The following is a 115,343-nucleotide window of genomic DNA, read 5'->3' on the forward strand; positions in this document are numbered from 1 at the left end:
AATTACCGAAATTGTAAAGATTACTTCGATTGTTCACGTTTATGACGCATTCCCTTGCGCTTAGAATGCTTTTTATTATGTTTCTTTTTAGTTGGAACTGTTGGTGTAACCGTCTTAGCAGATTCAGTCCGTTTCCTTTTCGGTGCTGCAGCTGCTTTTGTGAAAGTATCAGCCTTGTTGCCAGTCTGACTACTAGTTGTCACCTTAGTTGTTTTTGGAGTATTAGTAGTATCAACTTTACCATTACTTTGTGGACGGGTTGTCGTCAATTGATTATTGGTAAAGTAAACCTTTACTAATTCATACCCCGCTCCTTTAATCAACCGTTTTAAATCACGTAAATCATGATCATCACCAAAGTTAATTACTTGACCAGAATGGCCCATCCGGCCAGTTCGACCACTACGATGAACATAAAGTCTTTCATCATTGGGTAAATCATAGTTAATTACCGTTGGCAACTCAGCAATATCCATGCCTCGTGCCGCTACATCAGTAGTTAATAATAAACGTAACTTACCTTTACGAAAATCACTAATAGCTTTTTGCCGAGCCGTTTGTCGTTGATCAGCAGTCAACTTCCCTACTGCAACGTGATTATGCCGTAAGAAGCTAGCCGTTTTTTCCAGCGTCGCCGTTTGATTAAAGAAGACCAAGGCTTTGAACTTAGGTTGATGCAACAAGCGAATCAACATTTGTGATTTCTTACCATTAGATACTACCAGCGATTGATGCTGCACCTCGCCTTGAGTATCATCAATATCTCGCACATCAAAAGTTGATACTGTTGGAATAAACCATTTATTTAATTCATTTAACACTTGGTTCGTTGTGGCCGAAAAGAAACCTAATTGAACATCGGTCGGAGCATGATCAACAATGCTTCTAACCTGATCAAAAGAATCTTCATTCAATAAGTTATCAGCCTCATCTACCACAATCGTAGTCACTCGATTAACTTTGAGTTTTCCTAACTCAATTAAGTTCAAAATTCGTCCCGGTGTACCAACGACTACTTCTGGATGTCCTTTTAATTTTTCCACTTGCCGTTTAATATTGGCACCACCCAATAACGATAAAACTGCGACATCGGTTACCTTGGCCCAATCAGCCATTACTTGGCTGGTTTGAGAAGCCAATTCAGCGGTCGGCTCTAAAACAATTAACTGAGTAAATTCTCCTGGAACTACTCGTTCTAATAATGGCACTGTAAAAGCTACCGTTTTTCCGGAACCAGTGGGAGCAATTCCTAAAACACTGTTACCATTTACTAGCGGTTCAAAAACCGCCGTTTGAATAGCAGTCTGTGATTGATAACCTAATTTTTGAGCATGCTGTTCAAATTCTAATTGCACTATCGGTTTATCTCCGTTCTATTGTTCATCGCCTGGAAAGACAATGTTAGCGTCTTGACGTAGGTTAAATAAGACCTTATTCACATTAACCATTAATTGATACCAACGGTCATAGTCCAATCTATTTTGTGGGTCATCAGGATTATTGATTACCCGTTCAAAGTCCTTTAACTCTGGATACATTGGATTAATTTCGTCAACGTTACCAATCGTAGCTCGTTGGCCTTCGTCATTAATGTAAACAACGTCACCAATTTCACCAGCATCATCGATTTCAATGGTATCTTTTAGACCATAAATTTCAGAAGTCATATAAGAATTACTTGTCTTACCAAAATTCAAAATGACATTATATTCAGGATACTGAAGAATAGCCGTTCCCTTACCATCAGCACCAGTAGCAACTAATTGTGGGTAATAAGCAACATCTTCTGGCATGCCAAACAAAGTGACCGCATCGTAAACTGTATAGACACCTAAATCTTGTAAGGCCCCACCAGCAAATTTCTTAGAAAATACGTTGGGTACTTCGCCAGCTAACACATTATCGTAACGGGATGAGTACTTCTCGTAAGTAAATTCAGCACCTTGAATAACTGGCATTTTAGCGACTTGATTTTCAATCGCTTTAAAATTACTAGTGTGAATTTGCCGAGCAGCTTCAAATAACAACACGTTTGGATGTTGCTTAAGTAATTCAGTAATTTCAGCCATTTGGCGCTGGTTAGCAAAAGCTGGTTTTTCAACAATCACATTTTTTTCAGCTAGGATGGCTTTTTTAGCATCAGCAAAGTGCAGACTGTTTGGTGATGCAATATATACTGTGTCAAAGCTACCTTCACTAAAGAATTGCTCCATATCATCAAATGCTTCTGCAGCGTGGTTATGGTCAGCAAACGTTCTAGCTTTTTTCATAGTCCGAGAATAAACACTGGTTAGCTTAGTGTCTGTTCCTGACTGCGTTGCATCAATAAATTGTTGTGTAATCCAATTAGTACCAATAATTCCTAATTTAATCACGATAATCCCTCCTCTGTTGTAATATACTTCCAGTATATCAATGTTTTTTTCTAAAGAATACCTTCAACAGCTGAACAAGTTCATTTTTTTTGTTACAATGCAATTGAATTTACATATAGTAAGGATTGATAACTTTGAGAAAACGATCAATTGTGTTGTTTACCGTTTCATTGATTGCAGGATTACTCCATGCACCCAAAAAGAAAAAGACCCCTTTAGCGGAGCAGAACAACCCCCGCTATTTTGTTGGGTCTTGGCAATACCTAGATAACGAACAACGACAACATTCCCTTGTTATCAGTCCTAGTTTGGAATTAATTATCGATCAAAAACCAATTAAAGCATCCATCATCAATTCAAGTGGTCCTTCTTTAGTTTATCGCGATGCGCTGGGCTATCAATTAAAGTTACAAACCAATTTAGATGGTTTAACCTCGTTTTATGATGAAGCTGATAACATTAGCTATCCATTAACTCATACTAATTAACTAATTGGTTAATATAGTTTTCCCATTTTTGTTGATTACCATTAAATACCGATTGATAAAATTCTTGTTTAGTACCAGCCATATTCACTTCTGGTTGCCCCTTTAATTGCAAAAAGGTGGCATCGCCATTAGGTGTGTTAATTGGGGCATCGCTAATCCAAGTTTGCTGGGTTCGCCCTACTTTAACGTTTAAGTGATGTAAGGTTTGTTGATCACCCCAAATAATTACTGGTCGTTTATAATAACGCCAAATTTTATTTTTTAATGACGTCAATCTGGTTTGCTCTTGCTTCCAGTTAATACTTTCATCATTATAGTCGCCATAAAGCTCCACTTGGATGGCAATCGGTAACACACCGGTATTACTATCTACCTGATCAACTAAATTATCAAACTGAGCAGTAGCAGTACTACTAAAACTAAAAACGTGGTAAATACCTATCGGCAACTGGGCTCCTTGACTACGGCTAAAGTTACTATTGAAACTATCATCAGTGTACGTCGCACCTTGTGATGCTTTGAGATAGACAAAGTTAACTTTAGCTTTTTTTAATGCAGCAAAATCAACATAACCATCCGTTTGTGACAAACTAACGCCACGGATAGGATATTTTTTCAACGCATTTTGATAGCGATAATGGTTAAATATCAGCATCCCTAAAAAAGTGAGTAATGCGAGAATAATTAAGATCACACTAATAAACCATTTTCTTTGTTGAAACGTTTGGGTATAAATTGGCTGAACGTCTTTTCTTTTTGGCATTCAATCATCTCGATTTTTATTCAGTCTTATTTGCGAGTATCATCAATAATTCGGTGAACATCCTCAATAGCCTGTTCAGTCGCAGGTCCCATTCTCACACTAGCCATCATAAATAGTGAATCAATGATAGTAATTTGAGCAATCAGAGAATACATGCCTTCTGAACGGTAATTAGATTCATCACTAGACGAAATAAAGGTAATACTACTATCTTCAGCTAACGGTGAATCTGGATAACTGGTAATACCAATAATGGTGACTCTTTTCTTTTTTAACGTATCGACAATTTTCATCGTTTGTTGATTACGTCCAGAATGAGATACCACAATGGCACAATCTTTAGCCGTTAATTTTACTGCTTGCATCAATTGTACGTCAAAATCTGGGTGATAAAAGGTATGAATAGAAGTTCTTAAAAATTTATGATAACCATCCAGGGCAGCTACTGACGATCCGCCCAGCCCAAAAAAGCCGAGTTGATTACAATTAATGATTCTTAAAATAGCTCGAGCAAAATCACTGTCATCAATATTATCACGACTATCACTAATAGCTCGTTGAGAACTTGCAAATATTTTATCAGCAATTTCTGATAAAGTATCTTTAGGATCAATTTCTTTAAAAATTTGTAAATTAGAAGGCCGTAATTGCGTGTAAGCTAGCGCCAAAGTAAATTCACGAAAATTATTAAAGCCTAAGTTTTTGACTAGTCGAGAAATAGAGGCAGTCGAAGTTTTTGTTGCTTTAGCCATTTCTTCTATGTTAAGTTCGGAAGCTTCTTTAGGATTGTCCACGATAAATCTAGCAATTTTTTTATTAACCTTACTGAAGTCATCGTAGGATTGTTTTAGCAATTGGATTGGGGAACTCATAAGATCACCTGCTGTTTTCGATTTTAGTTATTGTAAATATTTTACAATAAAAAGGTTGAAATGTGAAAAATATTTTCACATAATCTAAATAAGCGCTTTATTACTGTCGTGATTAGCGAAAAATGTTAAACTGTTATTAGATTCGTTTAACCATTTTACCATTTTGATTCACCTTTTTTTATTGTCATTTTGGTAACCGGTTACAGAATGCGCTTTATTATTAGCATTATTCACTTGGGAAAGGAAGAAAAACACTATGAAATATATGTTAGGTGTTGATATTGGTACTACCAGCGTTAAAACCGTTCTTTATGACTTGGACGGTCAGGTTCAAGGATATTCAAACGATGGTTACGAACTATACCAAGACACCCCAGACATGGCCGAAGAAGATCCAGAAGAAATCTTCTCTGCTATGACTGAAGGAATTACTGAAGTTCTTCGCAAAGCCAATGTAAGCACTGGTGAACTTCAAGGAGTTTCATTCTCATGTGCAATGCACAGTTTGATTTTACTTGATGAAAACCACAAACCTTTAACTAGAGCTATTACTTGGGGAGACAACCGTTCAGTTCAATATGCTGATTCTTTGAAGGCTAGTCCTGAAGGGATGGAACTTTACCAAAAAACTGGGGTGCCTATTCACCCAATGACTCCCCTTTCAAAAATGATGTGGCTTCAAAATGACGAACCAGAATTATTTGCCAAAGCGCGTTGGTTTGTCGGCATCAAGGAATATATTCTTTACAAATTATTTGGTCAATTAAAAGAAGACTACTCAATTGCTAACGCAACCGGATTATTTAACATTTATAACTTAGATTGGGATGATCAAGCGTTAGAAATTGCTGGAGTTACTAGAGATCAATTGCCAGAACTTGTGGATACTACTTACCAACTCCACGGTCTTAAAGAAGAATACGCTAAGACTTTAGGTATGGATCAAGATACACCATTTATCATTGGCGCTTCTGATGGTCCTCTTGCTAACTTAGGGGTTGATGCTATTCAACCTGGTGTGGTTGCTGTTACTATCGGTACTTCTGGAGCAGTTCGGGTTATTTCTGATAAGCCTCGTACGGATCCTAAAGCGCGGGTATTTTGTTACTACCTTGCCAAGGATATGTGGGTAATTGGTGGACCAGTTAATAACGGTGGTGTCGTCTTTCGTTGGGTCCGTGATGAATTATGTGCCCCTGAAAAAGTTACCGCTGAACAAATGCAAATTGATCCATATGATTTGCTAACTGAAATCGCTGCTAAAATTCCAGCTGGTTCAGATGGTCTAATCTTCTTACCTTATCTTGGTGGCGAACGGGCCCCAATTTGGGATGCTAATGCTCGTGGAACTTTCTTTGGTTTAAACCGTACTACTAATCGGGCTCAAATGATTAGAGCTACGCTTGAAGGCATTGTCTACAACCTTTACACGGTTATGTTGGCCCTTGAAGAAGTAGTTGGTAAGCCTAAGAGTATTCAAGCTAGTGGTGGCTTTGCTCGTTCTGAACTATGGCGTCAAATGCTCACTGACATCTTTGAACAAGATGTTTCAATTCCTGAGAGTTTTGAAAGTACTGCTTTAGGAGCTGCTACTTTAGGAATGTACAGCCTAGGTATTATTGATAACTTAAGCGATGTTTCTAAATTCGTGGGTACAACCGTTACTCATCATCCTAATCCAGAAAACTTTGCTGCTTACCGGGAATTAATCCCTATCTATATTCGGTTAAGTCGTTCACTTCAACCAGAATATAAAAATATTGCTGAGTTCCAACGAAAACATGATCAGGCTAAAAAAGAAAATTAGCTTGCGGATTGCTTTCACTTAAAATCATACTAAAGTCTGAAGGGAGACTTAGACATGAAATTACTTGCCTTATTAATTGGGATTATCTTTTTACTGGTCCTAATTATTCGCTTCAAAATTAATACTTTCGTTGCGTTAGTATTAACTGCTGCTGTTACTGCCCTTCTTTTAGGAATGCCAATGCAAAACATTGCCACTTCTATTGAAACCGGGATTGGTGGTCAATTAGGGGAACTATCAATGGTCTTTGGTTTCGGGGCGATGTTAGGTCGACTGGTATCTGATTCCGGTGGGGCCTACATTATTGCCAATACCCTAATTGAAAAATTTGGTCGTTCACGATTGCAATTGGCTGTAATGGTTGCTTCATTTATTCTTGGAATTGCCCTCTTCTTTGAAGTTGGGATGGTATTATTGGTACCAATCGTCTTTGCTATCGCGGTAGAAGCCGGGGTTCCAATTTTATTCTTAGGTATTCCAATGGCAGCTGCACTATCAGTTACCCACGGATTCCTACCTCCTCATCCTGCTCCAACTGCTATCGCTCAAGCCTTAGGCGCTAACGATGGTAAGGTATTGCTATTTGGTTTAGTAGTTGCTATTCCAGCTGCTTACATTGCTGGTCCATTATTTACTAAAGCTGCTGAAAAATTTGCACCTGATGCTTTTGAAGCTAAAGGAAACTTATCTTCTATCGGAGAAATCAAACACTTTTCTAAAGAAGAATCACCATCCTTTGGACTTTCTGTTTTAACTGCTCTTTTCCCAGTTATCTTGATGGCTATCACTACCGTTTACAAAATGACGGTTGATGGTGGTGCTATTCCTAAGAACCCATCAACTATGGATTCTATCGTTGCCTTCATTGGTTCTCCAAGTATTGCTATGTTAATTTCATTATTATTTGCAATGTGGGCAATGGGTTGGGCTCGTAATCGAACTACAGCTCAAATTATGGAATCACTTGAAAATGCCGTTAAATCAATTGCTATGTTACTCTTAGTTATTGGTGGTGGTGGTGCCTTTAAGCAAGTACTTATTGATGGTGGTGTTGGTAAAGAAGTTGCTAGCATGTTCGCTAACTCTTCCATTTCACCATTGATTCTTGGTTGGTTAGTCACTGTGGTTCTCCGTGTTGCTTTAGGTTCTGCAACCGTTTCTGCATTGACAGCTGCCGGAATCGTGGCTCCATTAATGGCTCAATCAGGTGTTGATCCTGCCCTTATGGTACTTGCCATTGGTGCTGGTTCATTAGCTGCTTCTCACGTTAACGATGCTGGTTTCTGGATGTTTAAAGAATACTTTGATCTTTCAGTTAAACAAACACTTCAAATCTGGACTGTTTTAGAAACTGTTATCTCAGTGGTTGGTATTGTTATCGTTATGATTTTGAACTTCTTCTTCCATTAAAAACAAAAAAGGCTTCCCATTGGGAAGCCTTTTTTTATTGTCTTATTCACCTTTAACCAATCGATCCTTCCATTTCAAAACTAATCAGCCGGTTAAGTTCAACTGCGTACTCCATCGGTAATTGCTTAGTAAATGGTTCCACAAATCCCATAATAATCATTTCGGTAGCTTTTTGTTCAGAAATACCACGACTCATTAAGTAATATAGTTGCTCTTCTGAAATTTTAGATACCTTAGCTTCATGCTCCAAAGCCACGTTGGCATTATTGATTTCATTAAATGGAATCGTATTAGAGCATGACAGATCATCCATGATAATCGTATCACACTCGATATGAGATTTAGAGCCATCTGCGTGCTGGCCAAAGCGAACCATGCCCCGATAATCAGTGGAGCCTCCCGTTCTAGCAATGGATTTAGAAACGATTGAGCTCGAAGTATTTTTGGCATTATGAATCATTCGGGCCCCAGAATCTTGCTGAATATGATTACTAGCAACTGCAATAGACAACATTGTTCCCCTAGCACCTTCACCATTTAAGTAAACACTAGGATATTTCATAGTTACTTTAGAACCCAAATTGCCATCTATCCACTCCATCGTAGCATTTTCTGCTGCTGCTGCCCGTTTAGTTTCTAAGCTATAAACATTATCGGACCAATTTTGAATGGTCGTGTAACGGCAATATGCGTCTTTAGCAACGTTTACCTCCACCACTGCTGCATGTAGACTATCAGAAGAATATTTCGGTGCTGTACACCCCTCAACATAATCTACCTTAGCTCCTTCTTCGACAATAATTAAAGTTCGTTCAAATTGACCCGAGTTCTCAGCATTTAAGCGAAAATATGATTGTAACGGCTGCGATGTTTGGACTCCCTTGGGGACATAAATAAACGATCCACCTGACCAAACCGCTGCATTCAAGGCTGCAAACTTATTATCAGTTGGTTTTACTAATTTACCAAACCACTTCTTAAATAATTTTGGATATTTTTTTAAAGCAGTATCAGTATCAGTAAAAATAATTCCTAGGGCCGCAAAATCTTCCCGCATATTATGATAAACCACTTCGGATTCATACTGAGCAGCTGAGCCAGCCAAATATTTTCTTTCCGCTTCGGGTACCCCTAAACGTTCAAAAGTTTTTTTCAGGTTTTCAGGCACATCTTCCCAATTGCGGAATTTCTTATCGGTCATTTTTTGGTAATAGCGCATATTGGCTAAATCCAGTTCAGATAAGTCCGGTCCATAGCTTGGCATGGGTAATTTTTTAAAAGTTTCATATGCTTTTAACCGATATTCAAGCATCCAACTGGGTTCATTTTTAGCTGCTGAAATTTCACGAACGGTGGCCTCGGTCAATCCTCGACCAGTAGAATAGGTCGGTTCGATATCATCATGAAAGCCGTACTCATATGCTGAATCGCCTAATATCGAATTTATTTCTTGTGTCATGACTAATCCTCTCTAGTATCTTGTTCGTCTAATAGTGCTCGTTGCAAGGCCCACCACGCTAACGTAGCACATTTAATTCGAGCCGGAAAACTAACCACGCTAGCTAAAATAGCCGCATCCTTTAACACCTTCAAATCGACTGGATCATGTTTTTTTCCCATTACCATGTCAGAAAAAGTTTTAGCCATTACCAATGCTTCTGCCATAGTTTTACCAGTCACCACATCAGCCATCATACTAGCTGATGCTTGACTAATCGTACAACCGTCACCAGTAAATTTGATAGCCTGAATTCGATGATTATTTAGTTCCATAGTCAAGTTAATAACATCTCCACAGGTCGGATTATTCAACGTTATTTGATTAGTGGCTGTCACTAATTCACCTTTATGATGTGGATGATTAGCATGATCTAAAATCACTTCACGGTACAAATTATTTAATTTAGATAAGCTCATGGTTAAAAAACTCCTTTGTGTCTTTTAAAGCTGCTAAGAAGTTGTCTAAATCCGCCCAATTATTATAAAAACTCAAACTCATTCTGACTGTCGCCTTCAAATCAAGTGCATTCATTAATGGTTGGGCACAATGATGACCGGCTCTAACAGCAACTCCATCTTGATCCAAGGCGGTCGCTACATCGTGTGGGTGCAGTGAATGGAGATTAAAAGCAATTACCCCAGTATGCTTAGTTACCGACGGCGGACCGTAAATAGTTAGCGTTGGATCTGCTAACAATTTAGGAAAAATATATTGAACTAATTCTTGCTCATGTCGCCAAATATTAGTCATTTCAATGTGATTCAAATAATCAATCGCTTTGCCTAACCCAATTACCCCCGCAATGTTTGGTGTGCCGGCTTCAAATTTATAAGGCAGCTCAGCCCAAGTGCTATCATACTGATTCACTACACTAATCATTTCGCCACCGTATTGGTATGGTGGCATTTTCTTTAACAAAGCTTGTTTACCATATAAAACACCAATACCGGTGGGCGCCAACATTTTATGCCCTGAAAATGCATAAAAATCAACATCCAAGTCCTGCACATCTACTGGTAGATGTGCCACTGCTTGCGCACCATCACAGACTACAACTGCACCATGTTGGTGGGCTAGCTTAGTTATCGTCTTAATAGGATTCACCACCCCCAAAACATTACTAGCATGAGCAATCGCTACTATTTTAGTCTTGTCCGTAATTTTTTGAGCCGCATCCTTTAGGTCTAAATCTTGTTCCTTGGTTAAATTAATGTACTTAAGGGTGGCATGTTTTTGCAGAGCCAATTGTTGCCAAGCAATAAGATTACTGTGGTGCTCCATAATGGTCAAAATAATTTCGTCACCAGCCTGAATGAACTGACCATAAGTACTAGCCACCAAGTTCAAACTATCCGTGGTCCCCTTGGTAAAGATAATTTCGTTAGCAGTGGTCGCATTAATAAATTGCCGAACTTGATCTCTGACCGCCTCGTATTGTTCGGTCGCTCGTTGGGCTAACGTGTGAATTCCCCGGTGCACATTGGCATTATCATGAAGATAAAATTGGTTGATTGATTGCAATACTGTCATTGGTTTTTGCGAAGTGGCTGCATTATCCAAATACACCAAGCTTTCCTCGTTAACCACTTGCTGTAATACCGGAAAATCACTACGTACTTGCTCCCAATCAGTATCCATTTGTTAACTTCCTTTCAATTGTTTCACTAAACTGTTTTCTAACCGATTTATTGTCTAATTCACTTAAAATCGTTCCTAAAAACCCGCGAATCACCATTCGTTTAGCCGTCTCTTCATCAATACCACGACTCATTAAATAATATAGTTGCTGTTGATCAACTTGGCCTACACTAGCTGCATGACCAGCCACGACATCATTTTCATCAATTAATAACATCGGATTAGCATTGCCATGAGCCTGATTAGACATCATCAAAACTCGATTTTCTTGTTCTGCTTTGGCTCCAGATGCGCCATGAAGAATATGACCAATACCATTAAATACTAATTCGGAATTATCCAAGAGAATGCCACGCTGTGCGATTCGTCCCTCCGTATGTTGGCCCCCATTAGTTACTCCAGTATTAATTCCCAGTCGTTGCTTTTGAGCAGAAATAGCCACCACTTTAGCTTCCGAGCTAGAGCCTTGACCCATTAGGTTAGTATTAAAATTAGCCACCGTGTCACCATAATTAAATAGCCCTATCGACCAATTCACCCTAGCATTCGGTCCTACCACTGCTTGACGTTGTAAATAAGTTAACGTTTGGGCTGCCATTTCATCTAATGCCGTAAATTCTACCCTACTATTTTCGGCCGCTACCACTTCCACCACACAATTGGCCAAATTAACTTGCGTACCGCTAGTAATTTGATGCTGCATAATATTAAGTCGACTATTAGCTTGCGTCACAATTAAGACCCGCGAAATAAACGGTTGCTGTTCATGTTTACTATTGGACTTCAACTCTAATTGAAGAACTTGTTTGCTATTTACTTCTTCAGGAACATAGATAAAAATCCCGTTGTTAACCAACGCTTCATTGTACTTGGTTAATTGATCTGAATTATCCTTAAGTGCTTGACCCCAGTATTTAGCTACTAAATCACCATATTGGTGTAAAGCCGTCATCAAATCACAGACAATAACACCTTGACTTAATAGTTCGGTCGGAAGCGTTACCCGTATAGTAGTTGACTCAAATTGAATTAAACGAGGGTTCAAGGCACTAGGTGAAGCGTTATCGGTTGAAAAAGCGCCAGCCGTTGTCAACGGGATGAATTCAGTCAATGGAGTTAAATCCCAATTTTGATATTTAAAGCGCTGAATCACTGGCTTATTTAATTGCACAACTTGTTGAAGGGCTTGTAACCGTTGTTTAATAAACCAATCCGGCTCCTTATTTTGTTTGGCCATTGTAATTAGTCGGCTTCGAAATTCCGGTGTGATTTCCATATTTCCCTCCTAATTCTCATCCATTAAATCAACGCTCAAATTAAACTCATCACGTAAACCCGCATAACCTTCATTCTCTAGTTGCTTAGCTAATTCTGCGCCACCAGTTTTCACAATTCGTCCATCCATCATAATATGAACCACATCGGGTACAATATATTTTAATAAACGTTGATAATGCGTAATAATCAAGGCACCAAATTGGTCACCTCGTAAGGAATTAACTCCTTTGGAGACCACTTGTAAAGCATCAATATCTAATCCTGAGTCGATCTCATCTAATAAAGCAAAGGCTGGTTTAATCATCAGTAATTGCAAAATTTCATTACGTTTTTTTTCGCCACCTGAAAAACCTTCATTTAAGTATCGCTCGATCATTGCTTCATCCATATTCAATAATGCTAAATTGTGATCTAATGTCGTTAAGAATTCCATTACCCCAATTTGATTAGCTTCGGTTCTTCTAGCATTCATCGCCGCTCTTAAAAATTCAGCATTAGTGACTCCTTGAATTTCTGCTGGATACTGCATTGCCAAAAAAAGGCCTCTGCGTGCGCGTTCATCCACCGGCATCTCTAAAATACTCTCACCGTCTAATAAAATATCTCCTTGAGTAACTTGATAAGCTGGTTGTCCCATAATGGTTTCTGATAATGTTGATTTACCGGTTCCGTTGGGTCCCATGATGGCATGAATCTCACCGGTACGCATTAATAAGTTAACCCCTTTTAAAATTTCTTTAGGTTGATTAGCTTCTTCATCAGCTACCGAAACGTGTAAATTTTTGATTTCAAGTGTTGCCATATTTGCCGACCTCCACAGAATTTGTCTTTCTTCTTAAACTCATTAATAGATTTATTCTAGCTACATTTTTAATTAAAATCACCCCTTGACTTTTTCTATACCAAATTAAGATCAATAAAAAAACCTAGTAAGCCAATCACTTACTAGGTTTTTAGTTTATTCAATTGTTTCGTAAATTAATTCTGGGGCTTGAGCACTAGCTGAAATTTGAATATTGTCATACAACAATTTTTTAATATCTTCCACGTTTTCGCGATTACTGTGAATCGTTAAAATAGATTCACCTTCGTTAATAGCGTCACCAATTTTTTTATTCAAAACAATGCCCACGGCATAATCTAGAGGATCATCGGCTTTTTGTCGCCCGCCACCTAACAACATGCTGGCAATACCGACTTCATCTGCGGTCATTTTAGCAATAACCCCTGATTTAAGTGCCGGTAACTCAATTTGATATTGGGATTGCGGCATGACTTTTTTAGGATCATCGACAACTGCCGGATCACCACCTTGCGCAGCTACCATAGCTCGGAAACGTTCCAAGGCTTGACCATTATCGATAACGGTTTGACACATTTGTTGACCTTCTTCGATGGTTTGGGCTTTTTTACCCATCACCGCCATATAACCGCCAATAGTAACAATTAATTTTACTAAATCTGCTGGCCCTTGGCCTTTCAATAAGTTAATTGATTCTTCAATTTCTAAGGCATTACCAATACAACGTCCTAGTGGTTGATTCATATCAGTAATCAAGGCCATACATTGTAATCCAACGCCCTGACCAATATCTACTAAAGCCCGTGCTAAGGTTTCTGATTCTGCCAGTGTTTTCATAAAAGCTCCCGCACCAGTTTTAACATCAATAATTAATGCATCAGTACCAGAGGCAATTTTTTTACTCATAATAGAACTAGCAATTAGTGGAATAGAATCAACGGTGTCGGTCACATCACGCAACGCATAAATTTTTTTATCCGCTGGGGCAATGTTTCCCGTAGCTCCAATAATTGCTAATTTTTCTTCACGGACTTGATCTTTAAAAGCAGCTTCACTAATTTCCACTCGATAACCGGGAATAGCTTCTAACTTATCTAACGTTCCGCCAGTATGGCCCAAGCCGCGACCAGAAATCATGGGCACCGGAATGCCTAAGGCTGCCACTACCGCAGCTAGAGGAATACTAGTTTTATCACCAACTCCACCAGTGGAATGTTTATCTACTTTAATTCCTGGAATATCGCTTAAATCTAAATGGTCGCCTGACTTCATCATCGTCATTGTGAGTTCTGATTGTTCATTTTTAGTCATACCATTAAAATAAGTTGCCATCAAAAACGCACTGGTTTGATAGTCAGGAATTTCACCTGAAACTACCACATCAATAAAATATTGAATTTCTGCTGGAGATAATTCTTTACCAGAACGTTTTTTATGAATAATATCTACCATGCGCATTATTAACAAGCTCCTTTGTAATCGTTTTCATTTTATGTTTTAATAAAAGCTCAATTCAGTGACAGATCGAATTGGGCTTTTACCTTCATTAATAATCAACTAATAATTGGGCCAAATACTGATCAAGTACCGCACAATTGGCATAACCCGCCTTTAAGACTGCATCAACACCAGCCACCTTATGATTACCAGCAGCCAGCAAAATGGTATGGTCTTTTTGGGCTAGATCATCTAAGTCAATTCCGATAGTTCTTTGATTGATTTTATCGTTAACAATGTGGCCCTGTTCATCAATAAACCGTGAACAGATATCCCCCACTGCCGTTTGCTGTAATTCTTGTTTTTCTTCCTCATTAAAATAGCCTAGTTGAAAAACCAATGCTTGCGGTCGTACGGTTCCCACAGTAAACAATGCTACATTTGCTTTTTTACCTAAATCTAGCACATGCCGAATATGGCGATCTTGTTCTACCATTGTTTTAGTAATTTGATTATCAAAAATCACTGGTAACGGAAGGTATTCTGGATTAACCCGGTAAGCGCCAGCCAATTCATTGATGCTTTCATAGGCATAGGTCTTTTTGTTGGAATAGCTGACACTTCCCTTTAGCTGTACCACCTGAATACCACTCACTGATTGTTCCTCTAGTTGCTCCGTTAAATGGTGAACTGTCTTGCCCCAACCGATACCAATAATATCACCGGGCTTAACTATGGACGTCAAGACGTTAGCGGCGTAGCGACCATATGTATGCCAAAAATTAGGTTCGGAAAGATTTTCTGGCACCACATGCACATCAGCATGATACTTTTCGGATAATTGTTTACTCAAATTTTCAGTGGTATAAATGGGATTCACCACCTGAATTTTAACGACGCCAACATCCTTGGCGTATTGTAACAATCTAGATACTGTTGGCCGTGAAACGCCCATTTGATCGGCTATTTCTACCTGACTCAAATTATGTTGATAATACATTTCAGCAACCATAATACTTTGTTTTAATTTTTCTTGATCTAGACTGTCCATCAATTTCTTACCCCTATTCTTTGATGTTAGCGATTGCTGTATCCAAAGATAAGCGAATCATTTCGTCAAAGGATGTTTCCCGTTCTTTAGCAGTAGTCTTTTCACCAGTTAATAAATGATCACTGACCGTTAAAATAGTTAAAGCTCGAATGTGATGCTTAGCAGCTAACAAGTATAGGCCCGAAGTTTCCATTTCAGTGGCAATTACGCCATAATCGGTTAACTTCTTCATATCAATTTCATCGTTATAAAAACGATCAGCTGCAAAGATATTCCCTACTTTAGGCGTTAAGCCACTATCTTTAGCGGTATGATAAGCAGAGTCTAACAACTCAAAGTCAGCGATTGGGGAATAATAAATACCTGGGCCAAATGTGTTGGCAATAATTGAAGAATCAGTCGTTCCCGCTTGTCCCAAGATAATATCACGAATCTTAACGTCTGGACTCATGGCCCCACAACTACCAACCCGATAAATTGTATTAACCCCAAATTCTTGAATCATTTCAGTAGTGTAAATAGCTAATGACGGAATTCCCATCCCAGATCCTTGAACCGAAATTCGTTTACCTTTATAAGTTCCAGTAAATCCTAACATATTTCTTACTGAACTATAGTTTACTACATCATCTAGGTAAGTTTCAGCAATATATTTAGCTCGTAGCGGATCACCAGGCATTAAGACCGTCGAAGCAATGTCGCCGCGTTTAGCACCAATATGTGTACTCATTGTTATTCCTCCACTTATTTCAAATCATTTAAGAAACTAGTACCAGCTTCACTACCAATTACATTAAAATTATCTAAAACCGTTTGCCCAAAATCAGCAAATGTTTGCCGAATACCCAAACTACCATTTTCATTCATTGATGGTGAATAAGCAATTAATGGAACTAATTCTCGGGTATGATCAGAACCTTTAAATCCCGGGTCGTTACCATGATCAGCCGTTAAAATAATCAAATCATCATCTTTTAAGTTAGCTAAAACTTGACCCAGACGTTGATCAAAGTCCATTAATGCTTGTCCAAATCCAATTGGGTTACGTCGGTGACCATACATAGCATCAAAATCTACTAAATTCATGAAACAAAAACCTGTAAAATCTTCTGCCATGACGTGGTCCAAATGATCCATTCCATCCATGTTACTTTCGTTGTGATACCCTTCTGCAATACCTTTACCAGAAAAAATGTCATTGATTTTACCAATACCAACCGTATGCACATCATTTTCTAAGAGATAATCTAAGTCGGTTTTACCAGTTGGTTCCAAAGTGAAATCATGGCGGTTAGCCGTTCTAACAAAGTGATCTTTATCAGGACCTACATAGGGACGAGCAATTACTCTTCCTACCAAGTACTTAGGACCATTCACAATTGAACGAGCAAATTCACAAATTTTGTATAATTCTTCCAACGGAATAATTTCTTCATGAGCAGCAATTTGTAAGACAGAATCACCAGAAGTGTACACGATTAAATCTCCGGTTTTCATTTGTTGTTCACCAAGTTCCGCAATAATCTTAGTCCCAGATTCAGGACGGTTCCCGATTACTTTACGGCCCGAAAAATCCTCTAATTGCTTAATTAAATCAGCTGGAAATCCATTCGGAAAGGTACTAAGTGGTTTCATAACGGGTAAGCCCATCATTTCCCAATGACCATCCATACTGTCTTTACCAGCGGAAACTTCTTGCATTTTACCATGATAACCCAAAGGCTTTTCTACAGCCGGTACACCATCAATTGCTTCCTCTCGTAAATTGGAAATTCCCAGTTTAGCCAAGTTAGGTAAGCTCAACTTGCCTTCATAAGCTTTACCGACGTGTCCTAATGTATCAGAACCAACATCTCCATATTTATCAGCATCCGGTGCATTACCGGTTCCAACAGAATCTAACACGATTCCAAAAATTCGATTGTATTTTTTATAACTCATGGTGACCTCCTGTAGAAAATTACTTTTTATTAACGAACTTATTATTCAGATAAAATTTTAACGGTAGCACTAACACCCAAACGACTAGCACCCGCTTCAATCATCTCTAGTGCTTCTTTACGAGAGTGAATGCCACCAGAAGCTTTAACTCCCAATCGGTCTCCTACGGTAGCTCTCATTAAAGCCACATCGGCCAATTTAGCACCAGCTGAACTAAATCCAGTAGATGTTTTTACATAATCAGCACCAGCTGCTTCAGAAGCTTGGCAACCGCGGACAATTTGATCATCATTTAAGTATGACGTTTCTAAGATCACTTTTAGTAATTTACCCTTAGCATGAGTGGCTTCTGCTACTTTACGAATATCTTCAGTGACATTATCATCATGGCCAGCAATTAATTCACCGATATTAATTACCATGTCAACTTCTTCAGCGCCATCATCAATGGCTGAATTAGTTTCAAAAACTTTGGTTGCAGTATTAGTGGCTCCTAGTGGGAAACCAACAACGGTAATTGGATTAACGGTAGAACCAGTCAATTCTTTCGTTACTAATGGAATCCAGTATGAGTTAACACAAACCGAAGCTGTATCGAATTCAACCGCTTCCTGACAGGTTTTAATGATATCTTCTTCAGTTGATTCCGGACTTAAGTTAGTGTGATCCAAATATTTTGCGAGTTCTTTAGTAGTAAGTTCCATGATAATGTAACCCCTTTCATTTTTTGACTCCTTAAGCATAACGGATTTTTGAACATTTGTAAACGCTTTTGTTTGAAATTGTGTTCAACTATTGATTTGAAATAACTAAAAAAATCCTTAAAACTAGCGGTTAGACTAATTTTAAGGACTGTTAAAATAATTTTATTTAGTTGTTACGTTGCGGCGCTTGATCCAACTCCGCTTGAATCATCCACAGTCGTTTTTCTGTGGCCGTCTTAAACCCAATAAAAATGTCTTGCGTACTATAATCCATTTCATCACCACTAACTTCAATACCTTGCTGATACAGATCCGCTAAATAGCGATAATCACGGGCTAAAATAGTTAAACGCTCTGGAATGGATTTGGCAAAAGTACCTGGTTCATCTGCTATTTTAGTATGCTCGGCCATTTCCTTTAGCGTCGAGTACGGCGCCCCATCAATCGCAATGAGGCGTTCTGAAATTTCGTCTAATTGATCATTTAAATCGGCCATCCAATCATCCATTAAAGGATGCAACTTTAAAAAGTTGCTGCCCCGCATATACCAGTGGGTCTGGTGTACTACCATCGCTAATTGAGATAAATCGGCAACACATTGATTCAAAACTACCTTGGTTTGTTTATATGGCATCTTAATAACCTCCAGTTATTAAAGCTAATTAAAGAAATCAATTGGGGTTTTATCAATTAAACTATCAGAACTTCCTCACCTCCATAGTAAGTGCAATTAATACTAATATCAGTGTAACAAGCTGCCTTTTACGTTGTCAAAAAAGACGCCACTTCAAGTTGAAGTGACGTCTTTTTTAATTTAGCGTTCTAACACGGTGACACTTTCCACATGAATGGTTTGCGGGAATTGATCAACTGGTTGAACCGGTTGGTTAATGTGATAACCTTTGCCTGCAAATAATTGTACGTCCCGAGCTAAGGTGGCTGGATTACATGATACATAAACCACTTTTTTCGGATTCATGGCCGCCACACTGTCAATCAAAGTACTATCAAGTCCTTTACGTGGTGGATCCACAAAAACAACGTCTGGCTTCAGGCCATCAGATTGCCATTTACTCATTTGTTCTTCGGCCTTGGACGCCACAAAACTAACGTTTCTAATATTATTAATTTTAGCGTTATGCTTGGCATCTTCAACGGCCTGGTCCACAATTTCCACCCCGTAAACTTTCTTAACGTGTTGAGCCACAGCTAAGGAAATGGTCCCAATACCACAATAAGCATCTACAACTACATCATCTTTTTGCAAATCAGCTTTATCAATGGCTAATTGATATAGTTTTTCAGTTTGCACGGGATTAATTTGGTAAAACGAAGTAGCCGAAATAGCAAACTTCAAACCAAGCAATGTATCAGTAATTACGTTTGAACCGGCTAACACATTATTGACTGGTCCCATTAAAGCGTTAGTTTTAGCACTATTAACGTTTTGAATAATACTCTTCACTTCGGGTAATTTAGCTAAAATTCCCGCCACAATTTCATCGGTATGCGGAATCTTCTTAGCTCGCGTAACTAAAACAATCATCATTTCGTGCGAGTAATAACCGCGACGAACCATGATGTTGCGAACAACCCCTTTATGGTGTTCTTCGTTATAAGGGGCCACATGGAAGGTCCGCAGCAAATCACGCACCACCAAAATGGCTTCATCAATTTTTTGATCTTGAATATAAAAATCTTCAATTGGAATTAAGTCATGCGAATGTTTGCGGTAAAAGCCGGTTTCTAGTCGACCATTAATCAATCGGACTGGTACTTGAGCTTTATTACGGTAATGCGTGGGGTCGTCCATTCCGATAGTAGGATTAACCTCAACATCATCTAATCCTAACTTTTGAAAATCGACGGCCACTTGGTGTTGCTTGAATTTTAATTGGGCTGAATAAGTTAAATGCTGCAAAGTGGCAATTCCCGTTTGGGTATAGGCCTTATCAACTAATTGCACCCGATCAGGACTAGTCGTGATAAAACTAGTCACCCGGCCAAAGGCAAAACTATGTTTAACCTTGGTAATTTGCACTTTAATTTCTTCACCTGGGAGAGCATTTTCGATGAAAATTGGAAAATTATCGATTTTAGCAACCCCGAGTCCCTGATAGCTTAAATCTGCAATCGTTACATTATATTCTTGGTTCTTTTCAACTGGTTGTGTTTTTTTCATGTTTATCCTTATATTTGGTTGACTTAAATAAAAATTGCGTCGTTATCACAACGCAATTTTGAGTTACTCATTTTGATCTGGAATACGGTCAATACCTTCTAAAAATTTAGCTTCAGCCGTTTTTTCTTCAGCTGTTTCACCAATGGCCTTATTGGGAATTTTATCGGTATTAGCAAACATTTCAATGTGGCGTTTATGATCAATAAACGTCATTGGGGCATCACCGCCGTACTCACCATCTAAATTAATCTGAATTCGATCCTTGACGGGAGCAACCTTTACTTGACTAGTTTTTTTATAAATAATTCGTGGATCGTCAATATGCTTTCCACCATTTAACACCTTAGACAACAAATGAAGCATTTCGACGATATTACCGGTTTTGACAATAATCATCGTAAATTTACCGTCATCTAATTCGGCATCTGGAACGATTTGTTCTAACCCGCCTACCGAATTGGTTAAAGCCAGGAAAAACATTGAGGCTTTGCCTTTATACTCTCCATCATCATACTTAATATCCATTTCTACTGGACGGACCCGCGGCAATAATTCCGCTCCTTTAACTAAATAAGCCACATAGCCAAAAAGAGTCTTTAGGTTTGATGGAACATCATAAGTAATTTCGGCAATTTGACCACCAGCAGCAATGTTAATGAAGTAGTTTTCATTAGCTTGTCCGATATCCATTTTCACCGTTTGATTCTTTAAAATGATTTTAGCAGCTTCGACAGGATCTTCCCGTGGAATATGCAACGCCCGAGCATAGTCATTAGTTGTCCCAGCAGGAATGATCGCCATTTTAGGACGGTTTTTAAGCGGGGCAATCCCATTGACTACCTCGTTAATCGTACCGTCACCACCAGCAGCAACAAGCAACGCAAAACCGTCTTCAGCTGCTCGTCTAGCTTCATTTTTAGCTGAATTTTCAGCCGGTGTAGTAGCAAAAGCGCTGGCTTCATATCCAGCTTGTTCTAAAATATTTAAAATATCTATCATTTTTTGCTTCATTAATTCGCGCCCTGCCGTGGGGTTATAAATGACTCTCGCTCGTTTTTGCATACCTGTTATCCCATTTCGTTTATTTATTCATTGAAGTAATTAACAACTTATTAACCACAGTTGGGTTAGCTTTACCATGGGTTTGTTTCATAATTTGACCAACTAAAAAGCCAATTGCCCGATCCTTACCATTATGAAAATCTTCAATTGATTGTGGATTAGCTGCCAAAATTTCATCGACAATTGGTTGCAATTGAGCTGGATCAGATAATTGAACCATCCCGTTATCCTTCACAAATTGTTCGGGATCATTGCCTTTGGTGATCGCCTTAAAGACTTTTTTAGCCATTTTAGAAGAAATAGTTTCATCAGAAATCAAGTTCACCATTGAAGCTAAATGAGCAGGCGTAATCTTAGTATCTTGTAAATCAACCTGGTTATCGTTAAGGTAGGCATTTACGTCACCTTGCAAATAATTGGCGGCTAACTTAGGATCCGCTTTGAGCTCAATCATAGCATCATAAAAATCGGCCATTTCCTTGGTTTGAGTAATAACCATTGCATCATAATCTGTGATGCCTAATTCATTAACATAACGATCACGACGAGCTTTAGGTTCTTCTGGTAATTCTGACTTAATTTGGTTAATCCAATCATCAGAAATTGTTAGTGCTGGCAAATCAGGTTCTGGGAAATAACGATAATCATCGGCCCCTTCTTTGACCCGCATCAAAATAGTTTTACCAGATTTTTCATCAAAACGTCGGGTTTCTTGCCGAATAACGCCACCTGACATCAATACTTCTTGTTGCCGTTTTTCTTCGTAAGCCAAGCCCTTACGCACATAGTTAAAGGAGTTTAGGTTCTTTAACTCCGTTTTGGTACCATAAGCGGCTTGACCAATTGGACGAACTGAAATATTGACATCGACCCGCATGGAACCTTCTTCCATTTTCACATCAGAAACACCAGTAAATTGGATTTGTTGCCGTAATTCTTCTAGGTAAGCATATGCTTCATCAGGTGAAGCAATATCTGGCTTAGAAACTATTTCCACTAGCGGTGTACCTTGACGGTTTAAATCAACTAATGAATATCCAGTTTCATGACTGTTTTTACCAGCATCTTCTTCAATATGCATTTCAGAGATACCGATTTTTTTCTTGTTACCATCAACTTCAATTTCTACCCAACCATCGTGAGCCATTGGTGTTTCAGATTGCGTAATTTGGTAGGCCTTAGGATTATCAGGATAGAAATAATTCTTACGATCAAAGTGAGGATTAGGTTCAATTTCAGCATGAAGTGCTAACGCCGCTTTCATCCCAGCTTCAACAACTCCTTTGTTAGTGGTTGGTAAAACGCCAGGATAACCCCAATCAATAACATTGGTGTTTTCGTTAGGTGCTACCCCAAATTGAACGGGTGATGGACTGAAAATTTTAGAGTTAGTTTTTAATTCAACGTGGACTTCAAGACCAATCGTAGTTTCAAAATTCATTAGTTTTGTCCTCCTAACGTTGGTAATTGTTTATGAAAATCAGTAGCTTGTTCAAAAGCATTAGCCGTTTGATAAATTGTTGCTTCATCATATGGTCGACCAATTAATTGCATTCCCACTGGTAATCCGTCACTAAAGCCAGCCGGCATGCTAAGACCCGGTAACCCTGACATATTCAATGGTACCGTTAGGGCATCATTCATATACATAGTCATTGGATCATTAACTTCAGCACCAATCTTGTAAGCTGGTGTAGGTGCAGCTGGTGTCAAAATAACATCAACCTGCTTAAAGGCTTCCGTGTAATCATTATTCATTAACGTTCTAACTTGCGCTGCTTTTTTGAAGTAAGCGTCATAAAAACCAGCTGAGAGTGAATAAGTTCCAAGCATAATTCGACGTTTAACTTCATCACCAAAGCCTTCGGTTCGAGACATAACGTAAAGGTCTTCCAAATTTTTCGCTTCTGGTGAGCGGTATCCATAACGAATACCATCAAATCGTTGCAAATTAGACGATGCTTCTGAAGAAGTCAAAATGTAATAAGCTGCTACTCCATACTTAGTATTAGGTAGTGAGATATCTACAATTTTTGCTCCCAGTTGCTTATAGGTTTCTGCAGCTGCTAAAATAATTTCTTTTACTTTAGCGTCTACCCCATCACCTAAATATTCACTTGGTAACCCAATAGTTAAACCGGCTACTCCATTGTTTAAGTTAGCAGCAAAATCTGGAACAGCTTGATTAGAGCTAGTTAAATCATGATCGTCATGACCCGCAATCGCATTTAATACCGTTGCATTATCAGCTACATTTCTGGTCATAGGGCCAATTTGATCAAAGCTAGAACCAAATGCAATTAAGCCCCAACGAGAAACCCGACCATAAGTAGGCTTCATCCCCACAATTCCATTAAAGGACGCTGGTTGTCGAATAGAACCACCAGTGTCTGATCCTAAAGCAGCTAATACTTGACCTGAAGCGACCGCTGCAGCAGAACCACCAGAAGAACCACCAGGTACTCGATCCGTATCCCAGGGATTTTTAGTAATTTTAAAAGCTGAATTTTCGGTAGAACCACCCATCGCAAATTCATCCATGTTAGTTTTACCAACCATTACAGTATCAACGGCTGCTAATTTTTCAACAGCAGTGGCACTATAAATAGGTTTAAAATCAGCTAACATCTTAGAAGCTGCAGTAGTGTTAACGCCCTTAGTGACCAAATTATCTTTAAGAGCAATTGGCATCCCACTTAATAAATTCTCAGCATCAATCCCCTTTTCATCGATTGCTTTAGCACTAGCTAGAGCTTCTTCTTCGGTTACCGTGATAAAGGAATTAATATCTTTATCAACTACCTTAATATTAGCCAGGGTCGCTTTCGTTAATTCAGTAGCTGATAATTCCTTATTGACTAATTTATCGTGAATAGAATTCAAAGATTCATTCAAATAATTCATCTTAATTATCCTCACTTTCGTCAATAATCGTTGGTACTTTAATATAGCCGTCCATAGTTTCTGGCGCATTAGCTAGTAATTCATCGCGTTCTTGCCAATTATCAGCAATATCATCACGCATGACATTTAATTGATCAGTAACACTTACAGTCGGTTTAACCCCATCAGTGTTGACCTCACCTAAGGTTTCAAACAGACCAATAATTTGGCCTAGTTGCTCAGTAAAGTAAGGTAATTGTTCATCAGAAACACTTAGCTTTGCTAGACTAGCAACGTGTTTAACATCTTCTGCTGAGATTTTTTCACTCATTAAGATCCCTCTTTCTTTATCGGAATAATAACCCGTTTAATTTTATCATATAACTACTAATTCGCTTAGTAACTATTAAAAACGTGCGTACTAAATTTCTTTTCATTAGCGCCCCGACTCAAGAAGCTTTGAATGCCTTCCGTCGATTGAACGGTAATATCAATTGGCGCATTGGCTGGCAAGTAGCGTTGTGCTGTTGTTTGTAAGTACTGAGTAAAACTAATAATTTCAGTTTGACTATAAAATTGCGTGTTAATAGTTACGTTCATTCCACTTAATGAACCGTCCACGTATTTAGCTTGAGCAGTTACTCCACTTAAATTAGGGAAGAACTTTTGGGTTTGACTCTTGAAGTTTTCAAATGAATTTTCATCATTTTCATTAGGTGCCTTTTTGCCTGTTTTGATTGGAAAAACATAACTCTTAATATTTAATGGTTCCCAGCTAGATACTTTAGTAGTGCCACCATCATTCACAGAGTAAGCATAGAAGTTACCACCGACGAGACTATCATCTGACGCTTGTCGATACATTGCAATAACAATTGGAACATCTTTTAAGGCGCTCTTCTTACGTAATCTGGCCAAAACTTGATCAGCAATTTTTTTACCCTCTTGCTTCATTTGAGCGTTGCTAATTTCAGTTTCATAAGTAGCACCAAACTTATTCTTTTGATAATAATCAATCGAATTCATGGCTAGCCCAATAGTAACCCCTGAAAGTTTTAATGACTTACCATCTTGAGTCATGTAATCTTGTTCATCAATTTGAGATAAATAAATCGGGTTTCTTTTATTAGGATCGGTTGATTTATTAGCAGTGGGGTTTAACCCGTCCGGATTACTCTTAGTTTTTCGACCTAACCAATTAGTAACCGTTTTGGTAGACAAATATTGTCCTTCTTGAAAAATATATTTTTTAGTAGAAAATTCTTTTTTAGAAATATCTAATAATTGGTTCTCAAAGCCCTTGATATTAAATTGATTAGATTCTTGGGAAAGACTAACCCCTCGTGATTTACTAGTTCTATACTGACCGTCAGTAATCACTCCTTGATAGTCCTTGTTATTAGCCTGTCCCGTTAATTGTGTTGATTTTGAACCTGACGTGTTGGATGATGATCCACCCGATAAATTATCTGTGCTTCCACACGCTGTAAGCACCATGGCCATTAAAAGCATAGACATGCTGACTGCAAACTTTTTCAAAACTGAACCTCCATTATTCTTCACTGTTCATTGTGGCCTCAAAACGGGATTCGTCCCAAATTTCAATGCCTAATTCTTGAGCCTTAGTATACTTACTACCTGCATCAGCGCCAGCAATTACTAAGTCCGTTTTTTTGGAAACGGAACTGCTAACCTGGGCTCCATGATTTTCTAACCATTCAGTAGCAGTAGCTCGTGAAAAGGCCTGCAACTTACCAGTTAAGACGACTCGTTTACCGTTAAAGGAAGAGTCGGTTGCCGCTAATTTAGCTGAAGTGGGTCCTAAATAATTCATATTAACACCAACTTCGTCTAAAGCCACAATTAAAGCCTGGGCTTCGATAGTTTTAAAGTAGGTAACCACACTATCAGCAATTACTTCTCCCATCGTATCGATTAAGGCAATTTCATCCGCTGAAGCAGCCATAATTGCGGCCATACTGCCAAAGTGCTGTGCAATTAGACGAGCTGCTTTAGCCCCTACGTGACGAATACCTAAACCATATAATAATCGCTCTAAGGAGTTACTGCGACTATTATTAATAGCCGTTAATAAGTTATTAGCTGATTTCTCTCCAAATTTATTAAGGGTAATTAAATTATCAAAACTTAGAGTATATAACCCTGCCACGTCATTAACTAACTGTTTATCAAATAATTGTTGAATAATTTTGGGACCTAAGCCGTCAATATTCATTGCATCTCGTGAAGCGAAATGGGCCAAGCCTTCAGTTAATTGGGCTGGACATTTTGGATTTATACACCGTAACGCTACTTCTTCGTCCAAATGCACTAATTCTGAACCACATGAAGGACAAATATCGGGAATCACATATACCTGGCTATCAGCTGGCCGCTTGCTAGCAATATATGCCGAAATCTCTGGAATAATATCGCCGGCTTTGTGTAATTTGACCGTATCGCCAATTCGAATGTCTTTTTGAATTAAATAATCAGGATTATGCAACGAGGCTCTGGCTACCGTTGTTCCCGCCAAAGTGACCGGGTCCATAATGGCTGTCGGTGTAACCACACCAGTTCGACCAATGGTCCATTCAATATCACGAACTATTGTTTCAGCTTCTTCTGGTGGAAATTTATAAGCAATTGCCCAGCGAGGAACCTTAACTGTATTACCTAAGGACATTTGGGTAGCTAAATCATTTACCTTGATAACGATTCCATCAATACCGTAACTTAAATCATCTCGTTGTTCCTGATATTTACTGATAAACGCATCAATATCATCCATATCATCTACTACTGCATAAGTATCATTAATTTGGAAGCCTAATGTCGCTAACTCAGCTAACAACTCGCTTTGAGTAGTTGCTTGTAAATCAGAATAATCGGCTACATTATACATAAATGTACTGAGCTTACGCTTGGCTGTAACTTTAGCGTCTAGTTGCCGTAAACTACCAGCTGCCGCATTTCGTGGATTAGCAAATGGTTCCAGGCCGTCTGCTTGTCTTTGTTCGTTTAATTTTACAAACGAACTCTTAGGCATATAACATTCACCCCGAACCTCAATATCAATAGGCTTAGTTAATTTTTGCGGGATAGACGGAATTGTTTTTAAATTCTTGGTAATATCTTCGCCAATTTGGCCGTTCCCCCGCGTTGATCCCTGCACTAACAGACCATTTTCATAACGCAAGGAAATAGCTAACCCGTCAATTTTAAGTTCACAATTAAATTCTGGCTTCACCCCTTGGGTTATTAAGCGCTGAATGAATTCGCTTAGTTCAGTAGTGGAAAATACATCTCCTAGTGATAACATTTGGAATTCATGGCGTACTTTAGTAAATTCCGGCAAAGTATTATCACCGACTGCTTGTGTCGGTGAATCAGGCACAATAATTGTCGGAAAAGCCGTTTCTAATTCTACTAACTGTTGATAAGTCGCATCGTATTCGCTGTCTTCAACGCTGGGATTATCATAAGTATAGTATTCAGTCGCCCACTGTTTTAATTTGGTACGTAATTGTTGGGCTTCTTGGTTAGCTTGTTCTTCGGTCAGACGACTAATCGCTTCATTTACTGACATGAACAACTCTCCCTTTAATCTTGTTTAGTGATTGGGGCAAAGGCCGCTAGCAAACGTTTAATTCCTTGTTGATCAAAGGCGATATCTAATTCCATATCTTCACCTTGACCAGAAACTTTGACGACCGTTCCAATTCCCCAAGCTTTATGGCTAACTTTATCACCAATTTGCCAACTTTTCTTATTTGCTCCGGTTTCTTTAGGCTTTTCTACGATTTTACCTGGTCGACGATATGCTGAAGTTACCGCTGAATCAGTTCGACGATCAAACGGTGTCCGTAAAGTAGTTGCACTACTACGTTGCCGTTGATTCTCATATTTCAATAATTCTGGTGTAATTTCATTAACAAACCGGGATTCGGGATTACTTTGACGACGACCATATAAGGTTCTGGCAAAAGCATTAGTAATGTACAATTTTTGCTTAGCACGAGTAATTCCCACGTAAGCTAACCGGCGTTCTTCTTGCATTTCGGATTCGTTTTGATTAGCTCGAGACAATGGGAATAATCCTTCTTCCATCCCCATCATAAAGACTACCGGAAATTCCAAACCTTTGGCCGCATGTAAGGTCATCAAGGTAACTTGACTACTTTCTTCTTCAACATCATCTTGAGCAGAAACTAACGCTAAGTCACTCAAGAAATCAATTAAATTATCGGTGCCACTCCCATCAGGATGTTCATCATCGTACTTTTGGGTAACAGAAATGAATTCCTCGATGTTTTCCACTCGTGATTGTGATTCTAAGGTTTTAGAATTTTGTAACGTTGCTAGATAACCACTCTTATCTAAAATCAAATTAGTTAATTCAGTAATGTTCAATACATCAACTTGTGCTGCTATGCTATTCATCATTTGCGCAAAATCAGCAATTGCATTCTTGGCTCGACTGGATAAATCATTAGCCAAATCTGCATTTTGAGCGGCTTCTAATAAGCTCCACTGATGATCATTCGCAAATAACCGTAATTTATCTAGGCTGGTTTGGCCCACGCCGCGTTTGGGTTCATTAATGATTCTTTCAAAACTCATTGAATCTGCTGGATTGGCGACTAAAGTTAAGTACGATAATACGTCCCTAATTTCTTTTCGTTCGTAGAATTTATGACCACCAACCATCGTATAGGGAATATTAGATTTTAATAGCGTTTCTTCCATCACCCGTGATTGGGCATTAGTTCGATATAAAATGGCAATGCTACCATAATTACGATTAGCTTGTTTGACTTCTTCTTGAATTTGGGCAACCACGTAACGAGCTTCATCATTTTCAGTTTGTCCCCGATAATATGAAATTTGTTCCCCGTTATCATTTTGAGTCCACAAGTTCTTATCAGCCCGGTTATCGTTATTAGCGATCACTGCATTAGCTGCCGATAAAATTGTTTTGGTTGAACGATAGTTTTGCTCCAAGATGGTCACATGGGCGTCTGGATAATCATTTTTAAAGTTCAAAATATTTTCCATATTGGCGCCCCGCCAACCATAAATACTCTGATCGGCATCCCCCACTACGCAAAGGTTACGATAACGTTTAGCCAACATAGTAACTAACTTGTATTGGGCCTCATTGGTATCTTGATATTCATCGACATGAATATAGTGAAATTTTTCTTGATAATAAGTCAACGTTTCTGGATCATTTTCAAATAGTTGAATTGTCATCATGATCAAATCATCAAAGTCTAAGGCTTGATTACGTTTTAGGGCCGCTTGATAATTTTCATAAACATCACCCACTACGTTTTCAAAGAAGCCTGAATTTTGTTGTTTATATTCTACCGGACTTAACAAGTCATTTTTGGCATTTGAAATAGCTGATAAAATAGCCCGTGGATCAAACTTCTTACTGTCCAAATTCATATCAATCATAATACGCTTGATTAAAGTTCGTTGTTCACCAGTATCAGCAATTGTGAAGGCTTTGTTATATCCAATTTTATCAATATTGCGGCGCAGTATTTGCACACAAAGTGAATGAAAGGTCGACACCCAAACGTCGGAACCACTGCCACCTAACAGGTTATCGACTCTGGCCCGCATTTCTTTTGCGGCCTTGTTAGTAAACGTAATGGCTAAAATATTCCAGGGCTTAACTCCATCATTTTCAATCAAATAAGCGATTCGATGAGTTAATACTCGCGTCTTACCACTACCGGCCCCCGCCATAATGAGGACTGGTCCTTGCGTGTGAATTACCGCGTCTTTTTGTTCTTTATTAAGTTTTGCTACTAAATCCTCTTTCGTCACTAACTTTGTCTTCCTTTCAGTTAATTATCCAATCAATTATACCAAAAAATAGTTGTCTTTTCCGCTTCTCAGAAAATAAAAAAAGTCGGCTTCCCGACTATTTTTCAAGGTTATATTTACTTTCAAAATCAATATCTGGCCAAACACTGGTAGCCTCTATTTGTTTTAAGGTATCCGTCACCGCTGCAGTTGGAATTAATATATGTCCTCGGTTACCAGCAGTTTCATTAAAGGTTGAATTATAAAAAGTAAAATGCCAATTGTTTTTCAATACCCATTGAGTTTTAACTCGGTCAAAGTCTTGTCCCCGAATGGCTTGATAGACTGTTGGTAAATTAGACATTACTTCGCTAAGGGGCAGATTAGCGATGGCCCGAATATGTTGTTCAAATTCGGTCACATTCGCTGCATATTCAAACACAAATCCAGCGGAACCTAAATCAGGTGCTACTTTATTGACGTAAATGGACCCATTATCTGATAAGAAGAAGGTCACTTCAAACGTTCCCACATAATCGATATTAGTGGCAATTTCATTGGCAATTCGTTTCAATTCTTGATCCACCATTTCATCGATATCAGCTGGTGTATAGGCAGTAACCACTTGATTATCTTGATAAATCAATTCTAACGTGGGAAATAATTGTCGATTACCGACCATATCTCTGGTAACCACAATCGCATAGTCCACTTGATGTTCAATATAAGACTCTAAAACGTACGTCCCTTTATCAAGCATTTCGGTAGAATTAACGATATCAGTAGCAGTATTAATAAATAATTGCTTACCATTCAATAAATTTCGACTGATAGGCTTTAAAATGGCTGGATAGCCAATTGAGTTCATTCCTTGATAAACGTCTTCTAAATTAACAATGGTAATATACGGTGCCATATTAATATTTAAAGATTCAAAAAAACTACGTTCAATTAACCGATCTTGAATAATATCTAACAGTGTGTCTCGTTGCGGAACCATCGTAAAGCGTGAAATAAATTTGATAGTTTCTGGACTGATTTTATCACTATTGTAAGTAACCACGTCACAACGTTCGGCAAACATCTTTAACAATTCTCGATCACTTAAAGAACCTAGGTACTTATAATCAGCTAATTGCATCGCTTCTGAATTTTCATCAGTACCATAGATGCCGACATTAAAACCCATGCGCTTTGCTGTTGTTATTAAGGTTGCACTACTTTGATTATCTCCGATAACGCCAATGGTTGCGCCCGGGTAAAGAGTCCGTTCATCCGCCAACATTCTTCACTACTTTCGTTTTAATCTATCTTAATAATAAGGTTTCCTTATCTCTTTGACAAATTATTTACCGCATTAATTAAAAAGTTTACCAATAATTAGGCTTCTGGTACGAATTTAACTTCGCCATCTTCAAAAGCGGCAATTCGAGCTAATGATTCCACTCTAATTCCAGTTTCTTCAATCATTTCACGACCCTTTTGGAAACTCTTTTCGATAACAATACCAATACCAGCAACATCAACATCAGCTACCTTAGCAATTTCTAGCAAACCTTGAACAGCTTGACCGTTAGCTAAAAAGTCATCAATAATTAAAATTTTATCATCTGAATTTAAGAATCGTTTATCAATACTAATATCATTGTTAACTTGCTTAGTATATGAATAAACGGTTGCAGTATATAAGTTATCGGTCAAAGTAAGACTCTTATGTTTTCTAGCAAAAATCATCGGAACATCGAGGTGCAAGGCAGCCATTAAAGCGGGTGCAATTCCTGATGATTCAACCGTTACGACCTTGGTGACGCCAGCATCCTTAAATAAACGAGCAAATTCTTTTCCCATTTCATCCATCAATACTGGATCTACCTGATGATTTAAAAAGTTATCAACTTTTAAAACGTTCCCCGCTAATACTTTTCCATCTTCTCTAATTCGGTCTTCTAATAACTTCATGTTGCCATCCTTTCTATTGGTCGTACTGGTTTAAATTATATTTTTGAATAATTGATACTAATTTTTGGGTGTAGCTAGGATCAGTAGCATAGCCATCCGTTTGTAACCCGATTGCCGCTTCTCGATAATTATTAGCACTAATCACGTCAATATATTGATTACTATTCCAATTAGTGCCGTAAGCAAGCAAACGATCGTGGGCCTCAATGGAAGCATCCCAACTATCATAGACCTGAAACTTGGCCTTGACCGTCTCATAGCGGCCGTTTTGATACTCTTTAGTACTAAGCGTTACATTATTACTATCGTTGGCCTTAACTCCAAAGAGGTTATTATATTTGCTAGCTAGTGTGCTCGTGCCCCAATCTGACTCCAAAATGGCTTGTGCAATTGTAATACTTGGCAAAACGCCATACGATGATTGCATTTTTTGAGCCGTGGGGACGATCTTATTAATAAATCGTTGATGCGCTTGTGAGCCCTCCTCCTGATTGACATTTTGTGTCGCTGTCACCTGGTTAAAATTAGTGGTAAACAGCCGTACACTTCCCAACACTACTAAACTAAAAACCAACATAATAATTACCAAAGACCGGTTACGTTGGCGGACCGCTTTGCTTTTTTTCCGTCTTCTCTTTGCCACAGATACCCCAATCTTTCATTAGTTTAAAACTATTTTAGCCGTAATTGCCGGCAATAACAATTAATAATTTGATAAAGTTTTTGTTTGACATTGGTTATTGTTTCGGTTATGTTAGTTTCTGATACTTTAAACACGGAGATGAATTAAATGGCTAAAAATACTGAACCATCAGCAGAACAAGCTAAATTCCACGTTGGTGACGAAGTCGGCTTTAAGTTAGATAAAGAAGACTTTACTGGATTTATTGATAAAGGTTATACTAATTCATTTTTAATTACATTTGAATCGGCTGATCCCGAGATTATCGATAAATATCACAACAAAGTAGTTATCAATAACAAGGCCTTAACTTTGATTAAGGCTGCTCCTCAACCAGAAGTAGAAGAAACTGAAGATGACGCTGAAGACGAAAAGAAGTAACTTCAATTGAAGTTACTTCTTTTTTATTTGTTGTCAGTTTTATTTTTTGTCAACTTAAAGGTTTTTACCGTAGTTTTAAAATATGTTTGTAAATGTTGTTGTAGTTCATCCATTGCTGCATCTGCTCGTTGAGCCTGTTCTTTATTTACTGATTCAATAACCAGTATTGCGTTGGCAGTATTTTCAGTTAACATTGTTCTTTTAGCCTCACGCCAGTTAAGACAACGACAAATGGCGCCAGTATCATCAGCATAAATCATTTCATTAGGTAATGCTGGTGAGTCAGCCTCAGATCCCAATGGCCAAAAAGATTCTCCACCAGTGGCCAACCCCAAAGTCATGCTACCATCAATTTGATCAACATCTTCTCCACCAACAGGTACCCCATATTTCATGGAAACACTATTATAAAAATCTACTAACGGATTAATACTAGCAAATTGATGTCATTGACTAACCCGCTTTAATAAAGCCTCGATAGAAGAACGAGCGCCTTTTTTGGTTTTAAATTTTCTAAGAGCCTGACGCCACTGAGCTACTACTTCATTTTCACTAAAAACGTCAGCCGTAATAAATTGTTGTGCATCCCTAGTTGCGCTCTCTAATAACTTATTAAATGTCGCTTCTTGGTCATTACTTTGGTGGTTATCAATATCTTGTAACGCCAATAAATTTATTTGACCTTCAGGAAATAATTCCCAAAATTCCGGTTTTGCAATTACAGTTTGCATTATTATTCCTCCAATATTTTAGTCATAATCCAATCACTTTGAACACTATTACCAAGGGTAAAAATATGTTTTTGGGTGCGCAAAAAGCCAGCTTGAAGATAAAATTGTTGTGCCAATAAATTATGTTCCCATACCCCTAACCAGACCGCCGTTTTTTTTAGTTGAACGGCTTTTTTTATTGCCCAATCCAGTAATTGTTGCCCCACTCCCAATTGCTGATATTCTTCAACCACATAGATTCGTTGTATCTCTAAAGCGTGCGGATAATCAGGCTCCGTTTGGGCTGCTGCAACATTGATTTTTAAATAACCCACTACCCTAGATCCAGATTCAGCAAAATAAAACTGAGAGTCTGGATTAGCCAACTCCTTTTTTAATTTTATCTCATTAAAATGGTTAGCTAGATAACGCTTCAGGTCAGCGGCGGTATTTTGCATTCCAAAAGTATCCACAAAAGTTTGGCGACTGATTTCAACTAACTTATCTATGTCCGTTACTTGAACTGTCTTTATTTTGATTTTCATACTGCTTCAGGTACCTCCTGGTGCCACCACCTTTAACCAAATTCCAATCACCATTAACGTTAACCTCTACACGTTTTAATAGTTTTTGTAGTTGCTCAGCCTCCGTAGAGCTAAGACCAGTTAACGCTATCTGATTGGAGTAATCATTTTCCATCTTAATGATTGGATAAATGGCTAGGCCCCGTTCGGTAGCAAAAATTTGTTTATTTTTTTTATTGCTCGCGTTACTTTGTCGTTTGATTAATCCATTGGTTTCTAGTTTTTTAACTGCCCGCGCTACCGTAGACCGATCTACTTTTAAGATGGCAGATAATTCTTCAGAAATAATTCCTGGTTGTTCACAAATTCGAACCAAATAAAGATATTGTCCCTTTGTTAAATCATATGGCTTAAATTCAATGTTACTAATCGAATCTAGCGCTCGTGCAATATTGCCTAATGATCTCAAAATTTCTACCATATATTTTCTCCTACTTAAACATCTTACTTTATTATATGGGATTTTGTTGCAAATGCAATATTATATCTATGAATACCCGTTATAGTATTTGCTAAACCAAAACGATAATAATCAACATTGTTCAATAAGTGCATCAACAAGTGCATTGACAAATTAGTAACACATTGTTTAATATACCCTATGAGGTATATTAAATTAATTGGAGGCAGTCTATGTTTTCCTTATTTCACCGTATTCCCAGCATTTCAACAACGGAATTAACCGCTCAAATCAAACGGCGGCCGACATTGTTAGATGTTCGCACCGCTACTGAATATCGTTCTGGGCACATCGCTATTGCTACGAATTGGCCGCTAGCTAAAATTAATCAGTATAAACGTCAAACCAGTGAACCAATCTATTTGATTTGTCAATCTGGTCGTCGCAGTAAACAGGCCGCTAAAATTTTACGAACCAATGGTTATCAAGTGATTAATGTCCGCGGTGGTATGAATTCATGGACTGGTCCCATTCGTAGTGGCAAATAACTCTATTTTTTCAAAGGAGATTTTTATGTTTAATAATATTACAACCGTTGAATTAGCAACCAAAATGCAAGCTGGTTCAGTGGACTTAATCGATGTCAGAGAAGACTATGAGTTTAATGATGGGCATGTTCCTGGCGCCGTTAATCTACCGCTGAGCCAATTAGCTAATAATTATAAGAATTTATCACCAGATCACGCTTATTATTTAATTTGTCGTTCTGGTGCCCGCTCGGCTAATGCTGCTGCTTTTTTAACCCAACAAGGTTATCAAGTTACTAACGTTACTGGGGGTATGTTAGCGTGGGAAGGTGCGGTAATATAATGGCTACTTGTGATAAAACCGTCTTGAACCGTTTAAAACGGACGGAAGGCCAACTTCGCGGCGTGCAAAAAATGCTTACCGAAGACCAAGATTGTGCCGCCATTGTCACTCAGTTAAGTGCCGTTCGTTCTAGTGTAGATCGCATTATGGGTCTGATTGTCGCTGAAAATTTAAAAAACTGTTTTGAAAACCCAGAAATAAATACAGCTACCCAAGAAAAAAAAGTGGCCGAAGCTATTAAATTAATTATGAAAAAATAAAAAGTCCCCTGAAACTGTCACATACCAGTTTCGGGGGTTTTTATTATTTGATAGTAGCGAATAAATCATTAAATGCTTCGGTCATGGTTGGATGGGCGTAAATTTGATCTCGTAGTACTTCATAATGTAGGTGTTGGTGCATAGCTAAAGAAACAACGTTAATTAATTCTTGAGCATCAATACAGTACAACGTGGCTCCTAGAATTTCATGAGTTTCTGGACTCACTAATACTTTTAAGTATCCGGTAGTATTTCCCAATACATGAGCCTTAGGAACTGCTTTGGTGGCTAATTTCCCCACTTTGTAAGCAATTTGCTCTTTTTGAGCTTGTTCTTCATTTATACCAATCGTTGCTATAGGGGTGTTTAAAAAGACAACGTGTGGAACTAATTCTTGTTCTAGTACCGTTCGCTTACCATCTCCTACTAACTGATCTAATACAATCCGGTAGTCATCCAAGGAAAGATATGTAAATTGTGCCCCGCCTCGAACATCTCCCATTGCCCAAATATTTTTAACATTAGTGCGGAGATGATCATCGACAATAATGCCCCGCTGATTAGTGGCAATACCAGCATTTTTTAAACCTAAATGAGCAATATTAGCTTTTCTACCAGTGGCCACCAAAATGGTATCGGCTGTTATTTGCTGAGCCTGACCCGCCCGTTCAAATTCGATTCGAGCCGCTCCGACCTGATCGACCACCTTAGTTACCTGAGCTTTTAATTCAAATTGCACTCCCTTAGCCGCCAAATCCCGTTGTACCGCTACTGCTAATTCACGTTCATCTCGTGGCATAAATTGATCATTAGCATCAATAATTGTGACCTGCGAGCCAAAGTTAGCATAGATAGAAGCAAACTCTAGCCCAATATAGCCGCCACCGATAATCACTAATTTTTGGGGTAATCGTTTTTGATCCATTAAAGTTTCACTGGTTTGCATAAAAATACTATCTTTGAGACCAGTAATCTCTGGAATGATGGGCGTACTACCAGTATTAATAAAAATACGGTCACCACTAATTTGATCAGTTTTGCCATTTTGATAAGTAACTTTAAGTTGCTTCGGTGCTTCGAACTCTGCCCAGCCGTTTAAAACAGTTACGGTCGCTTGATCGCTTAATTTATGAAGATTACTGTACCGCAACGTACCAGTTACATCGTTTTTATTCATGATAGCATTGAAATAATTTTCTTGAGCGTCACCCAAGCGATTATTTTGCGAGCTGGTTAATAATGTTTTGGTCGGAATGCAAGCTACGTTAATACATGTTCCCCCATACATCTTATCGGATGCTTCAATCATAATTACCGATTCCCCTCGGTTAGCCAAAGCACCGGCCAAAGTTTTTGCCGCCTTACCAAAGCCAATAAAAACGTTTTGTGCAGTAATCATAAGTAATTCCTCCCTAAATTTTGAATTAAGATTAAGCCCATGTTAGTAATAAATGTCACCGGGTGTCAAACGATTGGCTCAAATAAGGATTTAAACACAAAAAAACACCCACCAATTGGTGAGTGTTTGGCAAAACGAAAAGATAAATCTTAACGCTTTGAGAATTGTGAAGCTTTACGAGCTTTCTTAAGACCTGGCTTCTTACGTTCCTTCATACGAGGGTCACGAGTAAGTAAACCAGCACGCTTTAGTGGACCACGGAAGTCTGGATCAACTTCGAGAAGTGCACGAGCGATACCATGACGAGTTGCGCCGGCTTGACCGGAGAAACCACCACCGTTAACGTTAACCAAGGCATCATAGTTGCCAAGAGTTTCAGTTACGTTGAATGGTTGCATAACAACTTCACGTAAATTAGCAAAAGGAATGTATTCTTCGATTGCTTTATCATTCATAACAATTTTACCAGTGCCGGGAACTAAACGAACCCGTGCCACTGAATCTTTACGACGGCCAGTGCCGCGATATTGTACTTGAGCCAATGCTGTTTCCTCCTTAGATTAAGTTAGTAATGTCCAAAACTTCTGGTTTTTGTGCTTGTTGTTCGTAGTCAGGACCTGCATAAACATGCAACTTCAAACCAATTTTGCGACCTAACGTTCCGTGAGGAAGCATACCCTTAACTGAAGTTTCGATTAACTTTTCAGGGTTCTTGTCGCGGAAGTCACCAGCAGTTCTTTGTTTCAAACCACCGATAAACTTACTGTGACGGTAGTACATTTTCTTTTTAGCCTTGTGACCGGTAAGGGCTACTTGACCAGCGTTAATAACGATAACGTTATCACCAGTATCCACATTGGGAGTGAATGTTGGTTTATTTTTTCCTCTTAAGATTGAAGCGACAACTGTTGATAAACGTCCCAAAGGAACATCAGTTGCATCGATAACGTACCATTTACGTTCTACTTCACCTGGTTTTGCCATATATGTTGTACGCACGTTTGATTCCTCCATGTTCTGTGTTTGTTTGACACCAAAATAAGATTCCGGGGCTTATCAGTGGGGCAAACAATACCAACTACAATAATACAAATTATTATAACAAAAGTCAATTTATTTCATTAAATCAACGTTGATATTTTGGTATTTTTACCGGATGTTTCGGGTCATCACCTTCATAATAAACTCGTTTTAAATAAAGACCACTAGCTGGCATCGTTAAGCGCGCTTGGTTTCTATCCTTAACTTCAAATAAACGCTTAACATCAGTCACTGGACGAATACCGGCCCCAATCTGAACCACTACCCCGACTAAAATTCGCACCATATTATATAAAAAGCCGTTACCATAAAACTCAATTTGCAATTCATTTTGATCAGTTAATAAGCGTGCTTCCGCCGAATAAATCGTTCTGACGTTAGACTTAGCTGAAGATCCTGACGCCACAAAGCTACTAAAATCATGTTCTCCAACCAATTGTGCCAATGCCGCATTAATCTTTTCCATGTCGACCGGATACTTCCAGTGCCCCGTATAATTGCGCTTAAATGGGTCAATAAATTCACCCAGGTCTAATCGATACATATATCGTTTGCCAGACACGTCGTAACGTGCGTGAAAATTGCTAGCAACGATTTCAACTTTTTTAACCTGCATATCCAGTGGTAGCATACTGTTTAAGGCCCGATACATCGCTTGTTCGCTCATATCAAACGGAAAATCAAAATGAACTGTTTGTGCCAGTGCATGAACTCCGGCATCGGTGCGTCCGGAACCATATACAACAATAGCTGGATTCGGTGTTTTAGCCATTGTATTGACAATTTTGGTTAAAACCCCTTCAATTGTTCTTTTGTTTGGTTGACGCTGAAAGCCACTAAATCTAGTGCCATCATACGCCACTGTTATTTTGTATCGAATCATTATTCCTACTTTCTAACGAAGAAAATTAGTCCGCCCACCAGCAAAAAAACAACCCAAGTTAATGTATCTTTGACTTGCCAGTGGTAAACCCGATATTTACTTCGGTGTTCACTATCAGTAAACCCCCGTGCCTCCATTGCCGTTGATAATTCTTCAGCATGGTTAATAGCCCCAGTAAATAACGGAATTAGCAGTGGTACTGCCGTTTTAATTCGTTGCTTAAGACTACCACTCCCAAAATCAACTCCCCGAGAACGTTGCGCATTCATTATGGTAGTCATTTCATCCATTAAGGTTGGCACAAACCGCAGGGCAATCGATAACATTAGGGCCAAAGTATCGACCGGAAATTTAACTTTTTTTAGTGGTTTTAAAATTGTTTGAACCCCATCAGCAATTGCTAGTGGCGATGTGGTTAAGGTCAATACGGTCGAAATCATGATGATTAATAAGAAGCGCACAAAGACGAACCCCCCATTAACCAAACCTAATTGAGTAATCGTAAAAGGTCCCCAGTGCCAGAGTACTTTACCACCCGCACTAAATAGAATTTGCAAAATGACGGTAAAAATAATCAACCAAATCATCGGGCGAATTCCTTTAATGAAAAAACTGACTGAAATTCCTGAAAGTAAAATTGCCGCAATGATGAGTACCGATAAGATGGCATAGGTAATTACGTTGTTAGCTAGAAAAATAATAGCCACAAAGTAAAAAGTTAACAGCAACTTAGATTGGGGACTCATTTGATGAATAAAGGAATTCCCTGGTAAATAACGTCCTAAAATTAAATTATTCATGGCTGTCCCCCCTTAGCGTTTGGGTAATGGCCATCGTTAATTGATCTAATCCTAACGGCACATCCATTAATGGAAATCCTGCCGCTTTTAACTTAGCCGCAAAAGCAGTACTAGTAGGCAGAGTTAGTTGCATTTGTTTAACCCATTTTTTATCACTAAAAATTTGAGCTGGAGTTCCTACTTTCTGAACGGTTCCAGCACTCATGACTACCACCTGGTCAGCAGCTTGAATTACGTCATCCATTTGATGAGTTACTACAACAATCGTCATATGCTGTTGTTCATGCAATTGTTGAACCAATTGCATAATTTCATCATGTCCTCTGGGATCTAGCCCAGCGGTGGGTTCATCCAAGATTAAAATTTCCGGTTGCATGGCCAAAACTCCAGCAATGGCTACTCGTCGCATTTGTCCTCCCGATAAATCCAATGGTGCCGTATCTTGATACTTTTGTGGTAGTCCCACTAAATCCATTGCTTTCAGCCCAGCTTGAAGCGCTTCTTCATCACTGGCTCCATAATTTTTGGGACCAAACATAATATCTTTAATTACAGTTTCTTCAAATAGTTGTTTTTCGGGAAACTGAAATACCATTCCCACTTGTTTTCTAAGTGGTCGTAAATTTTTATTAGTAGTCTGGTTATCAATGGTAAAATCACCAACAGTAACCGTTCCATTAGTTGGTTTAAGTAATGCATTAATATGTTGAATTAACGTTGATTTCCCACTACCCGTATGGCCAATAATGGCAGTATAGCTGTCAGCAGAAATAGTTAGACTAACATCACTTAACGCCTCGTGGGCCTCAGGCGAACCTGCCTGATAAGTATAGCTTACTTGGTCGAATTGTATGTTTGCAGCCACTGAATCAGCTCCTTTTCATCCATGTACTGCTTTGGGATTGGTATATTTTGATCCCGTAAACGCTGCGCTAATTGTACCACAAATGGGGTATCCAAACCGTAGTGGGTTAATTTATCAGTTTCTTCAAAAATTTGAGCTGGTGTCGTTTCTTCGACTACCTCGCCCTGATTCAGTAAGAGCACCCGATCGGCTAAGGCGGCTTCATTAATATCATGAGTAATTGAAATAACGGTTAAATTGCGTTCAGCTTTTAACTGCCGAATAAGTTGAATAATATCTTGACGACCTAAAGGATCTAACATACTGGTCGCCTCATCTAAAATAATAATTTGTGGTTCTACCGCCAAAATTCCGGCAATGGCTACTCTTTGTTTTTGACCACCAGATAAACTGGCGGGAATTCGATCTTTAAAATTCCACATATTAACTAGTTTCAAATTTTTTTCAACTAGTTTTACCATTTGCTCTCGAGGGACTTGGCGATTTTCCAATCCAAAAGCAACGTCTTCTTCAACCGTGGCTCCTACAAATTGATTATCTGGGTTTTGAAAAACAATGCCAATTTGATCTCTAATGGCAGCCAAATTTTCGTAATTCAAAATTAAGCCCCCCACAGTAATGGTCCCTGTATCAAATTCTAACAAACCATCAATTAGCTTAGCCAAGGTACTTTTACCACTACCATTTTGACCAATTACTGCTAACCATTCGCCAGCCTTGACCGCCATAGACAGATCCTTAAATACCGGTGTTTTTTCGTTATATTCAAATGATAAATGATCGACCGTAATGATATTTGCCATCGTTGCTCTTCCTTTATCTTTTATGTACAAAAAAATCACCCCAGATTAACGGTGCATGAGAACTAACTCTCACATTCAAACTAGACTAGGATAAAATCCACCATCATAACGTTCTATACCGAAAATCCGAGTGATTCTCGTGAAAACAAATTGTTTAATTATAAATTAGTCAACTAATTGTAAAATGACCATTTGAGCACCATCACCACGACGTGGCATAGTCTTCATAATGCGAGTGTAACCACCATTACGGTCAGCGTATTTTTCAGCTAATTCGCCAAATACCTTTTGTAAAGCAGTGGTTACAGTAATATCATCACCATCTTCTTTAACATCGGCAACAACATCACGTAAGTACGAAGCGGCTTGACGACGAGCATGAAGGTCTCCACGCTTGCCAAGTGAGATCATTTTATCAGTTGTTGAGCGAACTTCCTTAGCCTTAGCTTCAGTAGTCGTAATTTGACCATTAACAATTAAATCAGTAGTTAAGTTACGTAGCAAAGCTTTACGGTGTTCACTAGTTCGTTGCAATTTCCGATAACTCATGAATGAATGTCCTCCCTATTCTTTAGTCTTCTTTGCGCAATGATAATCCAAGAGCTGCCAATTTTTCCTTAACTTCTTCAAGGGATTTACGGCCCAAGTTACGAACCTTCATCATATCGGCTTCTGACTTATCAGTTAATTCTTGAACAGTATTAATACCTGCTCGTTTCAAACAATTGTAAGAACGAACTGAAAGATCTAGTTCTTCGATCGTCATTTCTAGCATTTTTTCCTTGTGTGTTTCTTCTTTCTCGACCATGATTTCAGCATTTTTAGCTTCATCGGTGAGATTTACAAACATTTCAAGGTGTTCAGTGAGAATTTTAGCGGCCAAGCTAATTGCTTCACTAGCAGTGATAGAGCCATCGCTCCAGACGTCTAATGTCAGCTTGTCGAAATCATCTCTTTGACCAACTCGTGTGCTTTCAACTTGATAGTTAACACGTTCAATTGGGGTATAAATGGAATCTACGGCCAAAACACCGATTGGCATTTCAGTACTGCGCTTTTTGTTTTCCACAGCTGATACGTATCCACGACCACGATTAGCCGTTAAACGCATGTGGAAAGTAGCACCGTCTGCTACCGTTGCGATGTGAAGATCCGGATTCAAAATAGTAACATCACTACCAGCAACAATGTCTCCAGCTGTTACATCAGCAGGACCAACTACTTCAATTTCAAGATTTTCTTCTTCGTCCTCAGGTCCATCTAATTTCAAAGAAATTTTCTTAACATTCAAAATAATTTGAGTGACATCTTCAACAACACCTTTGATTGTTGAAAATTCATGAAGGACATCGTCAATTTGAATGCTTGTAACTGCGGCGCCGGGAAGAGAAGACAATAAGGTTCTACGAAGAGAGTTTCCCAACGTAGTACCATATCCACGTTCCAATGGTTCAACAATTACTTCACCAAAATTATCTGTTTCTTCAACTTTATGAATGTTAGGCTTTTCAAATTCAATCATTCTTATCATTAACCCCTTTCAAAACGTGCGAGTTTATTTTCTTAAACATTCGGAAGTGACTCAAAAAACTCCCTCAGTACTAAACTCGACGACGCTTTGGAGGACGAGATCCATTATGAGGAACTGGAGTAACGTCACGAATGGCAGTAACTTCCAATCCAGTTGCTTGAAGAGCACGGATAGCTGATTCACGACCTGAACCAGGACCTTTAACAGCAACTTCAACAGTCTTCATGCCATGTTCCATAGCTGCTTTAGCAGCAGCTTCTGAAGCCATTTGAGCAGCAAAAGGAGTTGACTTACGGCTACCACGGAATCCAAGCGCACCAGCAGATGACCAAGAAATAGCGTTTCCTTGTGCATCAGTAATCATCACTAACGTATTGTTAAAAGTTGAGTGAATGTGAGCCACACCGGATTCAACGTTCTTCTTCGTCCGGCGTTTGTGATTTGATTTTCTCTTTACCATAGAAATAGATAACCTCCTTTTTTATAAGTTTGATTTCTTACCTGCAACAGCGACAGCCTTACCCTTACGAGTACGAGCGTTGTTTTTAGTATGTTGACCACGAACAGGCAAACCACGACGATGACGCATACCTCTGTATGAGCCAATTTCTTGTAGTCGCTTAATGTTCATGCTTACTTCACGACGTAAATCACCTTCGATTTTGTAACCATCAACGACGGAACGAATCTTGTCTTCTTGATCAGGAGTTAAATCCCGAACACGGACATCTTCAGACACGCCAGCTTGTTCCAAAATCTTTTTGGCAGTGGTGTTACCAATACCATAAATATAAGTTAATCCAATTACAATTCGTTTATCACGAGGTAAATCAATTCCGGCAATACGAGCCATTAACATGCACCTCCTAGTTTCGTTTATTTACCTTGACGTTGTTTATGCTTAGGGTTAGCAGAGCAAATAACCATTACTCGACCCTTACGCTTAATAACACGGCAATGTTCACACATTGGTTTTACAGATGGTCTTACTTTCATTTTTAACCCTCCTTAAAAAATGACAAAGACTGTTTATTACTTAAATCGATAAGTAATTCGACCTTTACTTAGGTCGTAAGGAGACATTTCAACAGTAACTTTGTCGCCGGGTAAAATTCGAATGTAATGCATTCTAATTTTCCCAGAAACGTGAGCTAAGATTTCGTGGCCATTTTCTAATTCAACCCGAAACATAGCATTTGGTAAAGTTTCAGTAACTTTACCTTCAATTTCAATAACATTATCCTTAGCCATTATTTACACCTCCAACTGAAAAGTTAGATTGACACTACTCATCAACACAATAGCTAACGACCAGTCTACCATAATTAAATTAGCATATCAATCTTGTAGTCCAAAACAATGGAGGGCTATAGTGAACGTAATACAGCGTCCATGTCCTGCCAAACAGCATCAATATCTTGATCACCATTCACATTATGAAGCAAGTTACGTTCATCATAGTATGACACTAAAGGAGTATTCATTTTGATGTTAACGTCCAAACGATTCTTAACCGCTTCTGGTTTATCGTCGTCACGTTGATAAAACTCGTGGCTACCACAAACATCACAAGTATCAGGAACCTTTGGCATGTGGTACAACTTATGATAAGTTGCGCCACACTTTTTACAAATGAAGCGACCAGTCAAACGATCAGTTAAAATCGCTGGATCGACTTCAATATTAATCACTGCACTTAAAGGTTTGTTCAAAACATCAGTCATTTCAGCTAAAGCATCAGCTTGAGCCAAAGTACGTGGGTAACCATCTAAGAGAAATCCATCCTTAGTATCTGCTTGACTTAGACGTTCTTTAACGATTCCGTTTGTAACTTCATCCGGAACCAAATCGCCTTTATCAATAAATTCTTTGGCTTTCATTCCCATTTCCGTTTTATTTGCCATGGCTTCACGGAACATGTCACCAGTGGAAATATGAGGAATGTTGTAATTATCCACAATATACTGTGCTTGAGTACCTTTACCAGCACCAGGCAATCCCATTAAAATTAAGTTTAATGCCATTCTAATTTCCTCCAGTTATTCGAGTGTTTCTCACTACGCTTGGTCAGGATTAGGTTTTTTAATGAAGCCAACGTATTCACGTTTCATCATTAATCCCCGAATCTGACTAATAGTTTCGATAGCCACCCCAACAACAATTAGCAAACTAGTACCACCAAGACCAATTGATTCACTTAATTGCCATACGTTTTGAGCAATTAATGGTAATAATGCCACAATTCCTAAGAATAGTGAACCAACGGTACTTAATCTCATCAGCAATCCGGAAACATAAGATTGAGTCTCATGTCCTGGCCAAATGCCTGGAATGTAACTACCCTGCTTTTGCAAGTTTTCCGCTAATTTCTCAGGGTTAACTTGAACAAAGGCATAGAAGAAAGTAAACATAATGATTAATAACGTATAAAGTGTTGCCCCTGTTGGGGTTTGCATGTTGAAGATGTTAGTCATTACTTGGTACCAGGTATCTGCTGAATGATTCTTTGCAAAAACCATTAAAATGGTTTGTGGTGTAGAGATGAATGAACTGGCAAAAATGACAGGAATCACCCCAGCCACGTTAACCTTTAATGGTAAGTAACTACTATCAGAAGCACCTGCTACTCGACGAGTATATTGGATAGGTACACGCCGTTCGGCTTGTTGTACCCAAGTTACCCAAGTCACAATTACTAAAATTGCAATTACCAAAACAATTGAATATAGAATTGGTTGCCACAAATCTTGTGGCTCAACTCCAACAAAGAATTGTTGATAAACTTGAGCAATTCCTGAAGGCACTCTGGCAATAATACCAGCAAAGATAATCATGGAAATACCATTACCAATACCCTTTTCAGTGATCATATCACCCATCCAAGTGGTTAACATAGAGCCACCAGTTAGAATAATTCCAATGGTGATAAATGTTGAAGTGCTTGGATTCTTAACTAAGTTTAAACTACTTAACGTGTTAAACCCGGCTGTGATACCAATCGATTGGAAAAAGGCAAGAACAACAGTCAAGTAACGAGTTACTTGATTCAACTTGCGTCGTCCAACTTCACCTTGTTTTCCCCATTCCACAAAACGTGGCACGATATCCATTTGGAGAAGTTGAACAATAATTTGAGCAGTAATATAAGGCGAAACACCCATCGCAAAAATCGAATAATTAGTAAGACCGCCACCACTAAACGTGTTTAACATACTTACCAATCCTGATGATGCAACGGATTGTAACGCTTGAGCATTAATACCTGGAACCGTAATGTACGCCCCTAGTCTGAAAATGACTAGAACCATTAAAGTGAAAAGAATCTTGTTTCTAATATCTTTAACTTTAAACGCACCTTTTAAGGTCGAAAGCATTAAATCACCTCGATTTTACCGCCAGCGTTTTCAATTGCTTCTTGAGCAGATTTAGAAAATTTGTTGGCTTTAACAGTCAACTTCTTAGTGATTTCGCCTTCGCCAAGAATCTTGATTCCGCTCTTAGCGTTTTTAACGATGCCTGAAGTCAACAACAATTCTGGAGTTACTTCAGTGCCTTCGTCAAAGACGTTTAATTTAGCAACGTTAACAACAGCAAATTCTTTCCGGTTAATGTTGTTAAAACCACGCTTAGGAATACGACGGTACAATGGCATTTGGCCACCTTCAAAACCTACACGAGTCTTACTACGAGCCTTTTGACCTTTTTGACCACGTCCAGCAGTCTTACCTTTTCCGGCAGAACGGCCCCGGCCTTTACGCATACGACTTGAACGTGATCCTTCAGCAGCTTTAAGTTCATTCAACTTCATGAAATTGGCACCTCCTTTTTATTAATTAATATTAATCGTTAACTTGTTCAACTTCGATAAGGTGAGCAATGTGGAAAAGTGCTCCCCGAATTGATTCGTTGTCAGGTTTAACAACTGAACTGTTGACGCGGCCCAAGCCAAGCGCCTTAACAATCTTACGTTGTTTAGGGAGGCGATGAGTTGCGCTACGTTTTAAAGTAATCTTTAATTGAGCCATCTTTGTTCCCTCCTTATTCAGCTAAATGTGCGGTTGAAACGCCCCGTAATGCTGAAACTTCGTTAGCATTTTTCAATGCTTCCAAACCAGCAAAAGTAGCTCGGACAACGTTGACAGGAGTGTTTGAACCTAGACGTTTACTGGTAACATCATCAATACCAGCTAATTCCATAACGGCACGAACAGCGCCACCGGCTGCAACACCAGAACCTTCTTCGGCTGGCTTCAACATAATACGGCCACCACCGAAAGTTCCAATAATTTCGTGAGGAATTGTAGTACCAACGATAGGAACTTCGATTAAGTTTTTACGTGCAGCTTCAACAGCTTTACGAATGGCTTCAGGAACTTCTTGAGCTTTACCAGTACCAAAGCCAACATGACCGTGCTTGTCTCCGACAACAACTAAAGCAGCGAAACGTAGACGACGTCCACCTTTAACAACTTTAGTGATCCGGTTAATAGATACAACATTATCTTCAAGCTCTAATTTATCGGGATCAATAAACTTTTTCATGTGTGGTTATTCCTCCTTCTTTAGAATTCTAATCCGTTCTCGCGAGCTGATTCAGCGAGAGCTTGGACCCGACCATGGTAGATGTATCCGCCACGATCAAACACAACGTTCTTAATGTTTTTAGCAGCTGCACGTTCTGCAACTAATTTACCAACACTAACTGCTTGTTCAGTTTTGGTACCACTGATGGCAGAGTCCAGTGTTGAGGCACTAACAAGCGTTACACCCGCTACGTCATCAATGACTTGAGCGTAGATGTTTTTGTTAGAACGGTACACATTCAAGCGTGGGCGCTCGGCAGTACCAGAGATCTTATTCCGGACACGATTATGACGTCGTTGCCGATTTTTGTTCTTATCTGGTTTTGAAATCAAAATAGTCACCTCAAATTTTATTTAGGCTGATAAATTACTTACCAGTCTTACCTTCTTTACGAATAATGTGTTCGTTTTCGTAACGAATACCTTTACCTTTGTAAGGTTCTGGTGAACGTACGGCACGAACTTTAGCAGCAAAATCACCAACGTGTTGCTTGCTAATTCCACTCATATTAATAGTAGTATTATCAGGAACTTCAACAGTTACGTCTTCAGGAACCTGCATTTCTACAGGGTTTGAATAACCAACGTTTAAAGTTAATGTCTTACCTTTAAGTTGTGCACGGTAACCAACACCGACAAGTTTCAATGTTTTCTTGAAACCATCTGTAACCCCTTCAACCATGTTGCTGAAGTTGGCACGTGAAGTACCATGAAGTGCACGAACTTTGTTATTGTAATTACCAACTGGTTCAAAGTTAACTTCGTTGCCATCAATGTTCATCTTTACGTGATCTGAAAATTCACGGCTCAAAGTACCTTTAGCACCTTTAACAGTAATAACGTTACCTTCTTGCTTTACTTCCACACCGGCAGGTAAAACAACAGTTTTATAACCAATACGACTCATTTATTTCACCTCCAATTCCTATTAGATTTTTACCAAACGTAAGCGAGAACTTCGCCACCGACTTTTTGGGCACGAGCCTCTTTGTCAGTAATAACACCGTTTGATGTAGAAATGATTGCAATTCCTAAACCATTAAGAACCTTAGGAACAGCATCTGCTTTAACGTATGAACGCAAACCAGGTTTTGAGATTCGTTTCAAGCCAGTAATAACACGGGTGTTATCTTTACTGTACTTAAGGAAAACACGAATTACGCCTTGCTTGTCGTCATCAATGTATTCAACATCGCGTACAAAACCCTCACGTTTGAGAATTTCAGCAATGTCACTTTTGATTTTTGAAGCAGGTACTTCAACTGTTTCGTGACGAACCATGTTGGCGTTACGAATACGAGTTAAAAAGTCTGCAATTGGATCAGTCATAGACATGTGCGAACAACCTCCTTTTTTAAAGTTTTATTTTTACCAACTAGCTTTTTTCATACCAGGAATTTGACCTTCATGAGCGAGTTGACGAAGGCAAATACGGCAAAGATGGAACTTTTGGTAGACTGCCCGAGGACGGCCACAACGTTCGCAACGAGTGTAAGCTTGAGTTGAGAACTTTGCTGGACGTTCACTTTTTACAATCAATGATTTTTTAGCCAATGTAAAACCTCCTAAATTACTTTGCGAATGGCATACCGAATTGGCCCAATAATTCATGAGCTTCTTCATCGGTATCAGCAGTAGTGACAATAACGATATCTAAACCACGAACACGATTAACATCATCATAATCGATTTCAGGGAAGATCAATTGTTCACGTACACCTAACGTATAGTTACCACGACCATCAAATGACTTGCTTGAAACACCATGGAAGTCACGGACACGAGGAAGGGAAACGTTGATTAACTTATCAAGGAAATCATACATACGTTCACCACGAAGGGTTACTTTAGCACCGATTGACATACCTTCACGTAAACGGAAACCGGCGATTGATTTCTTGGCTTTAGTAACCATAGGTTTTTGACCAGAAATCAATGCTAATTCAGCAACAGCTTCATCAAGGTTCTTGGCGTTTGTAACAGCGTCACCAACACCCATGTTCAAAACGATTTTATCAAGCTTTGGAGCTTGCATAATTGATGAATAATTGAATTTTTCCATCAAACTTGGAGTAATTTCATTTGAATACTTTTCTTGTAAACGACTTGTCATTAAGTATGTTCCTCCTTTCTTAGTCGATAGTCTTGTTTGACTTCTTTGCGAAACGAACTTTTTTGCCATCTTCTACTCGGAACCCAACACGAGTTGGTTCGTTAGTTGATGGGTCGATAAGCATTACGTTAGAAACTTGAATTGGAGCTTCGGTATCAACAATCCCACCTTGAGGGTTTGCTTGAGAAGCCTTGGTATGTTTCTTAACCATGTTAATGCCTTCAACGATAACGCGGTTTTTAGAAGCAATAGTCTTAGTAACTGTTCCTTCTTTACCCTTGTCCTTGCCAGCGATCACACGGACTTTGTCACCAGTTTTAATAAACATTATGGGCACCTCCTTATTTTTGGTAGATTATAGAACTTCTGGGGCTAGTGAAACAATCTTCATGTAATTGCTATCACGTAATTCACGAGCAACCGGGCCAAAAATACGAGTGCCTTGAGGACTCTTATCATCCTTAATTAAAACTGCGGCATTTTCATCAAAACGAATGTATGAACCATCATTACGACGAATTGCAGATTTAGTACGAACGATAACGGCCTTAACAACATCACCCTTTTTGACAACGCCACCTGGTGTTGCTTGTTTGACAGTAGCGACAATAGTATCCCCAACTCCGGCATATCTTCTGATAGAACCACCTAGTACTTTAATAGTAAGTAATTCCTTTGCACCTGAGTTATCGGCAACATTTAAACGACTTTCTTGTTGAATCACAGGTTTATCCTCCCTTCATTTCAAATCAGAATACGATAAAAAATGATTTTAAATTAAATAATAACTGCTTTTTCAACAATATTGATCAAACGGAAACGCTTAGTTGCTGACATTGGGCGAGTTTCCATAATTTGAACGATATCGCCGGTTTTAGCTTCGTTATTTTCGTCATGAGCAGTGTACTTCTTTGAGTACTTAACTCGCTTACCGTAACGTGAATCATTTTTGTATGTTTCAACGACCACGGTGATGGTTTTGTTGTTCTTATCAGAAACAACGCGGCCTTGATAGACTTTACGCTGGTTACGTTCTTCAGCCATTAATTAAACCTCCTATCGTATTCTTACTTGCTTAGTTCTTGTTGACGAAGTGCAGTCTTGATACGAGCAATGTTCTTACGAACTTGCTTAAGACGTGCAGTGTTTTCTAATTGGCCAGTGGCTAATTGGAAACGAAGATTGAATAATTCGTCTTTATAATCTTTTTCTTTTTCAATCATTTGGTCAGTGGTTAATTCATTAATTTCTTTAGCCTTCATTTGATTCGCCACCTACTTCCTCACGTTTTACAATCTTAGTGCGAACAGGAAGCTTCATTGCTGCAAGGCGTAAGGCTTCGCGAGCGATTTCTTCTGAAACGCCGCCAACTTCAAACATAACCTTACCGCGCTTAACAGGTGCAACCCATCCAGCAGGAGTACCTTTACCATTACCCATTCGGACACCTACACCTTTTTCAGTGTAAGATTTGTGAGGGAAAATCTTAATCCAAACTTTCCCACCACGTTTCATGTAACGAGTCATTGCGATACGAGCAGCTTCGATTTGACGGTTAGTGATCCAGTGAGAATCAGTTGCTTCTAATCCGAAATCACCGAATGTAACATATCTATCACCTTTAGCTTCGCCACGCATGTGACCACGTTGCTCACGGCGGAACTTAACACGCTTTGGTACTAACATGTCTATTCCCCTCCTTTTTCAGCTTTTTTACTATTTGGCTTTTCTGGAAGGATTTCACCACGGTAGATCCAGGTTTTAACACCGATAGTTCCGTAAGTGGTAAATGCTTGTTCCCATGCGTAGTCGATATCGGCACGCAATGTGTGCAATGGAACAGTTCCTTCAGAATATGATTCAACACGAGCCATATCAGCACCGTTTAAACGACCTGATACTTGAGTTCTAACACCCAAAGCACCGGCACGAGTTGAACGTTGGATAGCTTGACGCATTGCACGACGGAACGCTACACGGCCTTCCAATTGACGAGCAATACTTTCACCAACTAATTTTGCGTCCAAATCAGGTTTCTTGATTTCAACGATGTTGATGTGAACACGTTTACCGGTTAATTTGTTAAGTTCTTTACGTAGGTTTTCTACTTCAGAACCACCCTTACCGATAACCATACCAGGTTTAGCAGTATGAATTGAAATGTTAACGCGGTTTGCGGCCCGTTCAATTTCAATGGTTGAAACGGAAGCATTTGCAAGGCGTTTTTCAATGTATTTACGAATCTTAAGATCTTCTGCTAAATAACTTGCATAATCTTTTTCAGCGTACCATTTTGCTTGCCAGTCACGGATAATACCGACCCGTAAGCCGTTAGGATTAATTGTCTTACCCACGCGTTACCCCTCCTTCTTTTCAGACACAACAATTGTGATGTGACTTGTTCTCTTGTTAATTGGTGATGCAGAACCTTTAGCTCTTGGGCGGAAACGCTTAAGAGTTGGTCCTTCATTCACGATTGCTTTACTTACGTAAAGATCTTGACTATCTAAGTCAAAGTTATTTTCTGCGTTTGCTACTGCAGATTTAAGCACTTTTGAAACTACTGGAGAAGCACCACGAGGGGTGAACTTCAAAATTGCCATAGCTTCAGCGACGCTTTTGCCTCTAATAAGGTCAACGACAAGGCGGACCTTACGAGCTGCAATTCGAACAGTTTTGGCAGTAGCCGTTGCTGATGTGATTTGTTCAGCCATTGTTATCCTCCTTGCTATTACTTAGTCTTTTTGTCGTCTCCACCATGACCGTGGAAAGTACGAGTTGGAACGAATTCGCCTAACTTATGTCCAACCATATCTTCTTGAACATAAACTGGTACGTGTTTACGACCATCATAAACGGCAAAAGTGTATCCAATAAAACTTGGGAAAATCGTTGAACGACGTGACCAGGTCTTGATAACGGATTTCTTTTCTACATCTTTTTGGGCATCAACCTTCTTGAGCAAGTACTCATCGGCGAATGGTCCCTTTTTTAAACTACGACCCATGTTGAAACCTCCTCTACGAAAAACTTTTTTAAAAATCTCAAATTACATCTTCGAGCCTTTACGACGACGAACGATAAATTTATCAGACTTAGCTCTCTTATTACGAGTCTTCTTACCAACGGTCTTCTTACCCCATGGAGATAATGGTGATGGTAATCCGACTGGTGCTTTACCTTCACCACCACCATGAGGGTGATCGTTAGGGTTCATTACAGATCCACGAACATGAGGACGTTGACCTTTGTAACGGTTACGACCAGCTTTACCAACGTTAACAAGTTCGTGTTCTTCGTTACCAACGGCACCGATAGTAGCACGGTTAACACTAAGTACCATTCGAACTTCACCAGAAGTCAAACGAACTAATGAATACTTGCCATCACGTCCAAGTAATTGAGCTGAAGCACCAGCAGAACGAGCCAATTGGCCACCCTTACCAGGCTTTAATTCGATATTGTGGATAACAGTACCAACTGGAATGTTTTCTAGTGGAAGTGCGTTACCAACTTTAATATCAGCTTCGGAACCAGATTCAATCTTGTCCCCAACTTTAAGTCCCTTAGGTGCAATGATGTAAGCTTTGATACCATCTTCATAGTATACCAATGCGATATTAGCAGTACGATTTGGATCGTATTCAATTGCCTTAACAATTGCAGGAACGTTATCTTTGTTACGCTTAAAATCGATTACACGATATTGGTTCTTGTTACCGCCGCCACGATGACGTACAGTCATATGACCGTAGTTGTTACGACCGGCAGTTTTGCTCTTTGATTCAAGCAATGATTTTTCAGGCTTTGACTTAGTGATATCACTGTAGTCAAGGCTTGTCATATTACGTCGACCATTACTGGTTGGTTTATATGTTTTAATCGCCACGATATTTCCCTCCTATATTAGAGATATTGTTAAATTATTCTTCACCGAATAATTGAATTTCTTTTGAATCTGCAGATAAGGTTACGATGGCCTTACGGCGCTTAGTTGTGTAACCAGTGAAACGACCTTGGCGCTTAAGCTTGCCACGAACATTCATAATGTTAACTTTAGTTACGTTAACAGCAAAAATGTCTTCGATAGCCTTCTTAACTTGCGTCTTGGTTGCTCGTAAATCCACGTCAAAAGTGTAACGCTTGTCGTCCATTTTGGCAGTTGACTCTTCAGTAATTACCGGACGCAAAATAATATCACGTGATTCCATTATGCGAGCACCTCCTCTACTTGAGAAAGAGCAGTCTTAGTCATAACGACTTTGTCGCTGTTAGCAACATCTAAAACGTTAACTTCTTTAGCATCAATAACCTTAACGTTGTCAAGATTACGAGCTGAACGAATAGCGTTTTCGTTGTCATTTTCTAAAACTACCAAAGTTTTTGTATCAGCATTTAAACTGTTAAGTAAGTTAGCAAATTCTTTAGTCTTAGGAGTATCAAAGCTCAAAGAATCAACCATAACAAGTTTTTCATCAGCTACCTTAGCAGAAAGTACAGACTTCATAGCAAGTCTAGTAACTTTACGAGGTAAATGATAAGCGTATGAACGTGGAGTTGGGCCAAAGACAATTCCACCGCCACGCCATTGTGGTGAACGAATTGATCCTTGACGAGCACGACCAGTTCCTTTTTGACGCCATGGCTTCTTACCACCACCACGAACAGCTGAACGGTTCTTAACAGCGTGGGTACCTTGGCGCATTGAAGCACGTTGCATTAAAATAGTATCAAACACAACGTGTTCATTAGGTTCAATTGCAAAAATTTCATCATTTAAAGCAATTGTTCCGTTTTGACTACCATCTTGTTTGTATAATGCTACATCTGTCATTTATCATTTTCCTCCTTTCTATTTTTTTGAACTGCGAGCTGCAGTTTTAATTGTAACGAATGATTTGTTGGCACCTGGCACGTTACCCTTAATAAGGATTACGTTGTTTTCAGCGTCTGTGCTAACAATTTCAAGATTTTGAATAGTAACAGTCTTGTTACCCATTCGACCTGGCAACTTCATACCTGGCGCAACACGGTTAATAATAACACCAAGTGAACCTGGACGACGGTGATAACGAGAACCGTGGGTTTCTGGTCCACGACGTTGACCATCTTTATGAATGTTACCTTGGTATCCATGACCCTTTGTAGTACCAGTTACATCAACGATGTCACCTGGTTCAAAGATGTCTGCTTTTACTTCGTCACCGGCATTGTAATCGCTAAGCTCAACATCTTTGATTTCCTTAATGAAGCGCTTAGGATCAGTATTAGCCTTCTTTGCGTGACCTTGTGCTGGTTTGTTGCTCAAAACGGCACGCTTGTTAGCGAAACCAAGTTGAACTGATTCGTAACCATCTGTTTCAACAGTCTTAACTTGCATAACAACGTTAGGAGTTACTTCAACAACAGTAACTGGAACTAATTCGCCTGCTTCTGTAAAGACTTGAGTCATTCCGACTTTTCTTCCTAAGATTCCTTTTTTGGTCATGAGTACACCTCCGATATAATGTATTTTATAGCTTGATTTCGATATCTACACCACTAGGTAGATCCAACTTCATAAGTGAATCAACCGTTTTTGGTGTTGGATTTAAAATATCAATTAACCGCTTGTGGGTTAGAATTTCAAATTGTTCACGCGCATCCTTGTACTTATGTGGTGAACTCAAAACAGTATAGATTGTACGTTCAGTAGGCAATGGAATTGGGCCAGAAATAGTAGCACCAGTCCGTTGTGCAGTTGCAACAATCTTATCAGCAGATTGATCCAAGATGCGATGTTCGTACGCCTTCAAACGAATCCGAATTTTTTGTTTTGCCATTATGTTCCCTCCTTCGTCTATTTTGAAAATAGGACTAACTCCGTGAAAATTACCGCCGCACCCATGGCAAAGCATCCGGGTGTGTCGCAACCTTTCACATCAAAGCTAATACTGCCCTGTTTATAGGCAAACTAATCCCTAAAAACAAGTACTTAATTATTCTACCCGATATCATTGACCAGTGCAAGGTTTATCCGTGAATTCATTGAATTTAATTTGTTTGTAACAAAAAACAACACCCACAAATACGTAGGTGTTGTTTTTTAGAATTGAATTATTCAGCGTTGCCGCCGTTCTTTTCAATAATTTCTTTTTGGATACCCTTTGGTACTGGTTCGTAATGATCAAATGTCATAGTGAAAGTACCACGACCTTGTGATGCAGAACGAAGTGTAGTAGCGTAACCAAACATTTCTGACAATGGCACATATGAATGAATCATCTTGGCACCGGAACGATCTTCCATACCATCAAGACGACCACGACGTGCGGTAACTTGTCCCATGATATCACCCATGTATTCTTCAGGAACAGTGATATCAACTTTCATAATTGGTTCCAAGATAACTGGAGCAGCGGTCTTAGCAGCATTACGCAAGGCCATTGAAGCAGCAATCTTGAAGGCAGCTTCACTAGAATCGACTTCATGGTAACTACCATCGTATAACTTGGCTTTCAAGTCAACTAATGGGTAACCAGCAAGAACACCGTTTGCCAAGGCTTCTTTCAAACCTTGTTCAACTGATGGGATGTATTCACGAGGAACAACACCACCAACAATGGCATCTTCGAATTCAAATCCTTTACCTTCTTCGTTAGGTTCGAATTCAACCCAAACGTCACCATATTGACCTTTACCACCAGATTGACGAACGAATTTACCTTGAGCAGAAGTCTTCTTAGTAAATGCTTCACGGTAAGAAACTTGAGGAGCACCGATGTTGGCTTCAACGTTAAATTCACGTTTCATCCGGTCGATGATGATATCAAGTTGTAACTCACCCATTCCGGCAATCAAAGTTTCACCAGTTTCATGGTTGGTTTCAGCTCTAAATGAAGGATCTTCTTCAGCAAGCTTTTGAATAGCAACATCCATCTTTTCTTGGTCAGCCTTTGACTTAGGTTCAACGGCCATTTGAATAACGGGTTCTGGAACTTCCATTGATTCAAGGTGTAATGGATGATCTGGATCAGTCAATGAATCACCAGTAGTGGTGTTCTTCAAACCAATAGCAGCGGCGATATCACCAGAGAATACTTCTGGGATTTCTTTACGTTGGTTAGAATGCATTTGCACCAAACGACCAACACGTTCACGCTTGTTCTTAGTAGAGTTAAGTACGTAAGAACCAGATTCCAAAGTACCAGTATAAACACGGATAAATGTCAAACGACCAACGAATGGATCAGTGATGATCTTAAATGCTAATGAAGCAAATGGTGCGTCATCATTGGCAATCAGTTCAACTTCTTCACCAGTTTCAGGGTTAGTAGCGTTGTATGGCTTAACATCAAGTGGTGATGGTAAGTAATCAACAACGGCATCTAACATCATTTGCACACCCTTGTTCTTGAAGGCAGAACCAGCAAGCACTGGGAATAATTCAAGGGCTAAAGTACCTTTACGGATGGCTGCTTTAATTTCTGGAATAGAAATTTCTTCACCTTCCAAGTATTTTTCCATGATATCGTCATCAATGTCAGCAAGTTTTTCAATCATTGCTGTCCGACGTTTTTCAGCTTCAGTCTTGTATTCTTCAGGAACATCAACTGTATCCCATTCAGTTCCAAGTTCATCTTCGTCGTAGATATCGGCTTTCATTTCAACTAAGTCAATAACTCCTTGGAAGTTATCTTCGGCACCGATAGGCATTTGAATTGCTAAAGCATTAGCGTTCAAACGTTCGCCAATTGAGTCAACTGAGAAATCAAAGTTAGCGCCCATCTTATCCATCTTGTTAGCAAAGACGATACGAGGAACGTTATATTCTGATGCTTGACGCCAAACAGTTTCGGTTTGTGGTTCAACACCGGCTTGAGCATCAAGAACAGTTACGGCACCATCAAGAACCCGCAATGAACGTTCAACTTCCATAGTGAAGTCCACGTGACCTGGGGTATCGATGATGTTAACTCGGTAACCTTTCCATTGAGCAGTTGTAGCTGCTGATTGGATAGTGATACCACGTTCTTGTTCTTGTTCCATCCAGTCCATTTGTGAAGCACCATCATGGGTTTCACCAATTTTGTGAATCTTACCAGTATAGTACAAGATACGTTCAGTAGTGGTTGTTTTACCGGCATCGATATGGGCCATGATACCAATGTTACGAGTTTTTTCTAGTGGAAATTCTCGTGTGTTAGCCATTAAATTGTTACTCCTCTCGATTTAAAATCAGAAATAAAGTCGGCTAGAAGGCCGACTTTAAAATAAATATTACCAACGATAGTGAGCGAATGCTCGGTTGGCTTCAGCCATTTTATGAGTATCTTCGCGCTTCTTAACAGCAGCACCTGTGTTGTTAGCAGCTTCCATGATTTCACGTGCAAGACGTTCAGTCATAGTGTGTTCACCACGAGTACGTGCATAGTTAACAATCCAACGAAGACCTAAAGTTGAACGACGTTCTGGACGAACTTCGATCGGAACTTGGTAGTTAGAACCACCAACACGGCGAGCTTTAACTTCAAGAACTGGCATAACGTTGTTCATTGCTTCATCAAAGACTTCCAAAGGTTCGTTACCTGTTTCTTCTTTGATAATGTCAAAAGCATCGTATAAGATTGTTGAAGCAGTACCACGCTTACCATCAAGCATCAAGTGGTTGATTAAGCGAGTAACCATTTTTGAGTTGTAAATTGGATCAGGAAGTACTTCCCGTTTTTGAACATTTCCTTTTCTTGGCATTTCGTTATCCTCCTTGCGATTCTATGAATCAAAATTATTTTTTAGTCCTTAGGCTTCTTAGTACCGTATTTAGAACGACTTTGACGACGATCAGTAACACCGGCAGTATCAAGGGCACCACGGATAACGTGATAACGAACACCAGGTAAATCCTTAACACGGCCACCACGGATCAAAACAACACTATGTTCTTGCAAGTTATGACCAATACCAGGAATGTAAGCGGTAACTTCGATCAAGTTTGACAAACGAACACGAGCGTACTTCCGCAAAGCAGAGTTAGGCTTTTTAGGAGTCATTGTACCAACACGGGTAGCAACGCCTCGTTTTTGAGGAGCTGGGTTAGAAGTTAACTTCTTCTTGTAACTGTTGTAACCATAATTCAAAGCAGGAGAGTTTGATTTTGTGGTTCTTGATTTACGTCCTTTACGAACTAATTGATTAATTGTAGGCATCTAAAAGTACTCCTTTCATTTTTCCATTGTAAGTCCACACATCCAGGCGGTTCTTTTTTATGTAAAAAATAAAAAACACCTGGTCTCACTTTTTGTCTGAACAGTCAGCATGTCTGATCATTTCAGAAACCTGTCGCAAAAAGCACCTTCATTAATTTATCATTCTCTCCCCAATCTGTCAAATAGTTTCCGTAATTTCACCTCCCGTTTGCGTATTTAATTATAGGAGGTGAATCCATGACCATCATTGCGTTTATTACCGGAGCTTGTTTAGCATCCTTTTTGAACTTAATTATTGAACGTCGAAATAATTATCAAAGCGTTATTTCAAATCCCAGATCTCATTGTTTTAGTTGTCAAACAGTGTTGAAACCCCAAGACCTCATTCCCATTTTAAGCTTTTTACTTCTAAAAGGTCGCTGCCGATATTGTCACACTAAAATTGCCGCTCATCATTGGCAAATTGAATTATTTGTCGGAATTTTATTTGTACTAGTCTGTCAGTCCCCCACTTCTTCACTTCAAGCCATTATTTTAATTTTAATCAGCTATATAAGCATCTGGGATTGGCACTGTCAGTATTTTCCAATCTGGCCCAGTATCACGCTTATTTTAATAGCCTGGTATCTGTCGTCATGGCCCCTTCGACAAAAAATTATTTTTGTTATCATTTATGTCTTTTTACTAGTATTGACTCATTTTTTTGCCGTTATTGGTGCTGGTGATTTAGATTTTGGTTTATTCATACTTCTGCAATGTTCTTATTTAGAGTCCTTAACTATTCTCTTTTTTAGCTGCGTTTTCGCCCTTTTTTACCTATTATTAAAACGTCAAGTAGTCACCCAAATCGCTTTTTTACCTTTTTTGGCACTGAGTTACATTCTTTGTAGTCCATGAATATCTTTATTTAATCAATAAAAAAACTCCCTAGAATAAATTCTAGGGAGTTTTAACTATTTAAATAGTTTACTTAGCGTTATTTTCTTGAGCCTTCATGCGCTCTTCTAATTCGCTAATTGATAAAACGCCATCAGTAGTTTTAGCGCCTACTTCTTCCGGCTTAATACCACGGTAATCACCCATACCAGTACCGGCAGGAATCAATTTACCAATGATAACATTTTCTTTCAAACCAACCAACGGATCATTCTTACCACGAATAGCGGCATCCGTTAATACTCGAGTAGTTTCTTGGAATGAAGCAGCTGATAAGAAACTGTTAGTTTCAAGAGCGGCCTTGGTAATTCCAAGTAATACTGGACGAGCAGTGGCTGGAATACCACCAGAAATGATGGTATCAGCATTACTTTCTTTAAAGTCGTTAATATCCATTAAAGTACCAGGCAAGACATCTGTATCACCTGAATCCATAATCCGAACTTTACGAAGCATTTGACGAACCATGATTTCCACATGCTTATCAGACACTTCCACCCCTTGCATTCGGTAAGTTTTTTGAACTTCATGCAATAGGTAGTTTTCGGTAGAAAGAACATCACGAACTTTAAGAAGTTCCTTAGGATCAACAGAACCAGAGTTCAATGCAGAACCACGGTGGATAAAGTCGCCTTCAGCAATTAACATCCGTGCAGTCAATGGTACTGTATAGGTTCTAGTATCAGCTTCACCTTTAATAGTAACTTCTCTAGTTCTTTCAGCTGGATTTTCTTCGATTGATTCAACCGTTCCAGTTACTTCAGTAATTTCTGCCTTACCTTTAGGGTTTCGAGCTTCAAAAATTTCTTGAACACGAGGAAGCCCTTGGGTGATATCGGCATTACCGGCAACACCACCGGTATGGAAGTTTCGCATGGTTAATTGAGTACCAGGTTCACCGATTGATTGAGCGGCAACAGTACCAACTGCTTCACCAACTTCAACTTCATCACCAGTAGCATTGTTTCGACCATAACATTTTTCACAGACACCATGAAGAGTGTTACAAGTAAAAGCAGAACGAATAGTTACTTCCTTAACTCCGGCTGCGTCAATCTTATCAGCATCATCTTCATTAATCATGTGGTTAGCAGAAACAATAACTTCACCAGTTTCAGGATTCTTAACGGTCTTCATTGCATAACGACCAACAATTCGGTCATACAATGGTTCGATCATTTCGTTTCCTTCAGTAATTGCACTGATAGTCAAACCACGATCAGTACCACAGTCTTTTTCACGAATAATAACATCTTGAGCCACATCAACCAAACGACGAGTTAAGTAACCAGAGTTGGCAGTCTTAAGGGCCGTATCGGTCATACCTTTACGGGCACCGTGGGTAGAAATAAACATTTCCAACACTGAAAGACCTTCACGGAAGTTTGAAGTGATAGGCAATTCCATGATTTCACCGTTAGGAGCGGCCATCAAGCCACGCATACCGGCAAGCTGAGTAAAGTTTGAGATGTTTCCACGAGCTCCAGAATCACTCATCATGAAGATAGGATTTTGTTGTTCGAAGTTAGTCATTAAACGATTTTGAATTTCGTCCTTAGCATCGTTCCAGATACCAATAACTCGTTCATAACGTTCGTGATCAGTAATCAAACCACGACGGAATTGTTTAGTAACCATGCCAACCTTCTTGTGAGCATCAGCAATGATTTCTGGTTTTTCCTTTAATTCAGTAATATCAGCGATACCGACAGTTAAACCAGATTTAGTTGAATCGTCATAACCTAGATCCTTCATACGATCAAGTAACAATGAAGTTTCAGTTACTTTGTATTGTTTGTAAACTTCAGCAATGATGTCACTCAAGAAGCCTTTCTTGAATGGCAAAATCAATTCAGCATTGGCCAAGTATTCATGAATATCTTCACCAGCATCTAAGAAATACTTATCAGGCACGTAGCCGTTCAAGTTAGTGCTCGTTGGTTCATTAAGATATGGGAATGCTGCTGGCAAGATCATGTTAAAGAAGATCTTACCAACTGAAGTAACCATAATTTTATCACGTTGGTCATCAGTAAATGGCTTTTCAGCAAAAGCACTAGTCCGAATTCCTACTCGTGAATGCCAGTGAACTAAACCATTTCGATATGCTAAATCAGCTTCTTGAGGTGAATTAAAGATCATACCTTCACCTTCACGGTTAGCTTCTTCCATGGTTAGGTAGTAGTTACCGATAACCATATCTTGAGAAGGAGCCACAACAGGCTTACCATCACGAGGAGCCAAAATATGACCAGCAGCTAACATAAGCAAGCGTGATTCAGCTTGAGCTTCATCTGATAATGGCACATGAATGGCCATTTGATCCCCATCGAAGTCGGCATTGTAAGCTTCACAAACCAATGGGTGCAAACGCATTGCTTTACCACTAACCAATACAGGTTCAAATGCTTGAATACCAAGTCTATGCAAGGTAGGGGCCCGGTTAAGCAATACTGGATGTTCTTTAATAACATCTTCTAAAACGCCGAAGACATCGTCATCTTGACGGTCAATCTTGCGCTTAGCATTTTTAATGTTAGATGCTAATTCACGAGAAACCAATTCTTTCATGATGAAAGGTTTGAATAATTCCATTGCCATTGGCACAGGAAGACCCATTTGGTTCATCTTCAAGTTAGGACCAACATCGATAACTGAACGACCAGAATAATCAACCCGCTTACCAAGCAAGTTTTGACGGAAACGGCCTTGCTTACCTTTCAGTAAGTGAGAAAGTGATTTCAATGGACGGTTACCAGGACCAGCAACAGGACGACCACGACGACCGTTATCAAATAAGGCATCAACGGCTTCTTGAAGCATCCGTTTTTCATTTTGAACAATGATTCCAGGAGCATTTAAGTCTAACAAACGTTTCAAACGATTGTTACGGTTAATTACTCGACGGTACAAATCGTTCAAGTCAGAAGTGGCAAAACGGCCACCTTCAAGTTGTACCATTGGTCGTAAATCAGGTGGGATAACTGGAATAGCATCCATTACCATCCAAGTTAAATCATTGCCTGAGTTAACAAAAGCTTCCAAGATATCCAAACGACGAACCGCACGAGTCCGTTTTTGACCAGTAGCTTCCTTTAATTCTTCTTTTAATTCAGCTACTTCGCCTTCAACATCAACGTTGCTTAACAACGTTTTGATTGCTTCAGCACCAATTTCAGCTTCGAAACGAGGACCATATTCTTGTTTCTTTTCACGGTATTCTCGTTCAGAAAGCAATTGCTTGTTTTCCATCGGTGTGTTACCTGAATCAGTAACCACATAAGAAGCAAAGTAAATGATTTCTTCCAGTGCTCGAGGGCTCATGTCAAGAACCAAGCCCATTCGACTTGGAATACCCTTGAAATACCAAATGTGAGTTACGGGAGCAGCTAACTCAATGTGACCCATTCGTTCACGACGAACTTTAGAACGAGTTACTTCAACCCCACATCGATCACAAACGATTCCCTTATAACGAATTCGCTTGTACTTACCACAAGCACATTCCCAATCCTTAGTAGGACCAAAAATACGCTCATCGAAGAGGCCATCTTTTTCTGGTTTTAATGTTCGGTAGTTGATGGTTTCAGGTTTTTTGACCTCACCATATGACCAGCTACGAATTTTATCGGGAGATGCAAGACCAATCTGCATACTCTCAAATTTATTGACATCGACCACTAATTCAACCTCCCTTGGTTATTCGTTGTTGCTTGCATTTGTTGGCTTAGATTCAGCCGCTGTGGCATTATTTTCTGCTTCTTTATCAGCAGCTTTACTAATAGCGTTAACGTTAATTACGTCTTCATCATCTTCATCTAAGTCACGAAGTTCAATTTCTTTATTACCGCTATCAAGGACTTTCATATCAAGACCCAAAGCTTGTAATTCCTTAACCAATACTCGGAATGATTCGGGAACCCCTGGCTTAGGAATTGGTTCACCCTTAACAATAGCTTCATAAGTTTTAACTCGGCCAACCACGTCGTCAGACTTGTAAGTCAAGATTTCTTGCAATGTGTAGGCAGCTCCATACGCTTCAAGAGCCCAAACTTCCATTTCACCGAAACGCTGACCACCAAACTGAGCTTTACCACCAAGTGGTTGTTGAGTAACAAGTGAGTAAGGTCCAATAGAACGAGCATGGATCTTATCATCAACCATGTGGGCTAATTTCATATAGTGCATAACCCCAACAGCAATTCGTTTATCGAAAGGTTCACCGGTACGACCATCATAAACGACCGTCTTACCATCCGCATCCATTCCAGCTTCCTTAACAGCGTCCCAAATATCACTATCTTGAGCACCATCGAAAACAGGAGTAGCAATGTGAATACCTAGCTTACGAGCGGCCATTCCCAAATGAAGTTCCAATACCTGTCCGATATTCATACGAGAAGGAACCCCCATGGGACTCAACATAATGTCGATTGGTGTTCCATCTGGTAGAAATGGCATATCTTCTTCAGGAATAACAACTGAAACAGTACCCTTGTTACCATGACGACCGGCCATTTTATCCCCAACTTGAAGCTTCCGCTTTTGAGCAATATAAACCCGAATCATCTTGTTAACACCTGGTGAAAGTTCGTCGCCGTTTTCACGGGTAAAGACTTTAACGTCTTGAACAATACCGCCACCACCATGAGGTACTCGAAGTGATGTATCACGAACTTCACGTGACTTTTCACCAAAGATAGCGTGTAGCAAACGTTCTTCGGCTGATAATTCTGTAACCCCTTTAGGAGTAACTTTACCAACTAAGATATCGCCATCTTCAACTTCAGCACCAATACGGATAGTTCCGTTTTCGTCCAAGTCTTTTAAAGCTTCTTCCCCAACGTTAGGAAGTTCACGAGTCATTTCTTCAGGTCCTAATTTAGTATCCCGAGTTTCTGATTCGTATTCTTCAATATGAATTGAAGTATAAACATCGTCTTTAACTAGTCGTTCGTTAATTCCGATGGCATCTTCGAAGTTATAACCTTGCCAAGTCATGAAGGCAACAATTGGGTTTTGGCCTAGAGCTAATTCTCCGCCTTCCATTGAAGGACCATCAGCCAAAATTTCATCGTTATCTACATGATCGCCAACCTTAACGATTGGACGTTGGTTGTAGTTCTTACCACCGTTAGAACGACGGAATTTCATTAATTTGTAAGTGTCTAAGGAGCCATCTTCACGACGCACGCGGATTTCGCGAGCATCTACATATTCAACAGTTCCATCATGACGACATACCAAGGCAACCCCTGAATCGTGGGCAGCTTTATATTCGATACCAGTTCCAATTAATGGAGCGTGTGGATTAACCAAAGGAACAGCTTGACGTTGCATGTTGGCACCCATCAAAGCCCGGTTAGAATCATCGTTTTCCAAGAAAGGAATACATGCTGTTGCGACAGCAACTACTTGCTTAGGCGAAACATCCATGTAATCGACAGAATCGATACTAGTTTCAATGTTATTTGATTGAGCACGAGCCATAACTACATCGTTTACGAATGAACCATCATCGTTTAACTTAGAGTTGGCCTGGGCAATAACAAAGTTATCTTCTTCATCAGCAGTCAAATAATCAATTCGATCAGTTACCTTATGAGTGGTCCAATCAACCCGTCGATATGGTGTTTCAATAAAACCATATTTATTAACCCGAGCATAACTGGAAAGACTGTTAATCAAACCAATGTTAGGACCTTCAGGAGTTTCAATTGGACACATCCGACCATAATGAGTGTAGTGAACGTCTCGAACTTCATAACCAGCTCGATCACGAGTCAAACCACCAGGTCCAAGAGCTGATAGACGACGTTTATGAGTCAATTCACCCAACGGATTAGTTTGGTCCATGAATTGTGACAATTGTGATGAACCAAAGAATTCCTTGATTGAAGCAACTACTGGTCGAATATTAATTAATTGTTGTGGAGTAACGGTAGCAGTATCTTGGATTGACATCCGTTCTCTAACTACTCGTTCCATTCTAGTTAAACCAATTCGGAATTGATTTTGCAACAATTCACCCACTGAACGAATTCGACGGTTACCCAAGTGGTCGATATCATCAACGTTACCAATGCCTTCTTGTAAATTAAAGAAGTAGTTCATTGAAGCAATAATATCGGCTGGAGTAACATGCTTGTAATCAATATCAATATTATCGTTACCAATTACAGGAACAACTCGTTCTGGATCCTTTTCTGATTGAACCTTGATAATTTGAACTGTCATTGGTTCAGTAACCACAGCTTCTTCAGATGGATTGAAAGTGTATGCCTTAAAGTCTTTGTTATCCAAGTATGGAGACAATTTCTTCATGGCATCCTTATCAATAACATCACCCTTTTGAAGGATAATTTCACCAGTATCAGGATCGGCTAAAGTTTCAGCTAAAGTAAGACCAAGTAACCGGGTCTTTAAACTAAGCTTCTTGTTAGTCTTGTAACGACCAACTGGAGCCATATCATAACGTTTTGGATCAAAGAAACGAGCGGTTAATAAACTACGTGAAGAATCAGCAGTCTTAGGTTCACCTGGCCGCAAGCGTTCGTAAATATCTTTTAATGATTCTTCAACTCGAGAATCATCAGTATCTTTATGAACATCCTTGTCCAAGGTTAAATCAAGACTATCGTTACTACCTAAGATATCAATAATTTCTTGATCGCTACCAAATCCGAGTGCTCGAATTAATTCAGTCAACGGAATCTTACGAGTTCGATCAATTCGAACGTAAGAAATGTTTTTAGCATCCGTTTCAAATTCAAGCCATGCACCACGGTTAGGAATAAGAGTAGTACCAAAAGATACGCGACCATTCTTATCAGTATCTTGGTGGTAGTAAACCCCAGGAGAACGAACTAATTGAGAAACAATAACTCGTTCTGCCCCATTAATAATGAAAGTACCTTGTTCAGTCATTAATGGAAGATCGCCAAAAAAGACGTCTTGGGTTTTAATTTCACCAGTTTCATGGTTGGTTAACTTCAATGTAATGTGTAATGGAGCAGAGTAGTTTGCTTCATGTTCACGAGCCTCATCAACCGTATACTTAGGTTCAAGTAGTTGATAACCAACGAATTCCAATGATAATTTGCCTTGGAAGTCGTCAATTGGCATGATACCTTCGAATGTTTCGCGCAAACCATCATCTAAAAACCATTGATAGGAATCAGATTGAATCTCGATTAAGTTAGGTAAATCGAGAACTTCTTTAATTCGTGCGTAGCTCCGCCGGGTACGGTGTTTGCCATATTTAACTAAGTGTCCTGCCAAATTTTTCACCTCTCCAAATTCTTTAAACAAAACGAAATGTTACAGTTTGATTACAAATGGGATTTTTTCCCATTTAGCCGGGTTTCAAGGCAAAAAAAATCCAAAAACAAGACCTTAATCTTGCTTTTGGTTTTTATGCAGGCCGCCCGGACAATAGATCGCGCTGGCCATTTCGATTCACAATAAATACATAGTACAATATATCAAATTTAAATATCTTTGTCAACGAATTTACTCGGCCTTAACCGTCGCTTTCAAAGGTGCTTTTTTAGTATCAGGATGTTTAACGGTAATAGTTACTTTACCATTACGACCACCAATAGTAACCACATCTCCAGCACTAATTTCTTTAGTAAGTAGTTGTTCACTCAACGGATCTTCAACTTGTCCTTGGATAGCTCGGCGAATTGGACGAGCACCATATTGAGGATCATAGCCTTCAGTAGCAATCACATCTAAAGCGGTCTTGGTAATTCGAACTTTTACGTCCTGTTCTTCAATTCGTTTCTTTAATGGATTCATCATTAATTTAACGACTTGTCGTAATTCAGTTTCAGTCAATGAATGAAAGACCACTGTTTCATCAATCCGGTTTAAGAATTCTGGTCGGAAGCTGCGTCGCAAAGCCGCCTGAATGGTAGCTTTCATAGCTTCATAGCTTTCTTTAACACTTTCGTTGCCAAAACCAACCGTCTTTTGATCACGTAACGTAGTGGCACCTAGGTTAGAGGTCATAATAATGATAGTATTTCTAAAATCAATTTTACGGCCCTTAGCATCCGTCAAAAAGCCGTCATCTAACACTTGTAATAACAAGTTAAAGACATCCGGATGAGCCTTTTCTACTTCATCAAATAACACTACTGAATACGGATGTTGACGAACTTTTTCAGTAAGTTGGCCACCTTCTTCATAACCAACGTAACCAGGGGCAGAACCAACCATTCTACTAGTTGAATACTTTTCCATGTATTCGCTCATGTCAACTCGAATCATGTCATCTTCAGAGCCAAATACAGCTTCAGCTACCGCTTTGGCTAATTCGGTTTTACCAACTCCAGTAGGTCCTAAAAACATAAACGAACCAATCGGACGATTAGGATCCTTCAGGCCACTACGTGCTCGGCGAATCGCCCGCGACACTGCTGAAATAGCTTCTTCTTGTCCGATTACCCGTTTGTGCAAAATGTTTTCTAAATGAACCAAACGATCAGATTCAGTCTTAGATAATTGAGTCACTGGAACTCCAGTCCATTCAGAAACCACTTCAGCCACATCAGCTTCAGTTTCTTTTTCCGTATAATGAGTTACCGTTTCCGCACTCTTTTGATCTTCAGCTTGTTGCAATTCACTAGCTTGCTTACGAATTTGAGCAGCTAAATCAAAGTTTTGATCAATAAGCGCTTGTCCCAAATCATTCATCAAATTAGCTAGTTGAGCTTGAACTGAATCATCGCCTTCAGTCGCTTTAGTATTCATTAAACGTTCAATTCGTACTTTAGCAGCTGCCTCATCCATCAAATCAATGGCTTTATCTGGTAAGAAACGATCGCTAATATAACGACTAGATAACGTAACTGCCGCTTCAATGGCCTCATCAGTAATTTCTACTTGATGATGTTTTTCGTATTTTGGTCGAAGTCCTTTTAAAATAGCAACAGTTTCTTCAGCACTAGGTTCATCAACCATTACTTTCGCAAAACGACGTTCTAGCGCTGCATCCGATTCAATATACTTTTGGTATTCATTTAAAGTCGTAGCGCCAATTAATTGAAGCTCTCCTCGAGCTAAGGCTGGTTTTAAAATATTTGAAGCATCGATTGCGCCTTCAGCACCACCAGCCCCAATCAAAGTATGCAACTCATCGATAAAGAGAATAATATTGCCATCATTATAGATTTCTTCAATGATCTTCTTTAAACGATCTTCAAACTCACCTCGATATTTGGTTCCGGCAACTAATGATCCCATATCAAGCATCATCAAACGCTTATTTTTCATATCACTAGGAACATCACCGGCAACAATGCGAGCTGCTAAACCTTCAGCAATGGCGGTTTTACCAACTCCAGGTTCTCCAATCAATACCGGATTATTTTTAGTCCGACGAGCTAAAATTTGAATAACACGTTTAACTTCTTTATCTCGGCCCACAGTAGGATCTAGTCGATCTTTTCGAGCTGATTCAGTTAAGTCCCGTGCTAAGGAGTCTAGGGTTGGAGTCCCTTCTTCTTTAGCTGTCTTAGCGTTGCGGTTAGGTCGGCTATTGCCAAACGCTTTACCGCTAACTCCCATTTTACGTAAGGTTACTTTACGAACATCACTTAATTTTAGACCTAAGTTAATCAGAATCCGTGAAGACAAAATGGTTTCATCGGTTAACAAAGCTAATAAAATATGTTCGGTACCAACCTTTGGTACTCCGTTTTTACGAGCAAAATCCATCGCCAAATCAAGCATTTCTTTAGCTTTAGGAGAATATGGCAAGTAACTGTTTTGATCTAGGCCAATCAAATCCCCGTATCCAGCAAAACGTTCAATTTCTTCTCTAACTTCATCAGCATTAATTGCAAACTGATCCAGAGTTTTATAAGCAATCCCATTTTGTTCTAGTAATAAACCTAACAATAAATGTTCGGTTCCTACTGCTTGATGTTTATAGTGTTTAGCTTCGTTTTGGGCAAATTCCAATACGTTTTTAGCACTTGGTGTAAATAAATTATTCATTTAAGCCCTCGCTTTCTACTTCTCATACCGTAAGTGGTTTAAGACTGAAATCATGACGTTTGCTCGCATTACTTCGGTTAAATCATTATCCGCATTATACGCATTCTTATCAACCACAGCTAAAATAATATTAGCTTCACGTCGATCAATCAAACCACCTTCATAGAGTGTTTTAACAATTGCTTCGCCGTCATGTAGACTTAAACGATTACCAATTCCTTCAATTAAAACATCCAATACATCACAGTCATCAAGCAAATTAGCTTTTTCGATGCGGATATAGCCACCTCCACCACGTTTACTTTCAACGATATAGCCATTTTGAATAGTAAACCTGGTGTTAATTACATAGTTAATTTGAGATGGCACTACATCAAAAAGGCCGGCGATTTCTGAACGGCGAATCTCAATCTGCTCATTATCGGCCAAGATTTCTTTTAAATACTGCTCTATTAAGTCAGAAATATTTTTCCCCGTCATTTCGTCACCACCCATCTTTGACTAATATTGACTATTATTATACGAAACTGGGAACAAATTGCAATCATTTAAAATCAGTTAAACAAAAAAAGCGGCCGGCTTAAGCGGTCCGCTAGTTTTTATTTCTGATTAATCGGGAAAACAAGATTTGAACTTGCGACCCCTACGTCCCGAACGTAGTGCTCTACCAAGCTGAGCTACTTCCCGATGGAACAATTTCAAATATACCACAAATCATATTATTTTCAAATTTAGACACAAAAAAATCGGGAAGACAGGATTCGAACCTGCGACCCCCTGGTCCCAAACCAGGTGCTCTACCAAGCTGAGCTACTTCCCGAAAAAATAAAAAATGCACCCAGTAGGAGTCGAACCTACAACCTTCTGATTCGTAGTCAGACACTCTATCCAGTTGCGCTATGGGTGCAAAATATAAATATTCAATTACGTTATCCAAGGGACAACAAAAGCGGAAGACGGGATTCGAACCCGCGACCCCCACCATGGCAAGGTGGTGCTCTACCACTGAGCTACTTCCGCATAATGCCGACTAGACGATTCGAACGCCCGACCTCCTCATTACTAGTGAGATGCTCTACCAACTGAGCTAAGTCGGCAAAAGTAACATATAAATATAAAATTGAAGCAATGCGGGCGAAGGGATTCGAACCCCCACGTCATAAGACACTAGAACCTAAATCTAGCGCGTCTGCCAGTTCCGCCACGCCCGCAGAAGAAAACTGGCGATGAGCCGTGGCAGCCTCGAACTGCCGACCCTCTGATTAAAAGTCAGATGCTCTACCAACTGAGCTAACGGCTCAGATGGAGGATACAGGGATCGAACCTGTGACCTCCTGCTTGTAAGGCAGATGCTCTCCCAGCTGAGCTAATCCTCCATTTGATGTCCTCAAGACAACTATTAAATAATATCATTAACGCAAATGTTTGTCAATAATTATTTTTTAAATAGTTGTCGAATCATTGCCACCAACGTTTTCAACAAAAAATATTATATCGTATATTCGGTCGTTTGACTAGCTTTTTTTCAAAAAAAATTCCAGAACACTAAAAAGTGCCCTGGAATTAAGGTTTTAAGCTTGTTTTTCAATTTTTTCCATGCCGTGCATATATGGTCGTAAGACCTCAGGTACTGTAACGCTACCATCTTCATTTTGGTAGTTTTCCAAAATAGCTGCCACGGCTCGACCGACAGCTAAGCCAGATCCATTTAAGGTGTGCACAAATTGTAGCTTACCGTTTTCATCACGATACTGCATGTGGGAACGACGAGCTTGAAAATCAGTTGTGTTAGAACAACTAGAAATCTCGCGGTAACGGTCTTGAGCTGGGAACCAAACTTCTAAATCATGAGTCATCGCTGCCGTAAAACTCATATCACTAGTAGTGAGCGTAATAACATGATATGGCAATCCTAGTAGTTCTAATAATTTACCGGCATGATCAGTCAATTCTTGCAAAGCTTGCCATGATTGATCAGGTTTGGTGATTTTGACCATTTCGACCTTATTAAATTGATGTAAACGAATCAGTCCCTTGGTATCTCGACCAGCACTACCGGCTTCAGACCGAAAAGCTGGTGATAATGCCGTCATTGAAATAGGGAGTTGTTCTTCTGGAATAACTTCATTTCTGTAATAGTTAACCAATGGTACTTCTGCAGTTGGAATTAAGGTTAAATCATCACCTTCAACTTGATAACCGGCCTTCGTTTCTAAAAACTTCGGAAATTGGCCAGTACCGTACATTGAATCAGCATTTACCATATAAGGAGTAATCATTTCCCGATAACCAGCCGCCGAGTTCTGATCTAAGAAGAAATTATAAACGGCCCGTTCTAACAGTGCCCCATCGCCAACATAATATACAAAACGGCTCCCTGATACTTTAGCGGCACGTTCAAAGTTTAGGATTCCTAAATCTTCACCAATTTCCCAATGTTCCTTAGGTTTAAATTGTAGTTTAGTAACTTCGCCCACTTTTTTAACTTCTACGGCACCCTCTTCAGTTAAACTAACCGGTACTCCTTCAGCAGGTATATTAGGTAAATGAGCTGCCATGTTATTTTCTTTTTCATCCACCATTCGTAATTGTTCATCTAATTCCTTAATGTCCGCTCCCACTTGACGCATTGCGGCAATCGCTTCACTGGCATCTTCTTTATTACGCTTAGCTTGTGAAATTTGATCAGAAACTTCATTACGTTTAGCTTTTAAGCTTTCTGACTTAACAATCAAGTCCCGGCGTTGTTCATCTACCGCCAATAGTTCATCAATAGTTTCTTCACTAATGTTACGGGTAGCTAATTTTTCTTTAATAAAATCTGGTCGTTGGCGAATCATTTTAATATCTAACATCGGTTCTTCCTCCCTTAATTGCAAAAAATGAAAACAAAAAAGGACCCTCGTCATTGGGACGAAGGATCCTTTTCGCGGTACCACCCAAGTTCTCAACCTAAAGTTAAGCCCTCAAATGATAACGGTCATTAGCCGTGCGACATTACTCGCCCGTTTAATTGTACTGGAATATTCGATAGCAACTCACACCAACCGCTGCCTCTCTGTCATCTACTTTGTAGGTACAAAACGTTTTTATTACTCAAATTATAACTAAACTCAATGGGCTTGACAAGCTAATTGAGACCAATTTCATTAATTCGTTGATCGATTAATGCCAATACCGCATCCCGATCTTTTTCATTTTCCACAAAGTCATAATGGTCGCCATCAATTTGCATCTTAGGTGACTTATCATACTGTGCGTACCAGTCATTATAACGTTGATTCAAATCGCGATAATATTCATATAAGCTAGGATCAGCATCAATTTGTTCATAAGAGCGCCCCCGCTTTTGAATACGTTCCAACATAGTATCAAAGGAGATATTAATGTGAATCAATAAATCAGGGTTCTTAGAACGAGGAGTATCCGGCAATTCTTGCATCATATTTTGAAGCAATGAATCATAAATTTGTACCTCGGTATCCGTTGCTCGCCCTAAATCAGCATTTAAGTGAAAAAGTAGTGAATCTTCAAAAATAGATCGATCCATCACACTTTCATTATTCGACCAAGCCGCTTTAATGTCATCTAGCCGGCGATTTAGAAAATCAATTTGAAGTAAAAAAGCGTATTTTTGTGGATCTTTATAAAATAATGGCAAAATTTGGTTATCATCTACTGATTCATAATATGCAGGCGTGTGTAAGTGATCGGACAACATATGAGTTAATGAAGTCTTTCCCGCGCCAATAGTTCCGGCAAGTACAAGCATTGTAGGTAGTCTCCTTTAAATAAGTGAAATAAAACAACACAATATATTGTACTAGTTAGTAGACAATCACGCAATATCTTGCGATTAATTATTTAATCTCGGGAGCATCCACTACTTCAATATTGTCCATACCACCGTAGATATCAAACCATGGCGTTGCATTAGCTGCCAAAATTTCTTTTAAGTCCAGCACGTTTTGAGTCCCTTTGTGTTGTAGCCAGTCAATTAAACCAGCTTCACCATCTTTAGCATAAACGTTAATGCCATCACGCCAAGTAGCGCGACCACTCAAGACACCAGAAAACTTAACGCCAGCACTACCAGCCAAACGCAATTCTCGTTGAAATACCGGAGTTGGCACACCGGCACTTAAGAAGATAAATGGTCTAGTAGCTGCGTCGCTTAACTCTTTTAAGTAACCCTTCACTTCTTCTTCAGTATAAGCATATTCGCCCCCGTCATTCCATTCCTTCACATACTTAGGATTAAAGGGCATTTCCATCTTCAAGACGCTAACGTGATATTCATCCTTAGTGTATTCCTTCATGGCATCAATCACCATCCGGGGTTTTTCACGAGCAAATTCAATTGAATCGCTAGCATAATCATCATCGTAAGTAACGATTTCAAAGAAAGTAGGTACTTGAGCAGCTAGGGCTTCGGTACCGTAACGTTGAGTGAAGGCCTTTTTAATCTGATTAACCTCTGCTTTATCTTTAGTATTAAGATAAATCAACACCTTCAAAGCATCGGCCCCTTGCTCTACCATAATCTGGGCTGATTGGTTATCAATCAAACTAGGAAGTCGTCCAGGTGTATCAGCATCATAACCAGTCTTTTCATAAGACATAATTAAACCAGTTTCCGGGGCTTTAGCCTTAATTCCTTCAAATCCCATTTGTTCATCTAATAAAATAGCAGAACTCTTAGGACTAAGTACTTTGGAAACTAACTTTTTGAAATCATAAACCATTTGCATTGAAAATGGTTTGCCATTATCAGCAGCAGCTTGTTTCATCATTTTAACTAAAGAACCCCGTTGATCCAAAGCTAAAGCATCAATAATACCTTCATCATTAGCAACACGTTGCATTCGTTCAAAAACTTGCTTTGTCATAATTTTTTTCATTTTATCCACCTCGTGTAATAAATTATACCAATTAATAGCATTGTACCAAATAAACGCTTTCAGATGCAAATATTTAGGGGTTTTAACCAAAAAAAATCTAGCCAAAATGGCTAGACCAATTTCTTATTTATTTTTTCCAGTTAAATCAGTTTCTTCATGAGTAGAAGAAATATCCATCTCATCTAACGGTACCACATGAGTATGATGCTTAATCTTATACCAGAGGTAAAGGCCAACTACTAATGGCACTCCAATATAGGTAACTAAAATTTCCTTCCAATCAAAGTTAGCAAAAGCTGCTGGATCTTGACCAACAATCACCAAAATACATAAAATCAAGCAAAGAATAGGACCAAATGGGAACCATTTAGCATGATACTTCAACTCACTGACTTTATGCCCTTGTTTAACAAAAGCTCGGCGAAAACGGTAATGAGAAATCGCAATTCCAAACCAAGCAATAAAACCAGTCAAACCAGAGGCCGCTACTAACCAAAGGTAAATTTGAGGACCAGCAAAACTGGAAATAAAGGTAAGTGATGCTACTAACGTTGTAATCGCCAATGCTCGCACCGGAATTCCATTTTTAGCTGTTTTAGCCAAAGATTTGGGTGCAAAACCAGTATTAGCTAGTGAGTAAAGCATCCGAGTAGAAGCATACATTCCAGAGTTAGCAGAAGACAATACTGCCGTTAAAATAACTGCATTCATGACACTAGCCGCTGTCGCTAATCCAGCTCGTTGAAAGACAATCGTAAACGGACTAATTGCGATATCACTAGCTGAAGAACCTAGTAAATCAGGGCTTGTGTAAGGAATGATGGCAGCAATTACAAAAATGGCAAAAATATAAAATAGAATAATTCGCCAAAAGACTTCATGAATTGCTTTAGGAACACTGTGTTCGGGATCTTGAGATTCACCCGCAGTAATTCCTACTAATTCTGTTCCTTGAAATGAAAATCCAGCCACAACGAAAACGCTAATAATAGCTGGCACGCCACCAACAAATGGTGCTTTCTTGTAAGTAAAATTACTTAAACCAGTCTCGTGACCACCCATAATTCCAAAAATGGTCAAAACACCGACAACCAAGAAGATTAGAACGGTAATTACTTTGACCGCCGACATCCAAAATTCAGTTTCACCAAATGTGGAAACTGACATTGCATTAATCAATACAATTAAAATTAAAGCAACCGTACTCCAAATCCATGACGGAACATCTGGCAACCAAAACTTCATTACCAAAGAAACTGTACTAACATCAATAGCAACCGTAATCGCCCAGTTAAACCAATAATTCCACCCCATGGCAAATCCAAGGGCGGGATCAACATACTTGCCGGCGTAAGCGGCAAAAGATCCTGATACTGGCATGTTGGTTGCCATTTCACCTAAACTGGTCATTAAAAAATAAACCATTATCCCCATTAATCCATACGCAATTAATGCACCACCGGGGCCTGCAGTACTAATCGCTGAGCCACTGGCTACAAATAAGCCAGTTCCAATACATCCACCTAAGGCAATCATGGAGATATGCCGGGCTTTTAACCCCCGCTTCACTTCAGTATTACTCACGGCTTCTTCGTCAATTGTTCGTTCCTTCATATTGATGACCTCCCAAATTCGAAGGTACCCAATCCGTAAAGAAAGAAACTAATTTCAAGGTCGGGAAAAAAGTCCTGGAAATTTCTTTATTTCTCAGGTAACACTTCCTGATAATGAACTACAACAATTTTTTTGTCCTTTCAGACAAGGGTAAGCATCTCTTTCTCAAAAATGCTTTGACGAACATTTATCCAGTCTCTATCACCGGTTTTTACCCAACTCCAGATTCCATCAATGTTGCTCGCACTGTATTGAATTTTTACATTCGAAGAAAGTATAGCCCGAAAAAATTTGATTTACAAGTAAAAAAATTCACTTAACCTGATACCGATACATATCAATAACTTGATGGTGATAGTCATCAAAATTATGTTCAAAGAGTTCAAATCCTAACTTAACTAATACTCGGCTTGAAGCTGGGTTATCTGGTCGAACCTCGGCCCACAAAATAAGTTCCGGATGTTGGCGCCAGACCCGGTTTAAAAACAATTTAAGTGCCGAGGTCATAACTTGTTGATTCCACCACTGCTCGCTTAAAAAGTAATTCAACTCCCAATTAAGAAAATCTGGTGCCCCAGTAGCGGTAATTTTATTCGACCAAGTGATTATTCCCACCAATTGGTTATTAACTTCAATCCCTAAAACATGACCATTGTTTAATAATTGTTCCAGTAACTTTTGAGCGGCAGTAACATCGGATATTACTTCTATTTGAGCTGCTTGAGCGACTGCTTTTTGCGTCACAATATTATAAAAAGCCGACATATCTTTTTGAATCAGTGATCTTAATTTTATTTGAGCCATTATTAACCTTTCCTAACTAAATAAAGATGATGACCCATATCGGCACCATCTTTATTTTAATATTTATTGCCACCTATTAATGGCCATTCATTCAGTTTAGGTGCTAAACGAGGATACAAGTTTTCTGCAAACAACAACCAAGTGTAAGCAACCAATGCCGCCCCCAATGTATCAGAAGGATAGTGAGCATTTAAATATACCCGAGACATCATCACCAAAATCATTACCATTACAATGATCACTTTTAAAACAAACTGTTTCGTGGCCGATTGAATTAACGGAACCACCATAATCCAAATGACCGCTAAAACGATGAACATTCCCAATACGTGACCACTGGGAAAACTAAAACCGTCGTCACTCTTTAAATGATCAATAGGACGAGCCCGTCGAATAACATTTTTCACCAAGAATCCTACTACGTCAGCTCCAGCCAGAGTCAAAATACTCCACAATGCTGGAATACGATAATGAAATCCCCAAAGAAAGAAGGCAATAATAAAGATCCAAATGATATCTAGTGTAGGTGAAGCTAGAAAAGATACCATCGTGTAAAAAGTATTCAAAAAACCACTCGGACTTTTTTGAACTGCTGTGACTACCATCGAATCTAGAAATTCTGCATAGCCAAAGTTCATTTTTACTACGAAGGCTAGTAAAACCGTAAAAATCAAACTAACGAAAAATTTCGCGGTTCGATTGCCGTCTTTTTCAATAATCATATGTATAAATCTCCTTATTCAACTTAATCCTAATTTTACCATAATCCCGTTAGGACAATTAGGTTCATGCTCTATTTTAAGTTTTCTTTGTATTTTAAAAATCAAATAAAAAGCCGAGAACAATTTCTCAGCTTCTTTTAAAAATACTTCTATACGCTTTAATTTGTTGCCAAACTCGAAAGACCCCTTCAGCAGCAATGAAGCCCAAAGCAATTGAACCAGAAATCCAAACTAATTGGGCCGCATATAGCCCTAATAAATGAGAATCACCGACCGTAAAACTTTTGACTACTAAGTAGGCCTGACTTCCTGGAACCAACGGAACTAATCCTGGAACATCAAAAACAATACTGGGGATTTTCATGATGCGCGCCATGATCATCGAAAAGAGACCAATCGCCATAGCCCCACAAAAATTAGAAATGCCTAATCCGGCAGATGGTAGCAAACTAACCAAATAATAAACCAGCCAGCCAACTACCCCACTTAAACCAGCAACGTTAAACGCACGCAATGGTAGGTTAACAATCATCCCAAAGCCAACTCCGGCCAAATAAACGCAAATTACTTTGATAATTAATGTCATCATGTTTGCGTCCTCCTAGAATAAATGTAAGCCTACTGCAACACCAAAGCCTAACGCACAAGCACTAATTAGCGCTTCTACTCCTCGAGCCGGTCCACTAACTAAATTACCCGCCAACAAATCTCGAACAGCGTTGGTTAGTGGAATACCTGGTAACAACGGCATAACACTACCGATAATTAAATCATCCATATTATGAGCCCAACCGATTCGTACCATCAAAGCGGAAATCCCCGCCAATAAAAAGGCCGAGCTAAATTCACTCACAAAACGAATATTGAAATAACGATTCATAAAATAAAAGAAAACCCAAGTGATCGCAGCGACTGCGCAAGCCGGTAAAGCATCAATCACGTTATCTCTAAAAACCACTACTAGTGGTCCACTAACTAAGATGGCTCCTAAGACCTGCATTTTTAATGAAAAGAAATCATTTTGAATATCAGTTAATTGTAACTGTTGATAAAAAGTTTCAATATTAATTTGTTCCGCCGCAAATTTACGTGATAAATCATTGACTTTAACGACTTTAGTTAAATTAAAACTGCGTTTATTGACGTTAATCATTTGAGCTGGAATGTTAGGGTCAGTCGAAGACACCATGATCATGGTTACCGTGATATAAGCGTTAATAGACTTCATCTTAGCATTATGACCAATACGATAAATAGTATCTTCCACCCGTTGCAGATCAGAACCGTTTTCCACCATAATCTTGCCAGCTAGCAAACAGGTATTAATCACTAGTTGATAGTACGATTGATTTTCAACACTCGCCATATTTGCACCAGCCTTACTTAACAAAAATATAATGAGAAGCTTTGTAGCCAACCGTAATCACTGAATTATCAGCAGTTTTACGCATCTTAACTGCCCCTTCAAAGGCATCATGATCCAAAATTTCAATTTGATCACCAATGTGTAAATCAACTTCTCCTAAATAATTCAAGAAATCATAGTTATCAATAAACCGGGCTACTTCATAAACATGACCTACTTGAGCATCGTCTAGCCCAATATGATCCTCTTCTAAATAATCACCTTCTCGGCTAGGGATTACCCCGCCGTGAGGACACTTAATTGGATTACCCAAATAATCATCTAAGTGATCAATCATTTCATCACTGGTGACGTGTTCTAACTTCTCGGCCTCTTTATGGACATCTTGTAAATCAAATTTTAATTCGCGATTTAAAAATACTTCCCATAATCGATGCTTTCTAACCAACTCTTCGGCATATTCAACCCCTTTATCGGTTAACTTAACCCCCGAGTAAGGTTTATGCGTGACAAAATTTTCGGTCAACATTTTATTGACCATTTCAGTTACTGACCCAGCGGCAACGTTTAAACTAATTGCTATTTTTTTATTACTAATCATTTTATTGGCTCCGCCCAGCTCAAAAATAATTTTTAAATAATCTTCTTTCATCGGGGTCATAATCATTTTCTCCTATATCATCTACATTAACTACTAAGGCAGGTCCTTACCTTGATCATAAATCATTTTCTCATGAACGCCCCGCTTAGCTTCTGCTTGAATCGTCACGTGACTCACTTCGTATTTGTCAGCAAGTACTTCATCAATTTCTCGATAAATAGTTTCAGCCTCACTAATACACATATCTTCTTTTAAATTAACGTGTAATGAAACAATTAAATTATGTTCATCAATTTGCCAAGCATGGATATGATGAACCCCTAATACATTATCTAATTTCATCAAGTCAGCCTTCATACCATGATAATCGATATCTGCTGGGGCTTCTTCCATTAAAATTTTAAAAGTTTGTCTAATAATTGGCGCTGCTTCGTAAATAATGTACAAAGCCACAATAATCGTGATGGCCGGATCTACTAAGGTCCAATTATAAAGTTGAATTAATATCCCACCGATAATAATAGCTACCGATGACAAAGCATCACTCATAATATGAAGATAAGTGGCTTTCATATTCAAATTTTTTTGAGCGCCGGCATTCAACAATACCGCTGATAATACGTTAGCTAGTAACCCAACGATAGAAACAATCAGCATCATCTTACCGTTGATTGGTTCCGGGTGAGAAATCCGTTGAATGGCTTCCACTACTAATCCCACACAGATCATAATTAAAACAATTGAATTTAAAAAGGCTACGATAATTTGAGCGCGGCGATAACCATACGTACTTTTGCTATCTTGCGGTTTTTTACTGATTCGGTGGGCTACATAACTAAAAGCAATGGCGGCTGAATCACTCAGATTATGAAATGCATCAGATACCAATGACAAGCTACCAGATAAGCCTCCACCAATAAATTCCACTACCGTAATTAAAATATTTAACGTTGTTACCCAAAAGAAGCGTTGGCCACTTACAGTTGAGTCTCCGTGGGTATGTTTGCCCATAAAAGCACCTCCACTCTAAAATTATTATCGCATTTAAAGTGGGGTTTTGCTATACCCTCAAGAAATTATTCGGTATTTTTAAGTTAACCTAAGATTATTGTTACAAAAGCAAAAAATCGGGGATACAAAAGTATCCCCGATTAGAATCGAACCGCTGACGATGGTTTAATTAAATTTTACTTCGTTTATTATCGGAGTCTAATTCGGTCTTAGACCAAATTATCCAAGTGCGCTGTTTGCACCATTAAAAATGAAACTAAGGTTTCACAAAACCCATTTTAAAAACGACATTGAAATTAATCGAAAAATCATCAGCGATTCGTTCTTGCAGTAAGACTATCACCATTTAAGTTGATAAACAATTTATTTGTTTTTAATTCAAGTGACAGTGTTTAATTACATGCTTTAATTCGTCAACTGAAGTTCCATTGCCTACAAAACACTGAATCATATCCAGCCAATAACTATCGGAATCATCAAATAATAATTCGCTATCGCCAGCTACCTTGGTTGGTAATAATCCGGCCGTCACGTATTCACGAATTTGTTCCGGGGCGATATTTACCTTCTCAGCAAACTCCTCTAGCGTCCATTTCATCACAATTACCTCTACTTATCTTACGTCTTATAAACAACTATTAAGCGTATTCTACAACCAACCATTTTAAAAGACAAGCTTAATCTTCGACCATCCGCCAGTCACCTTCTGCAGCTTTAGAAATCTGGTTTAAGAAATGTAACAGCCCCTGGGCTTCCTTTTCGTGATCTTGACTTAAAAGATTTAATCCAGCCCCAGTATTCATGGGATTACTTAACGCAAAATTACCATCAGTTTGATCACCGGTAGAAAATGCCATAACTGTATCACCGGTATCAATCTTAGTAACAATAAAAAACAAACTAAAATCATCATCTTCCGTCATGTAAGCTGGCATAGCCCAAACATCTTCGGCAATTTCAGCTAGTTCAAATTGACCGTATTTATAATCCTTATGATTAGCTTGTGTAATCGGTGTCGTTAACACAAACATCATGTTATCAAATACTGGATCACCCAACTTAATATTATCTTCCATTTTATGGTTACCTCTAATTAATTATATTTTAAATACGAAAAATGGCCTCCCTATGATTGCTAGGGCCTGGCCAAAAAATTCATCTTTTTTATTCTACTACTAAATTAAGCAAATACGAGCTCGGAAACTTTCTTTTGCATATGATAATACATATGTTCACCAATCATTTGGGTACCGACCGTTTCAAAACCGGAGCGCTCATATAATTTTTTAGCAGCTGGATTTTCAAAATCAACGTTTAGCCCAATCACGTCTTTACCGTCATTTTTAGCCAAAGTAGGTACCGTCTTTAACAACTTACTTCCAATTCCTTGGCCTTGATATTTAGGTGCCACCGCAATCGAGTCCAAATACCATTCATCCCCTAAAGTTTCATTATCCGGAATGTAAGGTTCTTTGAAATCTGCACTTTGCTGAGACAAACTACGCATCACAGAATTAATTGCCTCTTCATTTTCGCTAGGGTAACCAAACATGACCCCAGCAACTTGGCCATCGACCTCGGCCACCACCGTCGCAGCTTTATCAAATAAATACGTATCTGTTTGATAAGCCTTAGTGATGACCTTGGCTAAACCAGAGTCAGAGACATCTCCTAAATCCTCTAATTGCATTTCTTCAAAAATAATATCAATTAACGGGGCGATTTGACCGGCGTCAGTTGATCGTGCATTTCTAATCGTTATCACAAAAATCCTCCTAGTTTTAGTTTCACCACTTGATAATGAGTAGTGAACTAGTACTTTACTGGATTTATGGATTTTTGTCAAAAAAAGCTTATGGTTTCGGTTAGCAATTTACTTATTCTTTACTTTTAGTTTGTAAGTCATCTATTTCTGTTCGAATTTGACTTAGAATTTCAATTTGAATTTTTTGAATTTCCATTGTGTGCGGAATTTGTCGTTGGGTTAAATTATCGAGTTTAGCATGTAAAATTCGTAATTCATGCTCTGATTTCAAATTAACATGGTAGTCATTTTCTGAGTCCATTCGGTCACGATCCGCCGCCCGATTTTGGCTCATCATGATAATTGGTGCTTGTACTGCAGCCACACAGCTCAATACTAAATTCAATAAAATAAAGGGATATTTATCAAAATGAACCCCAAATAACCCCAATCCATTGACTAACATCCAGCCCACTAAAACAAAGACAAAAATACCAATAAACCCCCAGCTACCACCGAAATGGGCTACCGCATCAGAAATTCTTTGACCAAAAGTTAAGCTACGATTGAGATGCTCATTTACATCAATAATGTCATAATCATCATTTTCTAAAGCCTTCGTCAAACGCTTATTGATTTTTTGAGATTGCTTAATATCTGCCGCAATCAGACTGTTAACGCGCAATAATTGATACTTTAATAAATGATGGTTACAGATAAAATCAGTCACTTTGGCTTTGGGAAAATCGGTTTTAATTAAATTACGGGTACTAGTATCCAGCTGTTGCAAAACCACACCTTCAGTGATCGGATACGTTACCTGATCTACGATACATTGTCTTGTTTCAGCCATTTTTATCTTCTCCAATCTATTGTTACTTGGTTAATTTAGCCATTAACGGTTTAGGTTGTATTTTTTGTGTAGCTAGGTATTGCTTCAAATCCTCAGGTAATGGACTAATCATGTTAATTTGTTGACCACTAAACGGATCTACAAATTCCAATTGGTAAGCATGTAAAGCTTGATGTTTAATTACCATCACCTTTTTACCACCATAAAGTTCATCGCCCAACAATGGATGATTGATACTTTGAAAATGCGCTCTAATTTGGTGTGTTCTTCCAGTATGCAACTTCACCTTCACAATTGTGGCATCCGTTAATTCTTCCATTTTCCAGTATTCCGTTTGAGCTGGTTTACCAGTTTCAGTAATGATTTGATTATAACCTGCTGGATTTTTGGCAAGTGGCGCATCAATCATTCCATGATCATCTAAACCAGTACCACTAACAATGGCTACGTAACTTTTGTTAATATCATGATTTTCTTGCATCATGTTAGCCAAACTATTAGCTAAACGATGTCGAGCCACTAAGACTACCCCACTAGTATCTCGATCTAGTCGCGTAATAATATGGGGTACTAAATTATCACTGTTAATATCTTGCCAATGACCCTTAACCCGATTAACCAAAGTATCTGCACGATTGCTAGGTCCGGGAACTGAAGTTAATCCCACTGGTTTATCTACAACTAACCAATTTTCATCTTCCATTAATACCATCAAAGGTTGCTTACTTACAGCTACACTGGCGTCAGCCTCTTCTGCTGGTAAATCAATTGTTACCGTTGCTTGCGCGGGTACTTCACTGCCAAACGGTATCTTGATGTCGTTAATAAACACATAATCATTAGTTGCTCTTAACTCATGATACATCCGGTGGCTAATACCTTGTTGATTCAAAAAACGTTTTAACCCTATTGTTTGATCACTGTTATTTTGTAAAGTAAATTTCACGGTTCTCTCCTATATTATTCGTTCAAACATGATTAAGTCATGTGCCCGAATTCCATTTTCATAAATTGGTTGGCGGTAGTTAGCAAAAAAGTTGGGCCGAATGGCAGCAAAACGAAATCCTAGTTTTTGATAAAAACTAAAATTAGTAATACTGGAATTAGCTGTTCCTACGACCATTTTAGTATACCCTTTTTGGTGGTAGCGCTGCATCATCTCATTAATCGCATAACTAGCCAAACCACGATTACGATAATCGGGTAACACAGCCACATTTTTTAATTCTATTGTTTGAGTATCCACCGCTACAAAAGCTAATACGCCCAGTTGATCCAATCCCACCGTAATTTCATACAAATCGGCTTGCCTTATGTATTTTTTCACTTGTGTTTGATCCGGATCCGCCATGAGCAATAAACCCTTAATTAATTGGGATGAAACGTCAGTATTTTGTATATTTATTTGCATTTTTACGCCTCCAATTCACTTTGATTGACATCGTTTTCACAAATGTTACACTTACGTTAGTATCCGGTTATTAATCCAAATATAAAATAAAGGAGCCTGTAATTATGAAGGTAGTTGTAATTGGTTGTACACACGCTGGAACATTTGCGATTAAACAAATTCTAGCGGAACATCCTGATGCTTCAGTAACAGTTTACGAAAAAAATGATAATATTTCTTTCCTATCTTGTGGGATTGCGCTTTATTTAGGTAAACAAATTGATGATCCTCAAGGTTTATTTTACTCCAGTCCTAAAGAATTAAAAGATTTAGGGGCCGAAGTGAAAATGTTACATAAAGTTACTGACGTTGATCTTGATAATAAAACAGTAACCGTCAATAACCTGGACAAAGAAGAAACCATCACCGATAGTTACGACAAATTGGTCGTTACTACTGGTTCTTGGCCCATCATCCCACCAATCAAGGGCATTGATAATAACAAAGTTTATCTTTGCAAGAACTGGAACCATGCCAAAGAATTATTCGATGTGGCTGCTGATGCAAAGCGAATCACAGTAATTGGCGCTGGTTACATTGGTGCTGAACTAGCCGAAGCTTATAGTCGTACTAACCATGACGTCACCTTAATCGATGGTGCCGATCGAGTTATGCCAAAATATTTCAATAAAGAAATGACCGATATTATCGAAAAAGATTATACCGACCATGGTGTTACCTTAGGCTTAGGTGAATTAGTGCAAGAAATCAGTGGCGATGATGTTTTAACCGTCAAAACTAATAAACACGAATACGAAACTGACTTAGTTATTCTTTGTGTTGGTTTCAGACCTAATACCGAACTATTTAAAGGCAAGTTGGACATGTTGAAAAATGGTGCTTTGATCACTAATGATTACATGCAAACTTCTGATCCTGACGTGTTTGGTGCCGGTGATAGTGTAGCTGTTCACTACAATCCAACCCACATTAACGCTTATATTCCATTGGCAACTAACGCGGTTCGCCAAGGTATCTTAGTGGGTAAAAATATCGAAAAGCCTACCGTTAAATACATGGGAACTCAATCCACTTCCGGCTTAATGTTATACGAACGAACCGCCGCTTCTACTGGTTTAACGATTGAAGCTGCTAAACAACAAGGCATGAAGAATGCTCGTGAAGTGCGCTTAACTGATAACTATCGTCCAGAATTTATGCGCACCACGACTCCAGTAGTGATGTCATTAACTTACGATGCTGATACTAGAAAGATTCTTGGTGGTGCACTAATGAGTCTTTATGATGTTTCTCAATCAGCTAATACCCTATCAGTTATGATTCAAAATGGTAATACTATTGATGATCTCGCTATGGTTGATATGTTATTCCAACCACAATTTGATCGACCTTTCAATTACCTTAACGAATTAGGTCAAGCAGCACAAGCTCAAGAAGCTAACAAATAAATAAATCAAAAGGATCTGGTTAAAAACCAGATCCTTTTTTATTGAGCACTCATTATTGTTAATTCATCAAGAGTTTTTCCCTGATCATTATGAAGTACCTGCCAACTATTGGTACCACCAAAGTATAAAAATAGTCCGACTTCGTTCACACTTTTTAAGCTGACATCTTTAGTAGTAATAAAATCACTAAAGTCGTTTTTATGCTCTTCACGTAATTGTTGTGCAAACCGGGCGCTAAAACCAACCTCACCGTTTTTATTTAAAGGAACTTTAGAAGCCAGTTGCGCACCAGCCTTAATAACTAACTGATTTCTTTTTTGCCAATAAACTATCGCTTGACTGCCGTTATAGTCTACGTAAAACGGCATTGTAGCTAGTTGTTGATTAAATCGATGAGTGGCCTTCCCCTTTTTGGGTGCCTTAACTGCAGCAGATTTAATGCCCAATAACGCTAACAACTGCCACCAATGGCTAAACTGCGAGTTTTGAGTATTTTGTAACTCTGCATCACTTCCGTAACCGGTTGATTAGCTACTTGAATGGCAACAATTCTTTCAGCCTTAATTTTTAACGGCTTAGTACTAATCACTGCAGTGCCATCAGATTGTACAAATAAATAGGTAGCTTGTTTGGGAAGTGGACTAATTGTTGTTTGAATCGTTAACGTCACATCTTTATCCTGTAGCACTAATTGTTGCTTTTCATTAGTTAATTTTATTGTCATAATAATTCCCCACTGAATTTGCGTCATTTTATTTTAATAATAACCTATTTCAATCCTAAATAGCAGATTAAGGTATACATCCACTACGTTCTTCCGCTAAAATATTAATATTGAAATTAGGAGGGGTTTCATGAATCACGAATTAACTACTTCAGCTGCCATCAAGGAAGCCATGCCAACTGTTTTTGGTTACATTGGTATTGGCATTGCCTTTGGGGTAGTAGCCAAAGCTGCTGGTTTTTCACCATTGATTGTGACTTTAATGTCACTTATTATTTATGCTGGTTCAGCACAATTTATCGCCGTAAGCATGTTGGCAGCGCACAGTCCCATTTTATCCATTGTATTTGCTGTTTTTTTAGTTAATGCGCGGATGATTTTGATTAGTACCACTGTTTCTAGATATTTACCTGACCAAGCCACCTGGAAAAACGTTGTCTTAGGCAGTTTTATTACTGATGAAAGCTTTGCTCTTAGCATGAATAAAATTAACTTTACTGACCATAAGTTGAATTTTGCCTGGTTAAATGCGGCTAATTCCGTCGCTTACTGGGTGTGGGCTCTAGCCTCATTAGTTGGTGCCGTTCTCGGTCAGTTCATCGCTAATCCAGATGATTTCGGCTTGAACTTTGCCATTGTCGCAATGTTTTTGGGCTTGTTGTACTTACAAATTATTTCTGATCGGGTCTTAGGAATTAACTTACAACTTTTAGTAGTTGCTATTACCTTGGTCTTAATGTATATCGGTTTGATTTTTATTCCGGTTAATATTTTAGTATTAGTAGTAACTTTAATTGCCTGTGGATTGGGGGTGTGGTTACGCCGTGCCTTCTTTTGAATATGTTTTATTAACCATTATCGGGTGTGGTTTGGTTACCTGGTTATCACGGGTGTTACCATTAGTTTTATTAAAAAAATTCCAACTGTCACCCAAAGTAACCGAATTTTTAGCTTTTGTACCTATTACCATTATGGCCGCACTCTGGTTTGAAAATTTATTTACCCAACGCTTAGGTCACCTACCAATTACTAATTGGGATAATATCTGGGCCTCGGTTCCGACCGTAATAGCCGCCATTATTACCAAAAGCCTTCTTTGGATTGTGATCATCGGAATGGCCTCATTAGTCATCATCAATCATCTATAGCTTTACATCAATCGTAAAACAACGTAAAGTAATATAATAAATTCCGATAGCGAGTCTGACTCGTCATGTTACTAGACACCCTTTCTAGGCAGGAATCAAAATCAGAAGGAGTGTTTTTATTTTGTCTAAAAAATTTTTCACCGGTCTAATCGTTGCTATCGCCGCCAACTTACGGTTAGCAATTACCGCTGTTCCCCCTATTTTTACTGAAATTCAACACGGGTTGCATGTCACCGCCACGTTCACTTCGTTGCTGGTAACCATTCCCTTGCTCTGCTTTGCCTTTGGTGCGATGTTGACCCCCAAAATTCTTAGTACTATAGGGTTAAATCGCTTTATGATATTAGCCATTACCATGCTGATAATAGCCAATATCATTCGTCCCTTGGGATCATCGACAATGTTAATGGGGACCATTTTGGTCGGCTTAACTATTGCTTTTCTTAATGTGTTGGTTCCTACTATCATTGCTACTTATCAACCTAAAGCGGTCACTACCCTAACTAGTTATTTTTCATTAACTATGGGCGCTTTTTCTGCCCTGGGGATTGCTTTAGCCGTTCCACTAACACGCTTAATTGGCTGGCGCTTATTTGTTCAATTAATCGCCATTCCAGCCATCATTGCCTTAGGATATTGGTTAGTTGCCCACCGTAAACTAGCTAATGAATCCAGCGATTACACTCAATCTAACCATGATAAAAGCAAAAACGTGAGTTTCCTTTACACCTTTTGTCACGATCGATATGCTTGGTTATTAGCTCTTTTTATGGGAATGCAATCATTTGTTTTTTATAGTTTAAGCACGTGGTTACCAACCATGTATCACGAATCCGGTGCTTCCATGATTAATGCTGGTTTAATGTTATCGTTATTTCAATTAATTGGGATTCCTGCAGCATTACTAGTTAATTTTATTTTGAATAAAAAAATCATTTTAATAATTATTTTAACCGGTTATCTTGGCGGAATTGTTAGCATAATGGTTGGTAATGGGGCGCTTTGGCTTTCAGCTCTTTTGTTAGGATTTGCTAGCGCCTTAATTTTTACTTTTGCCATGACGCTTATTGCTACTAGTGGTAATAATCCCCAACTGATTGCAATGCGTTCGGGATTTGCTCAGTTTATCGGTTATTTAATTGCTGCCATTGGTCCCATGATGTTTGGTCAAATTGCTAGTCATACTCACAATGTTTTAGTAATGAACTTAGCTTTTATTGCCGTAATGTTAATCACCATTAGTCTGGGGTTCGTCGCGGTGACTCACCAAACAGAATAATAAAAAAAAGCAAACACAATGTGTTTGCTTTTTTATTATTCTGTTAAATTAATGGTTGTATCAAAAGTTTTATCGGAATTATCATCATCGTAATCATCAGTGTCATAATAAGCATCCCACTTCAATCGAATACTAGTTAATCCATCAGCACTATCCATTTTAGGAACTAAAAAGTAAACATAACCATCAGCATCCGTGCCAGAATTTAATTCCCCATCAAAATTATCGCTATCAGATAAATCAGCATCTATTTGTTGTCCATCACTGGTATTTAACGTTGATTGTGTCATAAATGCATTAATATCTTGTCCCGCAGTAACAGACATATGAACCCTGATGATACCATTAAAAGTAGTTTGATCACTACCAGAGCCATCTGTATATTCTTCTTTGGTCTTGTAAACAGTGATGTCTTCCACTCCAAAAGTCGAGTTTGCCCATGTGCTATCAGTAAAATCACTAGTGTATTCTTCTTGATCATCAATATCGATTTTATCATCGCCAACCATTATAGAATCATCGTCATCATTGGTTGTGGAACTTGTTTCATTTGTATCTTCAGTAGAAGCCGAACTGGAATCATAGTCACTTTCATCCGTATCATCATCGCTATTGCTATCACTTGCGATATTAGTAAAATAATGGGTATTAACATAGTCATTAGCATATGAATTAAATGAAATCAGTGAAACCAAAGAAACTATTACAATAATCAACCAGCTAATCCATTTTTTGTACCATGGTTTAGTCTTACTTGATTTAACAAATCTTTGACCTTCAACATTACTTTTTTGAGCTAAAAACACAATAATAACAATTACTCCAACAATCGGAATCAATAATAACCACAGATAATGAGCGGAACGATTAGTATCGTGTAATCGACGAATCATTGCTGTAAATCCCATAATCATTAAAATGGCCAACGGTAAACAAAATATAAACTGTCCTAATAACCGAGAATAACTGGAAATATAACTATTTTCATTAGCAAAAATAATGGCTGGATACTTTAAATTAGTCAACATCATTATACTAGACAGTAAAATATTAATAATAAAAATAGTCAGATAATTCCACCAAAAATTTGCTCGAGACATAATGTTGTTAATGGAAAAAGCATTTTGAAATGCTAATTTAAAAGAATTCAACATATTTGGTGTTGACTCATTGATAGGATTAGCAACTTTTTCTGTTGTAATGTTTTCTTGCTTAGCACCACAAAAAGGACAAAATTCGGCACTAGCAGGAATAGATTTACCACAATTGATACAAAATTTAGAATCTTTATTAGACATTAGATCCTCCTAAAATTATATGTATTTGCTTTTTGATATTTAATCAGAGAGTTATTGATTATATATCAAATCATCTATCATTACAATTACGTTTAATAAAAGATACCATTAACTACATAAACTAAATACTAAAGATAATAAAAAAGCAAACACATTGTGTTTGCTTTTTTATTATTCCGTTAATCTTATTCAACTAAGCTTTTCACAGCTTCATTAACCAATTTCTTATCAGCTTCAATGAGGTTAATTCGACTCTTAATAACATTAATATCCATCTGAATTTCTCGAGTTAAACCTGGAGTTCCCAGCTTTGGTTCAAAGAAAGCTTCAAATTCACTCAATCGTTGTGGGGTATGGAAAGCTCTAGCAATATAGCCTATATAACTGGTAAATGACATGTCACCACCAATAGTATCTGCTAACCATTGCCAATCATTTCTAATCCAATCCCAAGCAGCTTGTTCCGCCGCACTATTTTCCAATAGTTGTGGGAACCAAGTTCTTAAATCTTGGGGTTTAATGATTGCTGGATTTTCGAACGCCACAATAATTTTTCTAATGGATGCTTCCTCAGTAGTGCTAGTTAATGCCACACTCAAATCGGCTTTAAAAGCTGGATCAACAGTATTTTGATAAGTTAACATTAACCGATCAAACAATGCGGTACTCCCATAATTTTTCACTTCGTTAGTTAACACCGCAGCACGAACTGATGCTGATAAATGAATCAAGTCATCAGCATGCTCTGTAAATAAGTCATGAGCAGCCTTCATAGCGGCATCATTTTTAGCATATAAAGCCGCATCTAAAATATATGGTCGGGTTAATTGATCATCATTAGATTCATCTGCCTTAGGTAACCAGGTCAAGCGATCAAATTGATCTGCACTTAAATGGCCATATAATTGGCGGAGAAAGTTTTCTTCAGCAGAATCTGGTGTTGGAAACATTTTAAGATCTGCTGCCGCTTTATATAGTGCTTGATTAACCAAAGCAGAATGGCTAGCAGCAAACTGTTTCAAGACTGGCACAACTTTAGCAAACGACACTTGGCGCCCCTCTGCTAATAAGCGGAGGTCTTGTAAAATTTGTCGTTGTGAAATAACATCTAGTGAATCAGCACTGGCCAAAATATCTTCAAGTAAGGTTTGATCATATTTAACAATAAAATGAGAATTATTTCCGATATTTAAGCGGAAAGCCTGTCCATTTTGTTGTCGTAATTGTTCATAATCACCTAAAACTAATTTTTGATCGTTCATAATAGCTGGCACAACTTCATAATTGCCAGCCAGTGGAATTTGCCATTGACGGCCCATTTCTTTGCCACTACCAATAAAGAATTGTTGTTGCGACAAGGTTAATTTGCCATCAATAACGGCAGCTGTAACAACTGGAAAACCTGGTTGTTCTAGCCAAGAATTCATAATTTCACCGACATTCATTCCGGCTGCTTCGCCTAATGCTTGCCAGAGATCTGCTCCCTTAGCATTGCCAAACTTATGAGCAGCAAAATAGTTTTTCAACCCTGTCCGTAAGGCGTCATCACCAATCATTGCTCGAACCATGACTAGCATTCGAGAACCCTTAGCATAAACAATCGCACTATCAAAGAGGGCATCGATTTCGGCCGGATCTTCAACAGCTACATGAACTGGTTGAACTCCGTCAGTAGCATCTCTTTGTAAAGCTGATGGCACTTCCGACATTTGAAAGGCTTCCCAGATATGTAAATCAGGGTCAATAGCATCAATGGCAACATATTCCATCATGTTGGCAAAACTTTCGTTCAACCAAAGATCATCCCACCACTTCATGGTTACCAAATCCCCAAACCATTGGTGAGCTAGTTCATGAGAAATGGTAGTAGCGGTATGTTGTTTCACCGGAATGGAAGCATTCAATGGATCAAACAATAAATATGATTCACGATACGTTACTAAGCCCCAGTTTTCCATCGCTCCCGCTGAAAAGTCTGGTAACGCTAATTGCCATGAATGAGATAATGGATATGGCGTCTCATAGAAATCTTCAAAAAATTCAATCGATTTTTTAGCAATGGTTAACGGATAATCTAATTCATTTTCTGGGTGTGCTTTAGTTGAAAAGACGCCAATTTTAACTCCACTTTTAGTGGTAGTGTACTTAGCTTGTAAATCACCGAAGGCAAACGCAATCAAGTAAGTCGATATCCGCAACGTGGTATCAAAATAATGAACTCCATTTTCAAAACGATTCTCGTCCATGTTGCTTAAAATAGTTTCGCCTTCGTGCTCATCAAACTTAATGGCCAAATCAAAAGTAGCTTTGGCTTCTGGTTCGTCAACACAAGGAAAGGCTTGGCGCGCAGAGGTCGTTTCAAACTGAGTTCCGATAATCTGTTTCTTTTCGCCATTTAATTCATAATATGATGGATAAATACCCATCATAGTATCAGTCAACGGTGCCGTGTAATCAACGGTGATTGTGACTTCACCAGTTTGAGCTAATTCAATCTTAAACGCTTCGCGATCAGCATCCATCGTAAATGGAACCGCTTGACCAGCCACCTTAACTGAATTAATAGTCATAAATTTTTGGTGGAGTGCAATAGTAGTATCTTGAGCATTACCAGTAACCGTGGTGGTCCCGGAAATCTGCTTAGTTTCTCGATTAATATCTAAAAAGAGATTATAGTGTTCGGGTTGAAAAACTTCATACAAATGCTGGTTCTTGGTCATAAGCATCCCTCTAATCTTATTTAGTTACACCCATTATACGACTTCTAGAAATATTTTCGACATATAAAAAGAGTTAATCAAGAATCCTCAATTAGCTCTTTTTAAGATAGGTCACAATATACCATATGACTACGGGGAAATTCTAGCTCCAATAATTTTTTAACTAAATGAAAAGCCGCTTTAGAGTCCAAATCACTATATTGACAGTGATTAAAGCCCGCTTCAATAACATCGAAAGTAACGCCTCGCTTAACAATGGTCAGCATACGATCTTTTTTAAAGGTTAACAGTCTTATGGTACAGTCCGAGTTACGTTTAAATTGTTGCTTAATCCATTTAATCGTAGCTCTTTTCGTCATTGCTTTCATTTTACTTCACCTTATTTAAAAAACGAGTTACTTCTCGATCAAACTTGATTTTTTGCAACGTATCAGTAATATAACTAACTTGAATAACGGTATCCTTATTAAAATAAGCTAACCGAAAAACTGTTTGCCTACCCTAACTTTTAACTCATAAAGATGGTCGATATTACTACGTACTGGTTTGATTTTACTAGATCGTTGTTTCACGTAAATTGGCAATTTTTGTTGACAATAATCCACTAAGTGCTGGCGTTTGTCAGTAGTAAAATAATTTTTCACCTGCTCATCAATAATGATTTTTGCTGCCATTTACTCGCCTCATTTGTTTTGACTAATTTCATTCTAGCCCTATTCACCTCAAATAATTAAATGGCCGCTGACCAACTCATTGTTAATTCAACCTGATTAGTAGCCGTGTCTAGCTCTTTATTCATTACCTGAAAGTTTTGTCGCTGATAAAAATGAACTGCCACTTGATTTAGTTCATAAACATTTAACGTTAAATTTTGATGATCTTGTTTAATGTAATCTAATAGTTGCTGGCCCAATCCTTGATGACGATAATTGGCAGCCACAAAAATACCAGCAATATAGTTATCCATAACTCCTACAAAACCTTGAATTTGATCATTCACTTGAGCCACTACAATTTCTGCTTTGGGTAATTCGTTACGTACATAATCCCAATTATCCAGCCAATATTGTCTGTTGATAAATGGATGACCAGCTAGGTTACCATTAAACCAAATCGTCATGATTTGATCGAGTTCCAATGGCGTCACTGAATTTAGTTGTTTAATCATTTTAATTACCTTTCTGATGCCGAGATAGTATTTTCTTAATTATAACTCTTCCATACTTAACATTTTGACAAATAAAAAACACGCTGTTATCCAATAGGATAACAACGTGTTTTGCTTTATTCATCCTTAGTTCTAATAGTGCGATTATCAACTACTAAAATCGCAATCATAACATAAATCACCCAACTCTTCCGTGAATACAGAGTATATCGTGGTATCCAAGTAGGTGAATACTTAGCCTTGTAATCGCGAATTCCTTGAAATGAGTAAAAACGGGAACCAAATTCATAAACCAAATGAGCAATCCGTTCTTGAGTAAAACTCTTTTTCGAATACCCAACGTTTGATAAAGGTGCCATTCCCAAATCAAAGTATTGAAAACCCTGTTCTTTCATATACTCAAACAGATGAATAAATAGAAAATCCATACTTCCAGAAGGAGCATCAGCCCCATACCTCATCAAGTCAATGGTCCCCACTTCTTTATTGTATGTGGGCATAAAATTAGCAAAGGAAACAATTTTACCATCAGCGTTTTTTACCACTGCAATTGGCGCTCGCTTTAAATAGTCTCTAGAAAAGAACCCCATTGAAAAGCCCTTTTCTTTTCGTCCATTTAACCAGGTATCAGAAATTTTCTGTAACGTATCTAGAAAAGCATCATCAAATGGTGGCTGGATGACCTCAAATTGATACCCTTCTTTAGTAATTTTATTAAAAGTGGAACGAGTTCCCTTCATCTTCTTACCGGCTGTAGTAAAGGTATTTAAATCAACTAAAGCCTGTTCTCCCATTTTAATGAAATCATAACCCATTTCATGAAGCGTAATTACACTAGTTTCATTAGTTTCATAGAAAATTGGACGATAACACCAACGATCAGATTCTTCTAAAAATTGTTGAATAGCTGCTTCAAAATCTTCTCTTTTACCAACCGGATCTCCCATGACAATACACTTATCATTAAAGGTTGCAAATTGGAAGAAAACCGTATCTTCTTTACCATCGTTATAATAATAAAATAACTTATCACCTAAAAAGGCTAATTGACTATCAACGTTGCCGCCATATTGATTTAATATTTTCAGCACTCGATTTTCTTCCAATGGCACCCCAATCTGATGCTTACTACCTTCAAGATAACGGAAGAAAATCAACATGACCACTGCCACGATTAAAATGGCTACGAAACCAAATAACCATAATTTTTCAGATGGGAATAAGAAGAACGATAACATCTTGCGGTGATGATGGCCGGTGTGATTATAGACCCCGATAATGGTATATAAAATCACTAACGTTCCAATAATCAGACCATCAACCGTCATCCATTGCCAGGAATAAACTAATTGTTCCCGGTAAAGTTCACTACGAGAAATCACAATCATAAATAACATAATTCCCAAAATGACTAAGGCAATCAAGCTAAAGTCAAAGAAGAAAGTATATAAAACCGCAATAATTAATAACCCAATCGTGGGCCAATAAGCCCGTTTAACCCGGGCGGCAATTCCGCGGCCCATGACTAACAATAAAAAGCCTAAAATAATATTAGGAAATTGCGAAATAATATGATAATGATAAATATTAATCATTCGCAACCATGATACCTTACTAAATCCCTGGGGAATCGTGGCTAATAAAACAATCATAATACCAGAGAAATAAAGTAAGAAAACTTCAATTTTATGGAATAATTCTAGTGCTAAGTTTTTCGGAATACCGGAGTATTGTCTATTAACGGATTTCCAAGTGGTATCAAAGAAGAAGATGCCCCCAAATAACAATGGAATTACGTAATAAACTAATCGAAACAGCAATAGCCAAATAACTGAAGTGGCTCTAGGAACCCCTAAACTAGATAGTCCTAAAATCATTAGGACATCAAACGATCCTAACGCACCGGGAATCATAGATACAATCCCGATCACTGAAGACGCAATAAATAGTGGCAAAATGTCTTTTAGAGATACTGAAACACCCATTGCCCAGCCCACACTGATAAATGCTATGACAACCCCTGACCATTCTAGAAAGGAAGTTAAGGTCAATTGCAACCGATTTTCCTTCGATAAGCCACCTAAAAGTCCATCTTTTTTAACCTTGGTGAATATGTATACAGCCGGAAAGTATAAACTACCACCAACTAACCATACCCAATACTGCCCCAAGTAAGAAACTGTATTGCCAGTCACCACTAGGCTTAAACTCACCAAACTCAAAATGGAAAGTCCGGCTTCTAAAAACAGTAAAATTTTAGATAGTGCTGCCATTACTTCTTTGGGCTTATTATCCCTTGCATAAAAACTAGACCGGAGCCCAATACTAATCAAACCACCAAAACCGGCAAGATTATTAATCGTATTAACTAACCAACTAGTTTCAAAGATATAACTTTTTTTATGCTTAGTATCAAGCATTTTATTTAATATAAAATCATATCCGGTCATAGGCAAGACGGCTACCATACCAACTACTGCAATTAACAATAGTTTATAAGGTGGTATCAAGGCCAGACTAGCTTTTAATTGTGCTAACGAAATTGATTTGGCAATCGATAGCAACTCACCAAATACAATAAATACTACGGTAATCAAAAATGCAATTTTGAATATTTTTAAATTTTTTCGAAACCAGTTAACTAAAGCTTTCAATATAGTCACCTTCGATCCTTTCAGAATTAACGGGCGAGAATAAAATATCTGAAATTTTATTTATTTCCATCATATGCCTTCATTTGTTTAAAATATGCCTTCATTTGTTTAAAGTTAGCTGGTAAGGTAGCAAAACGATCAACATAAGATGGATAACCGTTAAAGTTCATAGTTTCGCGGTATTCTCTAGCACCACTTTCAAAAATCATACTAAGATTATTCATTCGACGATCAATTGACAATTCCTCAATGGAATGAGGAACCCGAGCCTCTTTAGCTCCAGTATTAGGTGTTTTAAAATCAGCATCTAACGGCCGTTTATCAGAATAATTTTGAAATTTAAAAAAGATAGTACTTGGTTCTTGACCAGCGGATTGACTCAAAGCGACGAACCCATTATCAAGAGTTGAGACCCCTTGAATATTATTCCAACCAGGATAATAAGCTTTGATAACTCCTTTTTTGACAAACCACGCCGCTAAATTTTTAATCGTTATCTTTTTATTTTTGTTTTGTTTCAAAAATTCATTATTAACCTTGTTTTTATCTGCAATAGTAACCTCTTTTGGATCGCCATTCTTTTGTGTTGGAATTAACACAATTGAACGAGCATTTTTAGTTCTACCATATTTGGCGACTACCAACAAATTCTTATAAGTAGTAATTGCCGATGTTCTAGAACCTACTGCAAACGGAATTCTTTTGGACTTAATCGCTGCTTTATCCACAACCGGATTGTAATTATCAATGGTACTTTGTTGAATAACCCCAAAACCAGCATATCCTTTTAAATCATCCGAATAAATTAACTGATGATGATTATCTTCATAGGTGATACCACCTACATGGGCCATAGAACTTAAAATCAAAGATTTTTCGTACTTCCGAGTTCGCTTATCAATTTGAAAAATTAATGAATTAAGTCGGTGATTACCATCATAAACACTAATAAAGTATTTAGTCACAGATTGGGTCAATCCTTGCGGTACCCAATCAGTACCAAAATCTGCCTTTTTAGCCTTATTATTAATAGACCAGGCGCCACGAAGACCAGGAATAACTCCTAGTTTAAGTCCCTCCATGGAAACATATTTATGATTGTTCTCTGCTTCATTGATTTGCTTAAATTGCTTTTTAACTGCTGCTTCACTTTGTAGTGGCCGTGGATCTGCAGTCCATTTGGTCACATCTTGTGGTCGATCTACCAAACTAGCCAGTTTTTGTTTATGCATATATTGATTAATACCAAAACCAGCTCCTAATACTACAATTACCCCTAATACTATTAACATAATTCTTTTTGGCCATTTACTAGTCATATTTTCCCCCACACTCTCTTTAATAATTAATTATTGTGCCTCAAATAGTCCCCTAACTATTTTTTATTAAATAGCACATTTTTAATTGCTACCCAGAAAAATGGTAAATATAAAAATAAAAGATTTAGTCGTTGCCAAAGTCCCCGATGTGAAATTTGAAATGCTTTAATGATTGGAATTTTAGGCATCGAAAATAAAAACATAAAGATACTAGATAAGATAAAAATGACGATTAAGCTAATTACCATAAATTGGTTATGTTCCAGATAAAATAGCCAAATCAATAAAAAAGTACCAACCAAAAGTGCCATAAAACCAGCACCAGAAGCATAATTATGTAGCAAGCTGGTAAAACCCACTTCTTTAGTAGAACTGGCCCGATCTACTACCCCAGTAATGATACAATCACCAATTCCAAAAATAGCAATACAGATGGCAGTCCATAATGCAATCAAATGGTTGGTTGCATTAAATCGTGCGTAAATAGCTGGTGCCCCTAAAATAAATAAACTACCATTCACAATTTCCCAAATTTTAAAAGCTAGTTTGGTAGGTTGACCGGTTTCACCAAAACTAGAAATCAGCATTTCAGTTTGACTATATCCAGCTATATAATGACCTAATACAAACGGTAAGACCAGTTCACTAATTACTGCCAATATTATCAAATAAAAACCATATCTTTCTAACAATTTCATAACCACATCCCCTAAATCTTTCAATCCATTTATTATTACTTTTTATTGTACCGTTCCATAATCAAAGCGCCAAGGAAAAGCCCTTGCCATAATAAAAACAGTTACCTTTAAAGGCAACTGTTTTTTATTATTTTACTAACTTCAAATTAGCACTAATATAACCACCGGCTACGCGATAACGTAAAGCACTACCTCGACTGTAATCATTTTTCCATGAATAGTCCCAACCTAAAACTTTGAATGTTTGCTGGGTCGCTTTACTATAATGTTTATTAGCCGTAATGTATTGACTATTGTTGAGTACAAAACGAGTTGTTAAATTATGTTTGACAATTTGTTTAACTGATAAAACCTGTCCTTGCTTGTAATGGGCTACTTTTCCAGTTAAATTTTTAGTTTTATATCCATTAATCACGATTTTTTTAAATTAAATGAATGTTTGCCTGAATTCTACATTTTTCGAATGGTTTTATAAATATTATTTAAAAAAAGTATTTAATAAAGAATTATTTTTTCACACACTATTCATCATTTCATAAATAAAAAAGAATAGTTGTGATTAATTAATTTCAATCACAATTATTCATTCAAAAATTTATTAAATTAAAAATCCCTGTTTATCCAACAACACTTGCTCTTATTAAAAAATAGTTGGTACCATTCCGCCATCCATTCGTAAGGCTTCGCCGGAAAAAGCGCCGGCAATTGGACTAGCAACATATGCCACAAAATCGCCAATTTCTTCAGGTCGAATTAAACGTTGAATCTGTGACAATGGTCGATGATTTTTCATAAAATCAGTTTCTTTTTGCGTTTGAGTTAACCCTTGACCAGCATACATATCATCAAGCATTTGTTGCACACCTTCAGTTAAGGTGGATCCAGGCATAACAGTATTAACAGTTACATTAGTTGCCTTGGTCAATTTAGACAAACTTTTTGCTAAGGATAGATTCATTGTTTTAGTCAACGAATATTGGGGCATTTCACCGCTTGGCATAATCGCTTCTTCACTAGCAATAAAAATAATTCGCCCAAAGTTTTGCTTTAGCATTGTAGGCATGTAATGGCGTGCTAATTTATTACCAACCATCACATTAATATCAATAAATCTTTGCCAATCTTCATCAGTAATATCAAAGTAGTCCATTGGTTTGAAAATACCCATATTATTGATTAAAACATCCACCGTGGGAATTTGTTGATAAAGTTCAGCCAACGCCTGATCATCACTCAAATCATAAGCAGCCCCCGTAATTTCAACCTTAGGAAACTTAGTATGAAGCTCGGCGACAACACTATCAACAGCAGCTTGGCTACGGCCATTGATAATGACATTAGCACCTTCTTGTGCCATGGTGGTAGCAATTGCTTTACCAATCCCCTTAGTTGATCCAGTGATTAAGGCCCGTTTATTAGTTAATTGTAAATCCATATCTTTCTCCCCTTATTAAAAATCAAACTCATCTGGATTAGGTCCTACCCGAAGGTTTTCGTTCATCTCATTGATAATTTGCATATCTTCATCTATTCTTTGCCAAATCGTTCTGAGATGCTTATCCGATTCCATTAGAACCAACAGTAACCACTACAACTCTTCCTTTTAAATCTTGATACATTTTATCCACTCATTAGTCTAAAATACCGTAAATTAAAGTCCTCATAAATATGAAATAATATCGATAATTAATTATCTTGCGTAAGCTTTGATTGCATAATACTATGCTTGTCAGGAATGGTCCATACTTTAGCTGCAATGAGTTACATTGTTTACAACAATTCTTGGCAAATCAGTTTATTTTTGTGGTACTTTTTTTGTACCACAAAATGTACCACAATTTTATCGATTTTAAATGGACTATTGAAAATAAAAAAGACTGACAAATCAATGTCAGTCCCCGATACAGCCCTATACAACCCGATAGAGCAATGTGGAAAATCATTCCCATTCAATTGTCGAAGGTGGCTTGCTCGTAATGTCATACACTACGCGGTTAATCCCTTCTACTTCGTTTACAATTCTAGTAGAAATGGTTTGCAAAACATCCCAAGGTAACTTAGAGAAGTCAGCAGTCATACCATCAACCGAACTAACGGCCCGAATGGCAATGGTGTAATCATAAGTACGACCATCACCCATAACGCCAACACTCTTAAAACCAGGTAAAACTGTAAAGTATTGCCATACTTCTTGATCTAATCCAGCATTGGCAATTTCTTCACGCAAAATCCAGTCGCTTTCGCGTACAATTTCTAGTTTGTCTTCGGTAACTTCACCGATTACTCGAATTCCCAGACCAGGACCTGGGAATGGTTGCCGCCAAACTAATTCGTGTGGCATTTCTAATTTTTCACCTAATTCACGAACTTCATCTTTAAACAAAGTGTTCAAAGGTTCAATCAATTCGAAATGCATATCTTCTGGTAATCCACCAACGTTATGATGGGATTTGATAGTTTGGGCAGTATCAGTGCCACTTTCAATCACATCGGTATACAAAGTTCCTTGAGCTAAGAAATCAATACCATCAAGCTTTTGCGCTTCATCATTGAAAACTTCAATAAATTCATTTCCAATAATTTTACGTTTCTTTTCAGGATCACTAACCCCACTTAACTTGTTTAAGAAACGTTCTTGAGCATCAACCTTGATGATGTTCAAACCGAATTTACCGGCTAAACTATCCATCACTTGATCAGCTTCGTTCTTTCGTAACAAGCCATGGTCCACAAAAATACTAGTTAGTTGATCACCAATTGCTTTATGAAGCAAAACGCCTACAACGCTAGAATCAACTCCACCAGAAAGACCTAGTAAGACCTTCTTATCGCCAACAGTTTCACGGATTTTATCAATTGATAAATCAATAAAATCATTCATGGTCCAGTTAGCTTCAGCATGACAAACATTAAAAGCGAAATTCTTTAAAATTTCGTTACCATACTCAGTGTTTCGCACTTCAGTATGGAATTGAAGCCCGTACAAGTTACGATCAGTATCTTGCATAGCTGAAATTGGGCATGATTCGCTGGTAGCCACAGCTTCAAAACCAGCTGGAACTTGCGTTACTAAATCTCCATGACTCATCCAAACGGTTTGCTTACGAGGTAAGTCCATAAACAAGCGAGCATCATCAGCGGTAACGTCAATAATTGCTCGACCATATTCACTATTGTCGGCATTTTCAACTTTACCACCCAAATCATAGGCCATTAATTGCATTCCGTAACAAATTCCTAAGATGGGAATCCCTAATTTATAAATTTCGGGATCAACTTTGAGAGCGTCGTCAGCATAAACGCTGTTAGGTCCACCAGAAAAAATGATTCCTTTAGGTGCAAATGCTTTCACCTCAGCAGCGGACATTTTATGAGATTTAAGTTCTGAATATACGCCTAAATCCCGAATCCGTCGGGTAATCAATTGGTTATATTGGCTACCGAAATCTAGCACTAAAATTTTATCGAATGTTGATAAGTCAACGTTTGCCAAGTGTTCCACTCCTTAAATTTTATTATTACTATTCTATCCATTTTTTCCATGCGGGTCAACCTTGTTAGCTAAATCCAAACATTAATATTTACGGAGATAAATTTTATCGATTAAATGATTCGTAGTTTTATGCATAATTAAATCTGCCCGGCTTCTTGTCGGTAAGATATTTTCCTCTAAATTAGGCATATCAATGTCATTCCAAACATCCGTAGCCAACTGTAGTGCCTGCTTAGGATCTGTTTGAGCGTACTGATAATAATGATTTTGCGGATCTTTAAATGCGGTTTTCATCAACAGTCGGAACCGTTCCAAATACCATTCTTTAATTTCACTCGCCTTAGCATCAACGTAAATCGAAAAATCAGTAAAATCACTAACATATATCTGTTGGTTGCTTGGTAGTTGTAACACATTAATCCCTTCAATGATTAAAATATCCGGTCGATCAATGACATCAAATTGGTCTGGCACAATATCATATATTTGGTGTGAATAAACGGGTGCCACTACGTTAGATCGTCCGGCCTTAACATTATTCAAGAAATTAATTAGTTTCTCCATGTCATAGCTTTCCGGAAATCCTTTGCGATCCATTAACCCCTTTTGCTTTAATTCAGACGTGGGGTACAAAAAACCATCAGTTGTAATTAATTGCACTTTTTGCTGAGGAAAATAATGACTCATTAATTCTTCTAGCAAACGCGCCGTAGTGGATTTGCCCACGGCCACACTCCCAGATATACCAATAATAAATGGCACTTTGCGCTCTGGTTGGTGTAAAAAATTCGATTTGGTTGCTTGCCAAGTTAAAAAATTATCGATTTGCAGCGATAAATAATGCACCAACGGGATGTATATATCTGCAACGTCTTGCAGCGAAATCTTATCATTAAACGCCTTAATGGCAGCCAAATCAGCGCTAGTAACTGGTAAATCAGCATTCTTACCATAAAAACTTTTCCACTCGTTTCGATCGTATGAATAGTAGTTAATTAACTCCGCCATAGTTATATCCTCGATTTATTATGATTAAACTACTCTAACCTATTTTTTTAAATGTTGGTACACCCGAAACAACAAAAAGCCCATGAAAATAATCAAGGCTGAAATTAAAATGGTAGTCAACCAACTCCACCTAGTTCCCGCCAACGGTAACCATACATTTTGGCCAAAAAAGCCAAAAATAATAGTGGGCACCGCTAATGCTACCGAAACAATCGTTAAAAATTGCATCGTGTTATTCAAATCATTATCTAAAACATTCGTATAGGCATCTGATAAATGCTCAATCACTTCACTAGCCATTTGGGCCATTTCTAAACCTTGCTTTAATTCTACTAAAATATCATCAATTCGTTCCTGATCATTATCATTAATGGTCAGTCGTTTATTATGCTTTAAATCCTGTACTAGTGAGGTATTTGATCTTAATGAAGTTAAATAATACACCAATTTGGTTTGTAACCCCATTAATTTAGTAATAGCGTCTCGACTGGTTTCGGTCTTTAGGGTACGCTGCAGTTTTTGGCGGTCTTTATCAATCGTGTGAATAGCATCGAAATAGCGGGATGATAAGCGATACATAACTCCTAAAACAATTTGCAACGGGCCTTCAGTATGATACTTAATATGCTTTTGATTTGCCAGTAAATCCTCCACTACAAATTGATTATTAGCGTTCGTAAACATAATTAAATTATCACCATTAATAGCCATGGCAATGGGACCAGTCGGATCTTTTTCTTCGTCATTTAAATTCTTAGTTAGCAAAACATCATAGACAATCAGCGTTACCGGTGACTCGTCATCGTCTTCAATTCGAGCCCGTTCATCCACATCAAAAGCATAGCCAAACATTTCAGCAGTAATCTCATATTGCTGGGCCAATTGGGCTTGCTCTAATTGGGTCGGTTGAAACGCATTGATTAAGCGACAATTTTCCGTTAATTGATTAGTTTTTAACATACACACCCTCACAATAATATCTTAACTAACATTATACTCGTAAGTAAATAAAAAGGGCGAAACAAAATGTTTCACCCTTTTTAAATATCGTGTTGCAAAATAAAGTTAACTTGTTGCTCTAGCGCTTCAAATTGGTGTGAGCTAATTTGACGATTTCCTTTGATGACTAAATCAGAAAATATGAGTGCCTGCAAATTAGCCACCAAAGTCTTACTCATTAACACCAAATCAGATAATTTATTTTGTAAAAAATCGTTATTATCACGTAAATATTTGTTTAAACGCCCGACAATTAAGTGGTTCAGTCGGGTAATCCATTCATCCTGTCCGTCATTAATAACCGCTTGTTCATGGACTGTAATCATGAAAATTTGATAATTATCATGTTGAATCAAATTCTCCCAAACGGCCTTAAAAAAACGCATAATTTCCGCTTTTAACTGGGCTAGTGTAGCTACTGGTTGAAATTGAAAGGCTTCAATAACCGCTTCACGGTCCCAACTTTTATCTAAGACCACCGCGTCAAATAATTCTTTTTTGCCGCCCGGAAAATAATAATAAAGTAGTCCCTCAGACGTATGGGAAGCTTCCTTAATTTTTCTAGTAGTAGTAGCTTCATACCCCATTGTCGCAAATAATTCTCGTGCCGTATCTAATAACCGTTCTTTTTGCTCTAAATGGTTTTTCGTGCTTACTTTCTTAATCTCGTTCACCCCATTATTTTAAACTAAGCCAATAGTTTGAACAATTAGATAACCATTTAATGCTACCAAGACAATTGCTGCAGTCCAGGCACATACTTTTGACCAAGTCGCGTTAGCAAACCGACCCATAATCTTTTTATCACTGGTATACATAACTAACGGAATTACCGCAAATGGTAAAGCAATACTTAAAAATACCTGTGAAAAGGTTAATAGATTTTCGATCTTAGCTTCATTACCATGATAATAAATTGCAAAGCCTAACACCGGAATCACTGACAATAGCCGTGTGAGTAATCGTTGTGCCCACATTGGCATCTTCAATTCAATAAAACCTTCCATAATGATTTGGCCGGATAAAGTTCCTGTAATAGTAGAACTTTGACCAGAAGACAGTAACGCTACCGCAAATAAGATACTTAACAGTGGACTGGCAATAGCACCAACAATTTTAGGATCTTTTAAGGCATTAAATAAATCCACAAATTTCCCTAAATCACTGTTAGTTCCGTAAAATAAAGCGGCCCCTAAGATCAAAAGTAAACTATTTACTACAAAGGCAATCGTCAATTGAATATTTGAATCGATGGTTGTGAATTTGATAGAACGAGCAATTTTTTCTTCATCAGTTCGATCAATTTCACGAGTTTGTGAAATTGATGATCCTAAGAACAAATCATGAGGCATTACCGTGGCCCCCACAATTCCTAGTGACAAATACAACATGGACTTATTAGTCAAAATATCACGATGAGGAATGTATCCTGCCATAATTTCGGCAAATTTGGGTTGGGCTAACAATACTTCATACGCAAACACACCCACAATTACAAATACCAAAGCAGCCACAATGGTTTCAATTTTTCTAAAACCTAATTGCATCAGCAATAATAAAATTAAAACATCTGCTGCGGTAATGACAATTCCGACAATTAATGGGACGTGGAATAATAACTCAATCGCAATCGCCGAACCAATAATTTCAGCGATATCCGTGGCCATGATGGCTAATTCCGTAATCACCCATAACATAAAACCTACCCGCTTAGAGGTATGTTCTCTGATCATTTGGGCCAAATCCTTACCAGTCACAATTCCCAGTTTAGCTGCCATGGCTTGTAGTAGCATCGCAATTAAACTCGAAATTAAGACAATTGATAACAATTGATACTTAAATTGGGCCCCACCGGCAATAGAGGTAATCCAGTTACCAGGATCCATGTAGCCAACCGCAATTAAAATACCAGGACCGGTGTACGCCATTAATGTCCGCCAAAAACCTTTTTCCGGAACCTTAATCGTACCATTAACTTCGCTTAAGCTCTTACTATTTTCGCCAATAGTCTCAAAAGAACTTTCGCGGTGTTTCTTTTTTGATTCTGTCATGTTCTCGCCCTCTTTTCTAAATTAAACGAAATTCAGGTCAAACGCTGTTTTGAGTGAGCGCTCAATTTCATTCCAAAGGGTATTATTCTCTGAAATGGATTAATTGTCAACTTAATTCAACTATATTTTTCGGGACGGCTAATTTTTTTAGTTACCTTGAAATCACAAAAAAAGCCGGTAATTAACCGACTTTTTATTCCATAATTAATTCATATTCATTTTGGGGTACCGGTGCAAATAGTGGTGATAACTCACCAATCGAAATAATGGTTAACCGATGCATTGCTCGAGTAGCAATTGTATATACTAACTGTTGATCGCTGGCATCCGGATAAGCCTTAGCTGAAGCATCCCACATAATGACACTATCAAATTCCAACCCCTTGGCTAAGTATGATGGCACGATAATAACTCCGTTAACCAAACGTTGGTTTTCAGTTCGAATCAAAGTAGCTTTGACCCCAGCCTGTTGCAATAATTCAGCAATTTGTTCACATTCAGCCAACGTTTTACCAATAATCGCCGTAGTTTCGTGAATGGCCAAGTTAGATTCAATTTGATTCTTCATAGCATTTAACGCTTGGCCTTGATTAGGTTCAACGTAAATAGTAGGTAACTCACCTTGACGATCAAAAGCTTCAATCTGTTCGCCGTCACTTAATAAATGCTTGGTAAACTCGGTGATTTGTTTGGTAGAACGGTATGACTTGGTTAATTGAATAACTCTGGTCTTATCTGGTTTGAAGAGGGTACCTAACTCCGTCAACAGTCTTTCACTATTTTCGTGCGTAAAGATTGCCTGGTTTAAGTCTCCTAATAAGGTAAAACGGGCTCTAGGAAAACTAAATTTCAAGAATGCTAATTGAAAGGCCGTATAATCTTGTACTTCATCAATAAAGAGGTAACGAATGTCTTTTTGTCCTCGTTTTCCCGTCATTAAATCATATAAATAAAGGTACGGTGAAACATCCGCCATAGCTAGCTTACCGACCTTTAAATCTTCAATAACCCCAGAAACACTATCTTGCCAAGCTTCTTTGGTAACACCAAAAGCTGAAATATCAATAATTTGGGGCAAACTACGTAAGAAATGTACAAATTGATGAGTAATAGTTAAGAAGTGATTACGCATAATTTGGCGTCGTACTTTTTGAAAGGCCTTATTAACGATATTTCTAGCCAAGAACTTAAACTCTTCATCAGCATCTTGAATTTCAGTTTCAGCATCATGATGCATTGCCTGAATTTGTTCTTTAGTTAAGTTTTGGACGGCTTCTTCGACCCAATCTTTTTTCATTTCAACGTGTACTTTACGATTAATCATCTTCATTAGTGATTCTTTGGTTCCTGCGAGTCGGTTTCTTAAATTATAGTTTTCATTAAAGCCATAATAAATGGAAGCAATTTTTTCTTTGGGAATCAAAACTTCACCATTGAAAACAATGTTTCTAAAACGCATGTCTTCTTTATTTAAGTGGTGAGCATAAGCCGTTACCGCTTTAAAATACTGTAAACTACCCTTTAAGGTAGCCACAGCCTTTTTACTGGTATCAAACTGTTCGTCAAAACGTTCCCCTAACGTTTCCACTTCTAGGTTAGGTAAGCGATGGGAACTGTATTGATAAAAGGTCATTTGCACCATGTTTTGTTCACCCAGTTCGGGCAAAACTTGGTTAATATAATCATTAAATAACTGGTTAGGAGAAAATAATACTACCTGCGCCGAGTTCAAGTTACCCCGATATTGGTAGAGTAAATAGGCTACCCGTTGTAAAATAGCCGCGGTTTTACCAGAACCAGCAGCTCCTTGAACAAATAGCAAATCAGCGCTGGTATCACGAATGATTTGGTTTTGTTCTTTTTGAATGGTAGTCACGATACTCTTCATTTTAGTATCGGATTGATTGCCCAAAGCATCTAAAAGCATTTGATCACCAACAACTTCTTCGGTGTCAAAAACCGTCTTAATTTTACCTGCCGCAATTTGAAATTGTCGTTTTAATTTCACATCCACGGTTTGTTCACCATCAGGTGTTTGATATGTAACTTCACCAATGCCACCATCATAATAAATACTGGAGATCGGCGCACGCCAATCATAGATTAAATAATGATCAGGACGATCAGTAAACGAAGCCATCCCGATATAAATCGTTTCGGCTTTAGGTTCACCAGCCTCATGAAAGTCCAAACGTGCAAAGTAAGGATTATCTTCCATTTTACTTAACGTATTTACTTGTTTAGCAGCATACTCTTGTCTAGTTTCACGTTCAGCCAACATTTGTTGCTGTTGGCGAATCGATAGTGCCGTATCCATCATGCCACTATAGGTCGTGGTATTTAACCGGACATCGTTATAAAAATTTTTATTGATTTCATCAGTATCTCGCTTGGCGTCAGACACCTTAGCGGCCTCAACTTTTTTAGCCTGCTTAACTTTATCAATTACTTGATCTAAATGATTTTGTTCTTGTGCCTTAACCGTATCTGTCATCAATTCTTCCCCTTCCTCTCGGATAACTTGACATAATAGTTTAGCACACAACCCCTCTTGAAGCAATTAAAGAAAACGGTTGCTATACCAATTCAACATAATTGGTATAGTTTGCAAAAGTCATGATATATGGTATGCTATACCTAATTTCCAAGAAAAGATATAGGAGAATTTACATGGCAATTACTTTATACGCTGTCCGCCACGGACAAACCTATCTAAACAAGTATCACCGGATTCAAGGAGTTGCTGATTCTGCCCTCACTGAACAAGGTATTGCGGATGCCATTGCAGCCGGAAAACGACTCAGCAAAATCAATTTTGATCGGGCTTATAGTAGCAACTCACCTCGGGCTATTCACACCGGGAAATTAATTTTACAAGAAAATCCTAGTCAATTAAGTGAGCCCGAAGTTGAACCTGCTTTTCGTGAAGAAAACTTTGGTTATTTTGAAGGCAATGATAATACCAATACTTGGCACATTGTCGGTGGCCCACTTGGTCAAAACTCATTTAATGAAATTATTGCAGCTAACACCATTGAAGGTTCAAAAGATATGATTGCCGCTGCCGATCCTTATGGTGATGCTGAAACTAACGAAGAATTCTGGGCTCGCTTACAACCAGGAATCGATCGGGTCTTAGCAGAAGCTAAAGATGGCGACAATATCTTAATTGCTACTCATGGTACTTTAATCCGGAGTATGGTTAGCAAATGGAACAAAGATATTGATGTAGCTCAATCAACTCTTAATGGTAGTGTTTCTAAATTTGTTTGGGATGGTACCAACATGACGGTTGAATATTTCAATAATGTTAGTGATAACATCTAATTTCTTTGAGGTCGTGGCTTATAGTCACGGCTTTTTATCTCGACTAATTTCAATCGAAAAACAGTGGGTTTAACTACTAGCTATGCTATAATTAAGGCCAACAAAGGAGGTCAGTAAATGACTGATATTACAACTACTCCAGTAATTACCATCGCGCTTGACCGAAAAAAGATTAATTTCGAATATTCGGTTGAAGAATTAAATAACTTAGTGACCGCCAACAATATGAACGTGGTGGCCACCCTCACCCAAAAGTTAGATCGTCCCGATGCGGCGACATACTTTGGCAAAGGTAAAATCGAAGAATTAGCTCAATTAGTTCAAGATACCGGTGTCGATATGGTGATCGCTAATGATGAATTATCACCTAGTCAAATTCGAAACATCGAAAAAAATATTGCCGCTCGAGTAATTGACCGAACTGGCTTAATTTTAGAAATTTTTGCCAATCGAGCTCAATCAAGCGAAGCCAAACTTCAAGTAGAATTGGCTCGTTTAAAATACCAATTACCACGTTTGCATACGAGTGCCAACCAACGTTTAGACCAACAAACTGGTACTAGCGCTGGCGGGGGCTTTACTAACCGGGGTGCTGGTGAATCTCAACTAGAATTAAGTCGGCGTACCTTACAGGATCGGATCTCTCATGTTCAAGCTGAATTAAAGGAAGCCCAAAAGGCTAACGATACCAAGCGAAAGCAACGTGATCGGAGTGAATTACCAACCGTGGCTTTAGTCGGTTATACCAACGCCGGTAAATCCACTATTATGAACGCTTTAATTTCTCGTTTTGGTGAAAATGAAGAAAAGCAAGTAATGGTTAAAAATATGTTATTTGCTACTTTAGATACATCCGTCAGAAAACTGACTTTACCCGATCAAAAAACTTTCCTTTTAAGTGATACGGTTGGTTTTGTAAGTCAATTACCTCACCAATTAGTCCAAGCTTTTAAATCCACTTTGGCCGAAGCGGCTAATGCTGATTTACTTGTTCAAGTAGTCGATTATTCTGATCCAAATTACCAGTTAATGATGAAAACTACCGCTGATACTTTAAATGAAATCGGCGTTACTGGTCAGCCAATGATTATTGCGTTAAACAAAGCTGATAAGTTGGAAGGTCCTTATCCAACTCGCGAAGGCAACGATCTAATTATGGCCGCTACCGACGATGCTTCAATTCAAAACTTGGTGGAAATGATTGTTGAAAATATTTTTGATGATTATGAAACTAAAACTTTGATGATTCCATTTGATCGTGGCGATATCATTAATTATCTCAATGAAAATGCTAATATCTTATCAACGGATTATCTCGCTGATGGCACTAAAATAACGGTTGAATTAGGTGGCGCTGATTTAAATCGCTTTGCCAAATTTGAAGTAACTGAAGAATAAATAAAAAGCTACCGTTTTAAAACGGTAGCTTTTTTTAATTATTAGCTGGTTTCCCTTGATATCGTTGTCGTCGTTCCAAATACTTAGATAACAATGATAAGGCGTAACATACCACAAAATACATTGCCGCTAATGCAATAAACATTGGAATTGTATAGTTGGTATTTTGACCATAAATGATTTGCGCATGGTTCATTAAATCCGGTAATACGATAATTGTTGCCAACGAAGTATCCTTAACCAAGGAAATAAATTGACTAACAATCGCTGGAATCATATTTGTGAGTGCCTGGGGCAGCAAAATGAACCATAACGCTTGCCAATAGGTCATTCCATTAGCCCGCGCCCCTTCCATTTGTCCTGGATCAATCGATTGAATGCCGGCCCGGACAATTTCGGCGACCATCGCTGATTCAAAGATGATTAAAGCAATAATGGCCGCCCAAAATGGCGTAGGTTTAAACCCAATTTGGGGTAAGCCAAAGTAAGTAAAAAACATGATCAAAATCAATGGTAAATTTCGAATAATATCAATCACAAAGCCTAATGCCGCTGAAATTATTTTAAAGTTAACGTATCGTAAAATCCCTAAAATAATTCCAAATAAATAACTAAATGCAATGGATATTACCGATACCTGAATCGTAACCCACGCCCCTTCTAATAGAAAGCGCATGTTGATAAATGAGTATGCTTGCATCAAATTATCTAACATAATCATGCCCCTCCCTTAAGCGTCCGGCGTTCTAAGTAACGCATGTAGTAGCTAAGCGGTAACGTGATTACCAAATATAATAGCCCCACACACAGGTATGCATTCATACTTTGCAATGAGTCAGAAGCAATAACATTACCTTGATACATTAAATCAAAGCCGGCCACAAAGGCTAAAACAGAAGAATTTTTGACTAAATTAATAAATTGATTACCCAGTGGCGGTAATACATAGCGAAACGCTTGTGGTAAAACAATGTGAACCATTGTTTGCCAGAACGTGAGGCCGTTAGCTCGGGCGCCTTCAATCTGCCCGACATCGACAGACTGAATTCCTGAACGAACTGTTTCAGCAATAAAGGCCGAAGAATAAATAGTTAAACCAATGGTACCGGCTGCAAAACCACTAATTTTCACGAAATACATTGGAATTACGACGTAAAAGAACATGGTAATAACTAGCAACGGAATGTTTCTGAATAATTCAATATACATTCGGGCAATCAAATGCGTCCATTTATTAGGTACGGTTTCTAAAATGGCGAAGCCAGAACCAATAATCAAAGCGAAGAATAACGAGATAATACTGCAGATGATGGTTTGCCAAAAGCCCTGCCACAATTGACTCCCATAGTTTTGAAAGATATTAATCATCGCTGGACCTCCTTATAGTTGAAACCTTTGACGTGTCCAAACCATTTCTTTAATAATCGATTATAATCACCTGATTTTTCTATTTTAGTCAATGCGACATTGACCGCATTGCGAAAATCAGTTTGATTTTTATTAACAGCAACTCCATAAGGTTCTTTAGTGAAGGTACCACCTACCACTGAGTAGCCCGGATTTTCCGCCGCCATCCCGTATAAAATACCGTTATCAGTCGTTAAAGCATCACCTTGACCGGATTTTAACGCTGTTAGTGCTTGGGAATAATCAGATAGCTGCATTAATTTGGCTTTGGGAGCGAATTTTTTAATAGTTTGCACTGAATTAGACCCAACCACACCTAAAACGGTTGCCTTTTTTTGATTTAAATCAGCTACATTTTTAATGGGACTACCATTTTTAACCAAAATAGCCTGACCAGCATCAAAATACGACCGACTAAAATCTACTTGTTTTTCTCGTTCCGGGGTAATCGTCATCGTCGCAATAATCGCGTCGATGTTTCCGTTTTTAAGTAACGGCATTCGGGTTTGACTATTTACCTGAATAAACTTAGCTTGGCCATTTTTGCCTAACATTTCTTTAGTTAACGCCTTGGCCAAATCAATTTCAAAGCCCTTAATTTGATTATCCTTAACATCCATTAAACCAAATAGCCTAGTATCAGCTTTTACTCCCCACGTAATGGCTTGTGTTTTTTGATCTTCTTTTAAAATATTTTTAGTTGCTAATGATCGACTACCACACCCACTAACCACCATGATCAGCATTAGCAAGGTTGTCAGTAATCCGAAACGCCATTGTTTGACTTTCATAACTGATCCTCCTTTGCTGAATTAGTGTTCTAAAATTTTACTTAAAAAGCGCCGAGCTCGATCATTCTTCGGTTGTGTGAAGAATTCAGCTGTCGAATCATCTTCTAAAATTTTGCCATCCGCCATAAAAATAACGCGGTCAGCGACCTCTTTAGCAAATCCCATTTCATGGGTCACAACCACGATAGTCATATCAGAATCACTGGCAATGTCCTTCATTACGTTTAAAACATCGTCAATCATTTCGGGATCCAGTGCGCTCGTTGGTTCATCAAATAACAGACATTTCGGTTTCATTGCTAACGAACGTGCAATGGCTACTCGTTGTTGTTGGCCACCAGATAGTTGCCTCGGGTATTTTCTAGTTTGGTCAGCTAAGCCTACTTTTTCCAGTAACTCTAAAGCAATTTTCTTATTTTCGGCTTCATTGCGTTTTAAGACAATACGTGGCGCTAACATCACGTTTTCCAAGATATTTTTATTAGCATACAAATTAAAATGTTGAAAGACCATCCCGACATCTTTTCTAATCAAATTCAAATTAGTTTGTTTGCTAGCCAAATCATGATTATTAACAATCAATTGTCCTTCTTGAATCGTTTCTAGTCCGTTAATGGTTCTAATCAACGTAGATTTACCAGAACCTGACGGGCCAATAACAACAATTATTTCACCAGTATCTACCTTGAGGTTAATATTTTTTAAGGCATGAAATTCACCGAAATATTTTTGAACATTTTTAAATTCGATCATTGCCATAATTTGCCCCTCCTTTATTTCATCGATTAAAAACCGAGTTAATCTCTTTTTTTAATTCTAGATTAGTTTAAGATAATGGGTCAAAAATGACGCCTAATTAAAAAAGCCACCGAAGTAATTAGCACTTCAGTGACTTTTTTTATTCTGTTTTTTTATATGCGACTCTAACAGCAACATCATATTCAGCGGGATGTTCGATAATTTCAGAACGTCCTTTTAACTTAAAGGGTCCACCAACTACGGTGACGGAAGCTAAATAAAAATCAACTGCTAACTGATCAGCTGCCGAAATTGATTGCAATCCTACCTGATGGACGCTACCGAGACGAACTACTTCGGCTTGGTTAATTCCACCATAAATGACGTATTGGCTCCCTTCATGATGCATTTCAAAGTAAGGCAACATCACTCCCAAACCAATAGCATAAACTGGTTTACCACCGTTGTGGCGTAACATTTCAGTAATTTTTCGATCAGAACGACCTTCATAATCCGGTTTCAATAAACCCATTTGCATTAATTGGGTTACCAAGGTGTTTAAATTACGCTTGTCCGTATCAGACACCGTTAATTTAGCCGGTAAAACATGTTGTTCATCAAATAATCCATTAGCCGGCATA

At 38.4% G+C, this 115,343-nt stretch carries 124 protein-coding genes, 8 tRNA genes and 1 pseudogene (1 of these 133 cut by a window edge); 14 read left to right on the forward strand and 119 right to left on the reverse strand.

Translation table 11 applies throughout. The annotated features are described in order from the left end of the window. Positions 1 to 20 precede the first annotated feature (20 nt). Both HII32_RS00675 and HII32_RS00680 read right to left on the reverse strand, forming a co-directional pair. The gene (locus tag HII32_RS00675) at positions 21 to 1,355 is read right to left on the reverse strand and encodes a DEAD/DEAH box helicase (RefSeq protein ID WP_172187327.1); all 1,335 of its coding nucleotides are present in this window, start codon (positions 1,353 to 1,355) and stop codon (positions 21 to 23) included. Positions 1,356 to 1,373: 18 nt separating this feature from the next. Further along, the gene (locus tag HII32_RS00680; protein ID WP_172187329.1) at positions 1,374 to 2,375 is read right to left on the reverse strand and encodes a Gfo/Idh/MocA family oxidoreductase; all 1,002 of its coding nucleotides are present in this window, start codon (positions 2,373 to 2,375) and stop codon (positions 1,374 to 1,376) included. A gap of 134 nt (positions 2,376 to 2,509) precedes the next feature. Here HII32_RS00680 and HII32_RS00685 point away from each other — a divergent pair, with 134 nt between their 5' ends. Next, positions 2,510 to 2,863, forward strand: a complete 354-nt coding sequence (locus HII32_RS00685; protein ID WP_172187331.1) for a DUF4828 domain-containing protein — start codon at positions 2,510 to 2,512, stop codon at positions 2,861 to 2,863. Here the strand turns inward: HII32_RS00685 and HII32_RS00690 are convergent. After that, positions 2,856 to 3,626, reverse strand: coding sequence for a GH25 family lysozyme (locus HII32_RS00690; RefSeq protein WP_172187333.1), 771 nt, complete (start codon positions 3,624 to 3,626; stop codon positions 2,856 to 2,858). The two genes, HII32_RS00685 and HII32_RS00690, sit on opposite strands and share 8 nt — an antisense overlap. Positions 3,627 to 3,652: 26 nt before the next feature. After that, the gene (locus HII32_RS00695) at positions 3,653 to 4,498 is read right to left on the reverse strand and encodes a MurR/RpiR family transcriptional regulator (RefSeq protein ID WP_172187335.1); all 846 of its coding nucleotides are present in this window, start codon (positions 4,496 to 4,498) and stop codon (positions 3,653 to 3,655) included. Positions 4,499 to 4,754: 256 nt separating this feature from the next. On the opposite strand from HII32_RS00695, the gene gntK reads away from it, so the two are divergent. Together gntK and HII32_RS00705 are read left to right on the forward strand one after the other, a co-directional pair. Next, complete coding sequence (gene gntK, locus HII32_RS00700) at positions 4,755 to 6,305, forward strand: gluconokinase (protein ID WP_172187337.1); 1,551 nt, start codon at positions 4,755 to 4,757, stop codon at positions 6,303 to 6,305. 54 nt (positions 6,306 to 6,359) lie between these two features. After that, positions 6,360 to 7,715 (forward strand): gluconate:H+ symporter, encoded by a 1,356-nt coding sequence (locus HII32_RS00705; RefSeq protein WP_172187339.1) that lies wholly within the window; start codon positions 6,360 to 6,362, stop codon positions 7,713 to 7,715. Between the two features lie 52 nt (positions 7,716 to 7,767). Here the strand turns inward: HII32_RS00705 and sufB are convergent, their stop codons facing one another. The 22 genes from sufB to HII32_RS00815 form a co-directional block, all read right to left on the reverse strand. Then, a complete protein-coding gene (sufB, locus tag HII32_RS00710; protein WP_172187341.1) occupies positions 7,768 to 9,174 on the reverse strand; it encodes a Fe-S cluster assembly protein SufB in 1,407 nt (468 codons plus the stop codon). Positions 9,175 to 9,176: 2 nt separating this feature from the next. Next, positions 9,177 to 9,632 carry a Fe-S cluster assembly sulfur transfer protein SufU gene (gene sufU, locus HII32_RS00715; protein ID WP_172187343.1) on the reverse strand — a complete coding sequence of 152 codons (456 nt, stop codon included), beginning with the start codon at positions 9,630 to 9,632 and terminating at the stop codon, positions 9,177 to 9,179. Further along, positions 9,619 to 10,854 carry an aminotransferase class V-fold PLP-dependent enzyme gene (locus HII32_RS00720; RefSeq protein ID WP_172187345.1) on the reverse strand — a complete coding sequence of 412 codons (1,236 nt, stop codon included), beginning with the start codon at positions 10,852 to 10,854 and terminating at the stop codon, positions 9,619 to 9,621. Before HII32_RS00720 ends, sufU begins: the two co-directional genes overlap by 14 nt. Continuing rightward, a complete protein-coding gene (sufD, locus tag HII32_RS00725) occupies positions 10,844 to 12,130 on the reverse strand; it encodes a Fe-S cluster assembly protein SufD (RefSeq protein ID WP_172187347.1) in 1,287 nt (428 codons plus the stop codon). Before sufD ends, HII32_RS00720 begins: the two co-directional genes overlap by 11 nt. Positions 12,131 to 12,139: 9 nt before the next feature. After that, positions 12,140 to 12,934, reverse strand: a complete 795-nt coding sequence (gene sufC, locus HII32_RS00730) for a Fe-S cluster assembly ATPase SufC (RefSeq protein WP_172187349.1) — start codon at positions 12,932 to 12,934, stop codon at positions 12,140 to 12,142. A gap of 156 nt (positions 12,935 to 13,090) precedes the next feature. Further along, on the reverse strand, positions 13,091 to 14,392 hold the full coding sequence (locus HII32_RS00735; RefSeq protein ID WP_172187351.1) for a pyrimidine-nucleoside phosphorylase: 1,302 nt from the start codon (positions 14,390 to 14,392) through the stop codon (positions 13,091 to 13,093). 88 nt (positions 14,393 to 14,480) lie between these two features. Next, complete coding sequence (locus HII32_RS00740; RefSeq protein ID WP_172187353.1) at positions 14,481 to 15,422, reverse strand: sugar-binding transcriptional regulator; 942 nt, start codon at positions 15,420 to 15,422, stop codon at positions 14,481 to 14,483. Positions 15,423 to 15,435: 13 nt separating this feature from the next. Continuing rightward, positions 15,436 to 16,152, reverse strand: coding sequence for a purine-nucleoside phosphorylase (gene deoD / locus HII32_RS00745; RefSeq protein WP_172187355.1), 717 nt, complete (start codon positions 16,150 to 16,152; stop codon positions 15,436 to 15,438). Positions 16,153 to 16,166: 14 nt separating this feature from the next. Then, entirely contained in the window at positions 16,167 to 17,363 is a 1,197-nt protein-coding gene (locus HII32_RS00750) for a phosphopentomutase (RefSeq protein ID WP_172187357.1), read from the reverse strand. A 41-nt stretch (positions 17,364 to 17,404) separates the two neighbouring features. Continuing rightward, on the reverse strand, positions 17,405 to 18,067 hold the full coding sequence (gene deoC, locus HII32_RS00755) for a deoxyribose-phosphate aldolase (protein ID WP_172187359.1): 663 nt from the start codon (positions 18,065 to 18,067) through the stop codon (positions 17,405 to 17,407). Between the two features lie 166 nt (positions 18,068 to 18,233). Continuing rightward, positions 18,234 to 18,701, reverse strand: a complete 468-nt coding sequence (locus HII32_RS00760; protein ID WP_172187361.1) for a Dps family protein — start codon at positions 18,699 to 18,701, stop codon at positions 18,234 to 18,236. Between the two features lie 180 nt (positions 18,702 to 18,881). Continuing rightward, positions 18,882 to 20,249, reverse strand: a complete 1,368-nt coding sequence (rlmD, locus tag HII32_RS00765) for a 23S rRNA (uracil(1939)-C(5))-methyltransferase RlmD (RefSeq protein ID WP_172187363.1) — start codon at positions 20,247 to 20,249, stop codon at positions 18,882 to 18,884. A gap of 63 nt (positions 20,250 to 20,312) precedes the next feature. Continuing rightward, the gene (locus tag HII32_RS00770; protein ID WP_172187365.1) at positions 20,313 to 21,311 is read right to left on the reverse strand and encodes a diacylglycerol kinase; all 999 of its coding nucleotides are present in this window, start codon (positions 21,309 to 21,311) and stop codon (positions 20,313 to 20,315) included. 19 nt (positions 21,312 to 21,330) lie between these two features. Next, a complete protein-coding gene (gene gatB / locus HII32_RS00775) occupies positions 21,331 to 22,752 on the reverse strand; it encodes an Asp-tRNA(Asn)/Glu-tRNA(Gln) amidotransferase subunit GatB (protein ID WP_172187367.1) in 1,422 nt (473 codons plus the stop codon). Next, positions 22,752 to 24,215 (reverse strand): Asp-tRNA(Asn)/Glu-tRNA(Gln) amidotransferase subunit GatA, encoded by a 1,464-nt coding sequence (gatA, locus tag HII32_RS00780; RefSeq protein ID WP_172187369.1) that lies wholly within the window; start codon positions 24,213 to 24,215, stop codon positions 22,752 to 22,754. The genes gatB and gatA overlap by 1 nt, the downstream gene beginning before the upstream one ends. Before the next feature lies 1 nt (position 24,216). Beyond that, positions 24,217 to 24,525 (reverse strand): Asp-tRNA(Asn)/Glu-tRNA(Gln) amidotransferase subunit GatC, encoded by a 309-nt coding sequence (gatC, locus tag HII32_RS00785; RefSeq protein WP_172187371.1) that lies wholly within the window; start codon positions 24,523 to 24,525, stop codon positions 24,217 to 24,219. A gap of 65 nt (positions 24,526 to 24,590) precedes the next feature. Then, positions 24,591 to 25,712, reverse strand: coding sequence for a CamS family sex pheromone protein (locus tag HII32_RS00790; protein WP_172188719.1), 1,122 nt, complete (start codon positions 25,710 to 25,712; stop codon positions 24,591 to 24,593). Between the two features lie 34 nt (positions 25,713 to 25,746). Beyond that, the gene (ligA, locus tag HII32_RS00795; protein ID WP_172187373.1) at positions 25,747 to 27,783 is read right to left on the reverse strand and encodes an NAD-dependent DNA ligase LigA; all 2,037 of its coding nucleotides are present in this window, start codon (positions 27,781 to 27,783) and stop codon (positions 25,747 to 25,749) included. Positions 27,784 to 27,797: 14 nt separating this feature from the next. Continuing rightward, positions 27,798 to 30,035, reverse strand: a complete 2,238-nt coding sequence (pcrA, locus tag HII32_RS00800; RefSeq protein WP_172187375.1) for a DNA helicase PcrA — start codon at positions 30,033 to 30,035, stop codon at positions 27,798 to 27,800. A gap of 97 nt (positions 30,036 to 30,132) precedes the next feature. Beyond that, positions 30,133 to 31,299, reverse strand: a complete 1,167-nt coding sequence (locus HII32_RS00805; RefSeq protein WP_246224788.1) for an ATP-grasp domain-containing protein — start codon at positions 31,297 to 31,299, stop codon at positions 30,133 to 30,135. 95 nt (positions 31,300 to 31,394) lie between these two features. After that, a complete protein-coding gene (locus tag HII32_RS00810) occupies positions 31,395 to 31,973 on the reverse strand; it encodes a xanthine phosphoribosyltransferase (RefSeq protein WP_172187377.1) in 579 nt (192 codons plus the stop codon). 13 nt (positions 31,974 to 31,986) lie between these two features. Further along, positions 31,987 to 32,616: a glycoside hydrolase family 73 protein gene (locus HII32_RS00815; protein WP_343034630.1), complete on the reverse strand. Its 630-nt coding sequence runs from the start codon at positions 32,614 to 32,616 to the stop codon at positions 31,987 to 31,989. Between the two features lie 147 nt (positions 32,617 to 32,763). Between HII32_RS00815 and HII32_RS00820 the strand changes: the two genes are divergently transcribed. Then, positions 32,764 to 33,036 carry a DUF2187 domain-containing protein gene (locus tag HII32_RS00820; RefSeq protein WP_172187379.1) on the forward strand — a complete coding sequence of 91 codons (273 nt, stop codon included), beginning with the start codon at positions 32,764 to 32,766 and terminating at the stop codon, positions 33,034 to 33,036. A 23-nt stretch (positions 33,037 to 33,059) separates the two neighbouring features. Here the strand turns inward: HII32_RS00820 and HII32_RS00825 are convergent. The 3 genes and pseudogenes from HII32_RS00825 to HII32_RS00835 form a co-directional block, all read right to left on the reverse strand. After that, positions 33,060 to 33,767: pseudogene (locus HII32_RS00825) on the reverse strand (B3/B4 domain-containing protein). 2 nt (positions 33,768 to 33,769) lie between these two features. Continuing rightward, on the reverse strand, positions 33,770 to 34,291 hold the full coding sequence (locus HII32_RS00830) for a GNAT family N-acetyltransferase (RefSeq protein WP_172187381.1): 522 nt from the start codon (positions 34,289 to 34,291) through the stop codon (positions 33,770 to 33,772). Next, on the reverse strand, positions 34,248 to 34,751 hold the full coding sequence (locus HII32_RS00835) for a MarR family winged helix-turn-helix transcriptional regulator (protein ID WP_172187383.1): 504 nt from the start codon (positions 34,749 to 34,751) through the stop codon (positions 34,248 to 34,250). The genes HII32_RS00830 and HII32_RS00835 overlap by 44 nt, the downstream gene beginning before the upstream one ends. A 212-nt stretch (positions 34,752 to 34,963) precedes the next feature. On the opposite strand from HII32_RS00835, the gene HII32_RS00840 reads away from it, so the two are divergent. From HII32_RS00840 to HII32_RS00850, 3 genes are read left to right on the forward strand one after another with little or no spacing between them, the layout of a single operon-like run. Next, a complete protein-coding gene (locus HII32_RS00840; RefSeq protein WP_172187385.1) occupies positions 34,964 to 35,278 on the forward strand; it encodes a rhodanese-like domain-containing protein in 315 nt (104 codons plus the stop codon). 25 nt (positions 35,279 to 35,303) lie between these two features. Beyond that, positions 35,304 to 35,600 (forward strand): rhodanese-like domain-containing protein, encoded by a 297-nt coding sequence (locus tag HII32_RS00845; RefSeq protein WP_172187387.1) that lies wholly within the window; start codon positions 35,304 to 35,306, stop codon positions 35,598 to 35,600. Continuing rightward, positions 35,600 to 35,860, forward strand: a complete 261-nt coding sequence (locus HII32_RS00850; protein WP_172187389.1) for a metal-sensitive transcriptional regulator — start codon at positions 35,600 to 35,602, stop codon at positions 35,858 to 35,860. The genes HII32_RS00845 and HII32_RS00850 overlap by 1 nt, the downstream gene beginning before the upstream one ends. Positions 35,861 to 35,903: 43 nt before the next feature. On the opposite strand, the gene HII32_RS00855 is transcribed toward HII32_RS00850, so the two are convergent. The 39 genes from HII32_RS00855 to rpsL form a co-directional block, all read right to left on the reverse strand. Further along, entirely contained in the window at positions 35,904 to 37,259 is a 1,356-nt protein-coding gene (locus HII32_RS00855; protein WP_172187391.1) for an FAD-dependent oxidoreductase, read from the reverse strand. 149 nt (positions 37,260 to 37,408) lie between these two features. Continuing rightward, complete coding sequence (gene rpsI / locus HII32_RS00860) at positions 37,409 to 37,801, reverse strand: 30S ribosomal protein S9 (RefSeq protein WP_054671452.1); 393 nt, start codon at positions 37,799 to 37,801, stop codon at positions 37,409 to 37,411. A 13-nt stretch (positions 37,802 to 37,814) separates the two neighbouring features. Next, entirely contained in the window at positions 37,815 to 38,258 is a 444-nt protein-coding gene (rplM, locus tag HII32_RS00865; RefSeq protein ID WP_172187393.1) for a 50S ribosomal protein L13, read from the reverse strand. A 127-nt stretch (positions 38,259 to 38,385) separates the two neighbouring features. Beyond that, positions 38,386 to 39,183 carry a tRNA pseudouridine(38-40) synthase TruA gene (truA, locus tag HII32_RS00870; protein ID WP_172187395.1) on the reverse strand — a complete coding sequence of 266 codons (798 nt, stop codon included), beginning with the start codon at positions 39,181 to 39,183 and terminating at the stop codon, positions 38,386 to 38,388. A 5-nt stretch (positions 39,184 to 39,188) separates the two neighbouring features. After that, the gene (locus HII32_RS00875) at positions 39,189 to 39,983 is read right to left on the reverse strand and encodes an energy-coupling factor transporter transmembrane component T family protein (protein ID WP_172187397.1); all 795 of its coding nucleotides are present in this window, start codon (positions 39,981 to 39,983) and stop codon (positions 39,189 to 39,191) included. Further along, a complete protein-coding gene (locus HII32_RS00880; protein ID WP_172187399.1) occupies positions 39,976 to 40,848 on the reverse strand; it encodes an energy-coupling factor transporter ATPase in 873 nt (290 codons plus the stop codon). The genes HII32_RS00875 and HII32_RS00880 overlap by 8 nt, the downstream gene beginning before the upstream one ends. Next, entirely contained in the window at positions 40,818 to 41,651 is an 834-nt protein-coding gene (locus HII32_RS00885; protein ID WP_172187401.1) for an energy-coupling factor ABC transporter ATP-binding protein, read from the reverse strand. Before HII32_RS00885 ends, HII32_RS00880 begins: the two co-directional genes overlap by 31 nt. Before the next feature lie 165 nt (positions 41,652 to 41,816). Next, entirely contained in the window at positions 41,817 to 42,200 is a 384-nt protein-coding gene (rplQ, locus tag HII32_RS00890; RefSeq protein WP_172187403.1) for a 50S ribosomal protein L17, read from the reverse strand. A 22-nt stretch (positions 42,201 to 42,222) separates the two neighbouring features. Beyond that, positions 42,223 to 43,173 (reverse strand): DNA-directed RNA polymerase subunit alpha, encoded by a 951-nt coding sequence (locus tag HII32_RS00895; protein WP_172187405.1) that lies wholly within the window; start codon positions 43,171 to 43,173, stop codon positions 42,223 to 42,225. A gap of 79 nt (positions 43,174 to 43,252) precedes the next feature. Continuing rightward, a complete protein-coding gene (rpsK, locus tag HII32_RS00900; protein ID WP_172187407.1) occupies positions 43,253 to 43,642 on the reverse strand; it encodes a 30S ribosomal protein S11 in 390 nt (129 codons plus the stop codon). Between the two features lie 21 nt (positions 43,643 to 43,663). Next, positions 43,664 to 44,035 (reverse strand): 30S ribosomal protein S13, encoded by a 372-nt coding sequence (rpsM, locus tag HII32_RS00905; protein WP_172187409.1) that lies wholly within the window; start codon positions 44,033 to 44,035, stop codon positions 43,664 to 43,666. 23 nt (positions 44,036 to 44,058) lie between these two features. After that, positions 44,059 to 44,178 carry a 50S ribosomal protein L36 gene (gene rpmJ, locus HII32_RS00910; protein WP_172187411.1) on the reverse strand — a complete coding sequence of 40 codons (120 nt, stop codon included), beginning with the start codon at positions 44,176 to 44,178 and terminating at the stop codon, positions 44,059 to 44,061. Between the two features lie 36 nt (positions 44,179 to 44,214). Next, on the reverse strand, positions 44,215 to 44,433 hold the full coding sequence (gene infA, locus HII32_RS00915; RefSeq protein WP_172187413.1) for a translation initiation factor IF-1: 219 nt from the start codon (positions 44,431 to 44,433) through the stop codon (positions 44,215 to 44,217). A gap of 116 nt (positions 44,434 to 44,549) precedes the next feature. Further along, a complete protein-coding gene (locus tag HII32_RS00920; RefSeq protein WP_172187415.1) occupies positions 44,550 to 45,206 on the reverse strand; it encodes an adenylate kinase in 657 nt (218 codons plus the stop codon). Positions 45,207 to 45,239: 33 nt separating this feature from the next. Continuing rightward, on the reverse strand, positions 45,240 to 46,556 hold the full coding sequence (gene secY, locus HII32_RS00925; protein WP_172187417.1) for a preprotein translocase subunit SecY: 1,317 nt from the start codon (positions 46,554 to 46,556) through the stop codon (positions 45,240 to 45,242). After that, positions 46,556 to 46,990, reverse strand: a complete 435-nt coding sequence (gene rplO / locus HII32_RS00930; protein WP_172187419.1) for a 50S ribosomal protein L15 — start codon at positions 46,988 to 46,990, stop codon at positions 46,556 to 46,558. The genes secY and rplO overlap by 1 nt, the downstream gene beginning before the upstream one ends. Before the next feature lie 31 nt (positions 46,991 to 47,021). Then, positions 47,022 to 47,207 (reverse strand): 50S ribosomal protein L30, encoded by a 186-nt coding sequence (rpmD, locus tag HII32_RS00935; protein ID WP_172187421.1) that lies wholly within the window; start codon positions 47,205 to 47,207, stop codon positions 47,022 to 47,024. 13 nt (positions 47,208 to 47,220) lie between these two features. After that, positions 47,221 to 47,724: a 30S ribosomal protein S5 gene (gene rpsE / locus HII32_RS00940; protein ID WP_172187423.1), complete on the reverse strand. Its 504-nt coding sequence runs from the start codon at positions 47,722 to 47,724 to the stop codon at positions 47,221 to 47,223. A 20-nt stretch (positions 47,725 to 47,744) separates the two neighbouring features. Beyond that, entirely contained in the window at positions 47,745 to 48,107 is a 363-nt protein-coding gene (gene rplR, locus HII32_RS00945; RefSeq protein ID WP_343034632.1) for a 50S ribosomal protein L18, read from the reverse strand. Positions 48,108 to 48,132: 25 nt separating this feature from the next. After that, the gene (gene rplF, locus HII32_RS00950) at positions 48,133 to 48,672 is read right to left on the reverse strand and encodes a 50S ribosomal protein L6 (protein ID WP_172187427.1); all 540 of its coding nucleotides are present in this window, start codon (positions 48,670 to 48,672) and stop codon (positions 48,133 to 48,135) included. 29 nt (positions 48,673 to 48,701) lie between these two features. Then, entirely contained in the window at positions 48,702 to 49,100 is a 399-nt protein-coding gene (gene rpsH, locus HII32_RS00955) for a 30S ribosomal protein S8 (RefSeq protein ID WP_172187429.1), read from the reverse strand. A 33-nt stretch (positions 49,101 to 49,133) separates the two neighbouring features. Further along, a complete protein-coding gene (locus HII32_RS00960) occupies positions 49,134 to 49,319 on the reverse strand; it encodes a type Z 30S ribosomal protein S14 (RefSeq protein WP_054671402.1) in 186 nt (61 codons plus the stop codon). Positions 49,320 to 49,335: 16 nt separating this feature from the next. Then, on the reverse strand, positions 49,336 to 49,878 hold the full coding sequence (gene rplE, locus HII32_RS00965; protein WP_172187431.1) for a 50S ribosomal protein L5: 543 nt from the start codon (positions 49,876 to 49,878) through the stop codon (positions 49,336 to 49,338). A 19-nt stretch (positions 49,879 to 49,897) separates the two neighbouring features. Beyond that, positions 49,898 to 50,206 carry a 50S ribosomal protein L24 gene (gene rplX / locus HII32_RS00970; RefSeq protein ID WP_172187433.1) on the reverse strand — a complete coding sequence of 103 codons (309 nt, stop codon included), beginning with the start codon at positions 50,204 to 50,206 and terminating at the stop codon, positions 49,898 to 49,900. Between the two features lie 27 nt (positions 50,207 to 50,233). After that, positions 50,234 to 50,602, reverse strand: a complete 369-nt coding sequence (gene rplN, locus HII32_RS00975) for a 50S ribosomal protein L14 (RefSeq protein ID WP_172187435.1) — start codon at positions 50,600 to 50,602, stop codon at positions 50,234 to 50,236. A 53-nt stretch (positions 50,603 to 50,655) separates the two neighbouring features. Beyond that, positions 50,656 to 50,922, reverse strand: coding sequence for a 30S ribosomal protein S17 (gene rpsQ, locus HII32_RS00980; RefSeq protein WP_172187437.1), 267 nt, complete (start codon positions 50,920 to 50,922; stop codon positions 50,656 to 50,658). Between the two features lie 23 nt (positions 50,923 to 50,945). Then, entirely contained in the window at positions 50,946 to 51,140 is a 195-nt protein-coding gene (rpmC, locus tag HII32_RS00985) for a 50S ribosomal protein L29 (protein WP_172187439.1), read from the reverse strand. Further along, positions 51,130 to 51,564: a 50S ribosomal protein L16 gene (rplP, locus tag HII32_RS00990; protein WP_172187441.1), complete on the reverse strand. Its 435-nt coding sequence runs from the start codon at positions 51,562 to 51,564 to the stop codon at positions 51,130 to 51,132. The genes rpmC and rplP overlap by 11 nt, the downstream gene beginning before the upstream one ends. Before the next feature lie 2 nt (positions 51,565 to 51,566). Continuing rightward, positions 51,567 to 52,232 (reverse strand): 30S ribosomal protein S3, encoded by a 666-nt coding sequence (gene rpsC, locus HII32_RS00995; protein ID WP_172187443.1) that lies wholly within the window; start codon positions 52,230 to 52,232, stop codon positions 51,567 to 51,569. A gap of 3 nt (positions 52,233 to 52,235) precedes the next feature. Beyond that, entirely contained in the window at positions 52,236 to 52,592 is a 357-nt protein-coding gene (rplV, locus tag HII32_RS01000) for a 50S ribosomal protein L22 (RefSeq protein ID WP_172187445.1), read from the reverse strand. 17 nt (positions 52,593 to 52,609) lie between these two features. Beyond that, positions 52,610 to 52,885 (reverse strand): 30S ribosomal protein S19, encoded by a 276-nt coding sequence (gene rpsS / locus HII32_RS01005; RefSeq protein ID WP_172187447.1) that lies wholly within the window; start codon positions 52,883 to 52,885, stop codon positions 52,610 to 52,612. Positions 52,886 to 52,927: 42 nt separating this feature from the next. Then, positions 52,928 to 53,767, reverse strand: coding sequence for a 50S ribosomal protein L2 (rplB, locus tag HII32_RS01010; RefSeq protein ID WP_172187449.1), 840 nt, complete (start codon positions 53,765 to 53,767; stop codon positions 52,928 to 52,930). 34 nt (positions 53,768 to 53,801) lie between these two features. Next, the gene (gene rplW / locus HII32_RS01015) at positions 53,802 to 54,089 is read right to left on the reverse strand and encodes a 50S ribosomal protein L23 (RefSeq protein WP_172187451.1); all 288 of its coding nucleotides are present in this window, start codon (positions 54,087 to 54,089) and stop codon (positions 53,802 to 53,804) included. Then, on the reverse strand, positions 54,089 to 54,712 hold the full coding sequence (gene rplD, locus HII32_RS01020) for a 50S ribosomal protein L4 (RefSeq protein WP_172187453.1): 624 nt from the start codon (positions 54,710 to 54,712) through the stop codon (positions 54,089 to 54,091). Before rplD ends, rplW begins: the two co-directional genes overlap by 1 nt. An 18-nt stretch (positions 54,713 to 54,730) precedes the next feature. After that, complete coding sequence (rplC, locus tag HII32_RS01025; protein WP_172187455.1) at positions 54,731 to 55,366, reverse strand: 50S ribosomal protein L3; 636 nt, start codon at positions 55,364 to 55,366, stop codon at positions 54,731 to 54,733. 25 nt (positions 55,367 to 55,391) lie between these two features. Beyond that, positions 55,392 to 55,700: a 30S ribosomal protein S10 gene (gene rpsJ / locus HII32_RS01030; RefSeq protein ID WP_054671360.1), complete on the reverse strand. Its 309-nt coding sequence runs from the start codon at positions 55,698 to 55,700 to the stop codon at positions 55,392 to 55,394. 274 nt (positions 55,701 to 55,974) lie between these two features. Continuing rightward, positions 55,975 to 58,068 carry an elongation factor G gene (fusA, locus tag HII32_RS01035; protein WP_172187457.1) on the reverse strand — a complete coding sequence of 698 codons (2,094 nt, stop codon included), beginning with the start codon at positions 58,066 to 58,068 and terminating at the stop codon, positions 55,975 to 55,977. Positions 58,069 to 58,137: 69 nt separating this feature from the next. Next, positions 58,138 to 58,608 carry a 30S ribosomal protein S7 gene (rpsG, locus tag HII32_RS01040; RefSeq protein WP_172187459.1) on the reverse strand — a complete coding sequence of 157 codons (471 nt, stop codon included), beginning with the start codon at positions 58,606 to 58,608 and terminating at the stop codon, positions 58,138 to 58,140. Positions 58,609 to 58,649: 41 nt separating this feature from the next. Beyond that, the gene (rpsL, locus tag HII32_RS01045) at positions 58,650 to 59,063 is read right to left on the reverse strand and encodes a 30S ribosomal protein S12 (RefSeq protein ID WP_172187461.1); all 414 of its coding nucleotides are present in this window, start codon (positions 59,061 to 59,063) and stop codon (positions 58,650 to 58,652) included. 237 nt (positions 59,064 to 59,300) lie between these two features. Between rpsL and HII32_RS01050 the strand changes: the two genes are divergently transcribed. Then, complete coding sequence (locus tag HII32_RS01050) at positions 59,301 to 59,960, forward strand: prepilin peptidase (RefSeq protein WP_172187463.1); 660 nt, start codon at positions 59,301 to 59,303, stop codon at positions 59,958 to 59,960. Between the two features lie 69 nt (positions 59,961 to 60,029). Here the strand turns inward: HII32_RS01050 and rpoC are convergent, their stop codons facing one another. From rpoC to HII32_RS01190, 28 genes are all read right to left on the reverse strand, one after another. Beyond that, positions 60,030 to 63,680 (reverse strand): DNA-directed RNA polymerase subunit beta', encoded by a 3,651-nt coding sequence (gene rpoC, locus HII32_RS01055; RefSeq protein ID WP_172187465.1) that lies wholly within the window; start codon positions 63,678 to 63,680, stop codon positions 60,030 to 60,032. Between the two features lie 18 nt (positions 63,681 to 63,698). Beyond that, positions 63,699 to 67,280 (reverse strand): DNA-directed RNA polymerase subunit beta, encoded by a 3,582-nt coding sequence (rpoB, locus tag HII32_RS01060; RefSeq protein WP_216655610.1) that lies wholly within the window; start codon positions 67,278 to 67,280, stop codon positions 63,699 to 63,701. A 231-nt stretch (positions 67,281 to 67,511) separates the two neighbouring features. Next, positions 67,512 to 70,007 carry an ATP-dependent Clp protease ATP-binding subunit gene (locus HII32_RS01065; protein ID WP_172187468.1) on the reverse strand — a complete coding sequence of 832 codons (2,496 nt, stop codon included), beginning with the start codon at positions 70,005 to 70,007 and terminating at the stop codon, positions 67,512 to 67,514. Between the two features lie 15 nt (positions 70,008 to 70,022). Next, on the reverse strand, positions 70,023 to 70,487 hold the full coding sequence (locus HII32_RS01070; RefSeq protein ID WP_172187470.1) for a CtsR family transcriptional regulator: 465 nt from the start codon (positions 70,485 to 70,487) through the stop codon (positions 70,023 to 70,025). A 133-nt stretch (positions 70,488 to 70,620) separates the two neighbouring features. After that, a tRNA-Pro gene (locus tag HII32_RS01075) sits at positions 70,621 to 70,694 on the reverse strand. 59 nt (positions 70,695 to 70,753) lie between these two features. Further along, a tRNA-Pro gene (locus HII32_RS01080) sits at positions 70,754 to 70,827 on the reverse strand. Positions 70,828 to 70,840: 13 nt separating this feature from the next. Continuing rightward, positions 70,841 to 70,914, reverse strand: a tRNA-Arg gene (locus tag HII32_RS01085). Between the two features lie 41 nt (positions 70,915 to 70,955). Further along, positions 70,956 to 71,027: transfer RNA gene (locus HII32_RS01090), tRNA-Gly, on the reverse strand. Between the two features lie 4 nt (positions 71,028 to 71,031). Beyond that, a tRNA-Thr gene (locus tag HII32_RS01095) sits at positions 71,032 to 71,104 on the reverse strand. 32 nt (positions 71,105 to 71,136) lie between these two features. Beyond that, positions 71,137 to 71,218 (reverse strand) — tRNA-Leu (locus HII32_RS01100). Positions 71,219 to 71,234: 16 nt separating this feature from the next. After that, positions 71,235 to 71,307: transfer RNA gene (locus tag HII32_RS01105), tRNA-Lys, on the reverse strand. A gap of 3 nt (positions 71,308 to 71,310) precedes the next feature. After that, a tRNA-Val gene (locus HII32_RS01110) sits at positions 71,311 to 71,383 on the reverse strand. Between the two features lie 195 nt (positions 71,384 to 71,578). Further along, positions 71,579 to 72,862 (reverse strand): serine--tRNA ligase, encoded by a 1,284-nt coding sequence (serS, locus tag HII32_RS01115; protein WP_172187472.1) that lies wholly within the window; start codon positions 72,860 to 72,862, stop codon positions 71,579 to 71,581. A 275-nt stretch (positions 72,863 to 73,137) separates the two neighbouring features. Next, on the reverse strand, positions 73,138 to 73,779 hold the full coding sequence (locus HII32_RS01120; protein WP_172187473.1) for a deoxynucleoside kinase: 642 nt from the start codon (positions 73,777 to 73,779) through the stop codon (positions 73,138 to 73,140). An 88-nt stretch (positions 73,780 to 73,867) separates the two neighbouring features. Beyond that, positions 73,868 to 74,908: a tagatose 1,6-diphosphate aldolase gene (locus HII32_RS01125; protein ID WP_172187475.1), complete on the reverse strand. Its 1,041-nt coding sequence runs from the start codon at positions 74,906 to 74,908 to the stop codon at positions 73,868 to 73,870. Between the two features lie 123 nt (positions 74,909 to 75,031). After that, entirely contained in the window at positions 75,032 to 76,522 is a 1,491-nt protein-coding gene (locus HII32_RS01130) for an amino acid permease (protein ID WP_172187477.1), read from the reverse strand. A gap of 312 nt (positions 76,523 to 76,834) precedes the next feature. Further along, entirely contained in the window at positions 76,835 to 77,326 is a 492-nt protein-coding gene (locus HII32_RS01135) for a GNAT family N-acetyltransferase (protein ID WP_172187479.1), read from the reverse strand. A gap of 56 nt (positions 77,327 to 77,382) precedes the next feature. Continuing rightward, positions 77,383 to 78,048, reverse strand: coding sequence for a phosphatase PAP2 family protein (locus HII32_RS01140; protein WP_172187481.1), 666 nt, complete (start codon positions 78,046 to 78,048; stop codon positions 77,383 to 77,385). Positions 78,049 to 78,175: 127 nt separating this feature from the next. Further along, a complete protein-coding gene (locus tag HII32_RS01145; protein WP_172187483.1) occupies positions 78,176 to 78,637 on the reverse strand; it encodes a threonine/serine exporter family protein in 462 nt (153 codons plus the stop codon). 12 nt (positions 78,638 to 78,649) lie between these two features. Then, on the reverse strand, positions 78,650 to 79,414 hold the full coding sequence (locus HII32_RS01150) for a threonine/serine exporter family protein (protein ID WP_172187485.1): 765 nt from the start codon (positions 79,412 to 79,414) through the stop codon (positions 78,650 to 78,652). A gap of 13 nt (positions 79,415 to 79,427) precedes the next feature. Beyond that, complete coding sequence (locus tag HII32_RS01155; protein WP_172187487.1) at positions 79,428 to 80,075, reverse strand: metal-dependent transcriptional regulator; 648 nt, start codon at positions 80,073 to 80,075, stop codon at positions 79,428 to 79,430. Positions 80,076 to 80,108: 33 nt separating this feature from the next. Further along, entirely contained in the window at positions 80,109 to 81,026 is a 918-nt protein-coding gene (locus tag HII32_RS01160) for a cation diffusion facilitator family transporter (RefSeq protein ID WP_172187489.1), read from the reverse strand. Between the two features lie 373 nt (positions 81,027 to 81,399). Next, the gene (locus HII32_RS01165) at positions 81,400 to 81,624 is read right to left on the reverse strand and encodes a helix-turn-helix domain-containing protein (RefSeq protein ID WP_216655611.1); all 225 of its coding nucleotides are present in this window, start codon (positions 81,622 to 81,624) and stop codon (positions 81,400 to 81,402) included. 79 nt (positions 81,625 to 81,703) lie between these two features. Continuing rightward, positions 81,704 to 82,102, reverse strand: coding sequence for a hypothetical protein (locus tag HII32_RS01170; RefSeq protein ID WP_172187493.1), 399 nt, complete (start codon positions 82,100 to 82,102; stop codon positions 81,704 to 81,706). 104 nt (positions 82,103 to 82,206) lie between these two features. Further along, the gene (locus tag HII32_RS01175; RefSeq protein WP_172187495.1) at positions 82,207 to 82,791 is read right to left on the reverse strand and encodes a GNAT family N-acetyltransferase; all 585 of its coding nucleotides are present in this window, start codon (positions 82,789 to 82,791) and stop codon (positions 82,207 to 82,209) included. Between the two features lie 112 nt (positions 82,792 to 82,903). Further along, entirely contained in the window at positions 82,904 to 83,623 is a 720-nt protein-coding gene (locus tag HII32_RS01180; protein WP_172187497.1) for a DUF1003 domain-containing protein, read from the reverse strand. A gap of 22 nt (positions 83,624 to 83,645) precedes the next feature. Beyond that, a complete protein-coding gene (locus tag HII32_RS01185) occupies positions 83,646 to 84,569 on the reverse strand; it encodes an RluA family pseudouridine synthase (RefSeq protein ID WP_343034634.1) in 924 nt (307 codons plus the stop codon). A 9-nt stretch (positions 84,570 to 84,578) separates the two neighbouring features. Continuing rightward, positions 84,579 to 85,034, reverse strand: coding sequence for a GNAT family N-acetyltransferase (locus tag HII32_RS01190; protein ID WP_172187499.1), 456 nt, complete (start codon positions 85,032 to 85,034; stop codon positions 84,579 to 84,581). Between the two features lie 104 nt (positions 85,035 to 85,138). On the opposite strand from HII32_RS01190, the gene HII32_RS01195 reads away from it, so the two are divergent. After that, entirely contained in the window at positions 85,139 to 86,482 is a 1,344-nt protein-coding gene (locus HII32_RS01195; protein ID WP_172187501.1) for an FAD-dependent oxidoreductase, read from the forward strand. A gap of 38 nt (positions 86,483 to 86,520) precedes the next feature. On the opposite strand, the gene HII32_RS01200 is transcribed toward HII32_RS01195, so the two are convergent. Continuing rightward, positions 86,521 to 86,928: a hypothetical protein gene (locus HII32_RS01200; protein WP_172187502.1), complete on the reverse strand. Its 408-nt coding sequence runs from the start codon at positions 86,926 to 86,928 to the stop codon at positions 86,521 to 86,523. 5 nt (positions 86,929 to 86,933) lie between these two features. Further along, complete coding sequence (locus HII32_RS01205) at positions 86,934 to 87,206, reverse strand: hypothetical protein (protein WP_172187504.1); 273 nt, start codon at positions 87,204 to 87,206, stop codon at positions 86,934 to 86,936. Between the two features lie 130 nt (positions 87,207 to 87,336). Here HII32_RS01205 and HII32_RS01210 point away from each other — a divergent pair, with 130 nt between their 5' ends. From HII32_RS01210 to HII32_RS01220, 3 genes are all read left to right on the forward strand, one after another. Next, entirely contained in the window at positions 87,337 to 88,044 is a 708-nt protein-coding gene (locus tag HII32_RS01210) for an AzlC family ABC transporter permease (RefSeq protein ID WP_172187506.1), read from the forward strand. Continuing rightward, positions 88,031 to 88,354 (forward strand): AzlD domain-containing protein, encoded by a 324-nt coding sequence (locus HII32_RS01215; protein WP_172187508.1) that lies wholly within the window; start codon positions 88,031 to 88,033, stop codon positions 88,352 to 88,354. Before HII32_RS01210 ends, HII32_RS01215 begins: the two co-directional genes overlap by 14 nt. Positions 88,355 to 88,475: 121 nt before the next feature. Continuing rightward, the gene (locus tag HII32_RS01220) at positions 88,476 to 89,633 is read left to right on the forward strand and encodes an MFS transporter (RefSeq protein WP_172187510.1); all 1,158 of its coding nucleotides are present in this window, start codon (positions 88,476 to 88,478) and stop codon (positions 89,631 to 89,633) included. A 35-nt stretch (positions 89,634 to 89,668) separates the two neighbouring features. Here HII32_RS01220 and HII32_RS01225 read toward each other — a convergent pair whose 3' ends face one another. The 16 genes from HII32_RS01225 to helD form a co-directional block, all read right to left on the reverse strand. After that, the gene (locus tag HII32_RS01225; RefSeq protein WP_172188727.1) at positions 89,669 to 90,931 is read right to left on the reverse strand and encodes a DUF805 domain-containing protein; all 1,263 of its coding nucleotides are present in this window, start codon (positions 90,929 to 90,931) and stop codon (positions 89,669 to 89,671) included. 185 nt (positions 90,932 to 91,116) lie between these two features. After that, positions 91,117 to 93,651 (reverse strand): M1 family metallopeptidase, encoded by a 2,535-nt coding sequence (locus tag HII32_RS01230; RefSeq protein WP_172187512.1) that lies wholly within the window; start codon positions 93,649 to 93,651, stop codon positions 91,117 to 91,119. Between the two features lie 101 nt (positions 93,652 to 93,752). After that, complete coding sequence (locus HII32_RS01235) at positions 93,753 to 94,019, reverse strand: hypothetical protein (RefSeq protein ID WP_172187514.1); 267 nt, start codon at positions 94,017 to 94,019, stop codon at positions 93,753 to 93,755. A gap of 108 nt (positions 94,020 to 94,127) precedes the next feature. Then, positions 94,128 to 94,325, reverse strand: coding sequence for a hypothetical protein (locus HII32_RS01240; RefSeq protein ID WP_172187516.1), 198 nt, complete (start codon positions 94,323 to 94,325; stop codon positions 94,128 to 94,130). A gap of 56 nt (positions 94,326 to 94,381) precedes the next feature. Beyond that, entirely contained in the window at positions 94,382 to 94,819 is a 438-nt protein-coding gene (locus HII32_RS01245; RefSeq protein WP_172187518.1) for a GNAT family N-acetyltransferase, read from the reverse strand. Between the two features lie 116 nt (positions 94,820 to 94,935). After that, positions 94,936 to 97,476 carry a bifunctional lysylphosphatidylglycerol flippase/synthetase MprF gene (gene mprF / locus HII32_RS01250; protein ID WP_425483259.1) on the reverse strand — a complete coding sequence of 847 codons (2,541 nt, stop codon included), beginning with the start codon at positions 97,474 to 97,476 and terminating at the stop codon, positions 94,936 to 94,938. A 53-nt stretch (positions 97,477 to 97,529) separates the two neighbouring features. Continuing rightward, a complete protein-coding gene (locus HII32_RS01255; protein ID WP_172187522.1) occupies positions 97,530 to 98,792 on the reverse strand; it encodes a hypothetical protein in 1,263 nt (420 codons plus the stop codon). 56 nt (positions 98,793 to 98,848) lie between these two features. Next, entirely contained in the window at positions 98,849 to 99,490 is a 642-nt protein-coding gene (locus tag HII32_RS01260) for a DUF998 domain-containing protein (RefSeq protein WP_172187524.1), read from the reverse strand. Positions 99,491 to 99,617: 127 nt separating this feature from the next. Continuing rightward, positions 99,618 to 99,905 (reverse strand): DUF5776 domain-containing protein, encoded by a 288-nt coding sequence (locus HII32_RS01265; protein WP_172187526.1) that lies wholly within the window; start codon positions 99,903 to 99,905, stop codon positions 99,618 to 99,620. A gap of 225 nt (positions 99,906 to 100,130) precedes the next feature. Continuing rightward, positions 100,131 to 100,925, reverse strand: coding sequence for an SDR family NAD(P)-dependent oxidoreductase (locus HII32_RS01270; protein ID WP_172187528.1), 795 nt, complete (start codon positions 100,923 to 100,925; stop codon positions 100,131 to 100,133). A gap of 504 nt (positions 100,926 to 101,429) precedes the next feature. Further along, entirely contained in the window at positions 101,430 to 102,983 is a 1,554-nt protein-coding gene (gene guaA, locus HII32_RS01275) for a glutamine-hydrolyzing GMP synthase (RefSeq protein ID WP_172187530.1), read from the reverse strand. Between the two features lie 81 nt (positions 102,984 to 103,064). Continuing rightward, complete coding sequence (coaA, locus tag HII32_RS01280) at positions 103,065 to 103,991, reverse strand: type I pantothenate kinase (RefSeq protein WP_172187532.1); 927 nt, start codon at positions 103,989 to 103,991, stop codon at positions 103,065 to 103,067. A gap of 39 nt (positions 103,992 to 104,030) precedes the next feature. Next, on the reverse strand, positions 104,031 to 104,951 hold the full coding sequence (locus tag HII32_RS01285; RefSeq protein WP_172187534.1) for a magnesium transporter CorA family protein: 921 nt from the start codon (positions 104,949 to 104,951) through the stop codon (positions 104,031 to 104,033). 80 nt (positions 104,952 to 105,031) lie between these two features. Next, on the reverse strand, positions 105,032 to 105,664 hold the full coding sequence (locus HII32_RS01290) for a TetR family transcriptional regulator (protein ID WP_172187536.1): 633 nt from the start codon (positions 105,662 to 105,664) through the stop codon (positions 105,032 to 105,034). Between the two features lie 9 nt (positions 105,665 to 105,673). Beyond that, positions 105,674 to 107,041, reverse strand: coding sequence for an Nramp family divalent metal transporter (locus HII32_RS01295; protein ID WP_172187538.1), 1,368 nt, complete (start codon positions 107,039 to 107,041; stop codon positions 105,674 to 105,676). Between the two features lie 193 nt (positions 107,042 to 107,234). After that, positions 107,235 to 109,535, reverse strand: coding sequence for an RNA polymerase recycling motor HelD (gene helD / locus HII32_RS01300; protein WP_172187540.1), 2,301 nt, complete (start codon positions 109,533 to 109,535; stop codon positions 107,235 to 107,237). A 176-nt stretch (positions 109,536 to 109,711) separates the two neighbouring features. Between helD and HII32_RS01305 the strand changes: the two genes are divergently transcribed. Both HII32_RS01305 and hflX read left to right on the forward strand, forming a co-directional pair. Then, complete coding sequence (locus tag HII32_RS01305) at positions 109,712 to 110,368, forward strand: histidine phosphatase family protein (RefSeq protein WP_172187542.1); 657 nt, start codon at positions 109,712 to 109,714, stop codon at positions 110,366 to 110,368. A 117-nt stretch (positions 110,369 to 110,485) separates the two neighbouring features. Continuing rightward, positions 110,486 to 111,766 (forward strand): GTPase HflX, encoded by a 1,281-nt coding sequence (gene hflX / locus HII32_RS01310; RefSeq protein WP_172187544.1) that lies wholly within the window; start codon positions 110,486 to 110,488, stop codon positions 111,764 to 111,766. A 34-nt stretch (positions 111,767 to 111,800) separates the two neighbouring features. Here the strand turns inward: hflX and HII32_RS01315 are convergent, their stop codons facing one another. The 5 genes from HII32_RS01315 to HII32_RS01335 all read right to left on the reverse strand — a co-directional run. After that, positions 111,801 to 112,481, reverse strand: a complete 681-nt coding sequence (locus HII32_RS01315; protein ID WP_172187546.1) for an amino acid ABC transporter permease — start codon at positions 112,479 to 112,481, stop codon at positions 111,801 to 111,803. 2 nt (positions 112,482 to 112,483) lie between these two features. Then, positions 112,484 to 113,134, reverse strand: a complete 651-nt coding sequence (locus HII32_RS01320) for an amino acid ABC transporter permease (RefSeq protein ID WP_172187548.1) — start codon at positions 113,132 to 113,134, stop codon at positions 112,484 to 112,486. Further along, positions 113,131 to 113,964, reverse strand: coding sequence for a transporter substrate-binding domain-containing protein (locus HII32_RS01325; RefSeq protein WP_172187550.1), 834 nt, complete (start codon positions 113,962 to 113,964; stop codon positions 113,131 to 113,133). Before HII32_RS01325 ends, HII32_RS01320 begins: the two co-directional genes overlap by 4 nt. Positions 113,965 to 113,985: 21 nt before the next feature. Beyond that, a complete protein-coding gene (locus HII32_RS01330) occupies positions 113,986 to 114,723 on the reverse strand; it encodes an amino acid ABC transporter ATP-binding protein (protein ID WP_281355374.1) in 738 nt (245 codons plus the stop codon). Between the two features lie 139 nt (positions 114,724 to 114,862). Beyond that, positions 114,863 to 115,343: the 3' portion of a DUF6681 family protein gene (locus HII32_RS01335; RefSeq protein WP_172187552.1), read on the reverse strand. Its footprint extends 335 nt past the window's final position; 481 of the gene's 816 nt are visible here — the last part of the coding sequence; the start codon falls outside the window, past its right edge; it ends in the stop codon at positions 114,863 to 114,865.

The sequence above is a fragment of the Lentilactobacillus kribbianus genome, from assembly GCF_013184075.1.
Lineage (GTDB): Bacteria > Bacillota > Bacilli > Lactobacillales > Lactobacillaceae > Lentilactobacillus > Lentilactobacillus kribbianus.

Bases quoted from the DNA above. Each gene is read 5' to 3' on its own strand.
- HII32_RS00810 (WP_172187377.1), bottom strand. From the start codon at position 31,973: ATGAAGTTATTAGAAGACCGAATTAGAGAAGATGGAAAAGTATTAGCG.
- rplQ (WP_172187403.1), bottom strand. From the start codon at position 42,200: ATGAGTTATCGGAAATTGCAACGAACTAGTGAACACCGTAAAGCTTTG.
- sufD (WP_172187347.1), bottom strand. From the start codon at position 12,130: ATGGAAATCACACCGGAATTTCGAAGCCGACTAATTACAATGGCCAAA.
- HII32_RS01135 (WP_172187479.1), bottom strand. From the start codon at position 77,326: ATGGCTCAAATAAAATTAAGATCACTGATTCAAAAAGATATGTCGGCT.
- HII32_RS01125 (WP_172187475.1), bottom strand. From the start codon at position 74,908: ATGAAAAAAATTATGACAAAGCAAGTTTTTGAACGAATGCAACGTGTT.
- HII32_RS00830 (WP_172187381.1), bottom strand. From the start codon at position 34,291: ATGAAAATCAAAATAAAGACAGTTCAAGTAACGGACATAGATAAGTTA.
- hflX (WP_172187544.1), top strand. From the start codon at position 110,486: ATGACTGATATTACAACTACTCCAGTAATTACCATCGCGCTTGACCGA.
- HII32_RS01240 (WP_172187516.1), bottom strand. From the start codon at position 94,325: ATGGCAGCAAAAATCATTATTGATGAGCAGGTGAAAAATTATTTTACT.
- HII32_RS01255 (WP_172187522.1), bottom strand. From the start codon at position 98,792: ATGACTAGTAAATGGCCAAAAAGAATTATGTTAATAGTATTAGGGGTA.
- HII32_RS00705 (WP_172187339.1), top strand. From the start codon at position 6,360: ATGAAATTACTTGCCTTATTAATTGGGATTATCTTTTTACTGGTCCTA.
- HII32_RS01330 (WP_281355374.1), bottom strand. From the start codon at position 114,723: ATGGCAATGATCGAATTTAAAAATGTTCAAAAATATTTCGGTGAATTT.
- helD (WP_172187540.1), bottom strand. From the start codon at position 109,535: ATGACAGATACGGTTAAGGCACAAGAACAAAATCATTTAGATCAAGTA.
- HII32_RS01165 (WP_216655611.1), bottom strand. From the start codon at position 81,624: ATGAAATGGACGCTAGAGGAGTTTGCTGAGAAGGTAAATATCGCCCCG.
- HII32_RS01065 (WP_172187468.1), bottom strand. From the start codon at position 70,007: ATGAATAATTTATTTACACCAAGTGCTAAAAACGTATTGGAATTTGCC.
- HII32_RS01315 (WP_172187546.1), bottom strand. From the start codon at position 112,481: ATGTTAGATAATTTGATGCAAGCATACTCATTTATCAACATGCGCTTT.
- HII32_RS00690 (WP_172187333.1), bottom strand. From the start codon at position 3,626: ATGCCAAAAAGAAAAGACGTTCAGCCAATTTATACCCAAACGTTTCAA.
- infA (WP_172187413.1), bottom strand. From the start codon at position 44,433: ATGGCTAAGGATAATGTTATTGAAATTGAAGGTAAAGTTACTGAAACT.
- rpsH (WP_172187429.1), bottom strand. From the start codon at position 49,100: ATGTCTATGACTGATCCAATTGCAGACTTTTTAACTCGTATTCGTAAC.
- HII32_RS01140 (WP_172187481.1), bottom strand. From the start codon at position 78,048: ATGATTATTGAAAAAGACGGCAATCGAACCGCGAAATTTTTCGTTAGT.
- HII32_RS00820 (WP_172187379.1), top strand. From the start codon at position 32,764: ATGGCTAAAAATACTGAACCATCAGCAGAACAAGCTAAATTCCACGTT.
- rpmC (WP_172187439.1), bottom strand. From the start codon at position 51,140: ATGAAGGCTAAAGAAATTAATGAATTAACCACTGACCAAATGATTGAA.
- fusA (WP_172187457.1), bottom strand. From the start codon at position 58,068: ATGGCTAACACACGAGAATTTCCACTAGAAAAAACTCGTAACATTGGT.
- rlmD (WP_172187363.1), bottom strand. From the start codon at position 20,249: ATGAAAAAAACACAACCAGTTGAAAAGAACCAAGAATATAATGTAACG.
- rplO (WP_172187419.1), bottom strand. From the start codon at position 46,990: ATGAAGTTGAATGAACTTAAAGCTGCTGAAGGATCACGTTCAAGTCGT.
- HII32_RS00920 (WP_172187415.1), bottom strand. From the start codon at position 45,206: ATGGCATTAAACTTAATTTTAATGGGATTGCCTGGTGCTGGTAAAGGT.
- rpsK (WP_172187407.1), bottom strand. From the start codon at position 43,642: ATGGTAAAGAGAAAATCAAATCACAAACGCCGGACGAAGAAGAACGTT.
- HII32_RS00740 (WP_172187353.1), bottom strand. From the start codon at position 15,422: ATGGACAGTCTAGATCAAGAAAAATTAAAACAAAGTATTATGGTTGCT.
- HII32_RS00885 (WP_172187401.1), bottom strand. From the start codon at position 41,651: ATGGCAAATATCATTACGGTCGATCATTTATCATTTGAATATAACGAA.
- gntK (WP_172187337.1), top strand. From the start codon at position 4,755: ATGAAATATATGTTAGGTGTTGATATTGGTACTACCAGCGTTAAAACC.
- HII32_RS00895 (WP_172187405.1), bottom strand. From the start codon at position 43,173: ATGATTGAATTTGAAAAGCCTAACATTCATAAAGTTGAAGAAACAGAT.
- sufU (WP_172187343.1), bottom strand. From the start codon at position 9,632: ATGAGCTTATCTAAATTAAATAATTTGTACCGTGAAGTGATTTTAGAT.
- HII32_RS01295 (WP_172187538.1), bottom strand. From the start codon at position 107,041: ATGACAGAATCAAAAAAGAAACACCGCGAAAGTTCTTTTGAGACTATT.
- gatC (WP_172187371.1), bottom strand. From the start codon at position 24,525: ATGAGTGAAAAAATCTCAGCAGAAGATGTTAAACACGTTGCTAGTCTA.
- HII32_RS00835 (WP_172187383.1), bottom strand. From the start codon at position 34,751: ATGGTAGAAATTTTGAGATCATTAGGCAATATTGCACGAGCGCTAGAT.
- rpsQ (WP_172187437.1), bottom strand. From the start codon at position 50,922: ATGGCTGAAGAACGTAACCAGCGTAAAGTCTATCAAGGCCGCGTTGTT.
- HII32_RS01305 (WP_172187542.1), top strand. From the start codon at position 109,712: ATGGCAATTACTTTATACGCTGTCCGCCACGGACAAACCTATCTAAAC.
- gatA (WP_172187369.1), bottom strand. From the start codon at position 24,215: ATGAATTATTTGAATGAATCTTTGAATTCTATTCACGATAAATTAGTC.
- HII32_RS01235 (WP_172187514.1), bottom strand. From the start codon at position 94,019: ATGAAAGCAATGACGAAAAGAGCTACGATTAAATGGATTAAGCAACAA.
- rpsG (WP_172187459.1), bottom strand. From the start codon at position 58,608: ATGCCAAGAAAAGGAAATGTTCAAAAACGGGAAGTACTTCCTGATCCA.
- HII32_RS01270 (WP_172187528.1), bottom strand. From the start codon at position 100,925: ATGGATTTACAATTAACTAATAAACGGGCCTTAATCACTGGATCAACT.
- HII32_RS01155 (WP_172187487.1), bottom strand. From the start codon at position 80,075: ATGACCCCGATGAAAGAAGATTATTTAAAAATTATTTTTGAGCTGGGC.
- rpsE (WP_172187423.1), bottom strand. From the start codon at position 47,724: ATGAAAAAGTTTATTGATCCCGATAAATTAGAGCTTGAAGATAATGTT.
- HII32_RS01180 (WP_172187497.1), bottom strand. From the start codon at position 83,623: ATGGCTGAAACAAGACAATGTATCGTAGATCAGGTAACGTATCCGATC.
- HII32_RS01245 (WP_172187518.1), bottom strand. From the start codon at position 94,819: ATGATTAAACAACTAAATTCAGTGACGCCATTGGAACTCGATCAAATC.
- HII32_RS00760 (WP_172187361.1), bottom strand. From the start codon at position 18,701: ATGCCATATAAACAAACCAAGGTAGTTTTGAATCAATGTGTTGCCGAT.
- HII32_RS01160 (WP_172187489.1), bottom strand. From the start codon at position 81,026: ATGGGCAAACATACCCACGGAGACTCAACTGTAAGTGGCCAACGCTTC.
- HII32_RS01195 (WP_172187501.1), top strand. From the start codon at position 85,139: ATGAAGGTAGTTGTAATTGGTTGTACACACGCTGGAACATTTGCGATT.
- HII32_RS01150 (WP_172187485.1), bottom strand. From the start codon at position 79,414: ATGGCGAGTGTTGAAAATCAATCGTACTATCAACTAGTGATTAATACC.
- ligA (WP_172187373.1), bottom strand. From the start codon at position 27,783: ATGTCAGTAAATGAAGCGATTAGTCGTCTGACCGAAGAACAAGCTAAC.
- rplD (WP_172187453.1), bottom strand. From the start codon at position 54,712: ATGACAGATGTAGCATTATACAAACAAGATGGTAGTCAAAACGGAACA.
- rpsM (WP_172187409.1), bottom strand. From the start codon at position 44,035: ATGGCTCGTATTGCCGGAATTGATTTACCTCGTGATAAACGAATTGTA.
- HII32_RS00695 (WP_172187335.1), bottom strand. From the start codon at position 4,498: ATGAGTTCCCCAATCCAATTGCTAAAACAATCCTACGATGACTTCAGT.
- HII32_RS01325 (WP_172187550.1), bottom strand. From the start codon at position 113,964: ATGAAAGTCAAACAATGGCGTTTCGGATTACTGACAACCTTGCTAATG.
- serS (WP_172187472.1), bottom strand. From the start codon at position 72,862: ATGTTAGATATTAAAATGATTCGCCAACGACCAGATTTTATTAAAGAA.
- HII32_RS00845 (WP_172187387.1), top strand. From the start codon at position 35,304: ATGTTTAATAATATTACAACCGTTGAATTAGCAACCAAAATGCAAGCT.
- rpsJ (WP_054671360.1), bottom strand. From the start codon at position 55,700: ATGGCAAAACAAAAAATTCGGATTCGTTTGAAGGCGTACGAACATCGC.
- rpsS (WP_172187447.1), bottom strand. From the start codon at position 52,885: ATGGGTCGTAGTTTAAAAAAGGGACCATTCGCCGATGAGTACTTGCTC.
- deoC (WP_172187359.1), bottom strand. From the start codon at position 18,067: ATGGAACTTACTACTAAAGAACTCGCAAAATATTTGGATCACACTAAC.
- deoD (WP_172187355.1), bottom strand. From the start codon at position 16,152: ATGAGTACACATATTGGTGCTAAACGCGGCGACATTGCTTCGACGGTC.
- gatB (WP_172187367.1), bottom strand. From the start codon at position 22,752: ATGAATTTTGAAACTACGATTGGTCTTGAAGTCCACGTTGAATTAAAA.
- truA (WP_172187395.1), bottom strand. From the start codon at position 39,183: ATGATTCGATACAAAATAACAGTGGCGTATGATGGCACTAGATTTAGT.
- HII32_RS01170 (WP_172187493.1), bottom strand. From the start codon at position 82,102: ATGGAAGATAATATTAAGTTGGGTGATCCAGTATTTGATAACATGATG.
- HII32_RS00855 (WP_172187391.1), bottom strand. From the start codon at position 37,259: ATGATTACTGCACAAAACGTTTTTATTGGCTTTGGTAAGGCGGCAAAA.
- HII32_RS01120 (WP_172187473.1), bottom strand. From the start codon at position 73,779: ATGCTTGTACTTGCCGGAACTATTGGCGCGGGAAAGACTTCATTAACT.
- coaA (WP_172187532.1), bottom strand. From the start codon at position 103,991: ATGGCGGAGTTAATTAACTACTATTCATACGATCGAAACGAGTGGAAA.
- rplE (WP_172187431.1), bottom strand. From the start codon at position 49,878: ATGACAAGTCGTTTACAAGAAAAGTATTCAAATGAAATTACTCCAAGT.
- HII32_RS00875 (WP_172187397.1), bottom strand. From the start codon at position 39,983: ATGAATAATTTAATTTTAGGACGTTATTTACCAGGGAATTCCTTTATT.
- HII32_RS00720 (WP_172187345.1), bottom strand. From the start codon at position 10,854: ATGGATACTGATTGGGAGCAAGTACGTAGTGATTTTCCGGTATTACAG.
- HII32_RS01190 (WP_172187499.1), bottom strand. From the start codon at position 85,034: ATGCAAATAAATATACAAAATACTGACGTTTCATCCCAATTAATTAAG.
- sufB (WP_172187341.1), bottom strand. From the start codon at position 9,174: ATGACACAAGAAATAAATTCGATATTAGGCGATTCAGCATATGAGTAC.
- HII32_RS00805 (WP_246224788.1), bottom strand. From the start codon at position 31,299: ATGTTGGCGGATGAACGGACTCTTTACCCGGGCGCAACCATTGGCGTT.
- rpmJ (WP_172187411.1), bottom strand. From the start codon at position 44,178: ATGAAAGTAAGACCATCTGTAAAACCAATGTGTGAACATTGCCGTGTT.
- HII32_RS00790 (WP_172188719.1), bottom strand. From the start codon at position 25,712: ATGTCTATGCTTTTAATGGCCATGGTGCTTACAGCGTGTGGAAGCACA.
- rplC (WP_172187455.1), bottom strand. From the start codon at position 55,366: ATGACCAAAAAAGGAATCTTAGGAAGAAAAGTCGGAATGACTCAAGTC.
- rpsL (WP_172187461.1), bottom strand. From the start codon at position 59,063: ATGCCTACAATTAATCAATTAGTTCGTAAAGGACGTAAATCAAGAACC.
- HII32_RS00850 (WP_172187389.1), top strand. From the start codon at position 35,600: ATGGCTACTTGTGATAAAACCGTCTTGAACCGTTTAAAACGGACGGAA.
- HII32_RS00840 (WP_172187385.1), top strand. From the start codon at position 34,964: ATGTTTTCCTTATTTCACCGTATTCCCAGCATTTCAACAACGGAATTA.
- rplX (WP_172187433.1), bottom strand. From the start codon at position 50,206: ATGTTTATTAAAACTGGTGACAAAGTCCGTGTGATCGCTGGCAAGGAC.
- rplF (WP_172187427.1), bottom strand. From the start codon at position 48,672: ATGAGTCGTATTGGTTATAAAACTGTTGTTTTACCTGCCGGTGTGGAA.
- rplW (WP_172187451.1), bottom strand. From the start codon at position 54,089: ATGGAATCACGTGATATTATTTTGCGTCCGGTAATTACTGAAGAGTCA.
- HII32_RS00770 (WP_172187365.1), bottom strand. From the start codon at position 21,311: ATGCAAAAACGAGCGAGAGTCATTTATAACCCCACGGCAGGGCGCGAA.
- HII32_RS01070 (WP_172187470.1), bottom strand. From the start codon at position 70,487: ATGACGGGGAAAAATATTTCTGACTTAATAGAGCAGTATTTAAAAGAA.
- rplV (WP_172187445.1), bottom strand. From the start codon at position 52,592: ATGGCTGAACAAATCACATCAGCAACGGCTACTGCCAAAACTGTTCGA.
- HII32_RS01320 (WP_172187548.1), bottom strand. From the start codon at position 113,134: ATGATTAATATCTTTCAAAACTATGGGAGTCAATTGTGGCAGGGCTTT.
- HII32_RS01260 (WP_172187524.1), bottom strand. From the start codon at position 99,490: ATGAAATTGTTAGAAAGATATGGTTTTTATTTGATAATATTGGCAGTA.
- HII32_RS01205 (WP_172187504.1), bottom strand. From the start codon at position 87,206: ATGACAATAAAATTAACTAATGAAAAGCAACAATTAGTGCTACAGGAT.
- rpmD (WP_172187421.1), bottom strand. From the start codon at position 47,207: ATGGCTCAATTAAAGATTACTTTAAAACGTAGCGCAACTCATCGCCTC.
- HII32_RS01145 (WP_172187483.1), bottom strand. From the start codon at position 78,637: ATGATGACATTAATTATCAAAGTAATTTGCGTTTATTTGGCCGGAGTT.
- HII32_RS01210 (WP_172187506.1), top strand. From the start codon at position 87,337: ATGAATCACGAATTAACTACTTCAGCTGCCATCAAGGAAGCCATGCCA.
- HII32_RS01285 (WP_172187534.1), bottom strand. From the start codon at position 104,951: ATGTTAAAAACTAATCAATTAACGGAAAATTGTCGCTTAATCAATGCG.
- HII32_RS01050 (WP_172187463.1), top strand. From the start codon at position 59,301: ATGACCATCATTGCGTTTATTACCGGAGCTTGTTTAGCATCCTTTTTG.
- HII32_RS01225 (WP_172188727.1), bottom strand. From the start codon at position 90,931: ATGTCTAATAAAGATTCTAAATTTTGTATCAATTGTGGTAAATCTATT.
- HII32_RS01230 (WP_172187512.1), bottom strand. From the start codon at position 93,651: ATGACCAAGAACCAGCATTTGTATGAAGTTTTTCAACCCGAACACTAT.
- secY (WP_172187417.1), bottom strand. From the start codon at position 46,556: ATGCTTTCGACCTTAAAAGGTGCGTTTAAAGTTAAAGATATTAGAAAC.
- HII32_RS01130 (WP_172187477.1), bottom strand. From the start codon at position 76,522: ATGAAGGAACGAACAATTGACGAAGAAGCCGTGAGTAATACTGAAGTG.
- HII32_RS00750 (WP_172187357.1), bottom strand. From the start codon at position 17,363: ATGAGTTATAAAAAATACAATCGAATTTTTGGAATCGTGTTAGATTCT.
- rplP (WP_172187441.1), bottom strand. From the start codon at position 51,564: ATGTTAGTACCAAAGCGTGTTAAGTTCCGCCGTGAGCAACGTGGTCAC.
- sufC (WP_172187349.1), bottom strand. From the start codon at position 12,934: ATGGCAACACTTGAAATCAAAAATTTACACGTTTCGGTAGCTGATGAA.
- HII32_RS00735 (WP_172187351.1), bottom strand. From the start codon at position 14,392: ATGCGCATGGTAGATATTATTCATAAAAAACGTTCTGGTAAAGAATTA.